General features: G+C 36.5%; 112 protein-coding genes and 1 CRISPR repeat array (1 of these 113 running past the window's edge). Of the genes, 62 read left to right on the top strand and 50 right to left on the bottom strand.

Going from position 1 to position 115,343, the window contains the following annotated elements; translation table 11 throughout:
- The 5 genes from ACTCIM_RS00560 to tgt form a co-directional block, all read left to right on the top strand.
- Nucleotides 1–3,599: the 3' portion of a pyruvate carboxylase gene (locus tag ACTCIM_RS00560; protein WP_464279694.1), read on the top strand. The gene continues 79 nt to the left of window position 1, outside the view; the window shows 3,599 of its 3,678 coding nt (coding positions 80–3,678); its start codon lies beyond the left edge, outside the window; its stop codon occupies nt 3,597–3,599.
- Nucleotides 3,600–3,623: 24 nt separating this feature from the next.
- The gene (locus tag ACTCIM_RS00555) at nt 3,624–4,439 is read left to right on the top strand and encodes a DsbA family protein (protein ID WP_472313257.1); all 816 of its coding nucleotides are present in this window, start codon (nt 3,624–3,626) and stop codon (nt 4,437–4,439) included.
- An 8-nt stretch (nt 4,440–4,447) separates the two neighbouring features.
- Nucleotides 4,448–4,681: an amphi-Trp domain-containing protein gene (locus ACTCIM_RS00550; protein WP_035260454.1), complete on the top strand. Its 234-nt coding sequence runs from the start codon at nt 4,448–4,450 to the stop codon at nt 4,679–4,681.
- A 3-nt stretch (nt 4,682–4,684) separates the two neighbouring features.
- The gene (gene nth / locus ACTCIM_RS00545) at nt 4,685–5,317 is read left to right on the top strand and encodes an endonuclease III (RefSeq protein ID WP_472313255.1); all 633 of its coding nucleotides are present in this window, start codon (nt 4,685–4,687) and stop codon (nt 5,315–5,317) included.
- A 96-nt stretch (nt 5,318–5,413) separates the two neighbouring features.
- Nucleotides 5,414–6,538 carry a tRNA guanosine(34) transglycosylase Tgt gene (gene tgt / locus ACTCIM_RS00540; RefSeq protein WP_472313252.1) on the top strand — a complete coding sequence of 375 codons (1,125 nt, stop codon included), beginning with the start codon at nt 5,414–5,416 and terminating at the stop codon, nt 6,536–6,538.
- Here tgt and ACTCIM_RS00535 read toward each other — a convergent pair.
- The 10 genes from ACTCIM_RS00535 to ACTCIM_RS00490 form a co-directional block, all read right to left on the bottom strand.
- Complete coding sequence (locus ACTCIM_RS00535) at nt 6,535–6,750, bottom strand: hypothetical protein (RefSeq protein ID WP_464279699.1); 216 nt, start codon at nt 6,748–6,750, stop codon at nt 6,535–6,537. The genes tgt and ACTCIM_RS00535 overlap by 4 nt on opposite strands.
- A 15-nt stretch (nt 6,751–6,765) precedes the next feature.
- A complete protein-coding gene (locus ACTCIM_RS00530; protein ID WP_472313251.1) occupies nt 6,766–9,822 on the bottom strand; it encodes a beta propeller repeat protein in 3,057 nt (1,018 codons plus the stop codon).
- Entirely contained in the window at nt 9,819–10,310 is a 492-nt protein-coding gene (locus tag ACTCIM_RS00525) for a prepilin-type N-terminal cleavage/methylation domain-containing protein (RefSeq protein ID WP_472313250.1), read from the bottom strand. Before ACTCIM_RS00525 ends, ACTCIM_RS00530 begins: the two co-directional genes overlap by 4 nt.
- Complete coding sequence (locus ACTCIM_RS00520; RefSeq protein WP_472313249.1) at nt 10,307–10,735, bottom strand: PilW family protein; 429 nt, start codon at nt 10,733–10,735, stop codon at nt 10,307–10,309. Before ACTCIM_RS00520 ends, ACTCIM_RS00525 begins: the two co-directional genes overlap by 4 nt.
- Nucleotides 10,704–11,153, bottom strand: a complete 450-nt coding sequence (locus ACTCIM_RS00515; RefSeq protein ID WP_464279704.1) for a type II secretion system protein — start codon at nt 11,151–11,153, stop codon at nt 10,704–10,706. The genes ACTCIM_RS00520 and ACTCIM_RS00515 overlap by 32 nt, the downstream gene beginning before the upstream one ends.
- A 9-nt stretch (nt 11,154–11,162) precedes the next feature.
- Nucleotides 11,163–11,561, bottom strand: coding sequence for a type II secretion system protein (locus ACTCIM_RS00510; RefSeq protein WP_472313248.1), 399 nt, complete (start codon nt 11,559–11,561; stop codon nt 11,163–11,165).
- 154 nt (nt 11,562–11,715) lie between these two features.
- The gene (locus tag ACTCIM_RS00505; protein ID WP_472313247.1) at nt 11,716–12,609 is read right to left on the bottom strand and encodes an amino acid ABC transporter permease; all 894 of its coding nucleotides are present in this window, start codon (nt 12,607–12,609) and stop codon (nt 11,716–11,718) included.
- 25 nt (nt 12,610–12,634) lie between these two features.
- On the bottom strand, nt 12,635–13,456 hold the full coding sequence (locus ACTCIM_RS00500) for a transporter substrate-binding domain-containing protein (RefSeq protein WP_472313246.1): 822 nt from the start codon (nt 13,454–13,456) through the stop codon (nt 12,635–12,637).
- Nucleotides 13,457–13,458: 2 nt separating this feature from the next.
- Nucleotides 13,459–14,286, bottom strand: coding sequence for an ABC transporter permease subunit (locus ACTCIM_RS00495; RefSeq protein ID WP_035260097.1), 828 nt, complete (start codon nt 14,284–14,286; stop codon nt 13,459–13,461).
- A 95-nt stretch (nt 14,287–14,381) separates the two neighbouring features.
- Entirely contained in the window at nt 14,382–14,594 is a 213-nt protein-coding gene (locus ACTCIM_RS00490) for a twin-arginine translocase TatA/TatE family subunit (RefSeq protein ID WP_472313245.1), read from the bottom strand.
- 280 nt (nt 14,595–14,874) lie between these two features.
- On the opposite strand from ACTCIM_RS00490, the gene ACTCIM_RS00485 reads away from it, so the two are divergent.
- The 10 genes from ACTCIM_RS00485 (at nt 14,875) to ACTCIM_RS00440 (ending at nt 21,350) form a co-directional block, all read left to right on the top strand.
- Nucleotides 14,875–15,108: an AbrB/MazE/SpoVT family DNA-binding domain-containing protein gene (locus tag ACTCIM_RS00485; protein WP_472313243.1), complete on the top strand. Its 234-nt coding sequence runs from the start codon at nt 14,875–14,877 to the stop codon at nt 15,106–15,108.
- Entirely contained in the window at nt 15,105–15,500 is a 396-nt protein-coding gene (locus ACTCIM_RS00480) for a PIN domain-containing protein (protein WP_464279711.1), read from the top strand. Before ACTCIM_RS00485 ends, ACTCIM_RS00480 begins: the two co-directional genes overlap by 4 nt.
- Before the next feature lie 428 nt (nt 15,501–15,928).
- Entirely contained in the window at nt 15,929–16,252 is a 324-nt protein-coding gene (gene rpsF, locus ACTCIM_RS00475) for a 30S ribosomal protein S6 (RefSeq protein WP_035260106.1), read from the top strand.
- Nucleotides 16,245–16,517: a 30S ribosomal protein S18 gene (rpsR, locus tag ACTCIM_RS00470; RefSeq protein ID WP_464279712.1), complete on the top strand. Its 273-nt coding sequence runs from the start codon at nt 16,245–16,247 to the stop codon at nt 16,515–16,517. The genes rpsF and rpsR overlap by 8 nt, the downstream gene beginning before the upstream one ends.
- Before the next feature lie 11 nt (nt 16,518–16,528).
- On the top strand, nt 16,529–16,999 hold the full coding sequence (rplI, locus tag ACTCIM_RS00465) for a 50S ribosomal protein L9 (RefSeq protein ID WP_035260109.1): 471 nt from the start codon (nt 16,529–16,531) through the stop codon (nt 16,997–16,999).
- On the top strand, nt 16,968–18,383 hold the full coding sequence (gene dnaB, locus ACTCIM_RS00460) for a replicative DNA helicase (RefSeq protein WP_472313242.1): 1,416 nt from the start codon (nt 16,968–16,970) through the stop codon (nt 18,381–18,383). The genes rplI and dnaB overlap by 32 nt, the downstream gene beginning before the upstream one ends.
- 43 nt (nt 18,384–18,426) lie before the next feature.
- Nucleotides 18,427–19,716: a phenylacetate--CoA ligase family protein gene (locus ACTCIM_RS00455; protein WP_464279713.1), complete on the top strand. Its 1,290-nt coding sequence runs from the start codon at nt 18,427–18,429 to the stop codon at nt 19,714–19,716.
- 16 nt (nt 19,717–19,732) lie between these two features.
- Entirely contained in the window at nt 19,733–20,221 is a 489-nt protein-coding gene (gene purE, locus ACTCIM_RS00450; RefSeq protein WP_464279714.1) for a 5-(carboxyamino)imidazole ribonucleotide mutase, read from the top strand.
- 3 nt (nt 20,222–20,224) lie between these two features.
- Nucleotides 20,225–20,851, top strand: a complete 627-nt coding sequence (locus tag ACTCIM_RS00445; protein WP_472313241.1) for a queuosine precursor transporter — start codon at nt 20,225–20,227, stop codon at nt 20,849–20,851.
- Between the two features lies 1 nt (nt 20,852).
- Complete coding sequence (locus ACTCIM_RS00440) at nt 20,853–21,350, top strand: DUF456 domain-containing protein (RefSeq protein ID WP_472313239.1); 498 nt, start codon at nt 20,853–20,855, stop codon at nt 21,348–21,350.
- Here the strand turns inward: ACTCIM_RS00440 and purD are convergent.
- From purD to ACTCIM_RS00405, 7 genes are read right to left on the bottom strand one after another with little or no spacing between them, the layout of a single operon-like run.
- Nucleotides 21,347–22,621, bottom strand: a complete 1,275-nt coding sequence (gene purD, locus ACTCIM_RS00435; RefSeq protein ID WP_472313238.1) for a phosphoribosylamine--glycine ligase — start codon at nt 22,619–22,621, stop codon at nt 21,347–21,349. The two genes, ACTCIM_RS00440 and purD, sit on opposite strands and share 4 nt — an antisense overlap.
- An 11-nt stretch (nt 22,622–22,632) precedes the next feature.
- Nucleotides 22,633–23,433 (bottom strand): tetratricopeptide repeat protein, encoded by an 801-nt coding sequence (locus ACTCIM_RS00430; protein WP_472313237.1) that lies wholly within the window; start codon nt 23,431–23,433, stop codon nt 22,633–22,635.
- Between the two features lie 16 nt (nt 23,434–23,449).
- Nucleotides 23,450–24,559: a glutamine-hydrolyzing carbamoyl-phosphate synthase small subunit gene (gene carA / locus ACTCIM_RS00425; protein WP_464279720.1), complete on the bottom strand. Its 1,110-nt coding sequence runs from the start codon at nt 24,557–24,559 to the stop codon at nt 23,450–23,452.
- Nucleotides 24,560–24,562: 3 nt separating this feature from the next.
- Nucleotides 24,563–25,321 (bottom strand): 3-deoxy-manno-octulosonate cytidylyltransferase, encoded by a 759-nt coding sequence (gene kdsB / locus ACTCIM_RS00420; protein WP_472313235.1) that lies wholly within the window; start codon nt 25,319–25,321, stop codon nt 24,563–24,565.
- Complete coding sequence (locus ACTCIM_RS00415; protein ID WP_472313234.1) at nt 25,275–26,522, bottom strand: 3-deoxy-D-manno-octulosonic acid transferase; 1,248 nt, start codon at nt 26,520–26,522, stop codon at nt 25,275–25,277. The genes kdsB and ACTCIM_RS00415 overlap by 47 nt, the downstream gene beginning before the upstream one ends.
- 5 nt (nt 26,523–26,527) lie before the next feature.
- Nucleotides 26,528–27,424, bottom strand: coding sequence for a D-alanine--D-alanine ligase family protein (locus ACTCIM_RS00410; protein WP_464279723.1), 897 nt, complete (start codon nt 27,422–27,424; stop codon nt 26,528–26,530).
- Nucleotides 27,390–28,001 carry an HD domain-containing protein gene (locus ACTCIM_RS00405; protein WP_472313233.1) on the bottom strand — a complete coding sequence of 204 codons (612 nt, stop codon included), beginning with the start codon at nt 27,999–28,001 and terminating at the stop codon, nt 27,390–27,392. The genes ACTCIM_RS00410 and ACTCIM_RS00405 overlap by 35 nt, the downstream gene beginning before the upstream one ends.
- Nucleotides 28,002–28,181: 180 nt before the next feature.
- Here ACTCIM_RS00405 and ACTCIM_RS00400 point away from each other — a divergent pair, with 180 nt between their 5' ends.
- The 5 genes from ACTCIM_RS00400 to ACTCIM_RS00380 are packed head-to-tail and all read left to right on the top strand — an operon-like array spanning nt 28,182 to nt 33,101.
- Nucleotides 28,182–28,409: a HypC/HybG/HupF family hydrogenase formation chaperone gene (locus ACTCIM_RS00400; RefSeq protein ID WP_029967007.1), complete on the top strand. Its 228-nt coding sequence runs from the start codon at nt 28,182–28,184 to the stop codon at nt 28,407–28,409.
- The gene (gene hypD / locus ACTCIM_RS00395) at nt 28,396–29,478 is read left to right on the top strand and encodes a hydrogenase formation protein HypD (RefSeq protein WP_464279724.1); all 1,083 of its coding nucleotides are present in this window, start codon (nt 28,396–28,398) and stop codon (nt 29,476–29,478) included. The genes ACTCIM_RS00400 and hypD overlap by 14 nt, the downstream gene beginning before the upstream one ends.
- Before the next feature lie 16 nt (nt 29,479–29,494).
- Complete coding sequence (gene hypE / locus ACTCIM_RS00390) at nt 29,495–30,499, top strand: hydrogenase expression/formation protein HypE (RefSeq protein WP_472313231.1); 1,005 nt, start codon at nt 29,495–29,497, stop codon at nt 30,497–30,499.
- Nucleotides 30,500–30,519: 20 nt separating this feature from the next.
- Nucleotides 30,520–32,253, top strand: coding sequence for a proline--tRNA ligase (locus tag ACTCIM_RS00385; RefSeq protein ID WP_464279726.1), 1,734 nt, complete (start codon nt 30,520–30,522; stop codon nt 32,251–32,253).
- Nucleotides 32,253–33,101 (top strand): P-loop NTPase, encoded by an 849-nt coding sequence (locus tag ACTCIM_RS00380; RefSeq protein WP_472313230.1) that lies wholly within the window; start codon nt 32,253–32,255, stop codon nt 33,099–33,101. The genes ACTCIM_RS00385 and ACTCIM_RS00380 overlap by 1 nt, the downstream gene beginning before the upstream one ends.
- Before the next feature lie 79 nt (nt 33,102–33,180).
- Here ACTCIM_RS00380 and ACTCIM_RS00375 read toward each other — a convergent pair whose 3' ends face one another.
- The gene (locus tag ACTCIM_RS00375) at nt 33,181–34,380 is read right to left on the bottom strand and encodes a DUF190 domain-containing protein (protein WP_472313229.1); all 1,200 of its coding nucleotides are present in this window, start codon (nt 34,378–34,380) and stop codon (nt 33,181–33,183) included.
- A 13-nt stretch (nt 34,381–34,393) separates the two neighbouring features.
- Nucleotides 34,394–34,768 (bottom strand): fluoride efflux transporter CrcB, encoded by a 375-nt coding sequence (gene crcB, locus ACTCIM_RS00370; protein WP_472313228.1) that lies wholly within the window; start codon nt 34,766–34,768, stop codon nt 34,394–34,396.
- 207 nt (nt 34,769–34,975) lie between these two features.
- On the opposite strand from crcB, the gene ACTCIM_RS00365 reads away from it, so the two are divergent.
- On the top strand, nt 34,976–35,668 hold the full coding sequence (locus tag ACTCIM_RS00365; protein WP_472313227.1) for a M48 family metallopeptidase: 693 nt from the start codon (nt 34,976–34,978) through the stop codon (nt 35,666–35,668).
- A gap of 23 nt (nt 35,669–35,691) precedes the next feature.
- On the opposite strand, the gene ACTCIM_RS00360 is transcribed toward ACTCIM_RS00365, so the two are convergent.
- Nucleotides 35,692–36,573, bottom strand: coding sequence for an NAD(P)/FAD-dependent oxidoreductase (locus ACTCIM_RS00360; protein ID WP_472313226.1), 882 nt, complete (start codon nt 36,571–36,573; stop codon nt 35,692–35,694).
- A gap of 104 nt (nt 36,574–36,677) precedes the next feature.
- Here ACTCIM_RS00360 and recD2 point away from each other — a divergent pair, with 104 nt between their 5' ends.
- Genes recD2 through ACTCIM_RS00340 form a run of 4 tightly spaced genes read left to right on the top strand, consistent with a single transcriptional unit; the run spans nt 36,678 to nt 42,951 of the window.
- Nucleotides 36,678–38,846 (top strand): SF1B family DNA helicase RecD2, encoded by a 2,169-nt coding sequence (gene recD2, locus ACTCIM_RS00355; protein ID WP_472313225.1) that lies wholly within the window; start codon nt 36,678–36,680, stop codon nt 38,844–38,846.
- A 15-nt stretch (nt 38,847–38,861) separates the two neighbouring features.
- Complete coding sequence (locus ACTCIM_RS00350; RefSeq protein ID WP_472313224.1) at nt 38,862–39,395, top strand: DUF4390 domain-containing protein; 534 nt, start codon at nt 38,862–38,864, stop codon at nt 39,393–39,395.
- Nucleotides 39,396–39,398: 3 nt separating this feature from the next.
- Nucleotides 39,399–41,585 (top strand): sensor histidine kinase, encoded by a 2,187-nt coding sequence (locus ACTCIM_RS00345; protein WP_472313222.1) that lies wholly within the window; start codon nt 39,399–39,401, stop codon nt 41,583–41,585.
- Nucleotides 41,586–41,595: 10 nt separating this feature from the next.
- A complete protein-coding gene (locus ACTCIM_RS00340) occupies nt 41,596–42,951 on the top strand; it encodes a sigma-54-dependent transcriptional regulator (RefSeq protein ID WP_472313220.1) in 1,356 nt (451 codons plus the stop codon).
- Here ACTCIM_RS00340 and ACTCIM_RS00335 read toward each other — a convergent pair.
- Both ACTCIM_RS00335 and ACTCIM_RS00330 read right to left on the bottom strand, forming a co-directional pair.
- Entirely contained in the window at nt 42,940–43,689 is a 750-nt protein-coding gene (locus tag ACTCIM_RS00335) for a purine nucleoside phosphorylase YfiH/LACC1 family protein (protein ID WP_472313219.1), read from the bottom strand. The two genes, ACTCIM_RS00340 and ACTCIM_RS00335, sit on opposite strands and share 12 nt — an antisense overlap.
- A 1-nt stretch (nt 43,690) precedes the next feature.
- The gene (locus ACTCIM_RS00330) at nt 43,691–44,260 is read right to left on the bottom strand and encodes a 5-formyltetrahydrofolate cyclo-ligase (protein ID WP_472313218.1); all 570 of its coding nucleotides are present in this window, start codon (nt 44,258–44,260) and stop codon (nt 43,691–43,693) included.
- Between the two features lie 12 nt (nt 44,261–44,272).
- Here ACTCIM_RS00330 and ACTCIM_RS00325 point away from each other — a divergent pair, with 12 nt between their 5' ends.
- On the top strand, nt 44,273–44,440 hold the full coding sequence (locus ACTCIM_RS00325; RefSeq protein ID WP_472313217.1) for a hypothetical protein: 168 nt from the start codon (nt 44,273–44,275) through the stop codon (nt 44,438–44,440).
- Here ACTCIM_RS00325 and uvrA read toward each other — a convergent pair whose 3' ends face one another.
- Both uvrA and ACTCIM_RS00315 read right to left on the bottom strand, forming a co-directional pair.
- Complete coding sequence (gene uvrA, locus ACTCIM_RS00320) at nt 44,441–47,176, bottom strand: excinuclease ABC subunit UvrA (protein WP_472313216.1); 2,736 nt, start codon at nt 47,174–47,176, stop codon at nt 44,441–44,443. It abuts the gene before it with no gap.
- On the bottom strand, nt 47,169–48,278 hold the full coding sequence (locus ACTCIM_RS00315; protein ID WP_472313215.1) for a hypothetical protein: 1,110 nt from the start codon (nt 48,276–48,278) through the stop codon (nt 47,169–47,171). Before ACTCIM_RS00315 ends, uvrA begins: the two co-directional genes overlap by 8 nt.
- A gap of 63 nt (nt 48,279–48,341) precedes the next feature.
- On the opposite strand from ACTCIM_RS00315, the gene hypF reads away from it, so the two are divergent.
- The 7 genes from hypF (at nt 48,342) to ACTCIM_RS00280 (ending at nt 57,592) form a co-directional block, all read left to right on the top strand.
- Nucleotides 48,342–50,651 carry a carbamoyltransferase HypF gene (gene hypF / locus ACTCIM_RS00310; protein ID WP_472313214.1) on the top strand — a complete coding sequence of 770 codons (2,310 nt, stop codon included), beginning with the start codon at nt 48,342–48,344 and terminating at the stop codon, nt 50,649–50,651.
- Entirely contained in the window at nt 50,644–52,176 is a 1,533-nt protein-coding gene (locus tag ACTCIM_RS00305) for a glycosyltransferase family 9 protein (protein WP_472313212.1), read from the top strand. Before hypF ends, ACTCIM_RS00305 begins: the two co-directional genes overlap by 8 nt.
- 54 nt (nt 52,177–52,230) lie before the next feature.
- Nucleotides 52,231–52,836: a DUF8043 domain-containing protein gene (locus ACTCIM_RS00300; RefSeq protein ID WP_472313210.1), complete on the top strand. Its 606-nt coding sequence runs from the start codon at nt 52,231–52,233 to the stop codon at nt 52,834–52,836.
- A complete protein-coding gene (locus tag ACTCIM_RS00295; protein ID WP_472313209.1) occupies nt 52,823–53,155 on the top strand; it encodes a hypothetical protein in 333 nt (110 codons plus the stop codon). Before ACTCIM_RS00300 ends, ACTCIM_RS00295 begins: the two co-directional genes overlap by 14 nt.
- Nucleotides 53,156–53,395: 240 nt before the next feature.
- The gene (locus ACTCIM_RS00290) at nt 53,396–54,463 is read left to right on the top strand and encodes an ABC transporter substrate-binding protein (RefSeq protein ID WP_472313207.1); all 1,068 of its coding nucleotides are present in this window, start codon (nt 53,396–53,398) and stop codon (nt 54,461–54,463) included.
- A 157-nt stretch (nt 54,464–54,620) separates the two neighbouring features.
- On the top strand, nt 54,621–56,588 hold the full coding sequence (locus ACTCIM_RS00285) for an ATP-binding response regulator (protein WP_472313206.1): 1,968 nt from the start codon (nt 54,621–54,623) through the stop codon (nt 56,586–56,588).
- A 104-nt stretch (nt 56,589–56,692) separates the two neighbouring features.
- Nucleotides 56,693–57,592 (top strand): DMT family transporter, encoded by a 900-nt coding sequence (locus ACTCIM_RS00280; RefSeq protein ID WP_472313204.1) that lies wholly within the window; start codon nt 56,693–56,695, stop codon nt 57,590–57,592.
- Here the strand turns inward: ACTCIM_RS00280 and ACTCIM_RS00275 are convergent.
- Nucleotides 57,576–57,932: a DUF4870 family protein gene (locus tag ACTCIM_RS00275; protein ID WP_029967074.1), complete on the bottom strand. Its 357-nt coding sequence runs from the start codon at nt 57,930–57,932 to the stop codon at nt 57,576–57,578. The genes ACTCIM_RS00280 and ACTCIM_RS00275 overlap by 17 nt on opposite strands.
- Nucleotides 57,933–58,222: 290 nt before the next feature.
- Here ACTCIM_RS00275 and ACTCIM_RS00270 point away from each other — a divergent pair, with 290 nt between their 5' ends.
- The 14 genes from ACTCIM_RS00270 to ACTCIM_RS00205 all read left to right on the top strand — a co-directional run bounded on the left by ACTCIM_RS00270 (nt 58,223) and on the right by ACTCIM_RS00205 (nt 72,309).
- Nucleotides 58,223–58,876 (top strand): lactate utilization protein, encoded by a 654-nt coding sequence (locus ACTCIM_RS00270; protein ID WP_464279744.1) that lies wholly within the window; start codon nt 58,223–58,225, stop codon nt 58,874–58,876.
- A gap of 14 nt (nt 58,877–58,890) precedes the next feature.
- Nucleotides 58,891–59,244, top strand: a complete 354-nt coding sequence (locus ACTCIM_RS00265; RefSeq protein ID WP_472313202.1) for an AMP-binding protein — start codon at nt 58,891–58,893, stop codon at nt 59,242–59,244.
- Nucleotides 59,245–59,387: 143 nt separating this feature from the next.
- The gene (locus tag ACTCIM_RS00260) at nt 59,388–60,548 is read left to right on the top strand and encodes an AMP-binding protein (RefSeq protein WP_472313201.1); all 1,161 of its coding nucleotides are present in this window, start codon (nt 59,388–59,390) and stop codon (nt 60,546–60,548) included.
- Complete coding sequence (gene dnaE / locus ACTCIM_RS00255) at nt 60,548–64,000, top strand: DNA polymerase III subunit alpha (RefSeq protein WP_472313377.1); 3,453 nt, start codon at nt 60,548–60,550, stop codon at nt 63,998–64,000. The genes ACTCIM_RS00260 and dnaE overlap by 1 nt, the downstream gene beginning before the upstream one ends.
- 10 nt (nt 64,001–64,010) lie before the next feature.
- Nucleotides 64,011–64,391: a 6-carboxytetrahydropterin synthase QueD gene (gene queD, locus ACTCIM_RS00250; RefSeq protein ID WP_029967088.1), complete on the top strand. Its 381-nt coding sequence runs from the start codon at nt 64,011–64,013 to the stop codon at nt 64,389–64,391.
- Nucleotides 64,392–64,856, top strand: coding sequence for a D-aminoacyl-tRNA deacylase (dtd, locus tag ACTCIM_RS00245; RefSeq protein WP_472313200.1), 465 nt, complete (start codon nt 64,392–64,394; stop codon nt 64,854–64,856).
- A 3-nt stretch (nt 64,857–64,859) separates the two neighbouring features.
- The gene (locus tag ACTCIM_RS00240; RefSeq protein WP_029967092.1) at nt 64,860–65,990 is read left to right on the top strand and encodes a SpoIIE family protein phosphatase; all 1,131 of its coding nucleotides are present in this window, start codon (nt 64,860–64,862) and stop codon (nt 65,988–65,990) included.
- A gap of 3 nt (nt 65,991–65,993) precedes the next feature.
- The gene (locus tag ACTCIM_RS00235) at nt 65,994–66,407 is read left to right on the top strand and encodes an ATP-binding protein (RefSeq protein ID WP_472313199.1); all 414 of its coding nucleotides are present in this window, start codon (nt 65,994–65,996) and stop codon (nt 66,405–66,407) included.
- On the top strand, nt 66,392–66,727 hold the full coding sequence (locus tag ACTCIM_RS00230; RefSeq protein ID WP_029967096.1) for an anti-sigma factor antagonist: 336 nt from the start codon (nt 66,392–66,394) through the stop codon (nt 66,725–66,727). Before ACTCIM_RS00235 ends, ACTCIM_RS00230 begins: the two co-directional genes overlap by 16 nt.
- Nucleotides 66,728–66,744: 17 nt before the next feature.
- Nucleotides 66,745–67,857, top strand: a complete 1,113-nt coding sequence (locus tag ACTCIM_RS00225; RefSeq protein WP_472313198.1) for a FapA family protein — start codon at nt 66,745–66,747, stop codon at nt 67,855–67,857.
- A 20-nt stretch (nt 67,858–67,877) separates the two neighbouring features.
- A complete protein-coding gene (locus ACTCIM_RS00220; protein ID WP_472313197.1) occupies nt 67,878–68,636 on the top strand; it encodes a motility protein A in 759 nt (252 codons plus the stop codon).
- A gap of 5 nt (nt 68,637–68,641) precedes the next feature.
- Complete coding sequence (locus ACTCIM_RS00215; protein ID WP_472313196.1) at nt 68,642–69,364, top strand: OmpA family protein; 723 nt, start codon at nt 68,642–68,644, stop codon at nt 69,362–69,364.
- An 11-nt stretch (nt 69,365–69,375) separates the two neighbouring features.
- On the top strand, nt 69,376–70,968 hold the full coding sequence (locus ACTCIM_RS00210) for a CgeB family protein (protein WP_472313194.1): 1,593 nt from the start codon (nt 69,376–69,378) through the stop codon (nt 70,966–70,968).
- Nucleotides 70,969–72,309 carry a glycosyltransferase family 9 protein gene (locus ACTCIM_RS00205; RefSeq protein WP_472313193.1) on the top strand — a complete coding sequence of 447 codons (1,341 nt, stop codon included), beginning with the start codon at nt 70,969–70,971 and terminating at the stop codon, nt 72,307–72,309.
- A 1-nt stretch (nt 72,310) separates the two neighbouring features.
- On the opposite strand, the gene ACTCIM_RS00200 is transcribed toward ACTCIM_RS00205, so the two are convergent.
- From ACTCIM_RS00200 to ACTCIM_RS00085, 24 genes are all read right to left on the bottom strand, one after another.
- Nucleotides 72,311–73,213: an ABC transporter permease gene (locus tag ACTCIM_RS00200; RefSeq protein WP_029967106.1), complete on the bottom strand. Its 903-nt coding sequence runs from the start codon at nt 73,211–73,213 to the stop codon at nt 72,311–72,313.
- Nucleotide 73,214: 1 nt separating this feature from the next.
- Nucleotides 73,215–74,279, bottom strand: coding sequence for an ABC transporter permease (locus ACTCIM_RS00195; protein WP_472313192.1), 1,065 nt, complete (start codon nt 74,277–74,279; stop codon nt 73,215–73,217).
- Nucleotides 74,280–74,281: 2 nt separating this feature from the next.
- Nucleotides 74,282–75,778 carry an ABC transporter ATP-binding protein gene (locus tag ACTCIM_RS00190; RefSeq protein ID WP_029967110.1) on the bottom strand — a complete coding sequence of 499 codons (1,497 nt, stop codon included), beginning with the start codon at nt 75,776–75,778 and terminating at the stop codon, nt 74,282–74,284.
- Between the two features lie 2 nt (nt 75,779–75,780).
- Nucleotides 75,781–76,425 (bottom strand): phosphoribosyltransferase family protein, encoded by a 645-nt coding sequence (locus ACTCIM_RS00185; protein ID WP_029967112.1) that lies wholly within the window; start codon nt 76,423–76,425, stop codon nt 75,781–75,783.
- A 43-nt stretch (nt 76,426–76,468) separates the two neighbouring features.
- Entirely contained in the window at nt 76,469–77,566 is a 1,098-nt protein-coding gene (locus tag ACTCIM_RS00180) for a BMP family ABC transporter substrate-binding protein (protein WP_029967115.1), read from the bottom strand.
- Between the two features lie 23 nt (nt 77,567–77,589).
- On the bottom strand, nt 77,590–78,573 hold the full coding sequence (gene glpX, locus ACTCIM_RS00175; protein WP_472313191.1) for a class II fructose-bisphosphatase: 984 nt from the start codon (nt 78,571–78,573) through the stop codon (nt 77,590–77,592).
- A gap of 18 nt (nt 78,574–78,591) precedes the next feature.
- Entirely contained in the window at nt 78,592–80,556 is a 1,965-nt protein-coding gene (gene tkt, locus ACTCIM_RS00170) for a transketolase (RefSeq protein ID WP_029967119.1), read from the bottom strand.
- A 149-nt stretch (nt 80,557–80,705) separates the two neighbouring features.
- Nucleotides 80,706–81,077: a 4Fe-4S binding protein gene (locus ACTCIM_RS00165; protein WP_472313190.1), complete on the bottom strand. Its 372-nt coding sequence runs from the start codon at nt 81,075–81,077 to the stop codon at nt 80,706–80,708.
- A gap of 3 nt (nt 81,078–81,080) precedes the next feature.
- On the bottom strand, nt 81,081–82,157 hold the full coding sequence (locus tag ACTCIM_RS00160; RefSeq protein WP_464279763.1) for a hydrogenase large subunit: 1,077 nt from the start codon (nt 82,155–82,157) through the stop codon (nt 81,081–81,083).
- An 8-nt stretch (nt 82,158–82,165) separates the two neighbouring features.
- Entirely contained in the window at nt 82,166–82,513 is a 348-nt protein-coding gene (locus ACTCIM_RS00155; protein ID WP_464279764.1) for an NADH-quinone oxidoreductase subunit C, read from the bottom strand.
- Entirely contained in the window at nt 82,500–82,952 is a 453-nt protein-coding gene (locus ACTCIM_RS00150) for an NADH-quinone oxidoreductase subunit B family protein (protein ID WP_464279765.1), read from the bottom strand. The genes ACTCIM_RS00155 and ACTCIM_RS00150 overlap by 14 nt, the downstream gene beginning before the upstream one ends.
- Before the next feature lies 1 nt (nt 82,953).
- Nucleotides 82,954–83,793 carry an NADH-quinone oxidoreductase subunit H gene (locus tag ACTCIM_RS00145; RefSeq protein WP_029967130.1) on the bottom strand — a complete coding sequence of 280 codons (840 nt, stop codon included), beginning with the start codon at nt 83,791–83,793 and terminating at the stop codon, nt 82,954–82,956.
- Nucleotides 83,794–83,798: 5 nt separating this feature from the next.
- Nucleotides 83,799–85,709: an NADH-quinone oxidoreductase subunit 5 family protein gene (locus tag ACTCIM_RS00140; RefSeq protein ID WP_472313189.1), complete on the bottom strand. Its 1,911-nt coding sequence runs from the start codon at nt 85,707–85,709 to the stop codon at nt 83,799–83,801.
- Nucleotides 85,710–85,847: 138 nt separating this feature from the next.
- Nucleotides 85,848–86,567 (bottom strand): acyl-ACP thioesterase domain-containing protein, encoded by a 720-nt coding sequence (locus ACTCIM_RS00135; protein ID WP_029967134.1) that lies wholly within the window; start codon nt 86,565–86,567, stop codon nt 85,848–85,850.
- Entirely contained in the window at nt 86,548–87,531 is a 984-nt protein-coding gene (locus ACTCIM_RS00130) for an Lcl C-terminal domain-containing protein (RefSeq protein ID WP_472313187.1), read from the bottom strand. The genes ACTCIM_RS00135 and ACTCIM_RS00130 overlap by 20 nt, the downstream gene beginning before the upstream one ends.
- Nucleotides 87,519–88,733 carry a phenylacetate--CoA ligase family protein gene (locus ACTCIM_RS00125; RefSeq protein ID WP_472313185.1) on the bottom strand — a complete coding sequence of 405 codons (1,215 nt, stop codon included), beginning with the start codon at nt 88,731–88,733 and terminating at the stop codon, nt 87,519–87,521. Before ACTCIM_RS00125 ends, ACTCIM_RS00130 begins: the two co-directional genes overlap by 13 nt.
- A 10-nt stretch (nt 88,734–88,743) precedes the next feature.
- Complete coding sequence (locus ACTCIM_RS00120; protein ID WP_464279772.1) at nt 88,744–89,538, bottom strand: ABC transporter ATP-binding protein; 795 nt, start codon at nt 89,536–89,538, stop codon at nt 88,744–88,746.
- Nucleotides 89,539–89,541: 3 nt separating this feature from the next.
- Nucleotides 89,542–90,702 (bottom strand): ABC transporter substrate-binding protein, encoded by a 1,161-nt coding sequence (locus ACTCIM_RS00115; protein WP_472313183.1) that lies wholly within the window; start codon nt 90,700–90,702, stop codon nt 89,542–89,544.
- Nucleotides 90,703–90,733: 31 nt separating this feature from the next.
- The gene (locus ACTCIM_RS00110; protein ID WP_029967150.1) at nt 90,734–91,783 is read right to left on the bottom strand and encodes a branched-chain amino acid ABC transporter permease; all 1,050 of its coding nucleotides are present in this window, start codon (nt 91,781–91,783) and stop codon (nt 90,734–90,736) included.
- Nucleotides 91,780–92,667, bottom strand: coding sequence for a branched-chain amino acid ABC transporter permease (locus tag ACTCIM_RS00105; protein ID WP_029967152.1), 888 nt, complete (start codon nt 92,665–92,667; stop codon nt 91,780–91,782). The genes ACTCIM_RS00110 and ACTCIM_RS00105 overlap by 4 nt, the downstream gene beginning before the upstream one ends.
- A gap of 1 nt (nt 92,668) precedes the next feature.
- Nucleotides 92,669–94,360, bottom strand: a complete 1,692-nt coding sequence (locus tag ACTCIM_RS00100) for an AMP-binding protein (RefSeq protein WP_472313375.1) — start codon at nt 94,358–94,360, stop codon at nt 92,669–92,671.
- Nucleotides 94,350–94,565 (bottom strand): hypothetical protein, encoded by a 216-nt coding sequence (locus tag ACTCIM_RS00095; RefSeq protein ID WP_464279774.1) that lies wholly within the window; start codon nt 94,563–94,565, stop codon nt 94,350–94,352. The genes ACTCIM_RS00100 and ACTCIM_RS00095 overlap by 11 nt, the downstream gene beginning before the upstream one ends.
- A gap of 3 nt (nt 94,566–94,568) precedes the next feature.
- Nucleotides 94,569–95,357: an ABC transporter ATP-binding protein gene (locus tag ACTCIM_RS00090; protein ID WP_472313181.1), complete on the bottom strand. Its 789-nt coding sequence runs from the start codon at nt 95,355–95,357 to the stop codon at nt 94,569–94,571.
- Nucleotides 95,345–96,004: a CBS domain-containing protein gene (locus tag ACTCIM_RS00085; protein ID WP_464279777.1), complete on the bottom strand. Its 660-nt coding sequence runs from the start codon at nt 96,002–96,004 to the stop codon at nt 95,345–95,347. The genes ACTCIM_RS00090 and ACTCIM_RS00085 overlap by 13 nt, the downstream gene beginning before the upstream one ends.
- Before the next feature lie 261 nt (nt 96,005–96,265).
- Between ACTCIM_RS00085 and ACTCIM_RS00080 the strand changes: the two genes are divergently transcribed.
- The 7 genes from ACTCIM_RS00080 (at nt 96,266) to ACTCIM_RS00050 (ending at nt 104,584) form a co-directional block, all read left to right on the top strand.
- Complete coding sequence (locus ACTCIM_RS00080) at nt 96,266–96,628, top strand: hypothetical protein (RefSeq protein WP_472313179.1); 363 nt, start codon at nt 96,266–96,268, stop codon at nt 96,626–96,628.
- 116 nt (nt 96,629–96,744) lie between these two features.
- Nucleotides 96,745–98,700, top strand: coding sequence for a PAS domain-containing hybrid sensor histidine kinase/response regulator (locus ACTCIM_RS00075; protein WP_472313178.1), 1,956 nt, complete (start codon nt 96,745–96,747; stop codon nt 98,698–98,700).
- A complete protein-coding gene (locus ACTCIM_RS00070; protein ID WP_029967423.1) occupies nt 98,701–99,075 on the top strand; it encodes a response regulator transcription factor in 375 nt (124 codons plus the stop codon).
- A 1-nt stretch (nt 99,076) separates the two neighbouring features.
- Entirely contained in the window at nt 99,077–101,068 is a 1,992-nt protein-coding gene (locus ACTCIM_RS00065; RefSeq protein WP_472313177.1) for a PAS domain-containing sensor histidine kinase, read from the top strand.
- On the top strand, nt 101,061–102,155 hold the full coding sequence (locus tag ACTCIM_RS00060; RefSeq protein ID WP_464279780.1) for an HDOD domain-containing protein: 1,095 nt from the start codon (nt 101,061–101,063) through the stop codon (nt 102,153–102,155). The genes ACTCIM_RS00065 and ACTCIM_RS00060 overlap by 8 nt, the downstream gene beginning before the upstream one ends.
- 10 nt (nt 102,156–102,165) lie before the next feature.
- On the top strand, nt 102,166–103,365 hold the full coding sequence (locus ACTCIM_RS00055) for an HD domain-containing phosphohydrolase (protein WP_464279781.1): 1,200 nt from the start codon (nt 102,166–102,168) through the stop codon (nt 103,363–103,365).
- Between the two features lie 7 nt (nt 103,366–103,372).
- Nucleotides 103,373–104,584, top strand: coding sequence for an MFS transporter (locus ACTCIM_RS00050; protein ID WP_029967431.1), 1,212 nt, complete (start codon nt 103,373–103,375; stop codon nt 104,582–104,584).
- Between the two features lie 89 nt (nt 104,585–104,673).
- Here ACTCIM_RS00050 and ACTCIM_RS00045 read toward each other — a convergent pair whose 3' ends face one another.
- Complete coding sequence (locus ACTCIM_RS00045) at nt 104,674–105,615, bottom strand: helix-turn-helix transcriptional regulator (RefSeq protein ID WP_029967433.1); 942 nt, start codon at nt 105,613–105,615, stop codon at nt 104,674–104,676.
- 198 nt (nt 105,616–105,813) lie between these two features.
- Between ACTCIM_RS00045 and ACTCIM_RS00040 the strand changes: the two genes are divergently transcribed.
- From ACTCIM_RS00040 to cas2, 8 genes are all read left to right on the top strand, one after another.
- On the top strand, nt 105,814–105,969 hold the full coding sequence (locus ACTCIM_RS00040) for a hypothetical protein (protein WP_464279782.1): 156 nt from the start codon (nt 105,814–105,816) through the stop codon (nt 105,967–105,969).
- A gap of 180 nt (nt 105,970–106,149) precedes the next feature.
- Complete coding sequence (cas6, locus tag ACTCIM_RS00035; RefSeq protein ID WP_029967435.1) at nt 106,150–106,752, top strand: type I-MYXAN CRISPR-associated protein Cas6/Cmx6; 603 nt, start codon at nt 106,150–106,152, stop codon at nt 106,750–106,752.
- Nucleotides 106,742–109,036 (top strand): CRISPR-associated helicase Cas3', encoded by a 2,295-nt coding sequence (cas3, locus tag ACTCIM_RS00030; protein ID WP_472313176.1) that lies wholly within the window; start codon nt 106,742–106,744, stop codon nt 109,034–109,036. The genes cas6 and cas3 overlap by 11 nt, the downstream gene beginning before the upstream one ends.
- Nucleotides 109,033–110,640, top strand: coding sequence for a type I-MYXAN CRISPR-associated protein Cmx8 (gene cmx8 / locus ACTCIM_RS00025; RefSeq protein WP_464279784.1), 1,608 nt, complete (start codon nt 109,033–109,035; stop codon nt 110,638–110,640). Before cas3 ends, cmx8 begins: the two co-directional genes overlap by 4 nt.
- A complete protein-coding gene (locus ACTCIM_RS00020; protein WP_464279785.1) occupies nt 110,641–111,579 on the top strand; it encodes a hypothetical protein in 939 nt (312 codons plus the stop codon).
- Between the two features lie 2 nt (nt 111,580–111,581).
- Nucleotides 111,582–112,265 carry a type I-MYXAN CRISPR-associated protein Cas5/Cmx5/DevS gene (gene cas5, locus ACTCIM_RS00015; RefSeq protein ID WP_464279786.1) on the top strand — a complete coding sequence of 228 codons (684 nt, stop codon included), beginning with the start codon at nt 111,582–111,584 and terminating at the stop codon, nt 112,263–112,265.
- Nucleotides 112,266–112,276: 11 nt separating this feature from the next.
- The gene (gene cas1 / locus ACTCIM_RS00010; protein WP_472313175.1) at nt 112,277–114,016 is read left to right on the top strand and encodes a type I-MYXAN CRISPR-associated endonuclease Cas1; all 1,740 of its coding nucleotides are present in this window, start codon (nt 112,277–112,279) and stop codon (nt 114,014–114,016) included.
- Between the two features lie 59 nt (nt 114,017–114,075).
- Nucleotides 114,076–114,369: a CRISPR-associated endonuclease Cas2 gene (gene cas2, locus ACTCIM_RS00005; protein WP_464279789.1), complete on the top strand. Its 294-nt coding sequence runs from the start codon at nt 114,076–114,078 to the stop codon at nt 114,367–114,369.
- 310 nt (nt 114,370–114,679) lie between these two features.
- Nucleotides 114,680–115,280: a CRISPR direct-repeat array (repeat unit 37 nt; unit sequence ACTGATTTGATCTCTGATGCCGAAAGGCGTTGAGCAC).
- Between the last annotated feature and the right edge of the window lie 63 nt (nt 115,281–115,343).

Genomic DNA, 115,343 nt, shown 5'->3' with positions numbered 1-115,343 from the left:
GAATTGTGCGTTCCATCTATGAGTTGGAAGCTATACCTGTGATGACAGTTACGGATATAGATAAAACTGCTCCTTTTACCTCTGGGGCTGTGGATTTACTTCTTTTGGGGAGCGATCCCAGAGCATATCTGGATATGGACCTTATTATTAGCAAGGCTAAAGCCAAAGGTATAGTAGCCATTCATCCTGGTTGGGGGTTTGCCTCGGAAAATGATTTATTCCCTCAAAAATGTGCAGAAGCTGGGATAGTTTTTATCGGTCCAGAACAAGAAGCCATGCGCCTTTTGGGGAATAAAGTGGAAGTGCGTAAGCTGGCCAAAAAACTGGGCATACCAGTAGTTGCCGGGTCAGAAGAAGCTGTAAGTTTAGAAGAAGCCAAAGTTTTAGCCAGGGAAATTGGTTACCCGGTAATGCTCAAGGCTGAAGGCGGTGGTGGAGGTAGAGGAATCTATGAGGTTTATAGGGAAAGTGAACTGGAAAGTGCTTATATCAAGGCTTCTACCCAGGCTCAGGCAGCCTTTGGCAATCCCAGGCTCTATGTGGAAAAGTTTTTGCCTTCAGTAAGGCATATAGAGATTCAAGTAGTAGCAGATAAATATGGCAATGTATTTGCCTTTGATGAAAGGGATTGTACTGTTCAGCGCAACCATCAAAAACTCATTGAAATTACTCCTTCTCCCTGGTCCAAAATGACTGAGGAGTTGAGGAAAAAACTAAAAGAATATGCTGTTAAACTTATTAAAGAAGTGGGATATTATTCTTTGGCTACAGTGGAGTTTTTAGTTGATGCAGAGGGTATTCCTTATCTTATAGAAGTAAATACAAGACTACAGGTAGAGCATGGAATTACCGAGTGTCGCTACGGAATAGATCTGGTAGAAGAGCAAATTGCCATTGCTTTTGGTTCTAAACTTCGTTTTAACGAAGAAAATACTATCCCTACCAACTGGGCCATGCAGGCTAGAATAAACTTAGAAGATCCACAAAATAATTTTACTCCCAATTCTGGAGTTATTACTCGCTATATTTCTTCAGGTGGTCAGGGTATTAGGGTGGATTCCTGTGTAGGTGGAGGATATAACTTTCCCTCTCAATATGATTCTGCTGCTTCTTTGCTTATAGTTTATGGTAAAAGCTGGCCCAAGATTTTAAAAACCATGGATAGGGCTTTGCGAGAATATGTGATTGGAGGAGTAAAGAGTACTATTCCTTTTCATCGCAAAATTATCAATCATCCTGATTTTCAAACTGGAGACTTTGATACCAATTTTATTGCTACTCATCCTGAGGTAATGGTTTATAGAGATACTGAACCAGAAAGTGTTCGGCTTTCTCATCTGGTGGCAGAGATTTCAGCCAAAGGATATAACCCTTACCTGGAACTGGGTGAGTATAGAGGGCGTTTTGACAAACGGATAGGCAGGTTTAATCCCATTTTACCTGAAATTGATCCCAAGTCTTATACTTATCCTTATCCCCGGGGAGATAGAAAGGCCATTTTGGATATGGTCAGGGATAGTGACTATGTGCATTTTATGGACACTACTCCCAGGGATATAACTCAATCCAATAGTGGCAATAGATTTAGATTGGCTGAAGATAGGCTTATTGGCCCTTACCTGGATAATTGTGGTTTCTTTTCCATAGAAAATGGCGGAGGTGCTCATTATCATGTGGCCATGTTGGCCAATATGACCTATCCTTTTACAGAAGCTAAAGAATGGAATCAGTTTGCTCCTAAAACCCTAAAACAAATTTTAGTACGCTCTACCAATCTCCTGGGTTATAAACCCCAGCCTAAAAATTTAATGCGCCTTACTGGTGAAATGATTTGTGAACATTATGATGTGGTGCGCTGTTTTGACTTCTTAAACCACATAGAAAATATGTATCCTCTGGCTGAAGTGGTTTTAAATTCTTCCAGCAATATTTTTGAACCAGCCATTTCTCTTTCTTATGCTAAAGGATTTGATGTGGCCCACTATCTGGGAGTTGTGGAAGAAATTTTAGAAATGGTGAAAAAGGTTGCTGGAGTTTCTTTAAAACAAGCCCAAAAGCTCATTATTTTAGGCCTTAAGGATATGGCTGGAGTTTGTCCGCCTAAGTTTATGCGTGAGCTGGTAACAGCGATTAAAAAGGCATATCCAGACCTGATTATTCACTACCATAGACACTATACTGATGGCCTTTTTGTGCCTGCTGTAGCTGAAGCTGCTAAAGCAGGAGCTAAAATAGTAGATACAGCTATTGGGGCTGCAGTGCGCTGGTATGGTCAGGGAGAAGTGCTTTCTACTGCTGCTTACTTAGAAGAGCTTGGTTTAAAGACCAATTTAAATAAAGAAATGATTAGAAAGTGTAATTTTGTCTTAAAACAGATTATGCCCTATTATGACCGTTATACTGCTCCTTACTTTCAGGGAATTGATTATGATGTGGTAGAGCATGGCATGCCTGGCGGAGCTACCTCTTCTTCTCAAGAAGGAGCCATGAAACAAGGCTATATTCACCTGCTTCCCTATATGTTGCGTTTCTTGGCTGGAATCCGCAAAGTTGTGCGTTATCACGATGTAACTCCAGGTTCACAGATTACCTGGAACACAGCCTTTTTAGCTGTTACTGGGGCTTACAAGAGAGGAGGAGAAAAAGAGGTCAGAAGGCTTCTGGAAGTACTGGAAAAGGTGGTAACTCTTCCTGAGGATAAGCTGGATGAACAGACCAAAAAAGATAGGCTTTTGATTTATAGAGATAGTAATGATGCCTTTCGCAATTTACTTCTGGGTAAATTTGGAAAATTGCCCCTGGGCTTTCCACCGGATTGGGTTTACGAAAGTGCCTTTGGAGATAAGTATCTGGAAGCTTTGCAACAAAGGACAGAAAAATCACCCCTAGAAGATTTGGTGGACATTGACATTGAAGCAGAGCGTCGCAAACTGGCTACTCTTATTGAAAGGGAACCTACAGAGGAAGAATTGGTCAATTACTTAAATCATCCAGGAGATGCCCTGAAAACCATCAATCTAAGGACTCAGTTTGGAGATTCCAATAATTTGCCCCTGGATGTGTGGTTTGAAGGCCTGGAACCAGAGCAGGAGCTTAATTTTACTGATTCTAGAGGAAAACCTCATACTCTGGTGATTTTAGATATTTCTCAGCCTGACCAAAATGGTAATAGTGTGGTGCGATATAGTCTGGATTCAGAATTTTTTACTTATCAGGTAAAGGTGGCTGAAGGGACCAGGAGTGAGAAGGGTGAAGTGGAAATGGCTGATCCGAAAAATCCCTATCAAGTGGCTGCGCCCTGCAATGGTGATTTGTGGGTGATGCATGTAAAGCCAGGAGATAGGGTAAAAGAAGGAGAAGAACTTTTTAACATTTCTGTGATGAAACAGGAAAAGGCAGTTCTATCTCCTGTAAGTGGAGTGGTAAAAAGGGTCTTAAAGTTTGCCAATTATCAGGAAGATAAGAAAATGGTCCCTGTAAAAGAAGGGGAACTTATTGTAGAATTAATGCCAGTAGGTAAGTCCTGTCCTACCTGTAGAGAGGAAGTGGCTCTGGAAGAGGCCAGATTTTGTCCCAATTGTGGACAAAAACTAAGTTAAATTTACTTTTGAAGAGAAAGTTAGATGAAAAAAACACTGCTTATTTTAGGAATGTTTCTGTTGCTTTTAGGTCAGACAGTTTATGCCCAGGATGTATTAAAGGATTTTAAAGATAACCTGGCCCTTAATTTAGCCAGAAAAAATATAAAGAAAGAGCAAATTAAAGTAGAAAAGATTAGCGATGTTAAGGAAATTAAAGGATTTATCCTGGTCAGGGCAGAGATAACTCTACCCAACAAAAAACTTAGCCAATTTTTCCTTACCAATGGAGAAGTGGTGGCGCAAAACTTTATTCAACTGGCTACAGGCACAAATATTTTGAATAAATACATGACTCTTTATTTTAAAGATAATTTTGATTTTAAAAAACTTACGCATTTAAAGGGAAGTGGAAAAGAAAAAAATTATTTAGTAGAAATATCTGATTTTCAGTGTCCTTTTTGCAAAAAAGCCAATGCTTTTCTGGAATCTAAACTTACTAAAGCCAAAGATTTAGATGTTTATTTTTTAAATTATCCTTTGGAAACTCATAAAAAGTCTTTTTTATTGGCAAAGATTTTTGAAGCAGGTTTGCAGCTAGACAAAGACTTTTCTTCAGAGATTTTTAGTAAGGACTGGAGTAAGAAAAAAGATGAGGAGATAGTAAATTATTTTGCTAAATTAAGTGGAAAAGAAGATAAGTTTAAAAAACTGGTAAATTCTAAAGAGATTAAGAACAAAATTTTAGAACAAAAGGAACTGGCAGATAAATTTGGTTTTACAGCCACACCTACTTTTATTTACAATGGTAATATTATTAGGGGGCTGGACTTAAACAGGCTGAATGCCATTTTTAAATGAGGTGTTTTATGAGTAAGAACAAGATTTTTAAGTTTGAGCAAAGAGTAAACAAAAGGGAGCTGGCTTCTTTTTTGCGGGATTTTGCTGATAATTTAGAAAAGGGGAACTTGTTGTTAAAAAGTGAAGAGGAAGAGGTGATTCTGGAACTGCCTGAAATGGTTAAGCTAGAAATAGAAGTCAGTCAAAAGGAAAAGGAAAAGGGCATTAGAAAGACCCTGGAACTGGAAGTTAAGTGGTATTAAGGAATGAATCCAAAAGAGTTAGCCCTGACTATTTTAAAACGCCTGGAAAAGCTATACCCTCTAAAAACTGCTTTAAACTGGCAAAATCCCTATGAGCTTTTGGTAGCTACCATTTTATCTGCCCAGTGTACTGATGAAAGGGTCAACAAGGTAACCCCTTTGTTTTTTAAAAAGTGGCCAGATGCGGAAACATTGGCTCAGGCCTCTTTAACCGAGGTGGAGGAAGTTATTCGTTCCACAGGTTTTTATCGCAATAAGGCCAAAAATCTCGTTAATACTGCTAAAATTTTAAGTTCCAAACATGGTGGAAAAGTCCCTTCCACTATGGAAGAACTGTTGGAACTTCCTGGTGTGGCTAGAAAAACTGCCAATATCATTCTTAGCAATTGCTTTGGAGTCAATGCAGGCATTGCTGTAGATACCCATGTAAAAAGGTTGAGTTTTAGGCTGGGACTTAGTAGGGAGAAAAGCCCTGACAAGATTGAAAAGGACTTAATGGCTATTTTCCCTCGCCAAGAGTGGGGAAAGGTAAACCATTTGCTGGTTTACCTGGGCAGAGAGATTTGTAAGGCCAGGAAACCAGATTGTCAGAAGTGTCCCTTAGCAGATATTTGTCCCAAGCTTGGAATTAATTAAATTTATTTAAAAAAGTGTTTTCCTATCCCCTTTATTTTAAAAGGGGATATTTTTTTGTAAAAAAGAGTTTGAATTTTTATTTCAAGGGTAAAGTTAATGCACAAAGAAAAGTTAGCAATTGGAGAGTTTAAACTAGAAAAACAAGAAGGCCAGGCTAGAGCAGGGCTTTTGCAGACAGCCCATGGCCTTATTAAAACTCCTGTTTTTATGCCAGTAGGTACGCAGGCCAGTGTGAAAAGTTTGAGCCCTGAGGATTTAAAGGAAGCAGGTGCGCAGATTATTCTGGGCAATACCTATCACCTTTATTTAAGGCCTGGAGATGAATTAATTAGAGATTTGGGTGGGTTACATGAGTTTATGAACTGGCCCTATCCCATTTTAACTGACTCGGGTGGATTTCAGGTGTTTAGTTTGGCCAAGTTGCGTAAAATAACGCAAGAAGGAGTGGAATTTTCTTCTCACCTGGATGGTTCCAAGCATTTTTTCTCTCCAGAAAAGGCCATTGAAATTCAAAAAAATCTGGGCTCAGACATCATGATGGTCCTGGATGAATGCGTGCCCTATGGAGCTGATTATGACTATACCAGGGCTTCAGTGGGACTTACTACTTATTGGGCCAGAAGGTGTAGGGAATATTATCCTGAAGGAAAGCAACTACTTTTTGGCATAGTGCAGGGAGGTTTTTTTAAAGATTTACGAGTGGAAAGTGCCAGGCAGATTACAGCCATACCCTTTTCTGGCTATGCCATTGGGGGCCTTAGTGTGGGAGAAAGCAAGGAAGAGATGCTAAAATTTATGTATTTTACAGCTCCTTTGCTTCCAGAGCATAAGCCTCGTTATCTTATGGGAGTAGGCAAGCCCTTGGATATTGTGGAAGGAATAAGGGCAGGTATTGACATGTTTGATTGTGTTTTGCCCACCAGAAATGCCCGTAATGGAACCCTTTATACCTCCCAGGGCAAAATTAACATTAAAAGAGAAGAGTATAAAAGGGATTTAAGACCTTTAGATAGCAATTGTTCCTGCTATGCTTGCAAAAACTTTTCCAGAGCTTATTTAAGGCATCTTTATGTTTCTAGAGAACTTTTAAGCTATCGTTTAAATACCATTCACAATGTACATTACTTTGTAAATTTAGCTAAAAAAGCCAGAGAATCTATTTTAAGAGGAGAATTTGCTAGCTTCTATGGACAGATAAAAGAATTGTACTTAGATGATTAGCGTTGTTGTATTTTGATGGTTTTACCTTCTTTGGTTTTTACTTCTATTTCTCTTTTCTTTTCTTTTTTGACTTCTAGCATGGTTTTATTTTCTTCTTTTAAACTTTCTTTTTGTATTTTTTCTTTTTTGTCTGGAAGGTAAACTAAAGAAAACCCCTGAGCACAAAGGCTAAAAAGAAAAATAAGGGTCAAAAAAAAGGTTTTGTTTTTCATGGCTAAGGCCTCTTATTAATATAAAGTTCCAAAGGCTGCATCCTGGTCTATACCTGCCTCACTTTTGCCCAGAGAAAGGGCAAATTCACTAAAGCTAACAAAGGTATTGCTATCTATACTCTGTATATCTCCAAAAGCATGCAGTCCTATTTCTGGTCTGGAATGGGCATTTTGTCCTGTGTCATTATAAAATTTATCTCCTTCTGGAGAGGTAAATTGAGTTAGACGGATGGTAGCTTCATCTTCCAGCAAAGTTGCCTCACTTACTTCTGGATTTAAAATCCAATAGTGAATGGCAGAAGTAGCTGGTTGAGGATTTGCAGCCACAGACACATCTCTAATTAGGGTAAAAAAATCTGAGGATTCTTGCCAGGCACTTAAATCCCAGAGAGGCCAGGTAATGGGCACAGGTGATGTTGTCTTAGAATAAGTTGGATTATAGGCTTTTCTGTTGGTATTGTCGTACAGATTGTCTGCAATGTGGCTTTCTCTGGGATTGGTGGAAGCATCACCATAAAAGATTTTTACCTCATTTACCTTTTGACCATTTATTTTCTTTTCTTCTATTCTTAAGAATAGGGAAGTTAAATCTTCCAGCCGTCCACTATATTGCCAGCTGTCTCCTAAAATTTTAACATCCTCAGTTAAATCTTTATAGGCAATCCAGGTCCTTTTTATCTGTCCTTGTTTTACCTCTTGTTTCCAGAGAACCAGAAGTAACTTATTGGCTACTTCTTTATCGGTTTTATAAAAGGGCTTTATAGAATTGGGGATATAGTCATTGGTGCATTCTTCACTACTGGGTCGGTAAAACATAAAAGACACACCATAACCTTCATATTTGTCTTTGTATTCCAGGTTTTCTGCCCACCTGAAGTTTATGCCAGTAGCTGCATATTTTAGTTTATAACCCCAACCTATTTTGACCTGAGCTGTATAGGTGAGAAGTTTGTTGTTATTTTGCCAGAAATTGGATAATTCCTGCAACTTTTTTAAGGGTAAAATGAAGTATTTATAGGGATTTTCCACATAACCCAAGAAGAGAATAGTCCCTTTATCTCCTACTGCATAAATACCCACCTTTTCATCTGACCAGACTTCATTTAGATTTTCCTTGGTGATGTTGTTTAAATCTAAGCTTGTCCAGGAAGAATCTTCTACTTTATAAATTAAAGTGCCTTTATCTCCCACACTATAGACTAGATTACCACAATTTTGTCCCCAGATGCCGTTTAGGTTATTACTGGTAGGAGAGTTTTGGGGGTTCCAACTATTTTCCTCTCCCTGCTTGTTATTGTGATATATATTTCCTTTACTTCCAACTACATATATATCATTTAAATTACTTCCCCAGATACTATTAAAAGAGCTTATTTTTTTATAAGTTTTAAAATATGCTTCCTGATCTGGCTTTTCTCGAAAAATAAAGGCCTTACCCTGGGTAGTTTGCCCGCAAATAAAAATGGAAGTATTTCCATTACTTTCTATTTCCCAGCTTTTTCTAAAATGTCTATCTTCCCAACTAGTTATATCATAGGGTCGCCATTGAATTCCATTTGAGAAATATATACGCTCATAATACCAGCTATTCCAGGGCCAACCTGCCCAGGTTTTTCTGTACCAATTTCCTGCCTCTCTATACCACTTAAAGGGACTGGTGCCGTAATCTCCATAAGTGGTAATGTGATTCCAGCTAGTACCCCACACTGCATAAAGGTCAGAGACACTAAAGGTTCTACCATCTTTCATTAAAACTTTTTCCCAGTTATTTCCTTCCCACTTCAGGATTGTTCCTTCATCTCCTACAGCGATGATTTTTTCTTCTCCCTTACTGCCAAACCCATAGATATCTCTTAAATTTTTCTCTACAGGAGAGGTCATCTTATTCCAGGAACTGCCATCATAGTGCAAAATAATTCCCCCATCTCCTACTACATAAACATTGTCAAAGCTATTTCCCCAGATAGCCCTTAAATTGGCCTGAGTACCAGACTCCATAAGTACAGGGTTTAAGTCTAAAACTAAAGGCAGGTCGTGAAAATTAGCCATTCTATTTTTAAAATATCCATGATTGGTTCCTATTTTGGAGTTAGTATCTACATATTGGTTGGCATGATTATTTCCTGTATCCCAGTTGTTAAGGTTTTCAAAGGTATCTTGTCCGCCTGGTTCATTACTTAGAGGTACAGCTTCTTCTCCACCTCCTGGGATTTTTAGTTCATCAGTAATGGGAATGTAGTAAGCTACTTTTCTACTTACCTTTAAAGGACTTTGCCCCACTATTCCTTCAGATTCAATAATAGCACTGGTTTTAAGTAGTACTTCAGTATCTTCATCAATAGAAATATTAAAATTAGTCCCATCTTCTTTTCTTAGTTCAGTTAAAACAATAGAGCCCTCTTCCTTGAAGTGGTAAAAATAGTTTTCTCCATTTATTTCAATATATCCATTGCGTAGGGGTAGTATGGAAAAAAGAGTATCATTACCTGCCAGGACTAAAGAGGAGCCAGTAGTTAAAGTTTGCGAGTATTTGGGGTAAAAGACAAAGTAGGCATGAGCATTGGCACTTACTGTAATGGGTTGGTTTAAAGTGACTTTTACTTGAGAACTATCAATTTTTGTCCCCTGGGTATAGCTATAGGTTTCAGAGTTTATTTTTAGATTGCCTTCTGCTGGGAAGTTTAAGTGAGTGGGCAGAGTGCCAGGAGCTTTTAAGATTATGGTGGTAGCTTCATTGTAGTCTGAAGAAACTCGCAAAAAATAAGGATAGATGTGCAAAGTAAAACTGGAGCCATCCTGAAATTGAAAGCTAGATTTGTCCAGCTCCTCCAGGCGATTAAATTTACTTACGATGTCTTCTTCATTTAAAAATTCACTGGCGGCATAACGATAGCCTGCTTCTGCCAGATAAGTAGTCCTTTCTCCTAAGGTGGATAGAGGCTGGCTAAAAAGAGAAGTGGAAGAAAGTACATATAAGCCAGCTGCAAAAAGCAGGGCTATTAAAAGGACAATGGTTATAAAAAGAAGCACAGATCCTTGTTCTGATTTTAAACTTTTTTGCTTTTTTCTCATTTTTTCCTTGGTCCATTATAGGTATCGTTAAACCAGGGGTTAAGCCCAAAGTTAATGCTTATTGGTGGAGAGGTATTGACGGTTAAAGAAATAAGTATGTTGCTTAACTCTTCTATCGAATCAGAAAGTTGCCAGCTATTTCCATCTACCTTTTCCAGCTGGAGCTTAAACGCACTTACTTTATCTAAAAGGGTATAGCCATTTATCTTTAATTCATCTCCTACCAGATTTAAGGTATAATCTTGATTATCTCTTTTATAGGTAATGGACTGGCTGGTATATTTACTTACACTGTGGAGTTCTTTTAATTCTCTGGATATTCTCGAAAGAGCCACGCTTATTTTGAGATTGTATTCGCTATATTGCTTGCTGGCAAGATAGCTATTTATTGCTTCCATCAGGCCAAAGGGAGAAAAAAGGGTAATTATACCCACAATAATAAGCACCAAAACCAGTTCTAAAAGAGTAAAGCCCTGTTTTTTGTTCATCTGGTAAACAAGTTAAAAATGGTTATTTTATCATTACTTAAACTAACTTTTAAAAACCTTTTTTTATTTTGCGTATCAGAAGTTTCTTTATGTTCAGCATTAAAGTCAATAAATTCTGTTTGTACTTTCAGGTTGGAGTCAATGGCCTTTACTCTGGCAGGAATTTCCTGGGCAAAGCTCTCTAAGTCGGTTAAGGCGTTTTCCTGGATAAGCCAGCGGTAATAACCATTTATTTCTTCCATTGCCTGTACCAACCTGGAATTTTTTTGTAAGAAAAGTAATGGCTCGACGCTATTCAAAGGATGAGTACGGGTCAGGGTGTAAATGGTGGCTACTAAAATACCTCCTACTACCAGGGTAATTATGAGTTCTAAAAGGGAGAATCCCTGCTTTTTAGGGAATAAAACCTGTTTCTCTGGTAACATAGAGAGTTTGTCCCTGCCCTAAGTTTAGGTTTCCCTCTAAAGGAGTACTGAGTAAAAGGTCTTGAAAGGGCCTTCCCCAGTTGTCATATACTATTTGTAAGTTTTGTTGCAAAAAGGAAACTTCTACTTCCTTATTGTTTTCGCCAGGCAGCAGTAATTGGTCCTCAGGGTCTATTTTTTGATTGGCATTAAAGTCACAAAAAAAGAAGTATTTTTTATTTTCAAACCTTATCCCGCAAAGATAGTCTGAGTTGAGACTTTTTAATTGAGCGTAGCGCAGGTGGTTTTTTATTTCTTCCAGGGTAACCTCTTGTTCTGGAGAAAAGGTTACCCTGGAAAGGACTATGCCCATTAAAACACCCATTATAACCAAAACAGCCAGAATCTCTAGCAAACTAAAGCCAGCTTTAGAGGCCATAAAAGTTGGTTAGGAGTTTGGATTGGTAAAGTTGCCGGTGATATTTTCCCCATCTGGAGTTGTTACAGTAATAGTTATAACATTGCTTGATCTTCCACCACTACATGCAGCTGTATATCCATCATAACCATCTAAAGATACTAAATCATCACAAGTATTGTCAGCTGGTAATGCATTCCAGCTTGCATTTGTATCTCCATTGTTTTTCAATAACTCTTCTGCATATTTCATGCTTAAGGCGGATTGGATAGAGGCGATTAAACCACTTGCAGCTTTTTTTCTGGCTTCTTCTTGTAGGCTTACAAACTTGGGTACAGCCACTGCAGCCAGGATTCCCAGGATTACCAGTACAGCAATGATTTCAATGAGGGTAAAACCCTTTTGCCTGTTGTTTTGATTTTGAGACATTATAAAACCTCCTAGATTAAAATTTTCTAAAAAACTTCTAGCAAATTTTATTCCAGATGACAAGATGAATAAAAGGAGTGTTAATCTTTAGGTTCTGGCAGAAAACTTTGAACTTTTTACCAGGGTTTTCTACAAAAAATTGAGATTAAAAAGTCTATTCTACAAAAAATGAAGACTGGTTTTGCCTTAGTTCTAGCTTGCCTAGTATCCAGGAAAGGGAATAGGTGAGCAAAAAGTAGAGCAGGGTAATGGTAATCCAGATTTCAAAGGTCTTGTAGGTGGAGCTCATAAGTTCCATGCCCTGAAAGGTAAGTTCCTGAATGGAAATAACTGAGACTATGGAAGAGTCCTTGATTATGGAGATAAATTGACCAGCTAAAGGAGGCAAGATTTTGGAAAAGGCCTGGGGAAAAATGACCATTCTTAATTGCTGGCTATAGGAAAAGCCCAGACTGGCTGCAGCTTCCCACTGTCCTTTGGGGATGGAATTTAAACCACCTTTGACTATCTCGGCAATATAAGCGTCTTCGTAAATGGACATGGCTAAAAGGGCAGATAAAAAAGAGGTGATTTGTTCTGGGGGTACGAACAGAAAGTTAAGTATTTTTTGGGTGCTGGGAGAAAGCTTTAAGATGGTGTTTTCCAGGGAAAAGAGAGGAAAAATCTGGTCTCCAATAAAAAAGTAAAAAATAAACAGCACCACTAAGGGCGGAAGGTTGCGAATACTTTGGACATAAAAAGTAGAGAGGCTTTTTTTTAAAAAACTGGGGCTTATGCGCATAAGCCCCAGCACGCTTCCCATAAGAGTTGCCAGCAAAGTGGTAAACAGGCTTAACTTAATGGTGGTAAAAAAGCCCTGTAAGAGGTAGTTGCTCTGGATTTTGCCTGTAGCAGGGTCAATAAAGAATAAGTAATGAAAAATGAACTGCCAATCCCAGTTGTAGTTGAGGTTGTTTTTTACCTTTAAAAAAACATATACCCCTAAAAGGCCAAGTCCTGTAAGCAGGAAGAGGTCTAAAAGGGTAAATTTTATTTTTTTCTTTAGCATCTCTTAAGGTTGAGATAACTTTAAACTACTTTAAAAGGTGTTCCCAGTTTTTGGTTTCAAACCAGTAGTGGTGTTTTTCTCGGAGCCAGCCTTCTGCTTCCACCACCCTAATCCAGCTATTTAAATAGTTTAAAAAGTCAGGGTCTCCTTTACGAATGGCAAAGCCAATGGGTTCTTTAGTAAAAGTGCCAGAGATGGGCAAAAACAACTGCTCTGGATATTCCAGGGCCTTAAAGGCAGGCAGGGGAGCAGAGGCTACTACTGCGTGCACTCTTCCATTTAAAAGTTCTTGAATGGCCTGGGCTTCGTCGTCAAAAAGCTTTAATTGGGCTCGGGGAAAATACTTTTCTGCTGCCTTGGCTGCAGTAGTGCCCAATCTGGCTGCAATAAGTACTTCTGATTTATTAAAGTCTTCTAGCCGGGAAAAGCCTTGGGCCAGCTTTTTGTTGGCCACCAGAGACATACCTGAATAATCATAGGGAATAGAAAAGTTTACCTTCAGGTTGCGGTCAGGCCTTATGCTCATCCCTCCAATAATAATGTCAAACTTACCTGTAAGTAAGGCCGGGATAATGCCTGACCATTTGGTAGGCACAAACTGTACCTTTACTCCCATGTCCCTGGCCAGGCGCTTGGCCACATCTATTTCAAAGCCAATTAATTGACCCTCTTTGTCTTTCATGGCCCAGGGCACAAAGGTGGACATACCCACTTTAAGCACGCCTCTTTTTAAAATGGTTTCCAGAGTACTTTCTTCCACCAGCTTTTCCCTTACTTCCTTGGCCCAGGTAAGAGAGGAAAAAAGCAAAAACATACTTAAAAAGAGAACTAAAATTTTCTTAAACATCTTTACCTCCTGTCTAAGCTAAGTTTAAATTTAGTTTGTTTTTTTTCCAGGATGTGCACTACAAAAACAATAGCCAGGGCCAAAGTTAAATATATCCCGGCTATAGTAAACCAGACTTCAAAGGTCAAAAAGGTGTTGGAAACAACTACCTGCCCCTGCATGGTTAAATCATAAAGGGCAATCACGCTTACCAAGGAAGAATCCTTTAAAAGGGAAACTATTTGACTGGTAAGAGGTGGGATTAGAAGCAAAAGACTTTGGGGAAAAATAACATAAAGATAGGCTTGCCTGGTATTGAGCCCGGTGCTTAAGGCGGCTTCCCATTGTTCTTTGGGGACAGACAAAATGGCAGCCCTAATAATTTCTGAGGCATAAGCTCCTTCAAAAAGGCTTAAAGAAAGCACTGCTACTGTAAAGGCTGAAAGTTCAAAAATAGGAGCCAGGACAAAGTAATTAAAAAGTATTTGAATAAGTAAAGGAGTATTGCGAATACTCTCCAGGTACACTTTGGCAATAAAATTGGCTGTAAAGGAGGAAGAAAGGCGTAAAAAAGCAGTACAAAAACCAAAGAAAAGGGTAAAAATAAGACTGAGCAAGGTAATCTTTAAAGTAACTACCAGCCCCTTTAGAAAAGGGCCGGGAATAAAATCGCCAGCTTCAAAAGTTCCAAAGAACTGAGGAATTCTATACCACTGCCAGTGATAAGTGAGATTGTTTAAACTAAAGTAAGCTAATAAAAAGAATAAACCTAAAAATAAAAAGAGTTTGACCAGCTCTATAGGTTTTAAAAATAGATTTCCTTTGTTTTTATGATTAAATTTTAAAACCATGTGTTTTAGGTTAATAGAAAAGTCAGGAAAAAGTAAAGAAAAGGGTTTCTCTAAAATAGATAGAGAAACCCTAATTGGTCAATAAGAGGGATATATTATTTACTACTTTCTTTTTCTTTGCTTTCACTAGAGCTTACTTTTTCTTTTTCTGGAGAAACTTCAATTTCATCTGGCTCAGAAGTGGCCTTTTTAAAGTTTTTGATAGCCTTACCCATACCCGCGCCTATTTCAGGTAGTTTATTCGCTCCAAAGATAATGAGCACGATGACCAAAATAATAATAAGTTCTGGGATGCCTATACCAAACATATTTTCCTCCTTGGATTGTAAGCCATTTAGAACTGGATGTATACACCTAGCCCAAGACCTGGTCAAGCAAAGGATTTTAATTGCTTGCTTCATTTTTAACTAGTTGTCCTGGTTGGCAAGTGTTTAAGCTATTTTTAGTATTTTTTTTGCCCTATTTTTTTAAAGAACGGTAAGGTAATAAGAAAGGTGATAGAGGTTTTCAGGATGAATTATGCTAATATTGACTCTTTGCTAAGTAAAGTTTATGTTTTTAAGTAAAGCATAGTAATGGAGGCTTGGTATGAACATAGAAGTAATTGGTAAAATAAGTAGTAAAGGTCAAGTAACAATTCCTAAAAAAATAAGGGACTTACTTGGCACTGATATTATAAAGTTTAAAGTTGAAGATAATGTAATCAAGATTGAACCTATCGAGGATGTGGCGGGGTCACTTTCTAAATATGCTAAAAAGGGGGTATCTTTTGAACAGGAAAGGCAAATTTCCTGGGAAAAAAGAGGAGAAAAGTATATATGAGCAAAGTTGTTTTTCTTGATACCAATGTTATTTTAAGGTATTTACTAAAAGATAAACCTGAACAATTCCATAAGCTTAAAGAAACTTTTTCGTTATTAAAAACAGGAAAGGTTAGTGGATACATTTTGTCAGAAGTTTTGCTGGAAGCTTACTATGTATTGGTTAATTTTTACAAGGTACCCAAAAAAGAAGCATTGATTAGCTTAAAGAAATTATTACTGTATAAGGGGTTTATTGGTAAAGAAAAGGAAATATTGTTAAATGCAATTGATTATGTTTTAAATAATTCTGGGGTAAGCTTGCTTGATTGGGTTTTGTGCTTGAAGTCTAAGCAAAAGAAGGGAATAATTTTGACATTTGATAGAAAACTGGAAAGAGATTGTGAAAAATAAAGTTTAAAGAAAACAAAAGATGTTATCTTCTTTGTGGTAAGTTTTATTTTTAAGAAGGTACTGACAAGTTATCTCTAAATTTTTGTAATTAAGTAGTTAAAAGAAAAAATAGAAGAAAAGTAAAATACACCAAAGAGGTGATTGGCGATGAAGAATATAAATTTAAAGCCAGGTAAATGCTTGGAGGTATCAGAGCTAAAAGATAGGCATTTTTCCATTAACTAAAAAATTTCAAAAATAGGTCAAGAGGATACTAATGATAGGAAAGTTAGCTACCTTCACTCAAAAAAATCTTTTTTGTCTTTTAAGGAAAAATTAAGGGAAAAGGAGTTGCTTGACAGAGCAAAATTTTCTTTCTAAGTAGTTTTGTTTCCTTGCTTCACCTGTTTTTAGAGCAGGCAGGGGCCAAAAGTCCAAAAGGAGGTTGTATGTTGAGAAAGTATGAGACTTTGATTTTGCTCAGTCCAGAGCTTTCTGCAGAAGAAAAGCAGGGGTTGGTGGACAAAATCGCTGAAATCATCAAAAGAGATGGTGGAGAATTGGCTTTGGTAGATGATTGGGGGATGAGAGAGCTTGCTTATCCTGTAAAAAAGCAAACCAGAGGATATTATGTACGTTTGGAATATGGTCTTCCCCCTCAACATGTTGCAGAGCTGGAAAGGAACTTGCGTTTAATGGAAGATGTTTTCAGGTTTGTAACTGTTAAATTGGAGGATGTTTTTGAGGCCAAGAAGGAGGAAGTAAATGAGTAATAATAGAGTGCGTAAATTTATCCCCCGTAAGAAATACTGCCGTTTTTGTGCAGATGAGACTTTGGTCCTGGATTATAAGCGTCCTGATATTTTGCAACAATTTGTAACTGAAAGAGGCAAGATTATTGGCCGCAGAATTACTGGTACCTGCGCCAAACACCAAAGAGCTTTAACCAGAGCAATTAAAAGAGCTAGGCAGATGGCTTTGATGTATTACACTACTGTTCACAGCACTGAAGTGAAAAAGAAGACCATGAGTATTTAAGGAGAGGAACCATGCAAGTTGTACTTCGTGCAGATATAGAAAATTTGGGACGTTTGGGAGATGTAGTAGAGGTAAAGCCTGGGTATGCCAGGAATTATCTTCTTCCCAAGGGTTTGGCCATGCTGGCCACAGAAAAGAACTTGAAGCTTTTTGAAAGAGAAAAGAAAAAATTGCAGGAAAAAATGGATGCTATCCGTTTTGCTGCTCAGGAATTAAAGGAAAAATTGGAAGAGCTGGAAGTGGTATTGGAAGTAAGAGTGGGTGAAGGAGACAAACTTTACGGTGCTGTTACTGCTGCCAATATTGCGGATAAGGTTCAAGAGTTGGGTTATGAAATTGACAAGCGCAAGATAGTTATTCCTGAGCCTATTCGAGCTTTGGGTGAGTACGAACTGGAAGTAAAATTACATCCAGATGTGCGCGCTACCTTAAAGGTAAAAGTTATTAAGCATGGAAGCGAAGAAGCCCAGGAACAGGGCTAAAAGTAAAAAAAAGGGGGGAGATCTTGCTTCCCCCCAGGAAGTATTAGGAAGAGTCCCCCCCCACAGTTTAGAAGCGGAAAAAGCAGTCCTGGGGGGGGTTTTTTTATCTGCCAGTCTTTTTTTTTCCATTGTAGATTTACTGGTCCCGGAAGATTTTTATTATCCCCAGCATAAACTTATCTTTTCCACTTTTTTGGAACTGCATCGTCAAAATAAGCCCATAGATTTGCTTACTGTTACCAGCGAACTGGAAAAACAGAATAAATTGGAAGAAGTGGGTGGGCCTCTTTATCTGGCCAGTTTGCCCGAAGCAGTGGCTACCAGTGCCAATGCCTTATATTATGCGGAAATTGTAAAGGAAAAGTCCACCAGAAGAAGGCTTATTGAAACAGGTACAGAGCTTATCACAGATGGGTTTGAGGAAAGCAGGGATATTAAAGAAATTGTAGATGATTCAGAGCGAAAAATTTTTAGTCTGGCTGAAAGCTCCATAAAACCTGTTTTTGTTTCCAGTAAGGAGTTAAGCTCCAAGGTTTTTGAAGAACTTCAACAGCGAATTGAAAGAAAAGAAATAGTTACAGGCGTTCCCACTGGTTATTATAAACTGGATGAGCTGACAGCAGGGTTTCAGCCCACAGACCTGATTATTATTGCTGGTAGGCCCAGTATGGGGAAAACTGCCTTTGCCTTAAATGTGGCCATGCGAGCTGCAGTCCAGACCGAAACTCCTGTGGCCATATTTTCCCTGGAAATGTCCAAAGAACAATTGATGATGAGAATGCTTTGTTCTTGGGGAAAGGTGGACTTGAAAAATTTACGCACTGGTTTTGTCAGTGATGAGGATTTTATTAAACTTACAGATGCTGCTTCGGCCTTATCCCAGGCCCCTATTTTTATAGACGATACTCCAGCCCTTAGTACCATTGAAATTAGGGCTAGAAGTAGAAGGCTAAAGGCTGAACAGGGCTTAGGCCTGGTGATAGTGGACTACTTGCAACTGATGAAGGCCAGTAGGACCATTGATTCCAGAGAGCAGGAAATTTCAGAGATTTCCAGGTCTTTAAAGGCCCTGGCCAAGGAATTGGAAGTGCCAGTGGTAGCTTTATCCCAGCTTAACCGCAAGGTGGAAGAGCGTACAGACAAAAGGCCTAAACTGTCGGATTTGCGAGAATCTGGAGCTATAGAGCAGGATGCAGACCTGATTATCTTTTTGTATAGAGATGAGGTTTACAACAAAAAAGAAGACAATCCTAAAAAAGGCATTGCTGAGATTATTATTGGCAAGCAGAGAAACGGTCCCATTGGCGTGGTAGAGCTGGCCTATTTGGGGCGTTATACTGCTTTTGAAAACCTATCAGATATCCCAGCACCTTCTGAAGGTTAAAAGAACTTTTTCATTTTCCAAATAGATATAAGGGGGAGGGAAAATGGATTTTTTGCATCCAGAGGAGCGTTTGTCTAGGGAGGAGATAGAGTCCTTACAGCTAATCAGGCTTCGCAAGGTCATAGAGGAAGCCAAAAAATCTCCTTTTTATTCCAGGAAACTAAAGGGAATTGAACCAGAGGATATTAAAGAATTAAGTGAGGTAAGCAAGCTTCCCTTTACCACTAAAGAAGATTTGCGAGAACATTACCCTCTGGGTTTCCTAACCAGGCCTGTTTCAGAAATGGTTCGCTTGCATGCTTCTTCTGGCACTACAGGTGCTCCTACTGCCATTTTATATACAGAAAATGATTTAAACACCTGGGCAGAGCTTATGGCCAGGTGTCTTTATATGGTAGGGGTAAGTAAGGAAGATGTATTTCAAAATATGAGTGGTTATGGCCTTTTTACAGGTGGCCTGGGCATTCATTACGGAGCAGAACGGTTAAAGTGTTTAACCATTCCAGCTGGAGCTGGTAATAGTAAACGCCAGATAAAATTGTTGCAGGATTTTAAAGTAAGTGTGGTGCACATTATTCCTTCTTATGCCCTGCATTTAAGCACTGTGTTTGCAGAATTGGGAATTGACCCCAGGTCGTTAAACTTGCGAATTTTTCTCATTGGAGCAGAGCCACATACAGAAGAGGCCAGAAAGAGAATCGAAGAAATTTACGGAGTAAAGGCCTATAATTCCTATGGACTTTCAGAGATGAATGGTCCTGGAGTGGCCTTTGAGTGTGTATATCAGGAGGGTATGCACCTTTGGGAAGATGCTTATCTGGCTGAAATTCTAAATCCCACTACCCTGGAGCCAGTGGTAGAAGGAGAAGTGGGAGAATTGGTCATGACCACTTTGACCAGAGAAGGTATGCCCCTTATTCGTTATAGGACCAAGGATTTGACCAGGTTCTTGCCTGGCAGGTGTTTGTGTGGCCGTGAGCATAGAAGAATCGATAGAATTACTGGCCGTGCTGATGATATGATTATCCTAAAGGGTGTTAACATTTATCCCATGCAAATAGAAAAGGTTTTGATGGCCAGAAAAGAAGTGGGACAAAATTATGTAATTGAACTCTATAAAGAGGGGCATTTGGACCAGATGCGAATTAAGGTGGAGATAAAGGATGAATATTTTGTAGAAGACATGCGTGTCTTAAAACAGTTACAACAAAGTATTGCCAAGAGTTTGCGAGAAGAAATTTTAATCACTCCCCGGGTAGAGTTGGTAGAGCACAATTCCTTGCCCAAATCCCAGGGTAAGGCTGTGCGGGTAATAGATTTGAGAGACAAGTAAAAATAAGGAGGAATTAATGCCAAAGGTAGCTATTTTTATGGGTAGTAAGTCAGACCTGGATAAGGTTAAGCCCTGTAGTCAGGTACTGGAGGAATTGGGTATTGATTATTTTATGACCATTACTTCTGCCCATAGAACCCCTGAAAGGACAGCAACCTTGATTAAAGAAATGGAAGAAAAGGGATGTGAAGTTTTTATCTGTGCTGCAGGCATGGCTGCCCATCTGGCAGGGGTGGTGGCTTCCAAGACTTTAAAACCTGTAATCGGTATTCCCATAAATGCCAGCTTAGGTGGACTGGATGCCCTTTTGTCCACTGTGCAGATGCCTCCTGGGTTTCCTGTAGCCACTGTGGCCATTGATAAGGCTGGAGCCAAAAATGCAGCCTGGCTGGCTGCCCAAATTCTGGCTTTAAAAGACGCCAATCTAGCTCAAAGGTTAAGAGAAGCTAGAGAAAAATTTGTCCAAGAAGTAGAAGAAGCAAGTAAGGAAGTGGAGGTAAAATAAAAGATGGAGAACAAAAATTTTGCCCTTATCTTACTCATCTCAGCTTTTACCGGTAGTCTGGTTATTTCCCAGGTTTTGGCCTCCAAGATTGTACTTTTGGGAGGATTGGTAGTTCCTGCAGGTGTGCTGGCCTATTCCATTACCTTTGTAGCTACAGATGTGATTAGTGAAATCTGGGGGAAGGATGTGGCCAAGCGAGTGGTTTGGGGTGGTTTTATTTCTGTATTAATTAGCTTACTTTTAATAAAAGGCGCTTTGCTTTTACCAGCAGCATCCTTTTGGCCTCATGAACAGGCCTTTAATACCATTTTGAGTTCAACTCCCAGGATTATTTTAGCTTCTTTTATTGCCTATTTGGTAAGTCAGGCTCACGATGTTTGGGCCTTTCATTTCTGGAAGGATAGGTTTCAGGGAAGACATCTCTGGTTTAGAAATAATCTCTCCACCATTGTCTCTCAGGTAATTGATACAGTTTTGTTTATAGGCATAGCTTTTTACGGTAGCATGCCCATTTTACCCATTATTGCTGGGCAGTTAATCATTAAATGGGGCATAGCTTTATTGGATACTCCTTTGGTCTATCTGTTGGTGAAAGTTTGTTCTTCTTTCAAAGAGGTAGAATCCTGTTAAAATGATTTATCTTTTTTTGTTTTTACTTATTGTTTTTTGGGCTCTTAATTTTTTTAGCCTGCCTGGTAACTGGCTTGTTTTAATTAGTCTGGGGATTTTTGATTACTTTAACGCCTCCTTTTCCGCTTCTTTAATGTGGTGGTTAGGACTTGTTTTTCTGGCCTTAAGCGGAGAAATTCTGGAGTGGTTGGGACAGTACTGGGGAGGTAAAAAGTACGGCCTTAGTGGCAAGGGTAATGTGGGAGCTATTATTGGGGCCATTGGAGGAGCTATTCTGGGAGCCCCTTTTTTCCTGGGCTTAGGTGCCATTATAGGTGGTTTGCTGGGAGCTTATCTGGGAGGCTTGTTTACTGAAAGGTTGAGTGGTAAATCCTGGGATGAATCCTTGCTGGCTGCCAAGGGTGCGGTTTTAGGTAAGTTTTTAGGTTTGTTGGTAAAACTTAGTCTGGGAATGGCCATTTTGGCTCTGGCCTTTCCCAGACTTTTGGCCTTGTCTTAAAGCTTGGCTATTCCTTTATCTCCAATATCTCGGCGATAACACATATTGTCAAAATAGATTTTATCCACTGCCTGGTAAGCCTTTTCCTTTGCTTCCATCAGGGTTTTACCCAGAGCTGTTACGCCTAAGACCCTTCCCCCAGAGGTGTAGTATTTACCATCTTTTTGAGTCGTTCCAGCGTGAAAAACCATAACTTCTGGGTCTTTTTCCACTTCTTCCAGGCCCTTTATCTCCATACCCTTGGGATACTTTCCAGGATAACCCTGGGCTGCCATTACCACACAAAGAGTGCTTTTGGGATTTATTTTTAGTTCTACTTTATCCAGCTCTCCCTTAACGCAGGCAAGCATTACTTCTACCAGGTCGTTTTCCAGGCGCATCAATAAAGGCTGGCATTCAGGGTCTCCAAAGCGTACATTGTATTCTAAGACTTTGGGACCTTCAGCAGTTAGCATAAGTCCTGCATAAAGAATTCCCTTAAAGGGATGACCAATTTCCGCCAGGTGCTCTATAATAGGTTTAATCACCATATCTCCTACTTTTTGCATGTCCTTATCCGGTAAAATAGGAGCAGGTGAGTAGGCACCCATTCCTCCAGTATTGGGGCCAGTATCCTTTTCTCCTATGCGCTTATGGTCCTGAGAAGAGGGCAGGTACTTAACCCTTTGTCCATCACAAAAGGCCAAAAAGGAAGCTTCTTCTCCTTGCAGGGCTTCTTCTATAACTACTCTTTTACCAGCAGCTCCAAAAATCTTTTCTTCCATTATTTGTTGAAGGGTAGTGTTTGCCTCTTCCAGGTTTTGGGCAATAACCACTCCTTTACCTGCAGCCAGGCCATCTGCTTTTATAACTACTGGAAAAGATTTGTTTTTTATATAAGCAAGAGCTTCTTGGTAGTCTTCAAACACTTCAAAAGCAGCAGTAGGGACACTGGTTTTGTGCATAATTTTTTTGGCAAAGGCCTTGCTTCCTTCCAGTTGAGCAGCAAAGGCCCCTGGGCCAAAACAGTCTATACCCACTTCTTCTAGGGCGTTTTTAAGACCCAGAACTAAAGGTAGTTCTGGTCCTACAACCACTAAATTAATTTTCTTTTCCTGGGCGAACTTAACTAGCTCAGGGATGTTATCTGCTTCTATGGGTACATTTTTTCCGTGTTTTTCTGTACCTCCGTTTCCTGGGGTAATGTATAGTTCTTTTACTAAGGGACTCTTAGCAATTTTCCAGGCAAGGGCGTGTTCTCTTCCTCCAGAACCCACTAAGAGTATGCGCATTTATTTCCTCCTTATTTAATTTTTTTATTGATAAATTTTAGCATCTTAGCTGCAGCATCAAAATTGGGGTTGATTTGCAGGGCCTTTTCTACAATTTCTTTGGCTTTGGCCAGGTCCTTTTCATCTAAATAAACTCTAGCCAGATTAAAGTAGAGATATTCATCTTGGGGATTGAGCTTTAAGGCGTGGTGGTAAGCCTTTTTGGCCTCCTCAAAACGCTTTAGTTTTCTCAGAGCAATGCCCAGTCGGTTAAAGACATGAATGGAGGTGGGGTCTTCTCTATAAGCCATTTTTAAATATTTTAAAGAAGAATCATAGGCTTCTGCTTCCAGGAGCTGGTCGCTTATTTCTATCTTGAGTTGAGTATCTTCCTGGAACTGCTTTATTAACTCATCATAAACCCCTTCTGCTTCCTTTACTTTTTTTTCCTTTAAGTAATTTTTAGCTTTGCTCAGTTCTTCTTTTTTCTTTCTTTCCAGAGCAGCTAGTTGTTCTTGGGCTACTTCTGTTATGCCTTCCTGCAGTAGTTCTAAAATCTCTTTAAACTTTTCCAGGAGTTGTTTTTCCTCTCCTGGCTTGTATTCCACTAAAAGAGGATAGACTTCTCTTAGTTTGGGGTTTTGGTTTAAATAATAAAGATTTTTTTCAATGAGTTCTGCCAATTCTTTTTTTTCGTTATTCATTAAAGGCTCTTTAAGAAAGGTTAAAACTCCCTCGTAAAAGGCCTGGGTGGCTGCCAGGACTTTATTTTGTTTTAAAAGAGAGTGGATGGAATTTAATTTTCGCCTGGCCTGGGTTAAATTGGCACTCATTTTTTCTTTCCTTTGTTTAATGGTTTGCTACTAAATCATAAAAACGAGCAAAAAAGGTCTGGCAGTCATGAGGACCTGGCCCTGCTTCTGGATGATGTTGTACTGCCATAATGGGCTTACTTTTGTGTTTAAATCCTTCCAAGGTGTTATCATTTAAATTTATGTGGGTTACTTCTAAAAAGTCCAATTTACTTATATCTACACAAAAACCATGGTTTTGGGAAGAGATTTCAATATGACCGGTAGCTAATTCTTTTACTGGATGATTTAAGGCGTGATGTCCAAACTTTAATTTATAACACTTTCCTCCTAAAGCTAAGCCTAAAATTTGATGACCAAGACAGATACCTGCTGTAGGATAGTGTTCTATTATTTTTTGAGTGGTAGCAATTATATCTGTAAGTGGTTCTGGATCTCCAGGCCCATTGGATAAGAAGACCGCTTTGGGATTTAGTTGTTTAACCTGTTCAAAGGTAGTGGTGGCAGGTACTACCAGAACTTCAAAGCCATAGGTTTGCAGTAAACGCAAAATGCTCCATTTTACTCCAAAATCAAAAACCACCAAGGGTAAGCCCTTGTTTTGCCATTTAAACTGGGTAAAGCTAACAGGTACGGGTTTATTTTCAAAGAGGTAGGGTTGTTTACAACTGACCTTATAGGCTAAGGCCTGACCCTGCATGGGAGGAAGTTTTTGCGCCTTTTCCTGGAGGCTTTTGGGATTTAAGTCTTCAGTAGAAATCATTGCCCGCATAGCACCATGTATTCGAATATGTCTGGTTAAGGCTCTGGTATCTATGCCTTCAAGGCCCAATACTTTTTGTTCTTTTAGGTATTGAGGTAAACTTTTACTTGCACGCCAGTTAGAAGGTTTTTTTACACATTCTTTAACTACAAAGGCATTTACCTGAATTTTTTCTGATTCCACATCTTCTTCATTTACGCCATAGTTCCCTATGTGGGGATAGGTCATACAGACGATCTGTCCCAGATAGGAGGGATCTGTGAGTACCTCCTGATAACCAGTCATGCCAGTATTAAAGATTACTTCTCCTCCTATTTCGCCCTGGCCTGTAAAGGATTTTCCTTCAAAAACAGTTCCATCTTCTAGAACCAATAAGGCCTTCATAGTTTATTCTCCTTTTTCTTGGTTAGTTTTCATTAAGGTTATAACCTTTTGCAAGTCTTCTGGAGTATCCACTCCAAAGGAAGAGTGCTGGGTCAAGTGAACAAAGATTTTATAACCATTTTCTAATAGTCTTAATTGCTCTAAACCTTCTACTTTTTCCAGAAAGCTTTGCTTTAAGCTTGTAAAAATTTTTAAATACGCAAATCTATAGGCATAAAGTCCTATATGACCAAGATAAAGTTTATTTTCTTCCCTGGGATAGGGAATTAAAGACCTGGAAAAATAAAGGGCATTGTTGTTTTTATCTATTACTACTTTTACCACATTGGGATTTTTGGCTTCTTCCAAGGTAATATTTCTGGCCAAAGTGGTTATATTTACTTCTGGATTCTTAAAGGGAGTCAACAGTTCCTCTAACATGGCAGGATGTAAGAGAGGCTCATCACCTTGAATATTTACCACTATGGATTTAGAATCTATATTTAACTTCTGAGCTGCTTCTAATATCCTATCTGTACCGCTTTTGTGGGTGTTAGCAGTCATAACTACAGGAACATTTAATTCCTGAGCCTTTTGGGCAATGAGTTCATGGTCGGTAGCCAGAATGATATTTTGAAATAGAGGGCATTTTTTAGCCTGCTTGTAGACATGAAAAAACATGGGCTTGCCCAGGATATCAGCTAAAGCTTTTCCAGGAAAACGGGTAGAGCCGTACCTAGCTGGAATAAAAGCGTAACAGGGGGGCAAGTTGTTTAAGGACAAGATTAAGACCTCCTTTTTGCAAAGCCAGGATTTCTTTGGCTTGAAGATAAATTTTTTTTCTATTTTCTTTTTGAGGCCTTAATAAGGCCTGCAAAAGTTCTTTTTCATCTTTGACCCTGAGAACTAATTGGGCAGCAAAAAGCTCTTCTCCTACCCAGAGAAAATTGTCCAGATAGGGCCCAACAAAGGGTATTATACCCTGGGCCAGGGGTTCCAGGAAATTTTGTCCACCTAGAGGCTGCAAACTCCCGCCTACAAAAGCCCTTTTGGCCAGAGCGTAAGCAAAGCCAAGCTCGCCAATTTTATCCCAGAGAATTATTTCTCCTGTTTTTACCTGCCGGGTGAGTTGGCTGCGAAGGATGTATTTAAAGTCTTTTAGTTTATTTTGCCAGTAAGGGATTCTTTCCATGTGTCTGGGAAAAAGGGCAATTATGGCCTGGGGTGCAGCTTGCAGATAGTTTTGAATGAGCCAGAAAATTTGTTCCTCTTCTTCTTTGCGTACAGAGCCCAAAACCAAAATATTTTTCTGGGGAGGAAAATAGCGGGATAAGGGATTTTTTACATAATCCAGAGGCTCTGTGTTTAAATCCAGAAGCTCAAATTTAAGGTTGGGTATGGTGGTAATTTGGCTCTGGGGGAAAAGGGTTTTAAAACGCAAACTGTCTTTAGGAGAAATAGCCAGAATAAGATCTGGAAAAAGGGGAGCCAGGGATTTTTGGGCAAAAAGATAGTGACTAAAGGTTTTGGAGCGCATGCGCCCATTGATAATGGCAAAGGGAATTTTTTGTTTTTTTAGTTGATAAAAAAAGCTGGGCCATATTTCTGTTTCCAAAATAAGTACCAATTTGGGTTTAAGGGCTTTCAGGAACTTTTTTTGCCACTTTGAACTATCTAAAGGAAAATAGACTATTTGGTGCAAGTTGTTAGCCTGGGAGAGAATGTCTTTTCCCTGTTTGGTATTGGTGGAAATGGTGATTTTAAGGCCTGGATACTGGTCGAGAAGTTTTTCTGCTACTAACAGGGCTAATTTGCTTTCTCCTACAGAAGCTGCCTGAATTAAGATGTCTGTAGGCAGGGGTTTTTTTTGTAGACACTTTTCTTTCCAGCCTGTACGCACTCTGGGAGAAATAAAGGCTAGGGGATAGAGGTAGTTGCTCAAAAAAAAATAGGTGGACAGTAAAGGAGTAGTTTTTATTGGCATAAAATCTAGTTTTTCTTTTTTAAACCCAATTCTATTAATTTTTTTATCAGGTCAGGAAAATCAAGCCCTATGGCCAGGGCTTCCTGGGGTAGCAAACTTGTAGGAGTCATACCAGGTAAGGTATTTACCTCCAGAATGTATAGTTTTTTGTCTTTAGTATAAATAAAGTCTGTGCGGCTATAATCTTTTAATCCCAAAAGCTTGTGAACCTGCAGGGCTGTTTCTTGAAGTTTTTGGGTTAGTTCTGGCTCTATGGGCGCTGGGCAGATTTCTTCAGCTCCATTTTGCTCGTATTTGCTCTTGTAATCAAAGAAAAATGATTTTTTTGGCCGTATGAGTACTGGAGGCAGGGCCTCTTTATCCAATACTCCACAGGTAAGCTCTATACCTTCTACATATTCTTCTATTAAATACTCCACTTCTGGATTTAGAGAGAGCTGTTTTAAGTCTTTTTCCTCCTGAATAATGGTCAGGTCAATGCTAGAGCCACCCAGGTTGGGCTTTATTACCAGGGGAAATGGGCCAGGATAGGAGCAAGAACTCATACTGGTTTTGTACAGGGTCCATGGGGGAGTTAGGAGATTGTGGCTTTTAAAGATTTGCTTGCTTAAGGCCTTGTTTAAGGCCAGGTAAGAACCTAAGGGACCAGATCCCTGGTAGGGGATGTGAAAGTGATCCAGTAGGGCCTGTAAACTGCCATCTTCTCCTGGAAGGCCATGTAAATTTAAAAATACAAAATCGTGACCTTTGGCTAGCTTTAGAAAGTGATCATAATCTGGAGTAAGATCCCATAAAGTCGCCTCATAACCCAGTTTTTCCATGGCTTCTTTTATCTTTTGGGCACCAGTCAAGGAGACTTCTCTTTCGCTAGACCAACCGCCGGCAACTAAAAGGATACGCATTGAGATCTACTCCTAAGATTTGGTTTAGTTGGTTTTCAATAGCTAGAGCCTGTTCTTTGGACCTTTGAATCATGGCTCTTTTTTCCTTAGAAGTGCCATAACGCTTAAAAAGATCCTGAAAACGAGTTTCAATGGAGACCACTTGGGTGTGTTTTACCCTTTTATCACTGTAAATAATGATTAAAGGTAAGGGAAATTTTTGTAAGTCCACTTCTCCTGGCCAGAACACATGGTGAATCACGCCCTGGGCCAAAGCTGGATTAAAATAGTGGTTTAGAACCAGACTTGCCCCAAGCTGGCTGTGAGCCCCTCCATGGACAATGGTATAGTGTTTTCCCAGGTCATGTAAAAGACCTGCAGCTAAAAAAAGCTCTGGCTTAAGTTTCCAGCCTTTTTTTTGGAGCAAAAAGGCGATTTGTTCTGCAATACTTCCCACCCAGAGGGAGTGTTTTTGGATGTGTTTGGGCATTAAATATTCTTTCCAAAGAGAAACACATTCCTTAAAGCAGGGTATGGGCCAGAGAGGATTGTAAGTAAAGGCTGTAAGTTTTGTTTGCATTTTTTTTGATTTGCTCATTAAATCTTCTATTCTTTAAACTTTTTTCTTTTGGCTGTAAACTCTGAAAATACTTTTCCTTTGAAAAGCCAAGGAATTTAGGATATTGGGTACTAAGTGGGGATGAGAAATTGTTTTCTAGATTGACACCAATAATCGAACCCTTTAACAAGAAGGGAAAATTTTTCAGAGGAGGGCAGCATGTGTTTAGCTGTGCCTATGGAGGTTAAGTCCATAGTGGGAGACGAAGCAGAAGTAGAAGTGGGTGGAGTAAAAAATAAGGTTCGTTTGGATATTATAGATGAAAGGCCAGAAGTGGGGGATTTTGTCATTGTCCATGCGGGTTTTGCCATAAGACGCCTGGATAGAGAAGAAGCTTTGGAAACCTTAAAACTTTTTGAAAAGGGGTTAAACATTGAACTTACTTAATCAGTTTAAGGATGCCAAGCTGTGTAAGCAAGTTTTGGCTGAGCTAACAGCTGAACTAAAAGCGCCTTTCAGGTTTATGGAAGTGTGTGGCACGCACACTGTAGCTATTTTTCAGTCTGGATTGCGTTCTTTGTTTCCAGAAAACCTCATTCACGTTTCTGGGCCAGGTTGCCCGGTGTGTGTAACCCATGAAAAAGAAGTGGCTCTGTTTTTTGAATTGGCTAAAAAAGATGTCATTCTGGCTACTTTTGGGGATTTAATGCGTGTGCCAGGCCCGGATAAAAAGAGTTTAAAGGACCTGCAGGCAGAAGGAGCTAAGATAAAAGTGGTTTATTCGCCCTTTGATGCCTTGACTCTGGCCAGGGAAAACCCTCTGGCCAAAGTGGTTTTTATCGGGGTGGGGTTTGAAACCACAGCACCTACTATTGCAGCCACTTTAAAAATAGCCAAAAAGGAAAAGGTGAAAAACTTTTTTGTCCTCTGTTTACACAAGCTGGTCCCCCCGGCCTTAAGGGCGCTGGTGGTAGATCCCCAGTTAAAGGTAGAAGGCTTTTTATTACCTGGGCATGTTTCTGCCATTATTGGCGTAAAACCCTATCTTTTTTTGGCTAAGGAATATTCCATACCAGCAGTGATTGGAGGCTTTGAGCCTCTGGATATTCTTCAGGCCCTTTATCTTTTGGTTAAGATGAAAAATGAAGGTAAGGCTGAGATAATAAATAGTTATAAGCGAGTGGTAAAAACAGAAGGAAATGTAAAGGCTCAAGAGGTGTTAGCAGAGGTGTTTCAGCCCTGTGCTGCACTCTGGCGAGGTATTGGCGAGATTCCAGAAAGTGGCCTTCAATTAAGGGAAAAATATGCAGACTTTGATGCCTTTCAGGTCTTTGATTTGCAGTTTCCTGAGGTTCCTCCCCTTAAAGGGTGTAAGTGTGGGGAGGTTTTAAAAGGGCTTATTCGTCCTGATGAATGTCCTTTGTTTAAAAAGGTCTGCACTCCGCAGCATCCAGTAGGACCTTGTATGGTTTCCACTGAAGGCTCCTGTGCTGCTTATTATAAATATTCTCTCTAATTCTAGGAGATAGGTTATGTCAAAATTGCTTTTGGATTATGGAAGTGGAGGTAAGGCTTCCCAGCGTTTAATCAAGGATATTTTTGTCAAATACTTTAGCAATCCTTATCTGGATAAGTTAGATGATGCTGCTTTTTTACAGGAGATAAAGCCACCTCTGGCCATGAGTACTGATTCTTATACTGTAGATCCCATTATTTTCCCTGGAGGAGATATTGGTTCTCTGGCTGTGCATGGCACGGTTAATGATGTGGCCATGCTAGGGGCTAAACCTAAGTTTTTAAGTTGTGCCTTTATTTTAGAAGAAGGTCTGGAATTGGACCTTCTGGAGACCATTGTGAAGTCCATGGCTGAAGCTGCCAAAAAGGCTGAAGTCTTTTTAGTAACAGGAGACACCAAAGTAGTGCCCAAAGGGGCTGTGGATAAGATTTTTATCAATACCACTGGTATTGGAGAAGTATTGGTAGACCCTGCTCCTGCAGGTAGTAGGGCTAGACCTGGGGATGTGGTGATTGTAAGTGGAACTATAGGTGATCATGGCTTGACCATTCTTTCTAAAAGGCAGGGTATTTCCTTTGAAACCGAGATTAAAAGTGATTCTGCCCCACTTAACTTGCTTATTGAAAAATTGGTCAAAAATATTCCAGAAGTGCATGTATTAAGAGATCCCACCCGGGGAGGATTAGCTACTACTTTAAATGAGATTGCTGGTCAGTCCCAGGTAGGTATTTTTATAGAAGAAGACAGTATTCCCATAAGAGAAGAGGTAAAAGGAGGGTGCTCCTTTTTGGGATTGGATCCTCTTTATTTGGCCAATGAAGGCAAACTTATTTTGATTTTACCTCAAAAATATCAAGAACAGGCTCTGGAAATTTTAAAGGCTGATACTTTGGGACAGGATGCTACTGTTATTGGAGAAGTAAAAGAAGAGTATGCAGGCAAGGTGGTCTTAAAGACAGGCCTTGGTGGCAATAGACTTCTGGATATGCTGGAAGGGGAGCAGTTGCCCCGTATTTGTTAAATTTAGCTGGAGGATGAATAATGTATTGGTCTAGATATTATATTCCCACTTTAAAGGAAGACCCTGCAGAAGCAGAAGTTATAAGTCATAAGCTTTTGCTTAGAGCAGGAATGATTAGAAAACTTACTTCTGGAATTTATACTTATTTGCCTTTGGGCTTGCGTTCTTTACAGAAGATTTCTCAGATTATTCGAGAGGAAATGGAGCGCTTTGGAGCTATTGAAATCTTAATGCCTAGTGTACAACCTGGAGAACTCTGGCAGGAATCTGGACGCTGGAATGCTTATGGCAAGGAACTGCTTCGATTTAAGGACAGGCACGAGAGAGACTATTGCCTTGGCCCTACTCATGAAGAAGTGGTTACAGATTTGATTCGAGGCGAGGTAAAATCCTATAGGCAACTTCCTTTAAATCTCTATCAGATTCAGACCAAGTTTAGAGATGAAATTAGGCCTCGTTTTGGACTTATGCGAGGCAGAGAATTTATCATGAAGGATGGCTATTCCTTTGACAAAGACGACGAAGGAGCTAACAAGAGCTACGAAAACATGTATGAGGCTTATTCCAGTATATTTTCTAGACTGGGATTAAAGTTTAGAGCAGTGGAAGCAGATACGGGCCAGATTGGGGGAAACTTTTCCCATGAGTTTATGGTTTTGGCCAATACAGGAGAAGATACCATCGCTATTTGCTCTGATTGTTCCTATGCAGCCAATCTGGAAAAGGCAGAAGTAAAGTTAGAAAAGCAAGAAAATAAACAGGGCAAGGTGGCAGAACTGGAAGAGGTGCTCACTCCCAACCAACATACCGTAGAAGAGGTGGCCAAGTTTTTAAAGGTGCCAGCTCAAAAGATTTTAAAGACTTTGCTTTATAGGGTAGATGATAGAAAAGTGGCTGTTTTAATTCGGGGCGATAGGGAGTTAAATGAAGTAAAATTAAAAAACAAATTAAAAGCCCAGGAAATTCGTCTGGCCACTCCTGCAGAAGTGGAAGAATGGTCCAAAGCACCTGTGGGATTTGCTGGACCTGTAGGTTTAGAAGTGGATGAACTTTATGCTGATCTGGAAGTGGCTTTGGATAGTGATTATGTAATTGGAGCCAATAAAAAAGATACCCATTTTAAACATTTTGACCCTCAACGGGATGCCAGAATTAAGGAATACCTAGATCTTAGAAATGTAGTTGAGGGTGATAAGTGCCCTCGTTGTGGTGGAAACCTTAGCCTTACCAAAGGAATAGAAGTAGGACATATCTTTAAACTGGGCACCAAGTATAGTGAAGCGCTGCGGGCGACCTTTTTGGATGAAAATGGTAAAGAAAAACCAATGATTATGGGTTGTTATGGTATAGGGGTAAGTAGAGTTCTGGCTGCCTGTATAGAACAAAACCATGATGAAAATGGAATTATTTTCCCAACTCCCATTGCTCCCTTTGATTGTTTGATTATTGCTTTAAATCCAAAGGAAAGCAGAGTTCTGGCTTTGGCTGAAGATATTTACAGGGATTTAAAAGGTAAAAAACTGGATTGTTTGCTGGATGATAGAGATGAAAGGCCTGGATTTAAGTTTAAAGATGGGGATTTAATAGGGATTCCTTTGCAAGTAATTGTGGGGGCAAAAGGTATTGAGCGAGGTATTGTAGAAGTAAAACTTAGAAATACAGGAGAAAAAATAGAAGTACCCATTGCTAAAGCCAGTGAAGAAATAGAAGCTATTTATAGAAAACTAGAAAAGAGTTATGAAGGGAGGAAATAATGGCTGAAGAAAAGTGTTCTAGCTGTGCTAAAAAGGATAAGTGCCTTTCTGGTCAGGAAAAAGAAGATAAAATTAAAAAGGTATTATGTAGAATTAAACATAAAATAGTAGTGCTTTCAGGTAAAGGTGGAGTTGGTAAAAGTACTGTTGCCGTAAATCTGGCAGTAGGATTGGCCTTAAAGGGTAAAAAAGTTGGGTTATTGGATGTAGATGTACATGGTCCCTCTGTACCCAGGTTGCTTAGTTTGCAGGGCACTCAACCACATGTGGAAAAGGGATTTATGGAACCTGTGCCCTGGGGCAAGAATTTGTGGGTGATGTCTCTGGGCTTTTTACTACCTTCTCAATATGAGGCTGTTATCTGGCGTGGGCCAGTAAAAATTGGGCTTATTCGTCAGTTTTTAGAGGATGTTACCTGGGGTGATTTGGATTACTTGATTGTGGATTGCCCTCCGGGAACAGGGGACGAGCCTTTAAGTGTAATGCAGCTTTTGGGAAATGACTCCTATGCTGTGATTGTAACCACTCCCCAGGGCGTAGCCATAGATGATGTACGCAGGTCTATTACCTTTTGTGTGCAACTGGGCAATCCCATTTTGGGGATTGTGGAAAACATGAGTGGCTTTGTTTGCCCCAAATGTGGAGAAAAAGTGGATATTTTTAGTGAAGGTGGAGGAGAAAAATTGGCTCAGGAAATGAAAGTGCCTTTTATAACCAAAATCCCTCTGGACCCAGAGATTGTAAGGGCAGGGGAGGAAGGTTATGTGTACATCAAGACCAAACCTGAAAGTGAAGCAGCAAAAGCTTTGGAAAACCTGTTAACCAGAGCTTTGGAACTGGATAGTTAGAATTTGTTAAAAAATAAGAAAAATAAAAAGCGCTGTTTTTTTAGCAGCGCTTTTTATTTTAAATAGGTAAGTTGGTTTTTTAGAGCAATTTATTCAAGATGTTATCTCTTTCTACAACTCCTTGAAATTTTTTTTCTTCATCCATAACAATAAGTCTCTTTATTCCCTTATCTTTAAAAATATGAATAATTGTCCCCAAATTTTCTTCTGGCAAGACAGATATAAAATCTGTGCGCATTATATCTTTTAAATATTTTTCTTTATCCAGGGAGCCAAAAATATTTTTTAACCTATTTAACAAATTGGAGCTGTCATCTATAAAGTATTTTATAAGGTCAGAATCAAAAACAACTCCTTTTATTTCTTTTTTCTCATTTAGACATACACCCATTTTAAGGGGAGATTTAAGGATGTCAGCAATAGCCTTTTCTATTTTTTCCTCTGGACTGAAAGTAGGTAGGTCCAAGGTAGCCAGTTCTTTGGCAGTTGTACCACTTTTTAAGGACAGGTTTAAACTGCTTTTAGGAGAGGTATAGTGGGCTAGGTAGCTCAAGATATCAGTCCTGGTTATTAGACCTAGAAGTTCAAAATTGGAATTAACAATGGGCAATCTTTTTATTTTATTCTCAAACATAAAGTGTAAAATTTTATCCAGCTTCCATTGAGGATAACCTACTTTTACTTTTCTTTGCATCAGGTCTTTGGCTGTTAAGGATAGTTTTTGCTTTTCTACCATGTATTGTATTTCTTTGTTTAAATCTTCATAAGTTAAGTTTATTTTTAGCTTTAAATCTATTTTTTCTAAAATATCCTTTCCAGTGATAACTCCTTGTAAGGTTTTATCTTTTATTACTGGCAAAAATTTTACTTTATTTTTTAGGATAAGATTAAGAATGCTATTTAAATTTTCATTTTCTTCTACACTTATTAATTTTTTAATCATTATGTCTTTTGCTAGTATAGGAAAATGATAAGATTTTTCTATATCCAGAAGCACAATTGTCCCTTCTTTAAAAAAAGTTTTTATTATTTCTAAAAAAGAAAATATTTTATTTTCTTCATCTATAATTTCAATGATTATAGGTAAGTCTTCTGATAAACGCAGTATGTTAGTGGTATGAATGTAAGAATTGGAGCCAAATCCAGCTATACCCCTAATGACAGTAGCTCCTTTTAGGTTATGTTCTTTAGCTAAATTAAGGATATATTCATATAAATTTTTGTTTTTATACTTGTCTGATTCTCCAAGATAGATACGGAGCATTTTAAAAGAAGACATTGTTATCCCCTTATTAAATTAATCTGGCTAGGATAATTCCTAAAAAAAGAAAAATAAATCCTAAAATGGTTTGCCCTAAAAAGTTTAAGGTTAAGAATAACCATTCCTGATTTTTGGTTAGCTGGAAACACTCAAAAATAAACGAAGAAAAGGTGGTAAAGGCACCCATAAAACCAACTAAGAGTATGGTTTTTAATTCTGAAGAAATAAATACTTTTTTATCTGCCAGTTCAAAAATAAAACCAAAAAGAAAACAACCCAGGATATTTACTATAAAAGTTCCATAGGGAAAGGGAGGGTGGAGAAAGCGATAAACTACTCCTGACAGGAAATACCGACTAAGAGCTCCTAAACCGCCAGCAAAAAAGATGAAGCCAAGTTTTTGCATGGGAAGAATTTAAAAAGAATGAGGTTAAAAGTCAAAAGGTTCTAAGTTAAAATAAATTGAATTTTTTATGTAAAGTAAGTAGGTATTCGTTTGTTGGGTTGATTAAAAATCAGGAGATAGAAAAATGGCTAAAAAATATATGGGTTAAAAGGCTAGATTGTTGGTTTTTTATTTACAAGATAAGATATAAAGCAAGAGTTTTTTAAAGTGAATTTGATAATTAAAGATATAAAAGTTTTAATTTTAAAAAAGAATATAAAAAACATTTATTTAAGCATTTTACCTCCAGATGGAAAGGTAAGAGTATCAGCTCCTAAAAATGTTTCTGAGGATTTTATAAAGTCTTTTGTGCTTAGTAAATATAAGTTGATAAAAAAGAATATAGAAAAAATCAAACATCAAGAAATAAAAACAAAAGAATATGTTTCTAACGAGGTTCATTATTTTAAAGGTAAAAAATATATTTTAAAGCTAAAAGATGCTAAAAGAAGTAGAATAGAGATAGTTGATAAAAAACACATATATTTTTATGTTCCTTCAAATTATACCTTGGAGCAAAAACAAAAATATTATGAAAATTGGTTAAGGAAGGAATTAAAAAAAGAGTTAGAAAGGGTAGTACCTAAATGGGAAAAGATAATTGGAGTAAAAGCAAGAGAAGTAAGAATAAAAAAGATGAAAACCAGGTGGGGAAGTTGTAATTTTTATGCCAGAAGGATCTGGATTAATTTAGAGTTAATAAAAAGGCCTCTCGAACATTTAGAATATGTAATAGTCCATGAGTTAGTTCATTTTCTGGAAAAAAGCCATAATAAACGTTTTAAATCCCTTCTGGACTTATTTTTACCCCAGTGGAGATTGTATAAACAAGAATTAAATCAGTCTATTTTAGACTATTAAGGGGTTAATCTCCTTAAATATAGTTATTTTTTATTTTTCAAATAAGTTAGGGCTGATTTTCCAGCAATAGCCCCTTCTCCTACAGCCACGCTTATTTGTAAAAATCTACCCACACAATCTCCAGCCGCAAATACCCCTGGAATATTGGTTTTTTGTTCGCAATCTGCTTCAATAAAATTACCCTTAGTAATTAACCCCAGAGAATAGGCAAAATCAAGGGAACTGGCTTCACCCATAGCTATAAATAAGCCTGCTACTTCCTGACTTTGTCCATTGGAGAAATTGACCTTTTCCAGGGTCTCTTTACCTTCCAGAGATTCTATTTTTTCTTGTAAGATTTCAATGTTGTGTTTTTTTAGCTTTTCCAAAAAATTTTCAGGGATGTTTAAGTCTTTTCCCTGGGTGCAAAGGCTTACAAAGGGAGTATATTCCAGAAGCTCAAGGGCCTGGTTGGCAGCAAAGGCCCCTTCACCTACAACCATTACCTTTTGATTTTTAAAGAAATATCCATCACAACTTACGCAATAGGAGACTCCTTTGCCTTCATATTCCTTTAGATTTTTGATGCCAGGCCTTATTCTGCTTACTCCTGTAGCTAGAATGATAGTCTGGCTTGAGTAGAGGTTAGTGGTTGTTTTTACTTCAAAAAACTTTTCTTGCTGATGAATGGCTACAACCTTTTCACACTTTATAGTTGCTCCAAATTTTTCTGCCTGTCTTATTCCACGGGCAATTAGGTCTTTGCCCAGAATGGGCTCAGGAAAGCCAAAATAATTGTCAATGACATATTCTCCTGCTACTTTGGGATTACAGCCTAAAACCAAAGTTTTGGCTCCGCCTCTACTGGTATAAATGGCTGCAGACAAGCCTGCTGGACCAGAGCCTATGATAATAACTTCATGCATATTGCACTCCTTGAAGGTGAAAATTTTCCCTCTTTTTAATCTTGTTTTTAAGCATAGTTAAAGGTAAAATACAAGACTTATAGAAAAATAACAATAGGTGGTTCATGGAAGTTTTAAAGGGAGAAGTAAAAAAGATCTTTTTTTATTCTCAGGACAATGGATATACTGCCTTTCTTTTTCATTTAAAAGAAGAGAATATTACTGCTTGTGGGTATTTGGGGGAGTTGTATCCTGGAGAAGAGCTGGAACTAAAGGGGAAGTGGAAAAATCATCCTAAGTATGGACGGCAGTTTTGGGTAGAAGAAGCAGTGCGCAAAGAACTTGTAAGTTTGGAAGGAATCAAGGGATTTTTAACCTCCAATTTAATTAAAGGAATTGGGGAAAAAACAGGAGAAAAGTTAATAGAAGCCTTTGGTAGTAGGGTTTTAGAGGTGCTTGATGATTCACCAGAAGAACTTTTGCAAATAGAGGGAATTGGTCCTAAAAAGCTAGAGCAAATTGTAAGTTCCTGGAAGAGCCAGCAAAATCTTCGTAATCTGGTACTTTTTCTCCAGTCACATGGGATTTCTACAGGCTATGTGCAAAAAATTATCAATAAGTATGGTCAAGAAGCCATTGCTAAAATTAAGCAAAATCCCTACACCCTGGCCAAAGATATTCGGGGAATTGGTTTTAAACGAGCTGATAGTATGGCCCTGAAATTAGGGCTTAGTAAAGACTCTTTTTTTCGTCTGGAAGCAGGAGTTTTTTATTTACTAAAAGAGTTGGCTGAAAAGGGAAATCTTTTTTACCCTCAGGAAGAATTAGTAGAATTACTAAAGGATCTTTTAGAAGTAGAAGAAGAAGTAATTTTATCTGCTTTGGAAGAAATGGCAGCTCAAAAGAAAATTTTTATCCTGGATTTAAAGGAGCAGGGGCTAAAAAAGGCTGTTTATTTAAGTTATTTTTATTCCCTGGAACAAGAACTTGCTTCTAGAATCTATCATTTGGCTACCTTTCCTTTACCGAACATTCAGTTAAAGAATTTGGAAGAAAAGATAAAAAAAGTAGAACAGGAACAAAAGATAAATTTGACTCCAGAGCAAAGAGAAGCTGTAAGGTTAGCCTTGGAAAACAAAGTATTCATTCTCACCGGAGGTCCTGGTACAGGTAAAACCACTATTACTAAAATTATAGTAAAGCTTTTTCAAACCCAGGATTATAAAATTAAACTTTGTGCACCTACTGGCAGAGCTGCTAAGAGGCTGGAAGAGTCCACTTATTTCCCGGCCAGCACCATTCATCGTTTACTTAAGGCTAAACCTGAAGGTGGATTTGAGCTGGGAGAAGAAAACAAACTAAAGGCTGAAGTGGTTATTGTGGACGAGGTTTCCATGCTTGATGCGCCGTTATTTTTGGCTTTACTCAGGGCTTTGCCTCTTACCTGTCGATTGATTTTAATTGGGGATATCAATCAGTTGCCTGCTATTGGGCCGGGCAATGTATTAAGTGACCTTTTAGAAAGTGAAACCATTGCCAGCAAAAGACTAACTTCGATTTTCAGACAAGCTAAAGAAAGTTTTATTGTGCTCAATGCCCACCGCATTAATGAAGGCAAATTACCCCTTAAAAGTAAACTCGAGGCTCCTTATTCTGATTTTTTTTGGATAGAAAAAGAAGATCCTGTGGCCAGCAAAGAGTTAGTCCTTAAAATGGTCAGTGAAAGGATTCCTAAAATCTATGGTTTTGATCCCAAAAAAGAGGTACAGGTTTTAACTCCTATGCATAAAGGCGAATTGGGGACCATAAGTTTAAATCAGGCTTTGCAAGCCAGGTTAAATTCTGGTAAAAACAAAAGAATAAAAAGAGGGCAAATTTATTTTTCTGAAGGGGATAGGGTTATTCAGCTAGCCAATAATTACGAAAAACAGGTTTTTAATGGGGATTTGGGATTTATTACCCGGGTTTGGCCAGAAGAAGGTAGTCTGGAAGTGGATTTTGATGGACAAAAAGTACTCTACTCTAGAGAAGACCTGGAGGAACTTAGTCTGGCCTATGCTGTAAGTATTCACAAATCTCAAGGAAGTGAATTTCCTGTAATCGTAATGGTCTTGGCAACCCAGCACTTTGTGCTTTTACAAAGGAATTTGATTTATACTGGCTTAACCAGAGCGCGTAAACTAGCTGTTTTAATAGGGTCTAAAAAAGCCTTATTTATTGGATTAAATAAAAAAGGTCTGGATAAGCGATATACTAACCTCAGGTTTATTTTGCAAAAGTTATTTAATAATTAAAGTTGAGGGTAAAATATGAAAAATATTTTTCTATTTTTATTAATGTACTTTGTTTTTATTGGTAATAGTTTAGCTTTTGAAATATATAATTTAAGTATTGACAATTTAAATGGAAATATAAATTTAGATTTTCAGATTAATTTAAATGAACAGGATATTTTAAATAAATATGTAGATTTGGGAGATAGTATTTTTATTGATATTAAAGTTGAAGTAGTTAAAAGTAAAATATTATTTTTTGATTCAAAAATTTCAGAAAAAAAAGTAAATATAGTTATAAAAAAAGACATGATAAAAAATGAATATGTTTTAATAAAAGATGGAATAAAAAGAAATTATTCTAATTTTACTACTTTAGTTAATTCAATTAAAGTTTTTAAACTAAGTCTAGGTCCCTGGTATAAAATAGATAAAGGGTTTACCTACAAAGTAATAGTGGAAACAGAAATAACCGCTAGAAAAATACCTAACTGGTTAAAAAAGATTTTATTTTTCTGGAATTTTAATTTAAGTGGTCCTTATTACTATGAAATGGAAATTAATTATTAATCTATGTTAAAAAAGATAGAAGTAAATCCTAAAGATACTAAAGAAAGAAAGCGAAGACAGAGGGAGTTATTTGCTGCTGTTGGAGGTGTTTTTTTAATTCTAGGTCTTACCTGGGTAGAATTAAAGTTTTTTGGAGTAAACTCCTATCTTTTCTTAGCTCTGTTTAATCTTAATTTAATTTTACTGTTAGTAGTACTTTTTTTAGTTATTCGTAATGTATTTAGATTACTTATAGAAAGAAGAAGAAAGGTTTTAGGTTCTAAACTAAGAACCAGGTTAGTTCTAGTCTTTTTTTCTCTTTCTGTTATTCCTACCCTGCTAATGTTTTTTATTGCTGTGCGTTTGGTGCAAACTTCTGTAGATTTCTGGTTTCAAACCCAAATAGAGACCTCTTTAGATAAATCTTTAGAAGTAGCCCAGACTTTTTATAGTTCTTCTCAAAAAAGATTACAAAAAATTGCCGGCTTACTTGTAGATCAAATACGGGAACAAGAATTTTTATGGGGCGGTAAAGGAATGGACCGCTTTTTAGTATTAAAGCAAAAAGAATATGGATTGAGTTTGGTTGGGGTGCTTACTCCTCAAGGAAGAGAGCAAAATTGGCATGCTAACGCATCCTGGGATAAGTTTTGGCCTAAAATCAAAGCAGAAGTATTTGAGCGAAAAAAGGATTTAGAACCTACTTATTTTACAGCCATTTATCCTGCTGAAGATGGGGATTTGATGGTGGGTATCTGGCCTGTAGATAAGGGTAAAACAGGATATTTAGTGGTAGGCGAGACCCTGGAGCAGGGTTTGTGGTTAAAACTAGACTATATAGCCAAGGGTTTGGAAGAATATAAGAATTTAAAGAGCCTAAAGCAGCCCATTAAGGCTGGTCTTTATACTACTTTGGGGATTATGACTCTGGTGATTATTTTTGGCTCTACCTGGTTTGGTTTTAAGCTTTCCAGAGAGATTTCAGCGCCTGTTCAGGCTCTGGCCATTGGTACTCAACGCATAGCTAGGGGGGACCTGGATGTCTTTTTAGAGGACAGTGCAGATGATGAACTTGGCTTATTGGTGCGTTCCTTTAACTCCATGGCCAGGGATTTGCGTAAAAGCCAGGAAAATCTCAATGAAGTGAACAGGCGTTTGGCTCAAAAAAATTTAGAACTGGCTAGTCAAAATAGTTATATTCAGGCAGTTTTAAATAATATTACCGCAGGGGTAATTTCTTTAAATTCAAGAGGAGAAATTAGTACAGTAAATAAAGCTGCAGAAAATATTTTAGACCTATCCAAGGAGCAGGTTATAGGCAAAAGACCCTGGGAATTGTTAAGTGCTGATTATAGAGAGTTGTTTTCTGAAGTCTGGGAGCAATTAAACAATTTCCCTTCTTCTCAATGGCAAAGACAGATGGATCTGGAAATAAATAATAGAGTTGTTAAACTTCTGGTTAGTGCAGTTAAGTTAAAAGAAGTTGGGGAAATGGGTGGTATTGTGGTTGTGTTTGAAGATATTTCTGAACTGGAAAAGATGCAAAGGCTTGCTGCCTGGAAAGAAGTTGCCAGAAGAATTGCCCATGAGATTAAAAATCCCCTTACTCCTATTAAACTTTCTGCCCAGAGGTTGCAGAAGAAATTTTTAACTCAAATAGAAGATAAGGCCTTTTATGAGTGTACCAGCTTGATTATTCGGCAGGTAGATCACTTACAGGAACTGGTTAAAGACTTTTCCAGTTTTGCGAAGCTTCCAGAAGTAAATTTACGCAAAGACTATCTCGTTCCCTTGCTGGAAGAAATTCTGGAAGACTTTAAAAATACTTATAGAGATATAAATTGGGAATTTTCTTGTAAAACAGAAATTCCTCCTTTTAGGTTTGATAGAGAAGCCCTTAAAAGGGTATTTATAAATATTTATTTAAATGCTGTAGAAGCTTTAAGTGAAAGCAAAGAAAAGATGATTAGTACAGAAGTCTTTTTTGAACAGGCCCTGGATAAGGTGTTCATAGAAATAAAGGATACAGGTCCTGGCATGTCTGTGGAAGAAAGAAGTAGAATTTTTGAACCTTATTTTTCCAAGAAAAAAGGTGGTACAGGCTTGGGACTGGCTATTGTAAAGACAATTATTAATGACCATCATGGTTATATAAGGGTCAGAGAAAATACTCCTAAGGGAAGTATTTTTGTCCTAGAGCTTCCTGTATAGTGAGGAAAAGATGTATAGGATATTGATTATAGATGATGAAGAAGACATTCGCTTTTCTCTAAGAGGTATTTTAGAAGACGAAGGATATGAAGTTCTGGAGGCAGAAAGTGGCGAAGAAGGGTTAACCAAATTAAAAGATTGTGATTTTGTTTTTTTGGATATCTGGTTGCCGGGTAAAGATGGCCTGGAGATTTTACAGGAGATTTTAAAGTTTAATTCAGACTTACCTGTGGTAATGATTTCTGGACATGGAACCATTGAAACAGCAGTAAAAGCCATAAAGCTGGGTGCTTATGATTTTATTGAAAAGCCTTTATCTCTGGAAAAGGTGCTTTTGGTCGTGCAAAAGGGGCTGGAGATAGGGAGGCTTAGAAAGGAAAATAGGGAACTAAGGGCTAAAATCAGTGCTTCCAGGGTCCAGGAAATTACTGGAAAATCCCCTAAAATTCGTCAACTCAAAAAATTGATTGCCCAGGTAGCCCCTACTGATACCTGGGTTTTGATTACTGGTGAGAATGGCACAGGAAAAGAGATCGTGGCCAGGTCCATTCATAATCAAAGTAAAAGAGCCAATTATCCTTTGATAGCGGTCAATTGTGCAGCTATTCCAGAAGAACTCATAGAATCAGAACTTTTTGGGCATGAAAAAGGTGCCTTTACCGGTGCCTTAGAAGCTAAGAAAGGTAAGTTTGAACTGGCGCATAAAGGCACTTTGTTTTTAGATGAAATAGGAGATATGAGCCTTAAGACTCAGGCCAAAATCTTACGCATTTTACAGGAACAGTGTTTTGAAAGAGTGGGGGGGAGTAAGACAATTCAAGTGGATGTCAGGGTTATTGCTGCTACCAACAAAGATCTGGAAGCAGAAATAAAAAAGGGGAATTTTAGGCAGGACTTATATTTTCGCTTAAAGGTGTTTCCCCTAGAAGTTCCTCCTTTACGAGAAAGAAAAGAAGATATCCCGCTTTTAATAGAAGAGTTTGTAAATTTTCTCAGTCAAGAGCATAATTTTAAGCCCCTGAAATTTTCTAGTGAAGCCCTGTCTCTGTTGCAGGAATATTCCTGGCCTGGAAATGTAAGAGAACTTAAAAACTTTATTGAAAGGATGTATATTTTATATGCTGGGAAAATAGTTGGTTCAGAAGATTTGCCTGGAGAAATAAGAGGAAGTAGTTCTTTTCAGGAGCAGGATTTTTGGGAAGCATTTCCTGCTGATTTTAAAGAAGCGAGAAGTAATTTTGAAAGGTTATTTTTAGAGAAAAGTTTACAAAAATTTAAAGGCAATATTTCTGAGATGTCCAGAAATATAGGTCTGGAAAGAACTTATTTGTATAGAAAACTAAAGAATTATAATTTAATCGACTAATACTATAAAGTTTCCCAGTCTCCCACAATTTTTATTTCGTCTATAAGAAAAAAATAAGTGGATATTACATCTGGTGCATATGTCCAGGGAAAAAATATTTTCTTCAGGAATGCCTGTGCTTTTTATTTGTTCTTGGGTAAGTTGCCAGAGATTTATTTTTTCTTCAGGACTAAAATATGGCCAGAACTCCTGTGGCCAGTAATCTTTATAGTTTTTAAATTCTGCACAACAGGGCCCCAGACTTGGTCCTCTTACCACCAGAACATCTTGGGGAGAGAGTTTAAAATTTTGAATAAAAAATTTTAGGCCATTTTGGGGAAAATTTAGGGTATTTCCTCGCCAACCACAGTGTAAGGCTCCAATAAATTTTTGCTTTTTATCTGTAAAAAAGATGGGCTGACAATCAGCAGTTTTAATGAATAAACCTGTTTTGGACTGAGTAGTAAAAAGGCCGTCTCCCTCTAGCTCAGGGCCAGAAAAAAAGTCTTCCCTTTGTTGGGTAAAAAGGTGAATTTTATCTCCATGTACTTGTTTTAACTCCAGCCAGTATTTTAACTGAAGAGTATTTTTTACTGACCTGCGATTGGACAGGACATCCTGGGAGTCATCTCCTACTTCTAAGGATAGGTTGAGCGAGGAATAATTGTTTTTACTTTGGCCTCCTATTCTGGTGCCAAAGTAAACTTTTACTTTGTTTAAATTAGGAAATTGAAAGCTTAAAAAAACTGGATTTTTCATTTTAAAAAATTCCTTTTTCAGTAATAATTACATCTACAGGCATATCCCATTTATCTTTAGGTAGTTTATTTACAATTTGAAAGTGATAGGCAAGACCTATTTTGAGAGTTGATTTAAAATCATCTTTAGCTAAAAGTCTATCATAGTATCCTCCTCCATATCCAAGCCTATACCTATTCCAGTCAAAACCTACTCCTGGTAAAAATATAATCCTGGGAGGAGTACCTAAATAGGGAGTGCATATATCTGTACGGGGTTCTGGTATATTGAATTTACCAGTTTGAAGTTGTTTTTTATCTTCCAGTTTATAAAAATGCATTAGTCCAAATTCTTCTTTACAACAGGGTAAAAAAACTTCAATCTTATTTTTCCAATAATTTTCAATTAAATACCAGGTATTGACTTCCTTTCTTATTGGAAGATAAAGAAAAACTCTTTCTGAAGAAGAAAGAGGGAAATATTTTAAAACTAAGTTGGTAATGGATTTGCTTTTTTCTGCTACTTGAGAAGGAAGTAGCTGGTTTCTCTTGGCGAGCAAAAGGGTGCGTAAATCTTTTTTTATTTTATCCATGGAGAAGTACCTATGTCTAAAAGTGAAGTTTTGTTTAGAGCTGTTATTGTCGGAGGCTCTATTGGGCTTATTGCCAGCTGGTTTGGTTTTGACCCTGCCAGAGCTCTGGCCCTGGGCATTTTAAGTGGGTTTTTTGCCGGTTTGACCAAGGTAATTGCAGATAAAAAAAAGAAAAAATAGTTATAAAAATCTGGCTGTAAGAGAGTTGGGGTTGTTCTTAATTTCTGCTGGAGAGCCTGTGGCCATAATTTCTCCTCCAAATTCTCCTCCTCCTGGTCCTAGGTCAATGATGTAGTCTGCACACTTTATTACATCCAGGTTATGTTCTATTAAAATAACTGTTGCTCCTTTTTCCACCAATTTATGCAATACTTTTATCAATTTACCCACTTCATGAATATGTAATCCTGTGGTTGGTTCATCCAGAATGTAAAGTGTCCTGGGAAGGGTTTTTTTACTTAATTCTCTGGCCAGTTTAATTCTTTGAGCTTCTCCACCACTTAAAGTAGTAGCTGGCTGACCAAGCCTTAAATAGTCTAAACCAACTTCCTCCAGTAAGTTCAATTTGTTAACTAAACTTTGATGATTTGAAAATATTTTTTTGGCTTCTTCAACTGTCAGGTTTAAGACATCGTGTATATTTAAGCCTTTATAAAATATGTCTAAAGTTTCTCTATTGTATCTCTTCCCTTTACAAACTTCACAGGTAATATAAACATCGGGTAAAAAATGCATTTCTACCTTGATTTGTCCTTCTCCTGCACAGGCTTCACATCTACCACCTTTTAAATTAAAGCTAAAGCGAGCAGGAGTATATCCTTTTTTCTTGGCTTCCAGAGTATTGGCAAATATTTTTCTTATTTCATCAAAGACTTGGGTATAGGTTGCAGGGTTGGAACGAGGGGTCCTGCCTATAGGCGTTTGGTCAATAACCAATACCTTATCTACTTGCTCAGCACCTATTATTTTTTCTACTTTTCCAGGATTGTTAACCTTTTCTCCCTTTAAGATAGCCAGGTGCTTATAAAGGGTATCTACCACCAGGGAGCTTTTTCCTGAGCCTGAAACTCCTGTAACTACAGTGAGCAAACCCAGAGGAAAAGAGCAGTTAATATTTTTTAGGTTGTTGGTAGAAACATTTTTCAGGGTAATAAAGTTTTGGGGTTTTCTTTTAGAGTAATAGGTTTCAATGGAGAGTTCTTTTTTTAGGTATCTGGCTGTAAGGGTATTGCTTTGCAGTAGTTCTTGAGGATTGCCCTGAAAAACAACTTCTCCTCCGTGCTCTCCAGAACCTGGCCCTAGTTCTATTATATGGTCTGCAGTTAAAATGGTCTCCTGATCGTGCTCTACCACCAGCACACTATTCCCCTTTTTTTGAAGTTCCTTTAAGGTTTGAATGAGTTTTTGATTGTCTTGAGGATGAAGGCCTATGGTAGGTTCATCCAGGACATAGGTTACTCCAACCAGCCCGGTGCCCAGCTGGGAGGCCAGTCTAATTCTTTGGGCTTCCCCTCCGGATAAGGAGGACATTGTTCTGGCTAAACTTAAATAGTTGAGTCCCACATTCTTTAAAAAGGACAATCTGGATAAAATTTCTTCTAAAAGAGGAAGGGCTATTTTTTCTTGTTCCTGGGAAAAGTTTAGATTCTGGAGAAAAGAAAAAAGGTTTTCTATGGAAAGGTTGGTGATGTCAAAAATATTTAAATCATTTATTTTTACGCTCAAGGCTTCTTTTTTTAAGCGACTGCCCTTGCATTCTGGACAGGTATGAGAATTTAAAAAGATTTTTAATTGTTGATGCCAATAAAAATCCTTTTGGTACAACTGTTCTACAATATTAATCACTCCTGGCCAATTGCTATCTCCATATAAAAGCACCTGTTTTGCTTGAGGGGAAAATTGATTTAAAGAAGTGTCCAGGTCAAATTTATATTTTTTTCCTATGCTTAAGATAATGTCTTTGTATTTAGTTAAAAGTTTGCTTTTTCTCCAGGCAAGAATAGCTCCTTCTTTTAAACTTAAATTTTCATTGGGTATTATAAGATGAGGTTCAAAATAATCTACACTTCCCAGCCCTGAACATCTGGGACATGCTCCCTGAGGACTATTAAAGGAAAAAAGTTGGGGTGTAATGTTGGGTAAGGATATTTTACACTCTGGACAATGGGATTGAGTGGAAAAATAAATGGATTTATTTTCATCTACTAAAAAGAGTTTTACTCTACCTTCTCCCATTTTTAAGGCTAACTCAAGGGAATCTGCCAGTCTTTTGGCAATGCCTTTCTTTTTTATCAATCTGTCGACAATCAGTTCCAGGGTGTGTTTTTTGTTTTTATCTAAAACAGGGGGATTATCCAGGGTATAAATTTTATTATCCAACCTTATTCTTACAAATCCTTGCTTTTTTAAACGGATAAAAAGATCCTTAAAACTGCCTTTTTGATTTTCTTTTAAGGGACTTAAGAGAAAAAATTTAGTGCCTTCCGGGAGTTTAAGAATTTGGTCTAGGATCTGGTCACTGCTTTGAGGCACAATGGGTTTTCCACACTGGGGACAATGAGGTATACCCAGACGGGCAAAAAAAACCCTTAAAAAATCGTAGATTTCTGTAGTTGTGCCAATGGTTGAACGAGGATTTTTACTTAAAGAGTGTTGTTCTATAGCAATAGACGGAGACAGACCTTCTATTTTCTTTACCTTGGGTTTATCTAATTTGGGTAAAAATTGCCTGGCATAAGCTGAAATGGATTCTATGTATCTTCTTTGTCCTTCAGCATAGACAATGTCAAAGGCTAAGGTAGATTTTCCAGAGCCAGAAGGTCCACAAATAACCACTAATTTATTTCTGGGAATAGATAAGTTTATATTTTTTAAATTATTTTGCCTGGCTTCTATTATCTTAATAAATTTACTCATCTTCTTGTAATTTGGGAAGACTAAAGTAAAAAACTATTTTTTCCTGTTTTTTATCTGTTTCCAGCCAGGCCTTTCCTTTTAAAATCCCTTCTCCTAAGAGTTTGATTAAGTAAGTTCCTACTCCAGTTACTAATCCTTGCTCGCTGATAAAGGGTTTAAAAATCCTGGCTTCTACTTCTTCTTCTAGTCTTCCTTTGTTTTCAACCCAAAAAATTATTCTTTCTTCTACTTCTTTAGTTCCACATAGTACCTTTTCTCTGCTGTAGTGTAAAGCATTTATCAGCATACTTTCTAGGATCATTTCAAGTAAATCAAAATCAGACCAGAATTCAACATCTTCACTTTCATCTGTTACAACTATTCTTTCAATATCTTCTTCTAATAATTTACCTAGCTTGTTTATGGTTTTATTTAATATGCCAAGAGAAGAGAAAAAAGATAGATTAGGAGTTATTTTATTTTCTTCAGCTTCAGCTATTATTCTATATTTTTTTAGATTGTTTACTATTTTTTTTATCTCTAAGTTAGCATTATCTAAATATTTGTTCTTACATTTTTCCTTAGCAAAATCTATTGACAGGTTGATTGCAGATATAGAATCTATTGATTTATATAGGATATAATTTCTTAAAGCTAATCTTCTAAGTTTATTTTTTATATCAGTTATGTTTAATAAATATAAACTTATTCCTTTTATATATATTTTTTTACCGTCTATTTTTAAGTCAAAACTATCTATGGTACTATCTCTTTTACTTAATATATGACACTCAGTGGAGTATTGATCTTCTTGTTCTAAAGCCTGAAATGTTTTGTTGGCCCCACAATAAGCACAGTATAGAGTTTCTCCACAGCATGCATCCAGTTCTTGAGGATTTACGCAGCCCAGGATTTTTCCCAGGTATTGGCCCAGGATATCCTGATGTTTAACCTGGAGATAGTTTTCAAAACTTTTATTGGCAAATACGACCTGTCTATTAGGCAGGGTGAGAACCAAAGGGTGGAAAACGGCATTTAATAGGTTTACCACCTCCTGGTTTTGGGTTATTTGCTGATAAATAGCTTGGATTTCTTCTAAGCTATAGTTTTTTGTGGTATTCACTTGCTTTTCCTTTTGTTTTTTTATTTTTAGTTTACCAAACAAAAAATACCAGGAGACTTATTTGTGACCAGAAAAGAGTTTATTGTCAATGGAAGAGTGCAGGGAGTTGGATTTAGACCTTTTATTTATAAATTAGCCAAAGAACTAGATCTTACTGGGTGGGTAAAGAATTCTTCTCTGGGTGTAGTGATTGAAGTGCAAGGAGAAAAGAGAAAGGTAGAATGTTTTCAGCAAAAATTAGTTCAGGAATTACCACCTTTAGCTGAAATTGTAGATTTAAAGAGCAGAAATATAGGTCTGGTTGCAGAAGAAACAGATTTTAGGATTGTTGCCAGTGAAAAGGGCCAGGGACACAATGTGCTTATTAGTCCAGATGTGGCTACTTGTGCTGATTGCAGAAAAGATATTTTTAATCCTGAGAATAGAAGGTTTTTATATCCTTTTACCAACTGTACTAATTGTGGCCCAAGGTACACCATTACGCGTTCCATACCTTATGATAGGCCCCAAACTTCTATGGCCTGTTTCCCCCTTTGTGCCAGGTGCCAAGAAGAATATGAAAATCCTTTGGATCGAAGATTTCATGCCCAGCCAAATGCCTGTCCCGAGTGTGGCCCAGAGGTATGGTTAGTAGATAGAGAGGGCAAAGAGTTGGCAAGGGGAAGAGAAGCTTTGGAGCTTACTGCACAACTAATTTTAAAAGGGAAAATTTTAGCCCTAAAAGGACTGGGAGGCTTTCACCTGGCCTGTGAAGCCAGAGAGGAAAAGGTAGTGGATTTACTTAGAAAGCGTAAAAAAAGGCCGCATAAGTCTTTGGCTTTAATGGTGGAGAATCTGGAGCAAATAAAGTCCCTGTGTCTGGTCAATGCCTGGGAAGAAAAAGAATTGCTTGGCCTGGCTCATCCTATAGTGGTTCTGGATAAAAAAGAATCTTCTTTTTTGCCTGATAATATTTCAGAAGATACCAATACCTTGGGCATAATGCTTCCTTATACTCCTTTGCATATGTTACTTTTTTATTTTTTAAGACAATATGATTTTAAAGATAATTTTCCTGTTTTGGTTATGACTTCTGGTAATAGCTCTTCTGAACCCATAAGTCTTGGAAATAGAGAAGCCTTTTCCAGGTTAAGTTTAATAGCTGATTACTTTTTATTTCACAATCGAGATATTCTTATTAGGTGTGATGATAGTGTAGTTAGAATGGATAAAGAGAGGAGATTGTTTTTTAGAAAAGCTAGAGGATATGTACCTACTCCTATTTTTCTTTCTAAAAAAGGTGAAAGTATTTTAGGAGTTGGACCGGAGTTAAAAAATACAATTTGCTTTTTAAAGGACAACCAGGCTTTTGTCTCTCAACATATAGGAGACTTAAAAAATTTGGAAACCTATGAGTTTTTTTTAGAAATTGTAAAACATCTGGAAAATATCCTGGAAGTATCTCCCAAAGCAGTAGTGAGAGATTTACATCCAGACTATCTTAGTAGCTCTTTTGCCCAGGAATATGCTAAAGAAAAAAATATCCCTCTTTTTAGTTTGCAGCATCATTATGCCCACCTTTATGCTTTATTGGCAGAGCATAAACTCCAAACTCCTCTTCTGGGTTGGGCTGTAGATGGTACTGGTTTGGGAGAAGATGGGAATATCTGGGGCGGAGAATTGCTTTATGTAGAAGCAGAAAACCTGGAGAGGAAAAGGCTTGTTTCCTTTAGCCCTTTGCCTTTGCCAGGAGGAGAAAAGGCTGTTTTAGAGCCCTGGCGTATAGCCTTGGGAGTACTTTGGTTGTTACAGGAAGATATGGATTATAACTGGCCCTGGAAGAAGTACAATTTAAACAACCTGCAATTACTCTTTTCTATGCTGGAAAAGCAAATAAACACTCCCTGGTCTTCTAGTCTGGGGCGGATTTTTGATGGAGTGGCAGCGCTTCTTGGGCTTGTTAAGCACATTTCCTACGAAGGACAGGCAGCTATTAGGCTGGAAAAGATTCAAGATGTTCAGGAAAAGAAAATCTATACCTGGAAGACCATAGAAAAAGAAGACCTTCTTGTAGTGGATACCCTTTTTCTATTTCAACAAATTATCAGGGATATCAAAGACCAGGTAAGTCCTGCTCAAATAAGCAGGCGTTTTCATTTAACCATTGCTCAAATTCTTACTGAACTTGGCGTCCATTTTGCTAAAAAAATGGGAGTGGAGTTTTTAGGATTTAGTGGGGGAGTGATGCAAAATATTTCTCTAAATAAACTTTTAATCAGCAACCTTACCCAAAAACAGGTAAAGTTATTGCTCCACCAACAACTTCCACCCAATGATGGTTGTATTTCTTTGGGACAGGCCTATTTTGGCCGTTTGCAATTGGAACATGTCTAAAAGAATTTTGGTCATAAATTTGACGAGGTTTGGAGATATTATCCAGAGCCAGCCTCTTTTTTCTTATCTACACCAGCAGGGAAAAGAGGTTGCTTTATTGTGTCTGGAAAATTTTCAAGCGGCAGCCAGGCTTTTGCAGTATGTGGATAAAATTTATACCTTTCCTGGAGGAGAGATTTTAGCTTCTTTGAGTAAAGATAAGTGGTGGAAAGGCCTTGAACAGCTTTTTGCTTCTTTAGAGCGAATAAAAAGGGACTTTCAGCCTGAACAGGTTATCAATTTAACTCCTTCTTTGTCTGCTAAAATTTTGACTCTGGTTTTGGGAAAGGAGACTCTGGGCTTTGCCTTGGATAAATGGGGATTTAGTACCTACAACAATAGCTGGGCAGCTTTTTTACAAGCTTCTTCTAAATTTAGAGAGGCTTCTCCTATAAACCTAATAGACCTTTATTTAGGGATTGTAGATTCCCAAAAACAAGCAAACGTAAGACTAGAGCTAAGAGCTACCTCTGAGGATAGTATTGGAAAATGGAAGAAATTTTTCCACTTACCCCCAGGATATGGGCTAATAGGCTTTCAACTGGGAGCAAGTGACAATAAAAGAAGATGGCCTGTGGCTTATTTTGTCAGGGTGGGAAAAATTTGCCTCCAAAAATTTAAACTTATTCCAGTGTTGCTGGGTACTGAGAGCGAAATAGAACTGGCTAACAGGTTTGAACAATTGGCAGATTATTCCCATTTTAACCTTGTGGGCAAGACTGAGCTTAAGGACCTGCAAGCTATTTTAAGCCAGCTTACTCTTTTACTTACCAATGATACAGGCACCATGCATCTTGCTGCAGGAACTAATTTAAAAGTAGTAGCTCTTTTTTTGGCTACTGCCCAGGCCTGGGATACAGGACCTTATTTAGAAGATTGTATTTGCTTAGAGCCTAATTTAGATTGCCATCCCTGTAATTTTGATCAAGTATGTAATGATTATAAGTGTAGATATGCTATACAACCAGAAGATGTTATTTTAGCAATTAAACTTGTCCTGGATAAAGAATATAAATCCTTATCCTTAAATAGTAGAATTTATAAAACAACATTTTTAAATAATACTTATTTTTTAGAAAATTTAAATCATAATAAGGATAAAAGATATCTCAATATGTCTTTTTTTCACTTTTTTTATTTTAATTTTTTAGTTAATAATTTAGATTTTAAAAATAAGCATAATTTTGTAGCATTAAAACTAGATGATAAGCTAAAACAAGAACTTTCAGAAATAGAAAGTTATTTTTTTCTTTTTAAAGAACAACTAAGAAGCATAAGTGCCTATCCCCTTACCAAAAGAAAACAAAAAATTTCTTTATTTCACTTAAAATTAACTTCCAAACTGGAACAGACCAGGTATTTTTATCCCTTAACCCATCTCTGGTTAGCTCAATCTCAGCAAGGGTTTTCCTCAGTAGATGATTTTTACCAATTAGCCCACCAATATCACTCCTTTTTAAGAAAAGTTAAAGAAAAATTTTTTTAACTTGGTATATTTTTTGAATTCTTTTTTAAAAAGAACTTTTGGAGGAGGCCAATAATGATAGTTATCGATGGGCAAAAGCTCGATTTAGAAGTAAAAAAATTTAATAATTTAGAAGAGTTGTTGGTAAAAGTAATGGCTGAAGAGCCTTTAAAAAACAGGGTTATAACAGATGTCTATGTTAATGACGAAGCCTTTTCAGAGATCTATCCTCATCAAGCTGAAGACATTGAAACTGAAGAAATAGAGAAAATAGAGATTAAAACAGTTAGTGTGGATAAGCTGGCAATAGATATTACCAGAGAGCTTTATAAGGTGATAAATTTACTACTTAAGGGAGGCAAAGAAGTTAGCGAGCTTTTTCGGGAAACTAATGACTTTGAAGCCCTGGATATGTATCAAGATTTTCTACAGGTACTTAGGGATTTTATGGGTATGATTGGGGCTATAAGGCAGGAACTTAATTTGATAGCAGTGCCACATTTAGAAGAAAATCTGGAAATTTTATCAGATCTTTTTACCGAAATACTGGATGTTCAAAAAAATGAAGACTGGATTTTGCTGGCTGATTTAATTGAGTATGAATTGCTACCTCATTTAGAGGAGTGGAAGAAGATAGTAAGTGATTTAAGAGAAGAAGTAAAAAAGGTTGCCAAAAATTAGAGCCATGAAAACTATTTATGATATCTATACCCAGGAAAAAAAAGCCCTTCAAAGTGAAGATATAGAGCAGGCGTTTGCTTTGGCTCAAAAAAGAGAAGAAGCAATAAGAGAGGTTTTACAAAGTGATAGAGGCCAGCTGGAGAAGATAATTCATTTGAGAGAAGAAAATAAAAAGTTGATTGCCCTGGCTAAAGAATTACAAAAAAAGATTAAGGAAGAGTTAAAAAAGGTTAGCCAGGAAAATAAAAGGTTTTTGGGTTATAAAGAAGCCAGCAAAGTTAAAAGTATTTATGGCCAATATCTTAACAAGCGAGGATAGAATCCACTAGACTAAAAGCAAAAAGTGTTTATATAAATACTAAGCCTGGGATGTTAGTGAAGGTTAGTTGTTGGGGGACTAACACCAAGTAAAAAGAAAGGGCTGGTCCCATTAAAGAAACGAGTCCCAACCTCAATTAACTCACGGCATCCTGGGTTTTTTTATTTTTTCTTCCTTGGAATTGACCTCTTTTTAAAAAAAAATTATTTTCTCATCCTAAAAAAATTAGGAGTTTACCTTATGCTTTCTCGCTTCTACCTGGTCTTTTTGGTTCTTGTAAGTTTTATTCTTTATTTTTCTACTTTTTCCTGGGCTGAAAACAAGCGCATAGTATTGGTGCACAGTTATGACTGTGATGATGCTTGCGGAGGACCTCAAAGGGAGGGAGTATTAGAAGCCTTTAATAGTTCTCCTTTGGCTGGAAAGGTTGAGTTTTTTGATTTTTACATGGATACAAAAAATAAAAATGTAGAGCATAAATCAATTATAAAAGTAGCAAAAGAGGCCATAGAGTTTATAAAGAAAATAAATCCTGAAATAATTATATGCTTTGATGACAACTCCTTTTTATACGTTGGAATGAATTTTTTAAAAGATAAGAACAAGAGCATTGTGTTTACTGGATTAAATGGATTACCAGAAGATTATAACAAAATTTTTAATTTTATGATAAGCAAAGAAAAGCCTGGATATAATGTAACTGGAGTATATGAAAAACTTTATACTCAGAAAAGTATAAATGTATTTAAACATATCTTGCCTAATCTAAAGACCATATTGGTTATTACAGATAATACTACTACTGGAAAAGCCTTGAGCAAGCAAATATTTTTAGAAACTAAAGACTTAACAGATATTGAAATAAAAAACATAGTTGTTGAGAATTTTGAAGAATACAAGAAGATAATTTTAGAAATAAATAAAAGAAAGCAGGTAGATGCTATCTATCCTTTGGCCTTATCTCTTAGACAAGGTAAGCAGATAGTAGGACCTAATGAAATATTAGCCTGGACCATAAAGAATTCTAGGATTCCAGATATTGCTGTTAATTATTATTTCTGTCAGTTAGGACTTTTAGGTGGAGCTACAGTGGATTTTAAGGAAATGGGTAAGCAGGCAGGAGAAAAAGCTATAAAAATTTTGCAAGGAGTAGCTGCAGGAAATATCCCTATAGATGATGCCAGAGCTTATGCTTTGGCCTTTAATATTCAAAGGGCTAAGATGCTAGGTTTAAATATACCGAAAAATATTCTTTTTGCTGCTCATAGAATATATAAGGATATTAAGGTATTTGAGTATGAAAAATAAACCGAAATCTTTACAGGTTAAGTTCTTATCAATATTTTTTATTTTTTTCTTTTCCTTTGTTTTGCTTCTTTCGATTTCACTATATTTATATAATGACTTGTATAACGAATATATAAAAGAGAATATAGACTCTTCTACTTTTTATATAGATAAAATATTGAATAATGAAGCTCAAAATATACTTGAAAAAACTTATCAAATATCTAAAGATAATGTTTTAGGGGTTGTTTTATCTTTAGATTTACCATTTTATGGAGAAAAAAGACTTAAAGAATTACTTAAAAGTAGTAGTATTGAGCATATAAATATTTTAGATATAAATGATAATTTGGTGTTTTCTACTTCTGAGAATGAAAATTTTAGAAAATATAAATTAAAAAAAGATGTAGAATTTGCTTTTCTAAATTCCAAAATATATTTGTCAGTTAAAGTCCCAATTTTACATGAGAGTATGAAAAGAATAGGGTACTTGGTTAGTTTTTCTCCTCTTCCTGGAGATAGTTTTTTAAAAGAGCTTTCTCAGAAAAACCAGCTGGGCTTAGCTGTAAAGTGGGGAGATAAATTTGTTGTAGGTTCTTCCTGGCTGAATTTAGATAAATTAAACTCTCTTAAGGTCTCAGGAGTAGATGAGTATCGCTCTTGGGAAAAGGGGTTTTATTTAAAACCATTATCTTTTAAATTTTCCGGGGCAAATCTGGATTTATTTGTAATTAAAAGACTAGATGAGTTCATTCAAAGATTTAAAAACTATGCTTATATTTCTTTAATAAGCTTAATCCTTTTGGGGTTTATCTTCTTTTTAGCTGTTTTTTTTCTGCATAAAAATGTAATCAGCCCTTTATCTAAACTTACCCTTCTTGCTAAAAGAATAGAATTAAATGAAGATATAGATTGGCAAAAAGAAAATGAAAAGTTTCATTTAGATGAGTTTGGCTATCTTTACCAACAGGTAAAAAAAATGGTTTTGGCTTTAAAAGAAGAAACTCAAAGGGTTGAAAAGGCCAACAAATTAAAGGATAACTTTTTAGCTACCATCAGCCATGAAATTAGAACTCCTTTAAATGTAATTTTAGGCCTAACTCAGGTCCTGGAAACAAAATTAAAAATACCTGAAAATCAAAAATATTTATCTTTAATAAAAAATTCTGCTAACAACCTGGTATTAATACTAAACGATCTTTTAGATTTTTCTAAATTAAAAGCAGGCTCTTTAGAATTAAAAAATAAAACCAATAATTTAAGTTTTATTCTAAAAAATATTGCCCATACTTATCAGATTCAATGTGAGAATAAAAATCTAGAATTTATATTTGATTGTAATCTAGCAGATTCTTTTTGGGTATATTGTGATAAGCTTCGTTTAGAACAAGTTTTAAACAATTTATTATCCAATGCTTTAAAATTTACCTCTGAAGGTAAAATTATTTTCTCTTCAACTGTAATAAAAGAAGAAAAGGATATTGCTTGGGTTAAATTTTTAATAAAGGATACAGGAATAGGTATTCCTCTAGAAAAACAAAAGGATATATTTAAACTCTTTATACAGGTAAGTACAGGGTTGAACCGAGAATATAGTGGTACAGGCTTGGGATTAGCTATTGCCTGGGAATTGGTAAAAAAAATGGGAGGAGAAGGAATAGAATGTAAGAGTATTCCTGATCAGGGAACAGAGTTTTCTTTTATCTTGCCTTTTACCCTGGATGTTCCCAAGCAAAAGGAAGAAGAGAAGTTAAGTTTAAAAAGGACAACAAAAGAAAATTATAAAATATTGTTAGCTGATGATAGTCTGGATAATAGAATTTTAATGACAGAAGTATTTAAGATTTTAGGGCAGGACAACTTTATTGTTGTAGAAAATGGAGAAGAAGTCTTAAATTTATTGCAAAGGGATAATCACTTTGACTTAATCTTTTTAGATATAGAAATGCCTAAATTAAATGGTCTTGAATGCACAAAAAAGATAAGGGATTTAGGAGTAAAGGTTCCAATTGTAATTATTACTGGTCATGTGCTGGAAGAAATAAAAGAAAAAGCCTTTCAACTGGGAGTTAATTTCTTTTTAACCAAACCCTTTGATTTGAAAGATATAGAAAATATTTTTAAACAGGTAAAAAAAATAGATTAATCTTTTCTTCAAAAGACACAATTTTCTATTTTTCCTATTTTATCTGTTGACAAAAAAAAATCTTGTAATAAGTTCTCCCCTTTAATTTTTTAAGGAGTTCTGGAATGCGTTTAGATTGGCAGGTAATTAAGGCTGATTTACTTCTTTTGCTTACTGCTTTTATCTGGGGAGCTGCTTTTGTAGCTCAGAGGGTAGGCATGGACAGTCTTACCCCTTTTTATTTTAATGCTATTCGTTTTGCCCTGGGTTCTCTTAGTCTCTTACCTTTAATTTACTTTACTTATAAAGATAAAGAACCTCAATCTTTTTTTAAAGAATTGAAACCTTCTTTAAAAGCAGGCTTTATTTTGGGAGTTCTTTTGTTTTTAGGAAGCTCCTTTCAGCAGGTTGGAATGGTTTATACCACTGCAGGCAAAGCTGGTTTTATTACCGGACTTTATGTAGTTATTGTCCCTTTGCTTGGAATATTTTTCAAACAAAAAATTAGAATAGAGATTATTATAGGGGTTTTATTTTCTGTAGTTGGACTTTATTTACTTTCCATAAAAGAAGACTTTTCTATGGATTATGGAGATTTTTTGGTTTTAATTTGTTCCCTTATGTTTTCCTTTCATGTTTTAGCTATTGCCTATTTTGCTCCTAAACGAGATTGTATTTTGCTTTCTGCTATTCAATTTGCTGTAAATTCCCTTATTAGTTTATTCGTAGCTTTAGTTTTAGAAAGTATTACTCTTCAAAATATTTATGATGGCCTAATTCCTTTGCTCTATGGTGGCTTTATGTCTGCTGGGGTTGCTTATACTCTTCAGGTGGTGGCCCAAAGAGATGCTCCCCCAGCCCATGCTTCTATTCTTTTGAGCTTAGAATCTGTGTTTGCAGCTTTAACTGGTTGGTTCTTGCTTGGAGAAACCCTTTCCTCCCGTTCTTTTTGGGGGTGTGTGTTAATGTTTAGTGGAGCTATTGTTGCCCAGGTTTATCCCTATATTTTTAGAAAAAGTAAGTAGTTGGGTTTTCTACTGGTTTATCTTCATTTAACCACTTGAGACCTTTGATATTGCGTACAATCCACCAGATTAAGAGAAATATAAAAACTAAATAGCCAATGAGGATAAAAGATAAAATTACACCTATTATTCCAGTTACAAAACTTATCCAGAAAGTTCTTATTTGCCAGCGAAAGTGGGTGTTAATCCATTCTGGGTTTTCTGAACTCTGGTAAATATAAGCCATTATTACTGCAATGATACTGGTTACACCAAAGATTAAAGAAGCTAGATTTAGAAAATAGATTATTTTAGCAGTTTTCTTTAAACTCTCTACAGAGCCTTTGACCTCTTCACTCATTTTTCACCTCCTTTTATTTTATTTTTTAGTTTTGCATAAAAAAATATTTTAGTCAATAATTGTCATAAGATAAGATGTTTGTTTTGGCTTTTAAAATACCTAATGGATTTAGGGTTATTTGATTATTTTTCTGAAAGAAACCCTTTTTGTCAGTTTTAAAGCCTAATCTGCTGATTTTCCTTTAATTGCTTTAAATAACAGAAAAAACCAGGCAAAAAAAAACTTTTTTTTTTAGTTAGATAAAGGTAAACAAAAGGGGTTTTTTACTTCGGCTTAGTGGAGGTTTTAAGATGAGTGAATTTTTAGAAAAATTTTGGGAAATGAGGTTAAATAAGGTTAAGGAAAAGTTGGAAAAGAATAAGTTTTCAGCGTATGTGGTACCTTCTGAAGAGGAAGCTAGAAAACTGGTTTTAGAAAAGTTATTGCCAGCTATTAATCCTTCTAGCCTTTCCTGGGGAGGCTCCATGACCTTTGTGCAAAGTGGGCTTTATGATTTGCTGAGAAAAAGAGAAGATATAGAAGTCATTGATACTTATCGTAAAGACATTTCTCCAGAAGAGGCTTTGGAAAACAGAAGAAGGGCGCTTTTGGTGGATCTCTTTTTTACCGGGACCAATGCCCTTACTGAAGATGGCTGGTTGGTAAATCTGGACATGATTGGCAATAGAGTAGGGGCTTTAGCCTTTGGTCCTAAAAAGGTCATTGTGCTTGTGGGAAGAAATAAGATTGTCTCTGACCTGGATGAAGCAATGCTGAGAGTAAAACAGTTAAGTGCTCCAGCTAATACTATGCGCTTAAATAAAAAAACTCCTTGTCTTACCACTGGAGAGTGTCACGATTGTAACAGTCCAGATAGAATCTGTAATGTGTGGACTATTCACGAAAAATGTTTTCCAGAAAAAAGAATTACAGTAATTTTGATTAATAAAGACTTGGGACTTTAAAGAGAGGAAAGCTGGTGGACTTAAAAAGCAAATTTTATGAAACAGTAGAAAAATATAAAAACAATAATTGCTTATCTTTTGTAGGAGAAAAAAAACTTACTTACAATGATTTAAGAGAGGAAGCATTACGATATGCTTCCTTTCTTAAAGAGCATGGTTTTCAAAAAGGAGATAGGGTAACAATAATAAGTGAAAACTCTCCTTATTGGGTGATAGCTTTTTGGAGCATAGTTCTGAATGAAGGAATATGTGTACCTTTATTGGTAGATTTTCCAACAAGCTCTTTAGAACACTTAATAAAGCATTCTAAATCTAGTTATGTTTTTATAGATAAAAAAATTATCAAAAGTTTGCTGATTCTTCTTTAGATGGAGTATGTTTTATTGATATTGAAAATCTTTGTTTATTAGAAGAGGAAAGTACAGATTATTTTCAAAAAATATTTAAACGCGGTAAAGAGGAATTATTACGCTGGAAAAGTAAATTTCTTTTTACTGAAGCTTTAAAAGAATTGGAAGGATGTGTTTCTATTGTTTATACCTCTGGAACTACAGGAAATTCTAAAGGTGTAATGTTGACCCCTCAAGGTATTTATAAAGTGGCTAAAGAAGCTGCTAAGCTGGTAGATATTAAAGAAGGCGATAAGTTTTTATCTATTTTACCTCTTGCTCATACCTATGAATTTAGCCTGGGAATGATAGCTCCCATATTACATGGAGCAGAAATATTTTACTTTAAAGGTAAGCCATCTCCTAAGTTGCTTATAAAGGCTTTAGGAAAAGTAAAGCCAGATATAATGTTAAGCGTTCCTTTGATTATAGAGAAGATATATAAAAATAGAGTGTTAAAGACAATAAAAAAGAATTTTCTTTTAAATCTTATTTATAAGGTTACCTTTTTAAGAAAAAAAATAAATAAGAAAATAGGTGCTAAATTAAAAGAAACTTTTGGTGGAAATTTAAAGGCTTTTTGTATTGGCGGAGCTTCTTTGTCTTTAGAGGTGGAAAAGTTTTTAAGAGAAGCTAAATTTCCCTATTGTATAGGGTATGGTTTGACTGAAACCTCTCCTTTGATAGCAGGTACTGGACCTAAAGAGACTAGACTTGGCTCTTGTGGTTTGCCTTTACCAGGAATTGAAGTGAGGATAGATAGAAAAGGTAAGGGAAAGGAAGGAGAGATTCTGGTAAAAGGTGAAAATGTAATGAAAGGCTATTTTTTGGCTCCTACCTTAACCAGGGAAACCTTTACTTCTGATGGTTGGTTGAAAACTGGAGACCTGGGTTATTTAGATAAAGATGGCTATCTATTTATTAAGGGCAGAAGTAAAAGTGTTATTATCGGAGCTGACGGTAAAAATATTTATCCTGAAGAAATAGAATCTGTTTTAAATGATAATGAATTTGTCTTAGAATCTCTGGTATACTCTAAAGGAAATCAATTAATAGCCAGAATTTATTTTGATCAACAATACTTGGATGATTTTTTTTCCTGGAAAAATTTTACGGAAAGTGAGTTTAGAAGTAAAAAAGAAAAAATATTAGAAGAAATAAAAGAAGAGGTAAATAAGGTTTTGCCAGCGTACTCCAGGATAAACAAAATCATAGAGCAAGTAGAGCCTTTTGAAAAAACTCCTACCCAAAAAATAAAAAGGTATTTATACGTAGGAGATTAATTATGGATTTTACTCATTTACACTGTCATACAGAATATAGTCTTTTAGATGGAGCTATTAGACTGGATGATCTATGTAAAAAGGCCAAGGATTTTGGTTCTTCTGCTGTAGCTATTACGGATCATGGAAATCTTTTTGGTGCTCTTACCTTTTATCAAAAGGCCAAGGATTATGGCTTAAAGCCAATTATTGGTTGTGAGATTTATGTGGCTCCTGATATGCAGGAAAAAAGCCAGGAGCGTTTTCACTTAGTACTGTTAGCTCAAAATGAGATTGGCTATAAAAATCTTTTAAAAATTGTTTCTAAATCCTGGTTAAAAGGTTTTTATTATAAACCTAGAGCAGATAAAAAGCTCTTAAAAAAATATAGTGAAGGGCTTATTGCTCTTTCTGCCTGTTTGCAGGGAGAGATTCCTTTTGCCTATCAAAAATTTGGAGCAGAAGAGGCTTTAAGAAGAGCCCAAGAGTATGCAAGTATTTTTCCTCAGAGATTTTACCTGGAAGTTCAGGCCAATGGTTTGCCAGAACAGGACAAGGTAAATGAATTTTTATATGAGTTATCCAAAAAGACAAAACTACCTATAGTAGCCACTAATGACTGTCATTATTTAAATAAAGAAGATGTAGAAGCGCACGATATACTTTTGTGCATTCAGACAAATGCCAAGGTAGATGATGTTAATAGAATGCGTTTTAATACTAGTGAGCTTTATTACAAATCCTATGAGGAAATGCAGGATTATTTTTCTTTTTGTCCTGAAGCTCTGGATAATATAGAAAATATTATTGAGCAGTGTAATTTAGAGTTATCTCTTGGTAATCACTATTTTCCTCATTACGAACTACCTGAAGGTGTATCTTTAGAAGAAGAATTTAGAAGACTGGCTGAAGATGGTTTAAAGAAAAGGCTAGCTAAGTTAAATTATGTGCAAGATGAAAATATTTACTGGCAACGCCTGCATAAAGAATTAGATGTAATTTGTGAAAAAGGTTTTCCTGCCTATTTTTTGATCGTTCAGGATTTCATTAACTGGGCTAAGAAACAGGGTATTCCTGTAGGTCCAGGAAGAGGGTCAGCTGCGGGAAGTTTGGTAGCTTATTCTCTTGGAATTACCAATTTAGATCCCATTCGTTATAATTTGCTTTTTGAACGCTTTTTAAATGTGGAGAGAATTAGCCTGCCTGATATTGATGTGGATTTTTGTTATGAAAGGCGAGAAGAAGTAATTGAGTATGTTTCTAAGAAGTATGGTAAAGACAATGTAGCCCAGATTACCACTTTTGGTACCATGAAGGCCAAGGCTGCAGTAAGAGACGTGGGTAGGGCTTTGGGTATTAAGCTTTCTCTGGTGGACAAGATTGCCAAACTTGTCCCAGATGAACCCAAAATGACCATTAAAAAGGCCTTGGAGCAGGAACCAGAGCTGGCCAAATTAAAGGAAGAAGATGAAAAAATAGCCAAATTGCTGGAAATCGCAAGTAAATTAGAAGGTCTGGCCAGGCATGCTTCCACTCATGCTGCTGGAATTGTTATCTCAGATAAGCCCATGTGGGAATATTTACCACTGTATTTAGGGAAACAGGGGGAAGTAGTTACTCAATTTGATATGAAAAGAGTGGAAAAGGCTGGTCTGATTAAATTTGACTTTTTGGGCCTTAAAACCCTTACGGTAATTCAAAATACCCTTAATTTTGCCAGACAAAATGGAAAAGAAGTGCCGGATTTGGATAACCTGCCTTTAGATGATCAAAAAACCTTTGAGCTGCTTTGTCAGGGAGAAACTGACGGAGTTTTTCAATTGGAAAGTTCTGGAATGCGCAATGTACTGAGAGATCTAAAACCCAGTTGTTTTGAAGATATTATTGCTTTGTTGGCCCTTTATCGTCCTGGTCCTTTGCAAAGTGGTATGGTGCAGGATTTTATTGATGGTAAACATGGCAGAAAAGAGGTTAAATATCCTCTTCCTCAACTGGAACCTATTTTAAAAGAAACCTATGGAGTAATTTTATATCAAGAACAAGTAATGCAAATAGCTTCTGTACTTGCAGATTATTCCCTGGGAGAAGGTGATATTTTGCGTAGAGCCATGGGTAAAAAAGACCCTGCGATTATGGCTAAACAAAGAGATAGATTTCTGGAAGGAGCCAGAAAGAAAAATATTAAAGAGGAAATAGCTGAATATATCTTTGATTTAATGGAAAAGTTTGCTGGATATGGATTTAATAAATCCCATAGTGCTGCCTATGCGCTTATTTCTTATCAAACTGCTTATTTAAAAGCACACTTTCCTGTAGAATTTATGGCTGCTCTTATAACTTCAGAAGTACAACACACTGACAAGGTCGTTAAACATTTAAATGCTTGTAAGGAAATGGGAATAGAAATTCTGCCTCCTGATGTAAATCATAGTTATTTTCATTTTAGTGTAGAAGAAGAGAAATTGCGTTTTGGCCTGGGAGCCATTAAAAATGTAGGTAAAAGCGCCATAGATAATATTATTGAAGAAAGAGAAAAAAATGGTCCTTATAAATCTTTGTTAGACTTTTGCTCTCGCGTAAATTTAAGTAAAGTAACCAAAAGAGTAATAGAAATGCTTATAAAAAGTGGAGCTATGGACTGCTTTCAAATAAGTAGGCAGGCTTTGCTTCTGGGAATGGAAAAAGTTACTAGTCTGGCTCAAAAAAGAAATAAGAATAAAACCTGTCAGCAAAAGAGTCTTTTTTCAGAAGCTAATATTGAGGATGAATGTAACTTACCTGGACTTGGTATAGAGGCAAAGGAGAATGAAATACAGGAATTTACAGAAAAAGAAAAGCTTAGTTTGGAAAAAGAAGCCTTAGGATTATACTTAACTGGTCATCCTTTAAATCCTTATAGAGAAAATCTAAAAAGATTAAATCTTTTTAATATAGAGCAATGTAAAGAATTTAGTCCTGGAAGCGAAGTCAAATTAGCAGTAATCTGTGTACAAAAAAAAGTAAAAGTGGATAAAAATGGCAATAAAATGGCTTTTTGCGAAATAGAAGACTTTAGCGGCAGAGCAGAAATGAGTTTGTTTAGGGATACTTATTTACAATATGCTAGATTCTTAGATGAAGAGGAACCTTTATATGTAGAAGGTAGGGTTAGTAGTTATGAAGGCAGGAATGACTCAGAAACTAGTGAAGAAGAAAGGGAAAATAGAGAGCTAAAAATAATAGTAAATACAATAGAATTGCTAAGAGAGAAAATAGGCGATAGTTCTGACCCTGTGGTTTTAGAAATAAGATATATAGAAGATTTATCTCTTGTAGATAAATTGAAAGCTATTTTTAATAAGTATCCTGGAAAGGTAGAGGTGAAAGTAAATATTATAAATGATGATTTTAGTTGCTTGATGTGTTTGAGTCCAAAATGGAAGATAAATCCAAATGAAAATTTTTGGAAAGAAGTAAAGTCTATAATTAATTAAGGAGTTATTTATGGATAAAAGATATAGGCTTAGAATTAAGGATAAATTTAGTGCTGCTCATAGTTTAAGAAACTATGAAGGTAGTTGTGAAAATGTCCATGGCCATAATTTTGGAGTTGAGATAGAAGTTTATGGGTATAGTTTAGAAAAGGATACAGAGATACTTATAGATTTTAAAGTGTTAAAAAGAAAATTAAAAAATATATTAATGGATTTAGATCATAAGTTTTTAAATGAATTAGATTTTTTTAGAGTAAATAATCCTTCTTCTGAAAATATTGCTAAGTTTATCTTTTTTAAACTAAAGGAAACTTTGCCTCAAAACATAAGCTTATCCTATGTAATGGTCTCAGAAAGTGATAATTCCCAGGCCTTTTATGAGGAGGTATAGGTGCGTTTTTTAATTCAAAGGGTAAAAAAAGCTGAAGTAACTATTCAAGAACAAACAGTTGCCAAAATAGGTAAGGGATTACTTATATTTGTGGGATTGGAAGAGAAAGACTTTTCCTGGACAGAAAGTCAATTCAAAAAAATGATTGAAAAAACTTTATATTTACGTATATTTTCAGATAAGCAAAATAAGCTAAATCTTAATGTGCAGGAAATAGGGGGCGAAATATTACTGGTTTCACAGTTTACTTTATATGCTGATTGCAGGAAAGGTAGGCGTCCTAGCTTTTCTAAAGCCTTAGGAGGAGAGCAGGCCAAGGAACTCTTTGCACGTTTAACCCAGTATTTTAAATCCGAATATCCTGAGGTAAAAACTGGAATTTTTGGAGCAGAGATGGATATAAGCTTGATTAATCATGGCCCGGTAACTATATGGTTAGATAGTAAAGAATTGGGGATAGGATAAAAAATGAGTAAATATAAAGTATTAATGGCTGATACTTCCAAAGCTAACCTAAAGGTGCTTGCTTCTTTTTTAAATAAGGATTTTGAGGTCCATTTTGTATATGATGGAGAGCAAGTAATTGAAAAATATTACGAGTTAAAACCGGATTTAATTCTTTTAGATATAAATTTACCTAAAATGAATGGAATAAGTGTGGTTGATTATTTACGTAATAGCGTTAATGACCAAGATACTTATATTATTACTTTTGTTGCTGATGATAATGATAAACTAAAGGTAAAAGTTTTAAGTGTAGGAGCCAATGATATACTTTCAAAGCCTTTTACTAAAGATGAGTTAAAAGCCAGAATACAGGTTGCTAAGAGGCAGATAGTACTTTTGGAAAACTTAAGAAGAGCTTATAAACGTATTAATAGAGAAATGGATCTGGTTTCTTCTTTACAAAGTAAGCTTTTACCCAAAGAAAGTTTTCATTTTCCTAAGATAGGTCTGCAGTCTTACTATCGACCTTCTGGCCAAGCTAGCGGAGACTATTATGATTATATAAAAGTATCTGAGGATATATTACGGTTTTGTGTGGCCGATGTTTCTGGGCATGGGGCTAGGGCGGCCTTTATTATGGCTATTGTAAGGACTATTTTTCGTCTGGAGAAGAATGAACAGTATGCTTTATCAAGACTTGTGGATTTAATAAATAAAAGTTTAATTGAAATTGTAGGAGATGAATCTGACTTTGTGACTTTTTTTATTGGAGAACTTAATTTAAAGGATAAAACTTTTTCTTATATTAATGCCGGGCATTGTCCAGCAGTGATAAGGATTGATAAAGAAATTAATTATCTTAAGCCTGATTATCCTGTTTTAGGTTTTTTTCCTATTGATCCTCAACATATTACAGTTAGTTATAAAAATGATTTTGCTATTTTTCTTTATACTGATGGTTTTTATGAATGGGATTTTGAAGATGGAGAGCAGCTTGGTCTGGAGAGGTTTTTAGATTTTGTAACCAAACATTTTAAAGGAGAAAAAATATATTTGGAGGAGATAATTTTTGGTTTAGATAAGCTGGGTGACTTTTCTCCCATGTATAGAGATGATTTAACAGCCTTATTGGTGTATAATAAAAAAGAGTAAGTTATGAGGTTTATATTTGAAACTATAGTTACTCCTAAGAGTGTAAGATTGTTAGTTGTATCCATAGTCGCAATTCTAAAAAAAATAATTAAAGAGGATGTTATTTATGACCTGGAATTAGCTTTAACTGAGGCTTGCACCAATGTTCTCACTCATGCCTATCCTCAAGAAGAGAGAAATAAAAAGATAAAATTTATTCTAGAAATAATTTTCCAGGATAGACTTATTTTTAAGGTGATAGATTGGGGAATAGAATTTAAACCTTCTAAGAGCTTGCCTCACGATAGTTCTACTTCAGGTCGAGGAATATATATTATTCGCAAAATAATGAACGATTTTATTTATAAAAGGGTTGGGGATAGAAATGAAGTGATAATGGTCAAAAAATTGGAGGAAAATTTATGGAAGAAATTTTAGTGGAAAAAAAGGATGATATTTATTTAGTTAAACTATCCGGAGAACTGGTTTTAGAAAATGTTGAAGATATAAAACCCAAGTTAGAAAACTCTCTTTCTGAAGAGTGGAAAATATTTGCTGTTGATTTAGCAGAAATAGAGTTTATGGATAGTAGCGGAATAGGTTTTTTAGTTGCTTTAAGTAATAGAATAAAACAAATGGGAAGAAAATTTGTTTTAGTAAACCCCTCTAAACAAGTTGTTAAGACTTTAAAATTGGTTAATATATATCATTTTTTTGATGTAGTAGAAGATATAGACGATTTAATTTTAGACTTATAAGAAATATAATATATACTATGCCATATTATTTACATCATTATTTTGATCCAGATTTTGATTATCAAAATTTAAAACCAAAACTCCAAAAAGATGGACGAGTAGATCATTACAATTTAGATTATGTACAAAATGTTATCGCCGGACAGATATTGGCAGAATGGAAAGAGGTAGATTTAACAGAAGTTGATAATCTGGACAGTCGCTTTGTGAGTGAAAAAAAACACTGGCCTTTAGGGCCTAATGTGGCTATTAATCCTCAAAATAAAAATCAAATCATTGCCACTGCCAATGGCTATGTGTTTTATTTTGAAGGAAAAATAGCTGTTAAAACTGTTTTAAATGTAAGAAGAGATGTCGATTTTCATACAGGAAATGTTTATTTTGTAGGTGATTTGATTGTGCATGGTACAGTGCGTAGCGGTTTTGAAGTAAAAGGGCATAATGTTAGAATAAAAGGCAATGTAGAAGCAGCAAAGGTTTACGCTGGAGGGTCTATTTTAATTGAAGGTGGAGTAAAGGGAGGAGGAGAAGCCGAAATTATAGCTCAAGAAAATTTAAAAACTTCTTTTTGTGAAAAATCATTTTTATTTTCTGGTAAAAAATTAATTATAGATGGTTCTTCTATTCACAGTAAATTGTTTGCTGATGAATATATCATTGTAAAAGATAGAATGCAAGGAGGACTAGGAGTTTCTACTAAATTGTTTTTTGCTCAAAACCAATTGGGCGGTGGAATGGGAGTAAAAACAGAAATTATCCTTGGATATAAAGCTTCTTTTATAAAAAAGTATATGGAATTAGAAACAAAAATTAAGGATTTAATCAAAGAGATAGAAAATTTAAAATTGAAAATAAATAAAAATGATATTTATAAGGAAGAATATCAAGATAAGTTACAATCTTTAGAAATAAAATTAGCTAAAATGAAAAAAATTATGGATAAAAATAGTGAAAAAATAAATCACAACTTTAATGCGCAAGCTAAACTGGTAGTTCCAGGCAGAATACGTTCTGGAGTGGAAGTGAGTATCGGTCCTTTTTATTATAAGGTAGATGAAGATTTGGAGAATAAGCGTTTTGAATTGGAAAAGGAAGAAATTAAACTTAAATCTCCTGCTATAGTTAAATGAGTTTAGCGAGGTTCTAAGGTATGGATATAGGTACTATTATTGGTATAGTCCTGGCTTTTGGGTTGATTGTCGGCTCTATTATCCTGGGTGGTAATTTTGGAGCTTTTATTGATATTCCTTCTATTTTGATAGTAGTTGGTGGAACTTTAGCTGTTACCTTTGTAATGTTTCCCATGGGCAGGGTTTTAGGAGCAGTAAAAGTTATGCTCAAGGCCTTTTTTGGTGCTCCACCAGACCCTAAGGCCTTGATTAAAAACATAGTGGATCTGGCCAATTTGGCCAGAAAAGAAAGCTTGGTGGCTTTAGAAAAAGCTAATGTGGATGATCCTTTTCTGAAAAAAGGAATACTTTTAGTGGCGGATGGCACTGCAGAGAATTTGGTGCGTTCAGTATTAGAAACAGAAATAGCTTTTATGAAGCAAAGACATTTGATTGGGCAAGAGATTTTTAAATCCATGGGCACCATGGCTCCTGCCTTTGGTATGATTGGAACCTTGATTGGTTTGGTGCAAATGTTACAGACTTTAGACGATCCTTCTTCCATTGGTCCTGCTATGGCCGTAGCTTTGTTGACTACCTTTTATGGCGCTGTGTTGGCCAATGTAGTCTTTTTACCTATAGCCAAAAAATTGGAACAAAAGAGTGTAGAAGAAGTCTTGTTTATGGAAATTGCTGTGGAGGGGATTATCTCCATTTTAAATGGAGAAAACCCAAGAATTACGCAGGATAAACTGGAAGCTTTCCTGGCTCCAGCCTTAAGAGAAGGTTCTGAAGGATAAGGGAGATGGCCAAGCAAGAAGAATGCAGATGTGAAGAAGGCTTACCTGGTTGGTTAGCTACCTTTGCAGACTTGATGTCTTTGTTGCTTACTTTTTTTGTGCTTTTACTCTCTTTTTCCAATCAAGATGTGCAAAAATTTAGAGATATGATGGGTTCTATTAAGGATGCCTTTGGGGTTCAGGTCCAAAGAAAACAGGCTGATTATATTGCCTTTTCTCCTTCGCAATTTGAACGTAAGGATATTAAAATAGACCAAGATACGCGTATGCTTCTGGGAATGGTTTTAAAATTAAAAGCAGTGTTAGAAGAAAATGAATTGCTTAAAAAAAATGTTGATGTCACTTCTGATGATAATGGAGTACTTATTAGGGTAAGCAGTGGAGTTATGTTTAAACCAGGCTCTGCAGTCTTGAAGCCAGAAGCCTATCCTGTTTTAAATGAAGTTATTAAGCTGTTAAAGGAAAATAACTTTGATGTTATTGTTAGAGGACATACAGATGATACCCCTGCTGGAGCTAACTTCCCTTCCAACTGGGAACTTTCAGCAGCCAGAGCTGCAGCAGCTTTGCGTTATATTGTGGAAAAGGGAGGAATAAATCCTTCCAGGCTTAAAGCTGTAGGTTATGCAGATACCAGACCCCTGGTCCCCAATACTTCTCCTAGCAATAGAGCTTTAAATAGAAGAGTAGAGTTTTATTTTCATCGTCCGCAAGTTGAAGGCTGGTAATAACTGGAATTATGCCTGAAGAAAATAATGATTTTCTAGGAAATTATCCTGATAAATTCTTAAATAATCTTTTAGCTAAAGTAAAAGCAAATCCCAATCATATCCCCATTATTCTGGGCTATTCTAAAATAATTGAAGAAAAATTATCATCTCTAGCAAATGATTTTTTATTTATTTTGCCCGGTAATCTTAAAGAAAATATTAACCTTAAAAACAGACATGTTATTCAGGATGAAAGGGAACAAAACATCATTAAAAAATTAACTTTCTGGCAAAAGGAACATTTACAGGGCAAGCCCTTTTTACCCATAACTATACCTTATTTCTGGAAAAAGTATTCCAGTTTTTATCAGCCTATTTTCAAAATATTAAATGCCAATTATAAATTTAATTTTTGGGAAAAAGCAAAATATAGAAAATTTACTGCTGAACCAAAAATTTTATTAATAACCAGTAAGTATTTTTTAATTGGAGAAATAATTACTGCTTGTAAAAAATTAGATTATCAATACTATCTTTTGCATCTAGAAAATCAAGAAATAGGTTCCGAAGAGTTTATTAAGCTCTTGTTAAAAGCAATCTTAGAGTTTAAGCCAGATTTTATTTTAACTATAAATCATTTAGGAGTGGATAAAGAAGGCATTTTAATGGATCTTTTGGAAAAGCTGGAATTACCTTTAGCCTCCTGGTTTGTAGATAATCCTCATCTAATTCTTTACATGTATCACAAAGTAAAAAGCAATTATAGTGTTATTTTTACCTGGGATATAGACAATATTTCTCTTCTTAAGGAAAGAGGATTTTCTAGAGTTTATTATCTGCCTTTGGCTACAGATACAACTCGTTTTAATCCTAAAAATAATTTAAAGATAGTGAATAGACTATCTATCCCCATCTCTTTTGTTGGCAATTCCATGTATTACAAGGTAAAAGCCAGAGAAGAAAAGTTGCTATCATTTGAAACTATTCTTCAGCATTATAAGCAGGTAGCTTTTGAATTTAAAGATAGTGATTACTTGGTCGTGAGTGACTTTTTAAGAGACCATTATCCAAATTTATATCAATTATGGCTTGATTTACCTAGTATTGAAAGCAAATTGGATCTGGAAACCTTAATAACCTGGCAATCTACCCTGGAATATCGTTTGGAAAATATTAAAGAGATTTTAAGTTTTAGACCTGTAATTGTAGGAGATAGAGGCTGGTTTAAGTTATTAAAAGCAAATGACTTATGGAGCTATCATCAAGAACTAAATTATTATACAGAGCTTCCTTATTTTTATGGGCAGAGTAAGATTAATTTTAACGCTACCAGTGCTCAAATGAAGGGAGCTGTTAATCAAAGGGTTTTTGATGTGCCCGCTAGTGGAAACTTTTTACTTACAGATTATAGGTATCAAATAGAACACTTATTTGAAGCTGGAAAGGAAGTAATTTATTATAAAGATAAGTCAGAAATAAAAGAACTAGTAAAATTTTATTTAAATAAAGATAGTGAACGAAATAAAATTATAGAAAAAGCTAGAAAGAGAATTATTTCTGAACACACTTATGAAAATAGATTAAAAACTTTGTATTCTACAATGTCTAAACTTTTTAATTAAATGAAGCCAATTCTTATTGTCCAATTACATAGAATAGGGGATATAGTTTTAACTTATCCCTTGTTTTTATGGTTAAAGCAAGTTTATCCCCATAATCCCATTTTTATTTTAGGAGAAAAAGCTTTTTGGCAGGATTTAAAGGATGTGTTTTTAGGCGTAAGCTTTTTTTCCTGGGAAAATTTATCCTTTTTAACTAAACAAAAATTTTCTTTAATTATAAACTTAAGCCATAGAAAGGAAAGTGCTTTTTTAACGAGGGATTTACAAGCAGAAAAAAAAATAGGTTTAATTGCTACCAAGAATAATGAATTTTATGTCTTGGGTAAGTGGCAACTCTATAAAAACAGTTTGGTTCATAACAATAGGCACAATAGTTTTCATTGGGCTGAATTAAATAGTTTAGATGTTATTCCTTACTCCCTTCTAAAAAATACAAAATGGAAAAAATTACCTGCCACTTCTCCTAAAAAAATAGGACTTTTTTTAGGGGCAAGTAGTAAGGATAAGACTCCAGGAGCAAGTTTTTGGATAGAATTGACCCAAAAATTACTGTTTAAGGGCTATACTCCTTTTTTACTGGGGGGAGAAAAGGAAAAGGCTCTGGCTCAACAAATTGAGCAGGAGTGTTTACTACCCAGGCAGGCCAATCTTACAGCCAGGTTTGCCTTAAAAGAATTTAGTAAAAGTCTCAGTTATTTTGATTTGCTAATCACTCCTGATACAGGACCTATGCATATTGCTGTTTTTATGGGACAGAGGGTTTTAAATTTATCTTTAGGCAATGTTAGTGCCTGGGATACAGGTCCTTATTTGCCTGGAAATTTTGTTCTAAGACCTTTAATTAGTTGTTATCCCTGTTGGGAATGCAATAAAAACTTATCCTGTAATCAAAAGGTTGAACCCAGGGATATACTTTCTTTTTTAGAGCATTATCCACTTTTAAATAAGCATATAGGTATAGTAAGTAGAAGAAGAGGGCTTTTTTATCTTGAGCATAATTTGCCTTATTTATCTTTTAAGGAAGAATTTAGGAGTTTTTGGTTTTTTTATTTTGGATACTTGTTTGGTTTGTGGCCAGAAGATAGAGCTAAAAGGTGTTTAAATCATATTTTTACTTTAAGGAGTAGTTTGCGAAAAGTATGGATTCAAGAAATTGCAAAATTTTTAAAAATATTAAAAAAAGATATTGATGAAGAATATTGGAAAAAGAGTGTTCCCTTTTTTAGAATATTTACTAGCTATGTTCTTTTAAATTTGCAAAATGTAAATTTTGCCCCAAAAGAGATTATCAGGTCTATATCCAGGTTAGAAGAGATGCTGGATTGGGTAAAAAAAGCTTAATTTAGGTTCGTAAAAAAGGTTTTCCTAAACCTTGAGGAAAGGAATATTTGCTATTTTTTCTGTTTATTAAGATTAAAATAACCAGGGGAAGTAAAAAGGGGAGCATTTTTAAAATATAGGCAGGAATGAGTTCTTTACCAATGGCCTGAAAATAAAATTGTAGGGCCATAAAAGCGCCGAATAAAAATGCCCCTACAAGTGCTCTTATTGGCTTTAAACAGGAGAAAATCACCATAGCAATGGCAATCCAGCCTTGTCCTCCGGTCATGTTTTCTTTCCAGCCCGGGGTATAAGCAAGAGATAGATAGGCCCCACCCAGGCCTGTTAACATTCCTCCCAGAATAGTGGCTAGATAGCGATATTTATAGACATTTAAGCCTACACTGGAAGCTACCTGAGGGTTTTCTCCCACACTGCTTAGATTTAGTCCAAGGGTAGTCTTTTTTAAAATAAAGTGAATTAGATAAGTTAAAATAAAAGCTAGAATTACCAATACATTTAATTGCCTGAGCAAAATATTAAGGTAGTAGCTTTTTAGACTAAAGGAAGCCAGGGATAGGGTTTGGAGGCCAATAAAACTTCTTCCTAAAAAATTAGCCAGTCCTGTTCCTAAAATAGTAAGAGCCAGTCCACTTAAGATTTGATCACTTCCCAGATGAATACAGAAAAAAGCATGTATACAGGCAAGTAAGCCACCTGCAAGCATTGCTCCCATAAAACCTAGAATTAAAGACTGGGTGTACCAGGTACAAATAAATCCTATAAAAGCAGAAAATAACATTATTCCTTCTAAGCCCAAATTTAAAATCCCACTTTTTTCTGTAATAATTTCGCCCAGAGAGGCCAGCAATACTGCTACACTGGATTGTAAAGTAATACCTAAAATAAATAAAAAATCTTCCATCTTAATTTTTTACAGTTTTAACTCTGGTTAATTTAAATTCACTAAAAGTTTTAGCCATTAGAAAAGCCAGAAGAATAAATCCTTCTAAAACCTGGGTAAAGGAAGCTGAAAGGTGAAATACACTCTGTACTTCTTCTGCTCCTACCTTTAAAATACTTAAAAATATACTTACTAAGGGAAGTAAGAGGGGATTTTTTTGCGCTAAAAAAGCTGCAATAATCCCGTCATAGCCATAGCCTATGGCTAAACCCTGTTGTAATCTTCGGTGTATTCCCAGGACCTCTTCTCCTCCTGCCAGGCCAGCCATAGCTCCGCTTAAAAGAAACATTGCGAGCAGGAGTTTTTTTTGTTTGAAATGGGCATATTGGGCAGCTTTAGGATTTTCACCAATTACCTTTATTTTATATCCTGTGGGTGTCTTTTTTAAAAAGAAATAAAATAACAGGATTAAAGCTAAAACTATAAACAAGGCTATAGAAATTCTGGTATGCCAGAGTCGTGGCAGCCACACACTTTGGGGGAAAATAGCAGTGCCAGGAAATCCAAATCCCATAGGATCTCTTAAAGGTCCAAAGTAAAGATGCTCCATCAAGATAATGGCTACATAGTTTAAAAGTAAAGAGGAGATAATTTCATTTATCTTCCATTTTAGCTTTAAGATTATAGGGAAAAAAGACCAAAGAGCTCCACCTACAAGACTAAAAAACAGGGCAAAAAACAGGTGAGTAGAAGACGGAAAATATTTAGTAAAATAAAGGGAAAAGATACTGCTAAATATGGCTCCCAGGACCAATTGTCCTTCTACTCCTATATTCCAAAGACCTATTCTTATGGCTATAAGTACAGAAAATCCAGTTAAAATTAAAGGGGTTGACTTTACTATTACTTCTGAAAAGGAATAAAAGTCATAAAAGGGAGTAAAAAAGATTGTCTTATATATTAAAAGAGGGTTTTTTTTTAGAAAAAAGAGTATTAAGGCAAAGATTAAAAAGGAAGATAAAACTAAGAAGAAAAATATTGATATCTTTTTAGTTAAAGATATGTTTCTGGGTCGTAAAATCAGCAATTTTATATAGCTCCTGTTAGATATAACCCTATTTTACTTATTTCTTCCCTGTTCTGAGAAGAGAAGAGTTTTTTTATTTCTCCCTGGAAAATAATAGCAATTTTGTCAGCTAAGCTTAGAGCTTCTTTTATATCCCCTGTAATTAACAGAATAGCTGCCTTTTTTCTGGCAGCTAAAAGTCTATGCCAGACCTCTTCTGTGGCCTGGATATCTAAACCCTGAGTGGGTTGTTCGGCAATAATTAATTGGGGATTTTTGTCTAATTCTCTGGCCAGAATAAATTTTTGCAGGTTGCCACCAGAAAGGTGACGGGCCAGAGTTTTATTGCCCTTGGGGGCTTTGACATGGAAATTACTTAACAGGATTTTAGTCTTTTCTTTTATTTTATCCCAGAAAATAAACCATTTGGAAGAAAATTGAAATAATCTGGTAAGGATAAGATTGTGTTCTAAGTCTAATTCACTTACACTGCCTAAATTGTGCCTGTCTTCCGGAATGTAGCTTACAGAAGAGGGAAAATTTTTTGTCCAGGTATGGCCAGTATAGGTTTGGTTTTGAAAATAGAGGCGTCCTTCAAAATCTTCTATGCCTCCTAAAACTCTGGCCAGATTTTCTTGTCCATTTCCAGAAACCCCCAAAATAGCTACTATTTCTCCTTTTTTAATTTCCAGGTTGATGTTTTTTAACTTTTTTTGTTTTTCTTTAGTACAACTTATGTTTTCTAGTTTTAAAATAGTTTCTTGAGGTTGTATTTCTTCTTTATCAACCTTAAATACAATATCTCTTCCCACCATAAGCCTGGCCAGCTCTTTTTTACTTCTTATTTCCTGAGGTAAAAAAGTAGCTATAAGGCGACCTTTTCTTAATATACTTATTCTGTCAGCAAGTTTAAATACTTCTTCTAATTTATGAGTAATAAAAATAATGGTATGTTTTCTCTTTTTTAAAAACAAAAGAATCTCAAAAAAGGAATCTATTTCTTGGGGAGTTAAAATAGAAGTTGGCTCATCAAATATTAATATTTTGGCCTGTTTATAGAGTAATTTTAAAATTTCAACCTTTTGTTTTTCTCCTTCACTCAAATTTATTACTTTTTTATGTAAATCTACCTCTAATTTACTTTCTTTACTTATTTTTTGGATTTTATTTAAGATTTCCTCTTTAGGTATAGTAAATTTAGAAATAGTGCCTAAAGCAATATTTTCCCATACGCTTAGGTTGTCAATGAGCATAAATTTTTGATGAACCATGCCAATGCCATAATCCTGGGCAATTTTGGGGTTTCTAAAAAAAACTTCTTTACCCTTTAGATAAATTTTTCCCTTGTCTGGTAAATAATTCCCAGAGATTATGGACATAAGGGTGGATTTTCCAGCTCCATTTTCTCCCAAAAGGGCATGGATTTCTCCTGGGAAAATATCCAGATTTATATTTTCATTTGCCCAAAAATCACCAAAAGATTTACCAATGTTTGACAAACGCAAAATAGGTTCTTGCATATTTATAAAACTTGAGGGTTAGGTAAGGAAGCAAGGTAATTGACAGGAAAGTCAAAATTAAATTTAGTATCTCCTTCTTTGGCTACAAAATACCCAGCCACTATGGATAGAGGAGGAGATAGTTTAAAAAAATTATTTACCTCTTCAATGAGGTCTTTTAAGGCATAAAGGGTACTTCCAGTACTTACCACATCATCTAAGATGATAACTTTCTTGTGTTTTTTTAAAAAATTTAAATCCCTTTCATAAAGGGCTAAAAACTTTTCTCCACTGGTAATAGAGCTGGAGCCCAATTGAATAACAGGCCTGGTCTTTGGTTCCATATGTGGTTTTACACGATTGTAAGCAATGGCTATGACTTCCAGGCCCAGTTCATTGGCCACTACCTGAGCAAGTTGTAGAGATTTTTCCACAGGAGTAAGTAGAGCAATGTCTTTTAAATCAGGGAAGTCTATTTTGATTTGCTGGGCCAGAAGTCTTCCCAGGTCCTGGTTTACCTTAGTTTGTCCCAGGAGATTTAAAGATACAATTTTTAACCTGGGTGACCCCTCTAAAACTACCCAGGGAAGTTCTAGGGAATAATCTAACCCTTTTATAGTTAAGGAATATTTTTCTCCCAGTTCAAAGTTATTTAAAGAATAACTCATCTTTTAGACCCTTAAATAAGGGGGAAAATTTCCCCCTTTATCTCTAATCAGGAATGGTGCCCTGTACGCCCTTAACCAGCCAGCGCATGGTTAACAGGTCGTGATCAGTAAGTTTTTCTCCTGGTTTTACCTTTAAGTTGCCTTTTTGATCATAAATAGGACCTACAAAGACTTCATCTTGTCCTTGTTTGAATTTTTCCAGCAGGGCTAGAACCTTGTTTTGAACTTCTTTAGGTACAGAAGGGTGAAAAGGACTTAAAGTTAGCATATTTTCTTCAAACCCAGCCCAGTAAGCTTCTGGTTTCCAGGTACCTGCCTGAACTTCCTTTACAACTTTTACGAAATAAGGCCCCCAGTTCCAGATAGTAGAAAGCAAAACACATTTTGCTCCATATTGAGCAGCATCTGTTCCATAGCCAATGGCCGGAACTCCCTTTTTACAAGCAGCCAGGCTACTATCAGGAGTATCAGCCATCTGTCTAATTAAATCATGGCCTCTAGAAATAAGGGTTTCAGCCAGGGTAGTTTCATTGATAGGGTCTCTCCAGGCTTTGAGCCAGACTACTGTGTTTACCTTTTCTGGATTATACTTGTGTCCGCCTTCCTTTAATCCTTTAAGCAAGCCTAAGGTAAAGGCATTGATGCCCCGAATGGGCTCTGGAATAGGATTGGTGGCCACAGTTCCCACATTTTTAAAGCCCATAAGTCCAGCCATATAGCCAGCTAGATATTCTGCCTGATACATCCTGGCAAAATAGTTGCCCATATTGGCTGCAGTCTTATAGCCAGAACAGTGTTCAAAAACCTGGTCAGGAAAGTCTTGGGCCACCATGAGCATGGGATCCATATGTTCAAAAGTGGTACCAAAGATAATATCATAACCTTTGCGAGCATAGTTGCGAAATACCCTTTCTGCATCAGCAGCCAACACCTTTTCAGTATAACTGACTTCTACTTCATCTCCCATTTTTTCTTGCAGGTATTTAATTCCATTGTAGGCAGCAGTGGTCCAGCCCATATCGTCAATGGTCCAGAGCAAAGCAAAGGCTACCTTTACTTTTTTCTTTTGGGCCCAGGCAGGAGCGCTTACTAAAAAGACCAACAGAAAAATGCTTAGAGCCAGAATGCTTGTTTTTTTCATGTTAAAGACTCCTTTTAGGTTTGCTAGTCATACTTAATGGGACTTATTTTCATTAATTTTTCCCAATTGTGTTCAGCTTCTATCCTTCTTATGGTGCCAGTCTTTCCTCTAATAACTAAGGAATGGGTAATGGCTCCTTTGCCAGTATATTTTACTCCTCTTAAAAAGGTCCCTCCAGAAATACCTGTGGCAGCAAAAAAGACATCATCACTTTTAATCAGGTCATCAACAGTAAAGATGCGTTTTAAATCATATCCACCTTCAGCCAGGGCCTTTTTTTCTTCTTCTTTTTGAGGGTCAAGACGGCAAAGCATTTCTCCACCCAGGGCCTTGATAGCACAGGCAGAAAGAACCCCTTCTGGAGTTCCTCCTGTACCCATCATCACATCCACTTCAGAAGTTGGGTCTACTGCCATAAGAGAGCCAGCCACATCTCCATCCGTATGGAGTTGAATCCTGGCTCCTGCCTTTCTAATTTCTTCGATAAGTTGCGCATGTCTTGGTTTGTCCAAGACAAAAACCACTAAATCGTCTACATCCTTGCCTAAAGCCCTGGCGATTTTTTTTAAATTGTCAGCTACAGGAGCATCCAGGTCAATTACTTCTTTGGCTTCTTCAGGCACTACTAATTTTTGCATATAATAGCTGGGGCCTGGATCATACATGCTACCCTGAGGGGCAAGACCTACCACAGAAAGGGCATTGGGTCTGCCCAGGGCCAAAAGATTGGTCCCTTCTACCGGGTCTACGGCCACATCCACTTTGGGGCCTTTGCCTGTGCCCACCTTTTCGCCATTATAGAGCATGGGAGCTTTGTCTTTTTCTCCCTCTCCAATGATAATGGTTCCATCTATATCCAGGCTATTAAAGGAAAAGCGCATGGCATCCACTGCAGCTTTGTCCCCAGCCTTTCTTTGTCCTTTACCCAGCCAGCGACCAGAAGCCATAGCTGCTGCTTCTGTAACTCGCACCAGGTCTAAAGCCAAATTGCGATTGGCCTGCTCCATAGCCACCTCCCCTTCAAATTAAAGGTTTTCTTTTACAAAAGCCAAAGCCTTTTCTAAGGTAAAACCATATTTTTCTTCCAGAACCTTAGCTGGAGCTGAAGCTCCAAAATGGTCAATTCCTAAAACTTTTCCCTTTAATCCTACAAATTGATACCAGATATCCGGACTACCTGCCTCAAAGGCAAAGCGCTTTTCCACTGCTGAAGGCAGGACCTGTTGTTGGTATTCCAGAGGTTGCTCTTTAAAGAGCTCTACGCAAGGCATGCTTACCACTCTGGTGGGAACATCTAAGGATTTAGCCACAGCCAGAGCCAGATGAACTTCAGAACCAGTGGCTATGATAATTACCTCTGGCTTTCCAGTCTCAGCCTCTTTTAAGATATATCCACCTCTGAAAACTCCTTCTGGAAGCTGAGGATAATTATTTTCATCTAAAACAGGCAAGCTTTGGCGGGTAAACAATAGAAAGCTTGGTCTATCCTTTTGTTTTAGGGCAATTTCTAAACAATACTTACTTTCATTGGCATCAGCAGGTCTAAAGACCAGAGAATTGGGAATAAGCCTTAAGGAACTGGCGTGCTCTACTGGTTGATGGGTAGGTCCATCTTCTCCCACATAAAAAGAATCATGGGTAAAAATATGTACTACAGGCAGTTTTTGCAGAGCAGCCATTCTCAAGGCATTTCGTTCATAATCAGAAAAGACCAAAAAGGTGGCTCCAAAACCCACCAGGCCGCCATGTAGGGTCAAGCCATTTAAAATGGCTCCCATGGGAAATTCTCGCACTCCAAAGGCCAAATAACGTCCCTGGGGGTTTTCCAGGTTATCAAATAATCCTACACTTTCTCTAAATTTAACTGTCTGGTTGGAAGGATCCAGGTCAGCAGAGCCTCCCATTAAATTGGGCAGGGTATCAATAAGACTTTCCAGGCAAGCTCCAAAGGCCTTACGGGTAGCTAAGGGAGTTTCTGGAGAAAAGTTGGGCCAGTTAAAAACCCTTTTTTCTGGAGCGCTAAAAATAAAGTCAAAAAATTCCTTTTTGCTTCCCTGAAGCCGGGCAACCTGACTTTGCCATTTTTTAGCCTCTTCTCGTAAGGTACTAAAACGAGCCTGAAAATGCTCAATCACATCTTCAGGCAGGTAAAAGTCTTCTAAAGGAAGGCCTAATTTTTCTTTGGTAGCCTTAATTTCTTCTACAGAGAGAGGAGAGCCGTGAGTTTTTTCACTGCCTTCCAAAGTGGCACATCCCTTGGCCATGGTAGTGTGCCCAATAATTAAAGTGGGCCTGCTTGTTTCTGCTTTAGCTTGAGTTAAAGCCTCTCTTATCTCTTGGTGATTGTGACCGTCTATTTCCAATACCTGCCAGCCAAAACTGGAAAAAAGTTGCTTGTAATCAGTACTATCACAACGGGCAGTAGGCCCTGCCAGTTGAATTTTATTGCTATCATAATAGACAATAAGTTTTCCCAGTTTCCACTTTCCAAAAAGAGAAGCACTTCCTAAAACCACAGGCTCCTGCATATCACCGTCTGAAGCCAGGACATAGGTATAATGATTGCAAATCTCTTCCCCCAACTTGGCCCGCAAAAAGCTTTCAGCTACAGCCATTCCTCCAGCCATAGCAAAACCTTGCCCTAAGGGGCCGGTGGTCGCTTCCACTCCAGGAGTGAGGTCGTGTTCTGGATGGCCTGGGGTTCTGCTTCCCCATTGGCGAAAGTTTTTTAGATCTTCTATAGATAAAAAGCCGCACAAAGTAAGTAAGCTATAAAGAAGCATGGATTCATGCCCTGCAGAAAGGACAAAACGGTCTCGATTAAACCACTTGGAGTCATCAGGATTAAATTGGAGAAAATCCTTAAACAACACATAGGCAAAATCTGCAGAGGACATGGCACCACCAGGATGGCCCGAGTTGGCCTTGCGTGTGGCATCAATAATTAATCCTTTGATAACATTAACACTTTTTACATCTAAGTTTTCCATTTTCTTTAATCTTTCTTTTAGGTTTGAGAGGTTAAACATTAAAAAAACAGCCGACAGGCGAGGGAAACCAAGAAAACCAGACAAAGTCAAGTCTTGATTTCCTTCTTTTTTAAGCAAAAAAAATTTTAGATACAAGGAATTTTTAAAAATTATTTCTTGTCTTGTTTTCTTTTAGGAGGAGTTCCTTTTAAGAGAATATCTTTTTTTTCTAAACAGGGTAAGGGAAAGTCTGTTGTATGAGTAAGACATTTTACAGGGCAGGCTGCTTCGCAGTTGCCACATAAAATACATAGATAAGGTTTATACTGCCAGGTACCTTCTTGTTTATTTATTTCAATACAATTGGCAGGGCACTTTAAAGAACAAGAACCACAAAAAATACACTTTTCTACTTGATTTTTTAAAATCCCTCTAACCTCAGGATAGGGAGCTCTTTTTTGATAGGGATAGGGCCTGGTACTTTTCCTTTTTAGCAAGTTAGTTAAAACTGTAGTTAAAAAAGGAGGAAATTTATACTCCATCTATTATCTCTCCGTACAACTAATACAGGGGTCAATAGATAAAATTACAACAGGGACATCTGCCAGTTCTATACCTGTCAACATTTTAGCTAGAGCAGGTACATTGGCAAAAGTAGGAGTTCTAATTCTAAGCCTATCTAAAAATTTACTGCCATTTGCTTTAAAGTAATAAAATACTTCTCCTCTTGGCTGTTCCACTCTAAATACATTTTCCCCTTCAGGATATCCTTTTACTTTTACACTTATAGGTCCTTCAGGTATTTTGCTTAGGGCCTGTCTTATTAAATCTATAGATTGAAACAGTTCAAAATAGCGAACTTGCATTCTGGCAAAGGAATCTCCTTCCTGGGCGATTACAGGTTCAAAGTCCAATTCTGAAAAGGCAGCATATTGGAGTTGCCTACAGTCTTGCGCTACGCCACTGGCCCTTAACACCGGTCCAACTGCTCCCAGATAAAGAGCTTCTTCTGCAGATAATATTCCTTTTCCTTTGGTTCTTTTGGATATAGTGTAATCTTTGAAGAGAGTATCTTTTACTTCTTCCAGTTTATTTTCTATTTCTTTTAATTCAGCTAAAATCCACTTTTGGTCTTCTGTACTTAAATCTCTTTTAACTCCACCCAAAATATTGACAGAAACTATAATTCTGTTTCCTGCAGTTTTTTCATTTATATCCAGAATCTTTTCTCTAATACGCCAGAAGTGATAAAAAAGACTTTCAAAGCCAAAACTATCTGCAAATAATCCTAACCACAGTAAATGTGAATGCATGCGATGAAGTTCAGACCAGATGGTGCGTAAGTATTTTGCCCTGGGAGGTACCTCCACTCCCATCATTTGTTCAATTCCTTCACAATAACAAAGGGCATGAATTTTAGAACAAATCCCACATACCCTTTCTACAACTTGAATCATTTTGTGAATGTCTTTTATTTCGCAAAGCTTTTCTAACCCTCGATGTACATAACCAAAACCAGGAATAGCTTCTTGAACAATTTCATCTTCTACAGTTAGAGAAAAGTGTAAGGGCTCTGGCAAAACAGGATGTTGCGGTCCAAAGGGTATAATTGTCTTGGGCATGATTTTTCCTATTTATTATTTTTTAAAAAAAGAGGATTTTTTTCTGGATAAAATAACTGTCCCTTGTAATCTATATTTAATTTAGCAAAACTTAATCCAAACTGGTCTTGAATTTCGTTTTCCAGTAAAAAAGCTCCCTCATAAATACAAGTAAGAGAGGGAATAGGAGTGTCCTTTGCAACTATAATTTTAAGATGTTTCAAGCTTAAATTTAGGTCAAAGGTGTACAGAAGTTCAAACTTTTCTTCTACCTGGGTGCAGCTTATACTTACCAGACGGTATTTTTTTTCTCTTAGTTCTTTTACCTGAGTAAGTAAGTCCTGTAAATTGATTATTTTATAACTAAATTTTTCCATTTTTTACCTTATCTTCTAAAAGTTCTACGCTTTTTAAGACTCCTTCTAAAATCGCCTCTGGCTTAGGAGGACAACCAGGGATATAAATATCCACAGGAATAATTTTATCCACTCCACCAATTACATTGGGAGCTTCTGCAAATATTCCTCCACTAAGGGCACAGGTGCCTACTGCTAGAATAACTTTAGGCTCTGGTATTTGTAAATATAAATTGTTTAATATTTCTTGATTTTTTCTATTTACAGTTCCAGTTACTAAAAAGATATCAGCATGCTTGGGATTGCCCACATTGATTACGCCAAAGCGTTCTGCATCATATACAGGAGTCAGGACTGCCAGAGTTTCTATATCACAGCCATTGCAACTACCACAGTCAAAGTGAAGCAACCAGGGTGATTTTTTTATTCCAGTTAAGAGAAGTCTTTTGATAAATTTCATTTTATCCTTTATATAACCAGATTAGATTAATTAAAGCCAAAATAATTCCCACAGACCAGGCATTTTTTAGCATAAAACGCCAGGTTAAACGGCTAGTAATGTTATCTACAATAATTTCCAGAAAATAGGTCAGGAAAACCAAAATTGTGCTCATAAAAAAACTATTAGCCCAAAATAAAGATATAAGGCCTAAAATAAATACCAGCTCAAACCAGTGAGCTAGTTCTACTATAGCCAGATAACTACCTGAATATTCTGTAAAAACACCTCGTACAATTTCTTGATGGGCGTGATGAGAGGCTGAAATGTCAAAGGGTGATTTTCTTAACTTGATAGTCAGGGCAAAGGTAAGGATTAAAAAGAGTAAGGGAAGTTTGGCTAAAAGAGGATAATTTAGTTTATAGATGGAGCTTATTTCAAAACTTCCGGTAACTAAATAGATTCCTACAATTACTGCAATAAGTAAAGGTTCATAAGCTATGATTTGAAAAAGCTCTCTTTGTCCTCCTATTTGACTAAAGGGAGAAGATACAGAAAAGGCCCCTAAAACTAAAAAGATAGAGCCTACAGCCTGAACAAAAAAGATTAAAAGTAAATCAGCTTGTAAAAAGAATAAAAAGGCACAGGTTATTGCTCCACATAAATATACATAGGCACAAAAGGAAAGCCAGTAATTGGAAGTTTTACTTTCTTTGCCTAATAATTTAAATAAATCATAAAAGGGCTGGAAAATAGGCGGTCCAATTCTGGATTGTAAGTAGGCTGTCAGTTTTCTATCTATCCCCAGAATAACTCCAATAGCAAAGGGGCTTAAGAGAAAAAGAAAAAGTTTAAGAAACATTGGCACTAACGCAGCCCTCCACCCAAAAAGAGTAAAATAAAGATTAAGGACAATCTATCTATCCAGAGAGCTAGTTTACTGTTTTCTATAACTTGCAATAAGTAATAGTTGCTGGTTTTAGGGATTACCCTTTGTCCCAGAGGATTTACATAACCAAAAGAGGACTTATCAATGCTTAATCCCGAAAAATAGGGAATTTCCAGAGGTTTTCTTTTGGCCTTAAGGAGAAAATAATGAGCAATAAAAAATCCTAAAATAGCCAGGGAAAATAAGGGAAAAAGAGGAAAGGAACCAAAACTATTTTGGAAGCTTCCTCCCAGCAGTAAATAAAGGTTATTTTTCCATATATGAGAGTAGGTTAGGATAAAGGGATAAATTTTTTCCTGGTATAACCAGGGAGAATAAGCTGGAAGTAAAAAAACAGCTAGCAAAAGAATAAGAAGGGGGATTCTGGTTAACAGGGATTGGGATTCCAGCTTTATTTTTTCTCTTAACTTATAGCCCATAAATAAACCTGCCCATCTAGCCCAGTAAAGCACAGTAACAGCACTGCCTAAGGCCAGCATAAGTACCAGCAGGATGTTTTGAGCAGAGCTTTCTATAGCCATCCACTTGCCTAAAAGCATACCAAAGGGTGGTAAAATCATGGCAATTGCCCCAAATGCAGTAATAATGGCAGTTAAGGGCATAAGGGTATAGAGATTGCGCATGTCTTCTAAGTTGCGACTGGCAATTTTTTGTTCAATGGTGCCAATGCATAAGAAGAGCAGGGCCTTGTTAAAGGCGTGGAAAAAGGTCAAAATTAAAGCAGCTGTGATACTGGCTGGAGTGTTGATACCTATACAGGCTATAATTAAACCTAAATTACTAATGGTAGAATAAGCCAGCACTTTTTTGGCATTATCCTGACCAATGGCCAAAAGGGCAGTGGCTAGAAAAGTAAAGCCCCCGCAAAGTGCCAGGGTGGTAGAAAAAAAGGTGTTAGCAAAGAGGGGAGAAAACCTTAAAAGTAAATAAATACCAGCTTTTACCATAGTAGAAGAGTGTAAAAGAGCAGAAGTGGGAGTAGGAGCTACCATGGCACCTAAAAGCCACTTTTGAAAAGGAAGCTGGGCAGATTTGACCATACCGGCCAGGCAGATGTAGGCCAAAAAGAGTAAAAACAAGCTGTTTACTGGCGCCTTTTGGACAATTTTAAGGATATCTACCGAGGGAAAAATAAAGTATAACCCTGTACTTCCTATTAGGAAAAAAAGCCCTCCCAAACTATTTAAACGCAAAGCCAAAAGGGAGTTGGCCACTGCTTCTTGAGTCCTGTCATGCCCAATAAGAAGATAAGAACAAAGCGTAGTTATCTCAAAAAAGAAATAAAAGTGAAGTAAATGATTGGTTATAATAAGTCCATTCATGCCAGCTACAAAAAGAAGCAAAATGCAAAAAAAGTTATTATTGGAAGTAGTTTTTAAGGAAAAGTGTTCTCTATGTTTTTGCATGTAAGGAATGGCATGAATAAAGATAAAAAGAGAGATAATATTTACAAAAAGAAGCATAATTTGAGAGATGTTATCTATATTGATTAAAAAGTTAGGACTGTTATCAATTTTTAATTCTAAAAAAAGTAAGAGTAGTAATGATGAAATGTTAAAAAATAGTATTGGTTTGTCTTTATTTTCCCATCCTTTTTTTATAAAAAAAAGTAAAAGTATAAAATCAAGAACAGTAATTAGGTGAGAGTAATTAAACTTTAAGTTAAATTGTGAATCAAATTTGTTGAGATTAAATATCTTTATGGAGATAATTGAAGTTGTTATGAGCGCTAAAATAGGAATGTATTTTGCTTTAGAAAAGGGAACAATATATACTAATAAGGCTGCCAGTAAAGGAATAGAGAGGAGAGTTAAAATATAAATATCCATTATATAAAGTACACTTCAAATTTTAATAGGTAGAAGGACTTTATTCTCACTTAGGGTTAAAAGTCAAGTTTTTCTTTATTCTCACTTAGGGTTAAAAGTCAAGTTTTTAATGGTGTTTTATTGCCTTTACAGGCAAGGCTAGAACTTTAAGTTCAAATTAATAGCCAAAAGAGGGGTAGAGGCTTGGTCCTCTAAGTTAAGTTGAATTAAGCCCTTTTCTCTTTTCCCTTTGCAAATAATTTTTTCTTTAGGCTTAGCAACTTCTTTAAAAAAGAGTACATCCAGGGAGTGCAGGTAAGAGTCTTCCATCTCTTGGGGCAGACTCTCTAGAGCAAGGGCGATAAGGATGGCATTGTTTACATGCTGATTTAAGTCAAAATCCAATTTGCGGGAAATATATTCTTCTTTCCAGGTATATCCACTATTTTGCTTTTCAGGTTTAGGTTTGGGAAAGGTAAGAATGTCCTTTTTATTTTCGTGTTTTTCCAGCCATTCTTTGGGTATAGAAGCAATTTTTCTCCTGTTTACATCTAAAAGAGACCACAAAGTGGTGCATTTGGCCAGAATACTATTTTCCTTTTCTATTAAAAAATCTCTTTTAGCAAAAAATTTATTTAAATTTACTGAACAGGTAGATATATTATAAAATTCATTTAAAGAGGGAAGATTATATATTTCCAGATAAAGCCTGGTAAGTACCCAGGAAAGTCCTTTTTCCCATAATAGATGACTGGAAAAAAATTTTTGACTGCTATCTTCATAGGCAGCTTGCTGGATAGAGTTAAGCAAAGATAACAAAGAAAGTTTTTTATTTTTATCTACTTCAAAGATTTTTACTTTAAATCGGGTTTTGTACATAAGTTCTTACTGGCAATAAAGAATAAAGGGGCTGTTCTTTTCTCCCCACTCCCACAGCTCCCTTGTCTAAGTAAAGCACAAAGGCATAGGTGGGTTCAAAGTAGCTGGTGGTAGAAGATAAATAAAGATTTTTCAAGTCCTTAAATCCCTGCTCCTTTTCCAGGGCTGGATACATGTAAGCACAATTGACCAAGCTTTCCAGTTCATTAATGTTGGGAATTCTCCAGGTATATTTAGAGGCAGAGTTAAACTCTTTTAAACAAGTAAAAGCTTCTTCCCAGCTTAGATTTTCTTCTAGATAACCCTTTTCTAACCAAATCAAGTTGGTGTTTGTGTCCAATATTCCATCTTCTACTTTCTTAAAACGTTTATCCATACTTTTCCCAAATTTATAAAATCCATCGTCAAAATCAATAAAACTCTTTTTTTGACCTGTAGATAAAATGTTTTTGCTTTCTCCAGCTACAGGACAAACTAGATAGTATTGATCCTTTCTTCCGTAAAACATTCTACTCCCTTCTAAGTGAATAGCCCAGGCATAATTGTTATCACTGGCTACAGTTGTGGAAGTCCAGTACCAGCCTAAGGTAGTGTTTTTAAAAGGATGAGGAGAGGGTAAAGCAGGCTTTTTATGGCCTGGAGAAAAAATACTTCTTAGCTCTCTACGGTTGGGTAAGCGCCAGTTATTTTTACCTAAAAAATTTTCTTTATTTAACTGATTGATTAAAGAGAAGGCTTCTGCCCAGGTTTGTGGAAAATCAAAAAAATTAAATTTTCGAGGAAATATTAAATTGGTTAACTTGTCCAGTACTCCTTCTTCTTTATAACTTGCAAATCTATTTTCCAGGCTTAATCCAATTTTAAATTCAGCATCCTGTCCTGTGTTTTGGCAATCTATTATTTCTCCTTTTTGATTATAACAATGTTGAAGATTGGTTTGCAGGATATAATTTACTTTTCCCATATTCTCTTATCTAGGATTTTTTTACTATCTTCAATCACGGGGCATTCCTCAATAAAAACAGAAAGTTTTATCTTTTCTTTTAATTGGGAAAATAAGGCCTTTGTATTGGTTTGTCCTTGAATATACAGAGTAAGTTTTTCTTTACCCTGGGGATTTTCTATGACCAATTGCCAGTTTTTTATCTCTGGAAAATTACTTATAACCTCTTGCACCTGATGTTCATAAACAAACTGTCCCTTTACTTTTACTGTGTTATCCACTCTGCCCACAATGGCCTTTATCCTGGGACTGGTGCGGCCACAGGCACAATAACTGTCATCTAAAATGGCCAGATCTCCAGTGCCTAAGCGAATCAAGGGATAGGTTGAAGAAAAGGGCGTGACCACCACTTCTCCTATCATACCAGGAGGGAGGACTTCACCGCTTTGGGGATCGCAGATTTCTACCCAGCACCTGGTGGAAAGGTGCATGCCCTGACCACATTCACACTCATAAGCAATACAACCTACATCAGCTGTGCCATAACCTTGCCTTAGGGTAAGGTTAAAACTTTTTTCCACTGTCTGGCGTAAAGAGGGAGTCAAAATTTCAGCTGCACTAAAGGCTACCCGTAAGTGAAAATCCTTATGCAGATCCAGTCCTTTGGCCTGAGCCCTTTCTCCAATGGTTTTTAAGTAAGAGGCCATGCCCACAAAGCCTGTAGCCTTTAATTTGGTCATCAGTTCTATTTGAAGATCTGTGTTTCCTGGTCCTGCTGGAATAATGGCGCAGCCCAAAGTCCTTAAAGGCTCTTCCATCATCAAGCCTGCTGGAGTCAGGTGGTAACTAAAGGTGTTTTGTACTATATCTCCAGGCCTAAAACCCATGGCATAAAAAGCCTCTGTCCAGCCCCAATAATCCTTCTCCCTTCCTTCAGGGTCAAATAGGGGGCCTGGAGAACTGTAAATATGGGCTAAATCTTGGATAGAAACTGCTAATAAGTCCTGAAAATTATTTTCCTGTAAGGATATGAGCTTTTTTTTGGGTAAAATGGGAATTTGTTCAAAGTCTTTTTCTGTGGAAATTTCCAGTTTATTTACTCTATTTTGAAATTCTTTAACCTTTTCAAAGGCTAGTCTTACTGTTTTAAGTAATTTTTGAAACTTTTTTTTTCTTAATTCTTCTCTTGGTAAAATTTCCCAGGGATTGTATACATCTGGCATAAAAACTCCTTTACAGCCAGCGTTTTCTTCGGCGATAGTGCTTTACTTCTCTATAACTTTTCTTTTCTCCTGCATGTCCCATGCCCAGATAAAATTCCTGTACATCAGGATTATTTAAAAGTTCTTGGGCTTCTCCTTCCATTACAATGCGTCCATTTTCCAGAATATAACCAAAGGATGAAATAGTTAGAGCAGCTCTGGCGTTTTGCTCTACTAAAAGTACAGAGGCCTTTTCTTCCCTATTGATTTGGGTGATAATATTAAAAATTTCTTCTACTAAAAGAGGAGCAAGCCCTAAAGAGGGCTCATCTAAAAGCAAAAGTTTGGGCTCAGCCATAAGGGCCCTGCCAATGGCTAGCATTTGTTGTTCTCCCCCAGAAAGGTATCCTGCCCATTGCTTTCTTCTTTCTTTTAAGCGGGGGAAATAATGATAGACCTTTTCCAGGTTTTCTTTGAATTTTTTGGGGTTGGTATAAGCTCCGCACCTTAGGTTTTCTTCCACACTCAATTCTTCAAATACCCTTCTACCTTCCATTACCTGAAAAATGCCCTTGCGTACTATTTTTTCCGGAGGTTCATTGTGAATGGGGGTGTTTTGATAAAGAATCTTTCCTTCTGTGACCTCACCATTTTCACTTAAAAGCAAGCCAGAAATAGCCTTGAGAGTGGTGGATTTTCCTGCTCCATTGGCGCCAAGGAGGGCTGTAATTTGGCCCTCCCTGACTTTTAAAGACAGTCCCTTTAACACCAAAATTATCTTGTCATAGACTACTTCTACATTTGCTAATTCAAGGATATAAGCCATAAACTATTTACCCAGCCATTCTTTTTTTCTTTCCAGATCAACTTGTTTTACAAAATTAAACTTACCATTTTTTATCTGATAAATAAATACAGACATGTTGGGGCGATGGTCATCAGGAAAATAACTTATAGGTGGAGTAAGTCCCAAGGGGTCATAATTGCGTAAAGTCTCTAAAGCTTGTTTAATAGCAGGACCACTTATTTGACCCTTTTGAGCAGCCAGTTCAATTCCCTTGGCCATTACCAGCATGGAAGCAAAGCCTCTGATATAGTGAGTCATTTGGACCTGGCCCTGGGTAAGGGATTCAATAATTTTCATCCCTGGCACCTGTTGTCCATAAATGGCTGCAGCTTGTAAAGAATAAATTCCTTCACAGGCTCCAGGAGCTAACTTCAGGATGTTTTCATCAGAACCCCAGATGTTTACAAAGAATACAGGAGAAAAGTTTAATTTTTTAGCGTCCTTTAAAATAACAGCTGTAGAAGGAGTAGTGCCCCCTATCCAGACATAATCTGGATTTTTCTTTTTTAAACTAAGTAATTGGGTAGTTGCATCAATGGCCTTAAGACTTACATTTTCTTCTCCCACGATTTCATAACCTATTTCCTGGGCGTATTCTTTAGCAGCAGGAATGGGGGCAAGACCATAGGGGTGATCTGGATAAATAAAGGCCAGTCTAGGCGCTCTAGGTTCTTTCCAGTTTTCTTTGAAGAACTTTAAGGCTGCTCGAATTTGAGTAGAATAATCAGCTGCAATAAAGAAGTTATAAGGTGCTTTTTTGGGATCTGTTAAATGGGCAGAATAAGAAGCAGAAAAGGTAGGTATTTTGTCTTTAGCTACAAAACGAGTTAAAGCCTCTGTATCTTGAGTTCCCCAGCCCTGAAGGGCTACAATCTTTTCTTTGTTTACAAAACGCTTATAAGCACTAATGGCTTGCTGGGCGTTGTAGGCATAATCTACTTGAATGGCTTTGATCTTGTATCCAGCTATGCCCCCTTGAGAGTTTAAATACTTCACACAGTCCAAAATTCCTTTTGCATAAGGTCTGCCTACTGCTGAGGTAGGACCACTTAAGTCAGAAAGCACTCCAATTTTTATCTCCTTGGCTGTAGCCAAAGAGACAAAGAGTAAAACCATTAAAAAACTCAACCAAATCTTACGCATAAAACCCTCCCCTTAAATAAGTTATCCCTTTTTAATGAGCAAAGGGATATAATTTAAAATAAGCCTTAATTAAATGCCAGCGGTGAGCCAGTCCTTCTGGCTCAAAAATAAGAAATAAGATTAAGATTAAACCAAAAATTCCTTCTTTTAGACCCAGGAGATAGGTGCTTATATCCGGGAAAAAAGCACTTAAATGTTGAGAAACTATAGAAAGAAATTCAGGCAGTAGAGTGATAAATACTGCACCAAATACACTGCCAATTATTTTACCCATACCGCCAATTATAATCATTGCCAGGTAGGAAATGGAAAGGTGAATGCCAAATTGTTCTGGAGTAATGTACATGGCATAAACAGCAGCAAGCCCTCCAGCAATACCTGCAAAAAAAGAACTTATTCCAAAGGCGTAAAGTTTGTATTGAAATAGATTTATACCAATTACTTCTGCAGATAAGTAAAAATCTCTTATGGACACAAAGGCCCGTCCATATTTACTGCGCATTAGATTACTTATGGCCAAAGTGGAAATAAGGGCAAAAAAGAAAAGTAAATAAAACATTTTTAAATCATTATCAAAGTAAAAGTTAAAGATAGCTGGAGCATCTAAAGCCAGGCCATTGGAGCCACCAGTTACGCTGTCCCAGTGCAAAAATACATATTCTAAAATCAGCTGGGCAGCCAAAGTGGCAATGGCCAGATAAATGCCTTTTAAACGCAAAGAAGGCAGGCCAAAAACAATACCTACTAAAGAAGCTACCAGGCCTCCCAGCAATAAAGCCTCAAAGAAGTTAATTCCCAGATTCATAAAATAACCTGTGGCATAGGCCCCAACTCCCATAAAGGCGCCATGGCCTAAAGAGATTTGGCCACAGATGCCAGTAATGAGATTGAGAGATACTGCTCCAATTACAGCAATAAAGATGAGGTTAAAGAGTGATAAGTAGTAACTATCTAAAATAAAAGGAACAATTAAAAGAAAAAGTAAAAATGCTCCTAAACAGGTTTTCTGAACAGGACTGGGAAAAATTTGATTTTCCTGGCCATAGCTTTCAAAAAAAAGACCGCACTTATCTGCCTTCATATCCTTTCCACCTCGTGACTGCCAAAAAGGCCATAGGGTTTAAGCATTAAAATAAATACCAAAATGATAAAGGCAGCTACTTCCTTAAAGCCCCCTAGATTGAAAAGTTCCTTAGCCAGTCCATCACATAAGTTTTCCAGCACTCCAATGATAAGGCCGCCCAGGGCTGCGCCCAATAAACTGTCTAATCCCCCCAAGATAACTGCTGGAAATACCTTTAACCCCATGGCTCCCAATTGAGAATTTATGCCATTAATATTGCCCAAAATTACTCCTCCAATAGAGGAAACCACACAGGCAATACACCAGGAAAGGGCAAAGATGTTTTTGATGCCAATACCCATGGACTGGGCTGCCTGCTGGTCAAAAGCAGTGGCTCGCATGGCAATCCCTATGGAAGAGTATTTAAAGAAGAGGGAAAAGATGGTAAACAAAATTACAGCTAAAATAAAAGCTGCTATGTACACAGGGGAAATGGGAAGCCCTAAGAGAAAAATGGGTTCATGGGGTAAAACCTGAGGATAGACTTTTATTTGAGTGCCCCAGATAAGCTGTACCAGGGCCTTTAAAACAGAGGAAAGCCCAATGGTAACCATAATTACACTAATTATGGGTTCGCCAATAAGTGGCCTTAGAATCAAACGCTCAATGCTTAGCCCTAGGATAAGGGAAAAGAGCAGGGTCAGGACAAAGGAGGCTAAAAAGGGTAGACCTGCCTGAACTGTAAGGGCAAAGCAGACATAGGCCCCTACCATAACTAACTCGCCCTGAGCAAAGTTGACCACCTTGGTGGCCTTGTAAATAATTACAAAGCCCAAAGCCACCAGGGAATAAATACTTCCCACTACCAAGCCGTTTATAATCAGTTGAAGATAGTATTCCATGTTAATTGGTCCCTTGAATTTTTATTTTTCCAGTTAGTATTTTTTTACGCCCATCTTGATAAATGATTTCTGTTTTTAAGTTTACTTCCTTTTCTTCTGCATACATGGCTTCTATTAAATCTTGATACCTTTCCTGTACAAATTTACGGCGTATTTTTCTGGTACGGGTAAGCTCTCCATCATCTGCATCCAGTTCCTTAAACAAAATAGCAAAATATTTTATTTTGTTTTTTTCAGGCAAAGTTGTATTTATATCTTTTATTTCTTGTTGAATAAGGGCATATACTTCTTCTTTACTGGCCAGGTCTTGATAGGTGGTATAGGTAAGCAGGTTTTGTTCTGCCCATCTACCCACAATATCCTGGTCTATACAGACAATAGCTACAATATAATCTCTGTTTTCTCCCACTACCATTGCCTCTTTGATATAAGGAGAAAATTTGAGTTTGTTTTCCAGAAATTGAGGAGAAAACTTGGTACCATCTTTTAAGTGCATAACATCTTTTAAACGGTCAATTACAACCAACTGTCCATTCTCTTTAAAATAACCTGCATCTCCAGACTTAAGCCAGCCCTGGACAATGGTTTCTTCTGTAGCCTGGGGATTTTTAAAGTAGCCCTGAAAAACCGCAGGGCTTTTGGATAGAATTTCTCCTTGTTCTGAGATTTTTATTTCAGTTTCTGGAATAGGTTTGCCCACGGTATCAAAGTCTATTTCCCCATCTCGGTGAATACAGGAAATGCCAGCTATTTCAGTCTGGCCGTAAATTTGTTTTAAATTTACTCCCAGGGCATGAAAAAAACGAAAAGTATCAGGTCCTAGGGCAGCTCCTCCAGTAGAGGCAGAGCGAATTCTGGAAAAGCCCAACCTATCTCTTACAGCTCGAAATAAAAATACATTGGCTAAAAAGTATTGAAATTTAATCCACCAGGAAACCTTTTCCTGGTTTAAGACCTTATTCGCATATTTTAAGCCCAGGGGATAAAAAAGGTTGTAGAGAAACCTTTTAACAGGAGTGGTTTCCATAATCTTGACCTGGACTCTGGCTGCCAGATTTTCCCATACTCTAGGAGGAGAAAAGATTAAATGAGGTCCTATTTCCCGAATGTTTTCCTGCACTGTATCTGGCTCTTCTGGAAAATTAACGCAAAAACCAAATAAAAGGGCAGAGGCCACAGACATCATCTGTTCACCCATCCAGGCCAGAGGCAAAAAAGAGACAAATTCATCACTGGGATACTTGGGGTCTACCAACCCCAGGTTCCAGGCCATGGACAGAAGATTTTGGTGCGAAAGCATGGCCAGCTTGGGTTTGCCTGTGGTACCCGAAGTAGTAGCAATAAGACAGGTATCTTCAGGGTTTAAAGACTTTAGCCAATGAGGAAAATTCTGCTTTTCCTCTTTGCCCAGTTTTTCCACATCCCTGAAATCCATAAGCCCTGGGACTCGATAATTACTGAGACCTTTGGGGTCGTGATAGACGATGTACTTGAGGTGGGGAAGCTTTTCTCTTAGGGTGAGTATTTTATCCACCTGTTCCTGGTCTTCAGCCACAACTATTTTGGCTTCTGTAAGTTCAAATACATAATCTATTTCTGAAGCTGGAGCATCTTGGTAAAGACCTAAAGCAATTCCCCCTAAAGCCTGGATTGCCAGCTCTGCAAAGAGCCATTCTGGCCTGTTATCTCCGATTAAAATGAGGATATCTTTTCGGCCCAGGCCCAGTTTTTTTTAATCCTCCAGCAAAAGCTGCAGTGTGTTCGTAAAAGTCTAGCCAGGAAAACTTTTGCCAGATGCCCAGATATTTTTCCCGCAGGGCTGTTTTTTTAGGCCATTTTTCCTTATTTTGCCAGAGCAAATGAGGTAGAGTGGTGGCGTAAGGTTTTTTCTTTTCCATAACTTAGCGTCCTAAAAATAAACTATCTTCTTGTCCCAGGTAAGCAGCAATAACTTGGGGATTTTTTTGAATTTCTTCAGGCGTGCCAGTGGCTAATACCTGCCCAAAGTCCAGAACCACAACTTCATCAGAAATATCCATTACCACTCCCATGTCGTGCTCTACCAACAAAATACTTGTTTTCCAGTCTTCATTGATGTCCAGGATATATCTGGCCATGTCTTCGGTCTCTTCCAGGTTCATCCCGGCCATGGGTTCATCTAAAAGTAATAGTTTAGGTTCCAGGGCCAAAGCCCTTCCCAATTCCACTCGCTTTTGCACGCCATAGGGAAGAGAGCCTACAATTTTGTGTCGGTAAGGAGAGAGATTGAGAAAATCTATAATTTCTTCCACGCGCAAGCGATGTGTTTCTTCTTCTCTTTTGGTCTTGCCAAAATAGAAAAAAGAGGAAAACAAGCCATACTGGAGATGGCTGTGTCGTCCCACCATGAGATTATCCAGTACGCTTAAGCCCTTAAAAAGGGCAATGTTTTGAAAGGTCCTGGCAATACCCAGCCTGGCTCGTTTGTAGGGAGGCAAGTGCAAAATGTTTTCTCCCAGGAAACGAATACTTCCCCGATCAGGTGTGTACCTACCACTGATACAATTAAGCATACTGGTTTTGCCTGCTCCATTGGGGCCAATGAGAGAGACTATTTTTCCAGCAGGAATGTTAAAACTGACACTAACTAAGGCGGCAATACCTTTAAAAGTAAGAGTAACCTTATCTACTTCTAAGATTAATTTTCCCATTGATCTGCAAAATCCTCTGGTCCTATAATGGTGTAGTTACGGTTAATAAGCTCTTTAACTATTGGAGTTGGGTCATCTGTTTGTACTCTTAAGACAACAATTCTTTTATTTTGATGGAAAAAAGTACCTGTAGATATTATACTAAAGCCAAGCTCTGCAATAAAAGAGGAAACTTCAGCAATTACTCCAGTCCTATCTTCTACTTCAAAAGTAATTCTGGCTCCTCCCTGTCTAAGTCCCATTTCTTCTACTAACACTTCTAGCATAACTGACCTATTTATATAACCTATGAGTTTATTTTTTCTATTAACCACTGCCAATCCTGGTAAGTCCTTTTCGTACATTATTTGAGCTGCAACTTCTATTTCTGTAGAAGGGTGTACACTTACAATGTCTTTGCGAATCAGCTTTTCTACAGTTAATTTGGCCAGAATGTAGTTAATTTCATGTTTACTCAAAGAAGTAGCTAGAGAAGGAAGGGCCTGACGCACATCTTCCTTGCGCAAATATCCCAGAAGTTTTCCTTTCTCATCAGTAATTAAAAGCATCCACAGTTTATTTTCTTCCATAATCTTGTCTGCATCAACCACTAAATCCTGAGGAGAAAGGGTGGGAAATTGGGTAATCATTTTTAAGCCAACATACATAAAAGCCTCCTTTAAAAGTTTTTTTTAGTCTTATTAAAAGTTTTTTCGTCAGTGGCTGTTTTTTTTCTGTTATCGGCCAGATTAATTCTTTGGATTCTAAAAAACTAAAATTTTAAAAAGTTTTACCTTTAAGTAAACGAAAGTAAAAACAAAAAGCAAGTTTTTCCTTCTAACCTTCTTAAAATAAAGCAAAATCCTTGACTTTTTTCCCAAAAAACGGCCAGAATAGTGCGAAAACTTTGAAATTGAGGAGCAGTTTAAATGCAGATTGTTGATTTTAAGGAATTAAACGAAAATCTAACTTTTTTTCTTAAAGCCCATAAAATTATTTTTCAGGAAAATAGTCTGGATAAAGCCTGTGCGAAGTTGTGCCAGGAAATAGGGAAAAGGCCAGAATACAAACTTGTATCTCTAATATTAGTTGCAGAAAAATCTTTTTTTTATGTGTGTTCGGATAAGGAAACAGAACACAAACTTGGTTTGTGGTTTAAGGAAAACAAGGAAAAATTGGAAAAAAATGGATGTCCTATAGAAAAATATTTTCAAGACAATAATTTTCTTGAATTTACTCTTACAAATTTAATTCCTGAAATAGACTTTTTAAAAGATATATTAAATAAATAGACTTTTTAAAAGATATATTAAATGTAGAAATTAAAAAAATATATATTTTTCCTTTAAAAATAGAAGACAATTATCAAGGAGTTTTACTTCTTGGAGTAGATAGAGAGATAAGTCAGTTGAAAATAAGTTTATATTTAAACTTTATACAAATACTTACTTTAGTTGTTATAAATTATTATTTTAAAAATAAGGAAGAAAATTTACATGCTAAAATTAAAAAGCAGGAGATTTACATTCAAAAACTCTTTTCTCAAATGCCTTTAGGAGTAATTTATGTAGAATTGCCTGAAAGAAGTATTGGCTTTGTAAATGATTATTTTTGCAAGTTGTTGGGATATAAAAAAGAAGAACTGGAAGGTAAGTCTTCCAGGATACTTTATTTTTCAGAAGAAGAGTTTTTAGAGTTTGGGGATAAAGTTTATCCACTTTTGGAAAGTAGGGATTATTTGAACCTGTATTCTTTGATTTTTAGGACCAAAAATAATCAAAAAGTAGAAGTAAACCTAACTATTTCAGCAGAAAGAGAACAGGGAAAGTTAAAGTCTGTAATGGCTTTTGTTCAGGATGTTTCCTTTCGTAAGGAAGTATTAAATCAATTAAACGAAGCTGTAGTTATTCTGGATAGAGAAAAGAGAACTGTAGTGGATTTAAATAAAAGATGTCTTGAATTGTTTGAAGTTGGATATTTAGAAGTTTTAAATCAAAGAATAGATAGAAAAGTTTTTTATGATTTTAGAGATAGAGACTTTATTCTGGAAAAAATAAATCAAGATCAGGAAATAAACAATTATGAAATGCTTATGCGAAGCTACAAAGGTAGAGTATTTACTGGCCTTTTATCTGTAAAAAAAGTATTTTGGGAAGGAAGTGAATACCTGCTTATTTTGATTAGGGATATTTCTGAATTTAAGGCTTTGCAAAATATGTTGGGGCAGGCTCAAAAGATGGAATCTTTGGGACTACTTGCGGGTGGCATAGCTCATGATTTTAACAATATTTTAACTATTATTTTGGGATTTGCTGAACTGGGGTTAAAGCATCTTCAGGATAGTAGTAGGGTAAAAAAATACCTGGAAAATATTTTAACCACAGGAGATAGAAGCAAAAAGTTAATTCAACAACTTCTTACCTTTAGTCGTCAAAAAATGGGTGAAGATAGATATCCTTTAGAAGTAAGTCCGGTAATAAAAGAACAGTTGAAATTACTGCGTGATACTCTTCCTTCCATTATAGACTTAAGGGAAAGTATAAGTAGCCAGGCTCTGGTGCGTACCAATCCTACAGAACTGCAGCAAATTTTGTTAAACCTGGTTACCAACGCCTATCAGGCCCTTCAAAAAACAGGAGGTATTATAGAAGTTTCTCTTGTGGATGTAAAAGCAGAACAGGGCCTTAGAGAAGAAGATTTTTATCTGCCTTCTGGAAATTATGTCTGTTTGGTAGTGGAAGATAATGGGCCAGGCATACCTTCAGAATACCTTCCTCATATTTTTGAGCCTTTTTTTACTACCAAAAAACAGGGAACAGGCATGGGCTTGGCCATTGTAGCCAGTATTGTGAAAGGTATTGGAGGATATTTCTGGGCCAATAACAAAAAAGAAGGAGGAGCTATTTTTAAAATTTATCTACCTGTTTTTGAAGAAGTTGGCACTGGGATTAAAACAGAGGAGCAGACTTCTTTTAAAAAACTTCCCAAGGAATTGCCAGGATTAAATGTTTTGCTGGTAGATGATATTAAAGAGGTTTTGGAAGTAACCACTTATTCTCTGCAAGAACTGGGCTTAACTGTTAATCCATTTCAATATCCCAGGGAAGCTCTTGATTTTTTTGAAAAAAATTATGATCAGATAGATCTGGCTATTTTAGATTTAAGCATGCCAGAGATAAACGGTAAGGAACTGGCTCTAAAGTTTAGAGGGATAAAGCCTCAATTACCCATTATTTTTCTTACTGGTTATACTGATTTACTGGATGAACAAGAAGCCAAAGAACTACAGGCTTTATTTTTACAAAAACCCATTAAGTTAGAAGAACTGGAAAAAAATATATTGTTACTCTTAGGGGGGAAGTAAATGGTTAAAATACTTTTAGTGGAAGATGATGAGCACATACGCAATTTGATTAAAGAAACCTTATCCTTTAATAACTTTATCTTTTTGGAAACAGATAAGGGAAAGGAAGCTCTGGAAATATATACCAGAGAAAAGCCAGAGGTTTTGATTGTGGATGTGAATCTGGCAGATTCTGTCTCAGGGTTAGAGGTGGTTAAAGAAATCAAAAGTAAAGCTTCAAAAAGCAAAATTCTTATTTTAAGTGGAGCTATTCCAGAGCAAGAAAAAGAAAAGTGTTATAAGGTAGGAGCTGATGCTTATTTACCCAAACCCTTTAGTCCCTTAAGCCTTATTCAAACCATGGAAGATTTTTTAAATGAATTAGCTGGAGAATAAAATGTCTTCTACTGATAAAATTTTAGAACAGCAATTGCTGGATAAATATGCTAAAGACCTGGCTAAACTTTATGCCCAGGAAAAAGAAGAGAAAAGTAAGCTTGAAAATACATTACAAGAATTAAAAGTTATATTTAAAAATATCAATGATGGATTAATTATTGTAGATAACAATTTTAATATTAAAAGAGGAAATAGTAAATTTAGGTCTTTTTTTGGATTTAAAAAAGAAGATATTTTAGGCAAAAACTTATTTTCTTTGTTAAAGAGCAAAGAGCTGGAAGCTATTTTAAAAAGTAAAATTAGCAATAAGATATTTTTAAATGAATTGGTGTTTAATAATTATCCAGATAAGATATTTAAAATAACTGTCGTACCTATATCTGAAGAATATAAATTAATCATTTTTCAAAACAATAGCCTGATTTATCGCTTTAACCAGAAGTTAAAATCCCAGGAAGAATGGTATAGAGCAATTCTAAGTAATATTCAAACTGGACTGGCTATTGTTGATTTTGAAAGTAGAAAAATTATAGAGATAAATCCAGAATTGGAAGAAATTTTATCTTTATCCAAAGAGCAAATAGTTGGTAAAGAATGTTTTCAATATCTTTGCGCAGGAGATTATTCCCTCTGTCCTTCTGGAAATACTAAAGAATTGAATTACAATCTGGTAACTAAAAATAAAGAAGGTAAAGATATTTATTTATATAAAAAAGTAAATGTTATTAAAATAGAAAATAAAAAATATGTCTTAGAATCAATAACAGATATAACTGATTTAAAGTTAATAGAAGATAAACTGGTTCAAACAAATAAAAAAATACAAACTTTGTTTGATAGTTTACCTTTTATTTTAATTGCCATTGATTTAGAAGATAAAATTGTAGAATGGAATCCTATGGCTGAAATTTTTCTGGGTCTTAGAAAAGCAGATGTCCTGAACAAAAAGCTTGAAGAAATCAAACACAAGATAGAATTTAAAGAAATTTTAGATTTAAAGATAAGTTTAGGAGTAGAGCAAAAGGAGCTCAGATATAAGCGTTCTGATGGAAGAGTGGGGTTTTTGGATGTTAGAATGATAGATTTGCGGACAAGTGAAGCAACAGAAGAAGAAATGCTTTTAATTATTGCCCAGGATATTACTGAATTTAAAATTATGCAGGGTCAATTGGCCCAGGCCCAAAAACTAGAAGCTATAGGGCAGTTGGCTACAGGAATAGCGCATGAAATAAATACTCCGGCTCAATATGTAAGTGATAATCTTTATTTTTTACAGGAAAATTTTCCACAGCTTAAATCTCTATATTCAGAAATTATATCCACTCTAAAAACAATACCTAATCTAAAATTAAAAGCCCTGCTTTCTAAAATTGAAGAAGAAGATGTGGAATTTTATTTGCAAGAATTTCCTTTGGCTATAGAGCAGGCCCTGGATGGTATAAAAAGAATAACAGAGATTGTGCAGTCCATGAAACAGTTTGCTCATCCTGGAACCAGAGAAAAGGTTTATACTGATTTAAACAAGGCCATTGAAAACGCTAAAGTGGTTACCAGAAATAGCTGGAAATATGTTGCTGACCTGGAGTTAAATCTGGATCCCAATTTACCTTTAGTAAAGTGTTATCCTTCTGAAATTAATCAGGTTCTACTAAATATGATTGTAAATGCAGCTGATGCTATAAAGGAAAAAATAGGAGAAAAAGGTAAAAAGGGTGAAAAAGGTAAAATCATTATTACTACCAGGTCCTTTGGCAATAAAGTGAAAATATACATTGAGGATACAGGAACAGGCATTCCAGAAGAGTTAAGGGAAAAGATTTTTGAACCCTTTTTTACCACTAAAGCCGTGGGAAAGGGTACAGGCCAGGGGCTTAGCCTGGCCCATTCCATAATTGTGAACAAACATAAGGGGTTTATTGCTGTAGAAAGCGAGGTAGGAAAAGGGACTACTTTTATTATTGAATTGCCAGTGGATGGAGAAAATGAGTAAAAAAATTCTTTTTGTGGACGAAGAGAAAAGGGTTTTAGAAGGTCTTAAACGCACACTTTTTCCTTTGCGCAAGGAATTTATCCTGGTCTTTGAATCTGATTTTTCCAGGGCTTTAACTTTGCTCACAAAGGACAACTTTGAGGTGGTGGTTACAGAAGTAAAACCTGACCTAGCTGATGGTTTGGAGTTATTAAAGGCAGCTTATAAATATCAGCCCCAGGCCTTACGCATAGTTCTTTCTGGATATTTGGAAACAGATTTATTGTTGCAAACCTTAGGGATAGCCCATCAATTTTTAAGTAAGCCAGTAGAGGCAAAAAAGTTAAAAGAGGTTATTCAAAGAGGCCTTAGTTTAAGAAATCTCTTTGAAGATAAAAGAATTTTACAACTCCTGGGGAAAATAACCACTTTACCCACTTTGCCCAAAATTTATCAACAGTTAAACCAGGCTCTGGCTAAAAAAAATGTTTCTCCGCAAGAACTAGCTGAAATAATTATTCAGGATATGGGACTTACTACTAAAATCTTACAACTGGTAAACTCTGCCTTTTTTAGCCTGGCCAGAAAAATTACCAGGATAGAAGAAGCTATTGTTTTTCTGGGCATAAATACCATTAAATCCCTGGTGCTGGGGATAAGTGTTTTAGAAGAAGGCAATAAAATCACTCTTCCCAACTTTTCTTTAGAATACTTAAGTGGTCATTCCCTAAAGATTGCCCAGACTTTAAAAAAACTGGGGATAAAGGAAGGCCTGGAACCAGAAAGGGGAGATGAGCTTTTTTTAGCTGGTTTGATACATGATTGTGGTATTGTGATTTTGGCTCAAAACTTTCCTTCGCAATATCAGGAAGTAGCCAGGCTAATAGCAGAAGGACAGGAACTGGAGCAGGCTGAAAAAAAAGTTTTTAACCTTACTCATGCAGAAATTGGAGCTTATCTTTTAAATCTTTGGGGTATTTCTGAAGACATAGTGACCATGGTTTTTTATCATCATAAACCTTTACAGGCTTTAGATAAGATACAAGAAGTATTTTTAATCCATTTGGCTGAATTTATGGATAGCCAGAACTTATTGGAAAATTTATAAGGGAGACATTATGGAAAAGATTCTTTTTGTTGATGATGATGTAAAAATATTAGATGGATTTAGAAGAACCTTAAGAAAAAAATTTTTAGTAGAAACTGCTGCCAGTGGAATGCAAGGCCTAAAAATGCTCAATGAAAAAGGTCCTTTTGCCGTAGTAGTTTCAGATTTAAAAATGCCTCAGATGGATGGTCTGGAATTTTTATCTAGGGTAAAAACACTTTTTCCTCAAACCGTAAGGATAATGCTAACTGGGCATGGAGACCTTCAGGACGCAATTTCAGCTATAAATAGTGGAGAAGTGTTTCGTTTTTTGGTTAAGCCTGTACAACCTAAAGACCTGGAAAAATCCTTACTCGATGCTTTACAATATTATTTACTGCAACAAGGTGAGAAAGAATTATTGGAAAAAACCTTAAAAAGTACTATTGATGTTTTAGTAGAAATATTAAGTATCACCAATGAAGAAGCCCTGGGCAGGGCTTTAAGGATTAAAAGGTATGTGCGGGATACTGCTATTATTCTGGGAGAAATGGATATCTGGAAGTATGAAACAGCAGCTTTACTTTCTCAGCTTGGCTGCCTTATTTTGCCTCCAGAAGTAATTCAAAAGGTCAAAACTGGCGAAAGATTGGAAGGAGAGGAATATCAACTTTATATGCAACATCCTTTTATTGCTTCTGACCTTTTGCGCAAAATTCCCAAGATGGAAGAAATAGCCAATATTATTGCCTATCAACAAAAAAACTATGATGGAAGTGGCTTTCCTATAGATTCAGTAAAAGGCAACCAAATTCCCTTGGGTGCTAGAATTTTACGCTTTGCTTTAGACTTTGATTTACACTTTTTAAGAGAAAAGAATAAAATAAATGCTTTAAAAAAGATTTTAGAACATAAAGAAAGATATGACCCGAAAGTATTTAAGGCCTTTTTAGAAGTATTGAGTGTAGATGATGAATACAGGCTTAAAAAAGTGAAAGTAGATGAAATTATACCTTATATGGTAGTAATGGAAGATGTGTATAGTTTAAATGGCATGGTCTTACTAAAAAAAGGCCATGAGGTTAGTAAAAGTATTGCTGAAAAGATTCGTTTTTTAGACAAGACCTATGGTGTAAAACAACCCATTCAAGTTTTAATGCCGCCTAAATTTCTAATAGAAAAACGCCTGAAAGCTCAAAGTGAACAAACACCAAATAAAGAGAGTAAGTAAAATATCCTTGTTAAATTCTAATACCAGGAAATTAATCTGGAGCTGGGCTCTTTTTGATTTTGCCAATTCCAGCTATTCTGCAGTTATTGGGGCAGTTATTTTTCCTGTTTACTATTCTACCTATATTGTGGGAGAAAAGAGTTTGGGAGATTTGCTCTGGGGAAGGGCTATTTCCCTTAGTATGTTTTTGGCTGCCCTGATGTCTCCTTTTTTGGGAAGTAGTAGGGATATAACTGGATATAAAAAGAAAACTATTTTTGCACTTGTTTTCCTGGGCAGTTTGAGTGTAAGTGGTTTTGCTTTTCTAAAGCCTCTGGATATTTATTTGGGCTTTTGGTTAGTAGTTTTGGCTAATTTTTCTCTGGAAACCAGTCTGGTCATCTATAATGCCTATTTACCAGAAGTAATTCCAGTTTCTTATTGGGGAAGAGTATCTGCCTGGGGTTTTGGACTGGGATATCTTGGTTCTATTTTCAGTTTAATTATAGCTTTATATTTTTTAAACCAAAAACAGTTTTCTTTTATCTGGCTAACAGTAAGTTTATTTTGGATATTATTTTCTTTACCACTTTTATTTTCTTTTCCAGCTGATATAAAGGGTAAATTTGAGGTTAATTTATTAAAAAAAGCCTATAAAAAGACTTTTTTTACCTTAAAAGAAGTTTTTAAAAATAAAAATTTAAGATTTTTCTTTTTATCTTATTTTTTTTATTTAGATGGAGTAAATACAGTTATTATTTTTTCCAGTCTTTTTGCCTATAAGACCTTAGGATTTAATTTTAAAGAACTGGTATATCTTTATTTGCTGGTGCAATTTACTTCTTTATTAGGCTGTTTTATTTTGGCCAAACCCTTTGATAAGTTTAATTTAAAAAAAATAATAAGTTTTTTGATTTTATTTTGGTTTTGTATTTCCTTACTTACTTTTTTTACTTATGCCAAAACACTTTTTTGGGTTGTGGCTACTTTGGCTGGTCTGGGTTTAGGAAGTATCCAGGCAGGCTCAAGGGCTTTTTTTAGTGCTCTCATTCCCTCAGGGCAGGAGGGAAGTTATTTTGGTTTTTATGGTTTGGTGGGTAAATCTTCTGCCATTTTAGGCCCCTTAGGATTTGGGCTGGTTTCTTATATCTTTAAGAGCCAAAGGCCAGCTGTTCTTTGGGTTGGTTTACTTTTTTTATTGGGGTATTTATTTTTCAAGCAAATAGACTCTAGAATTTAGAGTTTCCTTAGTAAAAATTGGATAACTACCTTATGGATAGCTAGCAGTATCAGGTGGAATTTTTCCTGATATAGTGGGTAAATAAAATTTTATCTTTTATTTTCCTCATACATTTTTGCGATCTCCTCTGCCAGGTCTTGTTTTAATGAAACTGGTTCAAGAACTTTGGCATTTGCCCCAAATTGTAGAACCTTCATTTTTATCTCTGTAAAATCAGCAACAGGAAGAGTTAAAATTACGCCATTTTCAGTTGTTTCAAGAATTTGATCTCTATGCCATTTTTGTTTTTTGATTATATTTGCTGCCTTGCCTTTAAACAAAATTTTCACCTGTGCGATCTGTTCTCCCTTAAAAATTCCAAAAGGTGAATCTAGAATTTTTTCAGGATCAACGCCCAGTTCTTTTGCTGATTTGCTTCTACTGCCCAGCAACTTTGCTTTTTGAATACGCGCTACAAGGAATGTGCGGAGTTCTTGCCTTAAATGGCAGTAAGCAAGTATATACCAGCTGCTTTGATAATTAATAAGGCGTATAGGATCAATAGTGCGGGTAGATGATTGTCCGTCTGGCTTGTTGTAATCAATTTGTAACTGTCGCTGGAGGTGAAAAGCCTCAATAATGGTTTTCAGAATTTCCGGCTCTACATTTTGTACTTCTATTCTTTCACACCAGAGGCAATCAAGAATCTTCTTATAATCAGTAGATAAGAGTTTTGCCAGTTCTTGTTTTAAGATTTCAATTTCTTTTAGACCTGATAGTCCTGATTCTTCTGCAAGCCTATGTACCATAGCCAGGAAAAAAATAATCTGAGGGCTATTTTCAAAGGGCAAAGAAAACTCTTCTTTATAAAAATAACCATTTTGATTACGATTGAAATCTAAAGGAGCGAGTAGTCTATCGCGCAAATATTCAATGTCCCGGCGGGCAGTAATTTTTGAGACTTCAAACTTAGCTGCCAGGTCTGTAGCATTTGGAAAAAGCCCCGCTTTTATCTGCTTGTGAAAATAATAAATCCTTTCCAGTTTACTCATTGGACTTTACCTACAATTTCTTCTTATTTTTTCTTTTTTATTTTTCCCAAAAAACAGAGGGTAATCATTATATGATAAGGGCTAAGTGTTAGATAACAGGGAAAATTTATCAGCGTCAAGAAATAGAATAATAGTACTCAAGGCTTACGCGTCAAAAAAATCAGGAAGATAAGAAGGTAAAAATCTAGGAGGCGTGTTATGCAATTTGAAATTTTTATCCCAGGATTTAAGCGATTTGTGTTCCAGGCAACAAACTCAGGTCTTCTGGATATGATTTTAGAAGAACAAGCAAAAGAAAAAGTGCCTGAAGAAATTGCCACTACTGGTATTTGTTTTAATTTTAAAGTTTATTGACATTTATTTTGTTTATATATTAAACTAACTGTATTTTATTAAATATATAGAGTTTTTTTCTATCTTAGCAGGCTTTGAGTAGAGAAGATATATAAACATTAATTTTTATAAGGGTATATCTAGCCAAAATTTTGTTGCTGTATGTTTTTGCAGAGGCATCAAAAAATAGGGAGATGAAGAATGAATCAAGAACACATAATTAATCTTTGTTACAAAGTGAAAGGAGACACCTTGCCAGTTGATCATGGTTTTGCTTTATTTAGTAGTATAAGTAAAATCTTGCCTCATTTTCATTCAGAATCACGTGTTGGCTTAAGGCTTATTAGAGGTCGATATGTGGGCAATGGTCTTCTTTCCATTAAACCTGTAGCGGAATTAATATTCAGAATGCCAGGGTTACTTATCCCAGAATATTTATCATTGTCAGGAAAAAATCTGGATATTTCAGGACATAAAGTAATTGTTGGTGTTCCTACGACTCACCATCTCATCCCTGCAACTGTGCTTTATGCCCATCTGGTGACAACAAAAAATGGCCATAATGAGGAACGATTTAAGCAGGAAATCACCAGGCAATTGCACCAGCTTAAGATAAAAGGAAAATTTACCTTGGGTAAAAGACGTACTTTTAAGGTACATGGGAAACAGGTGGTGGGATATTCTTTGCTTGTTTCCGAATTAACTGCTGAAGAGTCCATTGTCTTGCAGGAACACGGGCTTGGAGGAAGACGTAAAATGGGATGTGGTTTTTTTGAACCCTGGAGGCCAAAGGATGGAATTTAAATATATGCTGGCTAAAGCCTGCCCTGATCCTGACAATCCACCTGGACAGGCCACACTTTTAGGACATACAAAGGCAGTGGTGGATGTTTTTATAAACCTTTTTGGAACTGCCAGTGCTCCTACCAGGCTGGCAAAGAGGTGGTTAAAGTTTTTCCGTCTTAATATAAAAGATTATCCTGTTTTTTTTGTAAATACTTTAATAGCATGTATTTTACATGATCTTGGCAAAGCAAATAGCGGATTTCAAAAAATGATTCGCAGACAAGGTGAACAGAAAATACGCCATGAACAATTAAGTGCAATGTTTTTATTATGTCCGAAAATAAAGGGCTGGATTGAAAACATAACAGATGCGGATTTTGACCTTATAATTAGTGCTGTAGCCTGCCATCATTTAAAGCTGGAGCCAGGTAACAAAAATTTACTCAATGGACAAAAAGGGCAGAGATTTATAGTCTTTCGTATCTATATTAAACAAATTTTAGAAATTATAAATTCTTTATGTAAATATATAAATTTTCCTTGTATAGTCAGCCTGTCATTGCCTGAAATTTGTGATTTAGATAATACGGAATATGAGTATAAAGAACAGTTAGAAAAAATTTTTAATGGGATAAATCGCAGATGTAAAAATAATAAAATATTTCAAAAAATTTTATTAGCTGTAAAAACAGCTTTGATTGTGGCTGACAGTGCTGGATCTGGACTTAGCAGGGAAAATAAAGATTTGTTCTCCTGGTTGAAAATGGCCTTTGATGAGGATGAATTGCTTACAGACCAAACCATCACTGCAAAAATAATAACTCCAAGAAAAAAAGAGATAGAAGCAAATAGTAAAAAGCCATTTCAATGGCAAGACTTTCAGCTTCTTGCTGATAAATTGCCACAAAGGGCAGTTCTTGTTTCAGCCTGTGGCAGTGGTAAGACTCTGGCTGCGTGGAGATGGATAAGGGCGCAGTTAAGGAAGAAACCCACTGCCAGAGTGATGTTTTTGTACCCCACCAGAGCAACAGCCAGTGAGGGTTTTAGAGACTATGTGTCCTGGGCGCCTGAAGGAATTCTGCTTCACTCTTCTGCTCCTTTTGACCTGCAAAACATGTTTGAGGATTTTGATGAACGTTCTCACGTTGATTTTGAAGTAGAAGATAGATTATTTGCCCTTGCTTACTGGCAGAGGCGTATTTTTAGTGCAACCATTCATCAATTTTTAGGAGTGATGCAATATTCATATCGTTCTGTATGCCTTTTGCCTTTGTTGGTAGATAGTATAGTGGTTATAGATGAAGTTCACAGCCTGGATAGTGCTTTGTTTTCAGCTTTAAAAAAATTTTTAGAGGAATTTGATCTACCAGTATTGTGCATGAGTGCCACCCTAACACCATTTAGACAAGAGAAATTAGAGGAGTGTGGCCTTAAAATTTTTCCTGATGATCCTGAAAAGTTGAAGGACCTATACCAAAAGATAAAGATCCCCCGTTATCAGGCAAACCTCATTGAAGATACAGAAAAAGCAAAAGATATAGCCTTGGATGCTCTGGAACAGGGCAAAAAAGTGCTCTGGGTGGTCAATACTGTAGATCGCTGCCAGCAATTGGCTCAAGAACTAAATAGTTATAAAGATGTCTTGTGTTATCATAGCCGCTTTAAACTGGAAGACAGACTTAAAATTCACCAAAAAGTAATTGAAAATTTTAAAAAGGATAAACCAGTGCTGGCTATAACCACGCAGGTGTGTGAAATGAGTCTTGATCTAGATGCCCATGTTTTAATTACTGAAACCGCACCTATTACCAGCCTCATCCAGAGAATGGGAAGATGTAATCGACATTTAAAATATGAGTGTGGTGAGGTTTATTTATATTTTCCAGAAGATAATACACCTTATAAAGACGGTGAACTGCAAGGAGTAGAAAAATTTGTATATAAAATAAATCAGAAAAAACTAAGTCAACTTGAATTAGAAGGCCTGCTGGAAGATCTGACTGCCAATATGATAGAAATAGAAAAATACAATGCTTTTTTTGGGAATGGCCCCTGGGCTTTAACACGAGACATTGCAGATTATAACAACCAATGTGTCCAGGCCATACTGGATAGTGATATTGAAAGGTTTTTTGATTTGAAAAATAAAAAAGAACCTTTTGATGGTCTTATTGTTCCTGTACCCAGAAAAGTGCCTGTAAGGCAAGTTTCTAAAATAGGTAGATTCCCTTTAATAGTTTCTTCAGATTACTATTGTGAACAATTTGGTTTAGCAAAAACACCCTGGGAGATGATTATATGAAGAAACAAGATAAAATTACTTTAAGCTATAATTTATTTGATTTGCCCACTGCCCAGCATAAGGCAGGCCTGGCAGGATTGCTGGTACTGATTGAATCTCTGAAAAGGAGAAATGTATCTCCCTTACCAGAAGTGGAAGAAATGACTCCATCGCGGGTGGTTATTTCTTTTACTAAAGAGAGTATACAGGTGTTGTTTGATGATTTGTATGATGCTGAATTTGTAGAGGTAAAATCAAAAAGTAAATGGAAAGATAAAAAGCCAAAAGGAACTTTTTTTACTACCTTTTATCCAGATGGTTGTGAGAATTGGTTAACCTTATGGAGACAGATGCTCTGGAATGTCTTGCGGGCCCAGCCAAAAACTCATGGAGTTTATGAAGAAAGGGCAGAAGGAAAACCTTCTTCTGAAGCTTCAAAGGTTTGGGACTCTTTAAACAAAGCCATAAAGGCCAAAAAACAGAAAGAGGAAAGTTTTGCTGGCTCTGTATTTATTGGCGCACAGGATAAGAATGCAGAGCTGGTGCCCTTTAAGGGACTTCCCCAGGAAAATTTTTTGCTTCACTTCTGGTATATTGTCAGCCTTGTTTTTGAAGTGCGATTTGTGGAAATCAAAAGAAACCAGGAAAGAAAAACAGAGATTAAGTGGAAAACTCCTGCTTATGCTATAGTCATTCCTGAACCTGCTAATAATTGTGCTTTTAAAGAAGATGTAATTGAGATGCTCTCCAATTTACCAGTTGAAGGAGAAAGTTATACACCAGCCTCAGGAAAGGTTAATCTTTTTGAAGAAGGAGCCTTAGAATACTTGCATTTTCTTGTGGTTAATAAAAGTCGTAAAATGGGTGGGTTCTTTGACTCTATTTCTGGCCTGGAAGTTTATCATGTGCAGAAGCAGGGCAACAATGTGCGTATGCTGGAAGCATCAAAAATAATTCCTGAGAGAAGAATTTTTGAAAAATATGAACGCATGCGACAGGCAAATATGAATCCTATTTTTAAAAGGTTTTATTTACAAAATATTCTTACCCAAAACCCGTGGTATTCAGGGAGCGAAAAATATATCAATATATTTCCTGCTGAAATATTTATCTGGAAAACTGGAAAAACTCCAGAACGAACAGCTTTTAAATTTTTTGGCCATGATTGTAAAAAAATGTTTGAACAAATAATAGAATCTTTAACAATAAAGGAGGTCAAAGAGGTGAATGAAGAAAGTAAAGAAATGTTTCTGGCAAAAATTATTTATAAGATGGTCAAGCATTATATTTTGCTTAAGGCATTAAACAAATCTGGATTATCCACTATAACTGATGAAAAAGGCCAGGCCATTTATCCTTTTGAAAATAAAGAATACAGGGAAGCCATTGAAAAGGTAAGTATGGATGCTTTTTTGGCTATGCGGGGGCGAAAGGAAGAGGATTTTGTGGAATATTTTACTGGCACTATTTGTTCTGTACCTCAATTTTTGCCTCAAGAAGAATACCTTCTCCTTTCTGAGGCCCTGGTGCAGGGCGGGTGGGAAAAGGTCAAATCCTTATCCCTGCTGGCAATTTCTGCTGCATCTTATCTGGCTAAAAATATTCAACACAAGGAGGACGAATAAATGAACATTTTTGGAACAGTATTAACCTATGCTGCCCCAAGTGCAAACTATCGGGGCGAGTCTGCTGAAAATAGAAGCGTACTTCAAAAAATAACCCTGGGCAGGTTTGAATATCCTGTTATTTCTCCAGAAGCTATGAGAAACGCTTTAAGAGACACTTTAAGAGAGCTTGGGCTTCCCTGTAATCGAGAGAGATTAAACGATGAAGAACAACTGGCAGTGAAATTTCAGGATTATCCTGATCCAGACAGATTTGCAGATGATTTTTTTATGGGCTGGCTTATTGCTGCTGGAAGCAATGATAGGAAAAAAATTTTAAAAGAATTAGAAGAAAGAGGGCGTGATCCAGAAAAATTTACTTTTAAAAGAGATTCTCTTTTACGGATGAATCTGGCTGTAGCTTTAGAGCCATATCGTTATGATTCTATTTTTACCCAGTCTCCCCAGGATGTAACTCCAAAAGAAATAAAGTCCTGTAAAAATGCAGAGAATTCTCAGCTTCTTCATCGGGAAGTAACCTATACTCCTTTTCAATATCCTTTTGCCCTCAATTTAAATGAGTGTAAACAGAAAATAGATTGGACAAAAACCTTGCTTAAGGCCATTGGCCAATTAAATGGTGTTGCTGGCAATCATGCCCGTAGTTATTTTGAAATGGCGCCTGCCAGTATAGTTATTCGCTTAACCAAGTTGCTTGTAGCTGGTTATTCCACTTATGGCTTTAAGATTAAAGATGATAAACATCTTTTCCCAGAGGTCATAGATGGAATTTTACATGATGATTATCCTGGTTCTGAATTTTATATTGGGGGCAAAATTGTCAAAGATATGGATGAGACACAAGTAAATCAGCTCAAAGAAAAAGGAGCCACCCTTGAAAGAAATCCTCAAAGGTTGATTGATATTGTTGCGGAAAAGATGTTCGCAGCAGGAGAATAGACATGCTTATCTTATATTTACAGGCTCCCTTTGCCACATTTCGCACTTTTACTGCTGGAAGTTTTAGGCCAACTGCCAGATTTATCACTCCCTCTGCTGCTTATGGATTACTCTTAAATATAGCTGGTATTGAAATGCGTTACGATGATGGCAAATCTGTAATGACGAAAATTGATTCTGGATTGCCTGAATGTTCTCTTGCTCTGGCAGCTCTGGAATTTCCCGGAATCCATAGTTTATATCAACAAATTCATAATTATCCTGTAGGTAGTAGCGGTAAAGAGCGAAAAGATATGGCTAAGGGGAGTAAATACAATATTTTTCCTGCCAGGCGTGCTTTTTTGTCAGGTATTAAGGCTTTTATAGCTTTAAAAGGTAATGATGAGTTGGAGGAAAAAGTAAGAAAAGGGCTAGCAGGAAAAACAGAAAGAAAGTATGGCCTGCCTTTTTTAGGAGACAATAACTTTTTAATAGACAAGCTGGAAATAATCACTGAACCAAAACCTGCTCACTGGTACATTCCTTTAAAGGAAGATGATGAAGTTGAGTATAATGAACAGATTGATAGACTAACTATCACCATTGATCGGTCTGAAATGAGTAAAACCAGATCAGCTCTGTTTGTGCCAACAAAAAGGCCAGTAAAAGACATACCACCAAAGGCATGGGTAACAGTCAAATATTAAAGTAAATTGTTATGTCCAGCACCATAGAAGACAAAAGCGTTTTCCAATCTTACTTTCTGGCAGAAAAAACAACAGATGAGCCGCTCATTCGAGTGATGGCTTTACATGCTCTGACCTATTGTGAGCGGCTCTTTTATATGGAAGAAGTGGAAGAAATAAGAGTTGCAAATGCCAATGTCTATGCTGGTCGCAGACTGCATGAAGAATTAGAGAAAGGATGTAAAAAATATACGTTAGAGCTTGCCAGTCAGGAGTTAGGTATTCGTGGCAAAGTTGACTATGTACGCACAGATGCCGGGGAACTTATCATTTATGAGCATAAGAAAGGTCATTCAAACAAAGGCAATCAAGCCTGGCCCAGTGATCACATCCAGGCAATTGCTTATGGCCTTCTTGTTTCTGAACACTTTAATCGTCCGGTAAAAGAGTTGCGTATTCGTTATCACGCAGATAACAAAACTATTATTATTCCTTTTGATCTGGCTAAGGCAAAAGAAGAAGTTTTAAAAGCAGTAAAAAGAGCCAGGGAACTACGTTCATCAGTTCAAAGACCTCCTGTTAATGTGTCTGAAAAGCTCTGTCGCACCTGTTCCCTTGCGCCAGTATGTTTGCCAGAGGAAGAGCGTTTTGCAGCAGAAGAAAAAGAAAAGCCATTGCGTTTATTTCCTGCTGAGGATGAAAAAAGAGTGGTTCATCTCCTTGAACAGGGAACTACGATTCATAAGGATGGATATCAGTTTATAATTAGTTTACCTGATGGAAATAAGAAATCTATTCCAGGGTCAAACGTTGCTTCTTTTGTTTTACACGGCAATATTCAAATATCCACTCAAGCCATTCATTTTTGCGCTGCAAATGATATAGGTGTACATTGGCTTTCTTATGGAGGTCATTATGTAGGGGCGTTGCAAAAAGGTGCTGGATATGTGCAACGCCGTCATCGACAATATGAAGCATTTCGCGATCCATTTTTTAAAATTTTGCTTGTATCTAGACTTTGCAGGGCCAAAGTAGAAAATCAGTTAAAATATATCCTCCGAGCAACAAGGTCAAAGCGTTCAAATGAAACACAAGGCCAGGAAGAATTGCAGGCAAATATAAATAGAATTCGCTATGAAATAAAATCCCTGGCTAAAATAGAAGAATCCTTAAGTAAAATTAATAATGTAGACCTTATTCAATATGACAGGTTAATTAAAGAGATGCGTGGGCATGAGGGCAGGGCGGGGAAAGAATATTTCAATGCCCTGTCCTGTATATTAAATTTGAAAGAAGAAGATTTTTTATATTTTGCTGGCCGTAATCGACGTCCGCCTAAAGATCCTTTTAATGCCCTGCTGTCTTTTGGTTATGCCTTGCTTTATAAAGATTGTGTAGCTGCTATTCAGGCTGTAGGGCTTGATCCCTGTTTTGGATTTTTTCATACTCCACGTTCTTCTGCCTATCCTTTGGCTCTGGATTTAATGGAATTATTTAGAGTAATCTTATGGGACATGCCACTTGTAGCTTCTGTCAACCGCAAGCAGTGGCGTAAAGAGGATTTTGAAATTACAAGTAAGCAGGTCTGGTTAAACAAAGAAGGTCGGAGAAAGGTTATTTCTTTGTATGAAAATCGCAAAAGGGAAAAATGGAAGCATCCAGTTTTAAAGTATTCTTTAAGTTACTCCCGCACAATAGAGCTTGAAGTAAGGCTGTTGGAAAAGGAGTGGACTGGTCAAGCAGGTTTATTTGCCCGTTTACGAGTGCGTTAACACAGAAGATTTTGTTTTATTTTAAACCTTACAACAGAAAAGTTAAATGGAGATAAAAAGTGAGTACAGATAAGCATTGGCATCTGGTTTGTTATGATATTAGGGATCAGAAACGATGGGCAAAGGTTTTTAAAATTCTCAAAGGATTTGGTGAACATTTACAATATTCTATTTTTCGGGTGCGAATGAATAAAACCCAGCTGGAAAAATTGCGCTGGCAACTATCTGAAATACTTAATGAAGAGGATGATTTAATGATTGTACGTCTGTGTCCTGCCTGTGCTAAAAGAGTTATTGACAGTAGGGAGGAGGAAAAATGGAAAGAACCAGCCCCAAATTTTGAAATTTTTTAAATAAATCAGGTGATATTTTATTGAGAATATATTGTTTGTTATTCTGTGATATAAAAACATTGAACATAAGGTGTTCAAGTAATTAAGAGATTGACTTTTGTAAAGTAAGGAATTTCCAGATTTAGTTAATATATTTATATGGTTATAAGTAAATACGCTTTTTAGAGGTGCTTGAAAAGCAAAAGTAATTGATATTATTTAATTTGGTTAATCTATGGTGGCGGGAGGTATTGAGTAGTTGAAAAGCGTTAAGCAGGTACTTGAAAAGTATTTTTTGAATATAAGGAAATACAACTGCTAAAACAGATAGACTGATTTGATCTCTGATGCCGAAAGGCGTTGAGCACCGGGCGAGCTCCTTGAGGATATACATAAAAGGATCTGATTTGATCTCTGATGCCGAAAGGCGTTGAGCACTATACGAAGACTACTTCCCACATGAGTGGTGGGACTGATTTGATCTCTGATGCCGAAAGGCGTTGAGCACTAAATGGGAAGGAAGTTTGTATATATACCTTCCACTGATTTGATCTCTGATGCCGAAAGGCGTTGAGCACGTGTATTGCCGGAAGAAACATACTTTGACGAGATACTGATTTGATCTCTGATGCCGAAAGGCGTTGAGCACATTCCTTTTTAAAATTTTTTTAAAATTTTTTTAAACTGATTTGATCTCTGATGCCGAAAGGCGTTGAGCACGAGGAAAGTACAGATTATTTTCAAAAAATATTTAAACTGATTTGATCTCTGATGCCGAAAGGCGTTGAGCACAAAAGAATCGTGATGATTCCAGAAACCTTGGACACTGATTTGATCTCTGATGCCGAAAGGCGTTGAGCACAAATCCTGGAATACTTGGGGTATTAAGGAACCAGCTGATTTGATCTCTGATGCCGAAAGGCGTTGAGCACCCAGTGTAGCACTTCTAGGCACAAAACTGAGGCAACTGATTTGATCTCTGATGCCGAAAGGCG

Source organism: Desulfonauticus sp. (assembly GCF_055126295.1).
The sequence above is the reverse complement of the archived record's forward strand: the minus strand, read 5'-3'. Positions and strand labels throughout refer to the sequence as shown.

Bases quoted from the DNA above. Each gene is read 5' to 3' on its own strand.
- ACTCIM_RS00485 (WP_472313243.1), top strand. From the start codon at position 14,875: ATGAACATAGAAGTAATTGGTAAAATAAGTAGTAAAGGTCAAGTAACA.
- ACTCIM_RS00065 (WP_472313177.1), top strand. From the start codon at position 99,077: ATGTCTTCTACTGATAAAATTTTAGAACAGCAATTGCTGGATAAATAT.
- ACTCIM_RS00230 (WP_029967096.1), top strand. From the start codon at position 66,392: ATGGAAGAAATTTTAGTGGAAAAAAAGGATGATATTTATTTAGTTAAA.
- ACTCIM_RS00110 (WP_029967150.1), bottom strand. From the start codon at position 91,783: ATGAAGGCAGATAAGTGCGGTCTTTTTTTTGAAAGCTATGGCCAGGAA.
- ACTCIM_RS00060 (WP_464279780.1), top strand. From the start codon at position 101,061: ATGAGTAAAAAAATTCTTTTTGTGGACGAAGAGAAAAGGGTTTTAGAA.
- ACTCIM_RS00235 (WP_472313199.1), top strand. From the start codon at position 65,994: ATGAGGTTTATATTTGAAACTATAGTTACTCCTAAGAGTGTAAGATTG.
- ACTCIM_RS00325 (WP_472313217.1), top strand. From the start codon at position 44,273: ATGTCTAAAAGTGAAGTTTTGTTTAGAGCTGTTATTGTCGGAGGCTCT.
- purD (WP_472313238.1), bottom strand. From the start codon at position 22,621: ATGCGCATACTCTTAGTGGGTTCTGGAGGAAGAGAACACGCCCTTGCC.
- ACTCIM_RS00040 (WP_464279782.1), top strand. From the start codon at position 105,814: ATGCAATTTGAAATTTTTATCCCAGGATTTAAGCGATTTGTGTTCCAG.
- ACTCIM_RS00155 (WP_464279764.1), bottom strand. From the start codon at position 82,513: ATGGAAAAATTTAGTTATAAAATAATCAATTTACAGGACTTACTTACT.
- ACTCIM_RS00200 (WP_029967106.1), bottom strand. From the start codon at position 73,213: ATGGAAGATTTTTTATTTATTTTAGGTATTACTTTACAATCCAGTGTA.
- ACTCIM_RS00120 (WP_464279772.1), bottom strand. From the start codon at position 89,538: ATGGCTTATATCCTTGAATTAGCAAATGTAGAAGTAGTCTATGACAAG.
- ACTCIM_RS00495 (WP_035260097.1), bottom strand. From the start codon at position 14,286: ATGGTTTTAAAATTTAATCATAAAAACAAAGGAAATCTATTTTTAAAA.
- ACTCIM_RS00220 (WP_472313197.1), top strand. From the start codon at position 67,878: ATGGATATAGGTACTATTATTGGTATAGTCCTGGCTTTTGGGTTGATT.
- ACTCIM_RS00300 (WP_472313210.1), top strand. From the start codon at position 52,231: ATGATAGTTATCGATGGGCAAAAGCTCGATTTAGAAGTAAAAAAATTT.
- uvrA (WP_472313216.1), bottom strand. From the start codon at position 47,176: ATGAGTAAATTTATTAAGATAATAGAAGCCAGGCAAAATAATTTAAAA.
- ACTCIM_RS00335 (WP_472313219.1), bottom strand. From the start codon at position 43,689: ATGAAAAATCCAGTTTTTTTAAGCTTTCAATTTCCTAATTTAAACAAA.
- ACTCIM_RS00415 (WP_472313234.1), bottom strand. From the start codon at position 26,522: ATGCCAATAAAAACTACTCCTTTACTGTCCACCTATTTTTTTTTGAGC.
- ACTCIM_RS00430 (WP_472313237.1), bottom strand. From the start codon at position 23,433: ATGAGTGCCAATTTAACCCAGGCCAGGCGAAAATTAAATTCCATCCAC.
- ACTCIM_RS00225 (WP_472313198.1), top strand. From the start codon at position 66,745: ATGCCATATTATTTACATCATTATTTTGATCCAGATTTTGATTATCAA.
- ACTCIM_RS00205 (WP_472313193.1), top strand. From the start codon at position 70,969: ATGAAGCCAATTCTTATTGTCCAATTACATAGAATAGGGGATATAGTT.
- ACTCIM_RS00555 (WP_472313257.1), top strand. From the start codon at position 3,624: ATGAAAAAAACACTGCTTATTTTAGGAATGTTTCTGTTGCTTTTAGGT.
- cas6 (WP_029967435.1), top strand. From the start codon at position 106,150: ATGAATCAAGAACACATAATTAATCTTTGTTACAAAGTGAAAGGAGAC.
- ACTCIM_RS00180 (WP_029967115.1), bottom strand. From the start codon at position 77,566: ATGAAAAAAACAAGCATTCTGGCTCTAAGCATTTTTCTGTTGGTCTTT.
- ACTCIM_RS00140 (WP_472313189.1), bottom strand. From the start codon at position 85,709: ATGGATATTTATATTTTAACTCTCCTCTCTATTCCTTTACTGGCAGCC.
- ACTCIM_RS00455 (WP_464279713.1), top strand. From the start codon at position 18,427: ATGGATTTTTTGCATCCAGAGGAGCGTTTGTCTAGGGAGGAGATAGAG.
- dnaB (WP_472313242.1), top strand. From the start codon at position 16,968: ATGGAAGCGAAGAAGCCCAGGAACAGGGCTAAAAGTAAAAAAAAGGGG.
- ACTCIM_RS00405 (WP_472313233.1), bottom strand. From the start codon at position 28,001: ATGAGCAAATCAAAAAAAATGCAAACAAAACTTACAGCCTTTACTTAC.
- ACTCIM_RS00510 (WP_472313248.1), bottom strand. From the start codon at position 11,561: ATGTCTCAAAATCAAAACAACAGGCAAAAGGGTTTTACCCTCATTGAA.
- ACTCIM_RS00375 (WP_472313229.1), bottom strand. From the start codon at position 34,380: ATGTCTTCTTTTAAAATGCTCCGTATCTATCTTGGAGAATCAGACAAG.
- ACTCIM_RS00445 (WP_472313241.1), top strand. From the start codon at position 20,225: ATGGAGAACAAAAATTTTGCCCTTATCTTACTCATCTCAGCTTTTACC.
- ACTCIM_RS00550 (WP_035260454.1), top strand. From the start codon at position 4,448: ATGAGTAAGAACAAGATTTTTAAGTTTGAGCAAAGAGTAAACAAAAGG.
- ACTCIM_RS00480 (WP_464279711.1), top strand. From the start codon at position 15,105: ATGAGCAAAGTTGTTTTTCTTGATACCAATGTTATTTTAAGGTATTTA.
- ACTCIM_RS00490 (WP_472313245.1), bottom strand. From the start codon at position 14,594: ATGTTTGGTATAGGCATCCCAGAACTTATTATTATTTTGGTCATCGTG.
- ACTCIM_RS00080 (WP_472313179.1), top strand. From the start codon at position 96,266: ATGCAGATTGTTGATTTTAAGGAATTAAACGAAAATCTAACTTTTTTT.
- ACTCIM_RS00215 (WP_472313196.1), top strand. From the start codon at position 68,642: ATGGCCAAGCAAGAAGAATGCAGATGTGAAGAAGGCTTACCTGGTTGG.
- crcB (WP_472313228.1), bottom strand. From the start codon at position 34,768: ATGCAAAAACTTGGCTTCATCTTTTTTGCTGGCGGTTTAGGAGCTCTT.
- cmx8 (WP_464279784.1), top strand. From the start codon at position 109,033: ATGAAGAAACAAGATAAAATTACTTTAAGCTATAATTTATTTGATTTG.
- tkt (WP_029967119.1), bottom strand. From the start codon at position 80,556: ATGGAAAACTTAGATGTAAAAAGTGTTAATGTTATCAAAGGATTAATT.
- ACTCIM_RS00290 (WP_472313207.1), top strand. From the start codon at position 53,396: ATGCTTTCTCGCTTCTACCTGGTCTTTTTGGTTCTTGTAAGTTTTATT.
- queD (WP_029967088.1), top strand. From the start codon at position 64,011: ATGGATAAAAGATATAGGCTTAGAATTAAGGATAAATTTAGTGCTGCT.
- ACTCIM_RS00095 (WP_464279774.1), bottom strand. From the start codon at position 94,565: ATGGAAAAGAAAAAACCTTACGCCACCACTCTACCTCATTTGCTCTGG.
- ACTCIM_RS00115 (WP_472313183.1), bottom strand. From the start codon at position 90,702: ATGCGTAAGATTTGGTTGAGTTTTTTAATGGTTTTACTCTTTGTCTCT.
- ACTCIM_RS00345 (WP_472313222.1), top strand. From the start codon at position 39,399: ATGTTAAAAAAGATAGAAGTAAATCCTAAAGATACTAAAGAAAGAAAG.
- cas3 (WP_472313176.1), top strand. From the start codon at position 106,742: ATGGAATTTAAATATATGCTGGCTAAAGCCTGCCCTGATCCTGACAAT.
- rpsR (WP_464279712.1), top strand. From the start codon at position 16,245: ATGAGTAATAATAGAGTGCGTAAATTTATCCCCCGTAAGAAATACTGC.
- cas1 (WP_472313175.1), top strand. From the start codon at position 112,277: ATGTCCAGCACCATAGAAGACAAAAGCGTTTTCCAATCTTACTTTCTG.
- cas5 (WP_464279786.1), top strand. From the start codon at position 111,582: ATGCTTATCTTATATTTACAGGCTCCCTTTGCCACATTTCGCACTTTT.
- ACTCIM_RS00385 (WP_464279726.1), top strand. From the start codon at position 30,520: ATGTATTGGTCTAGATATTATATTCCCACTTTAAAGGAAGACCCTGCA.
- ACTCIM_RS00045 (WP_029967433.1), bottom strand. From the start codon at position 105,615: ATGAGTAAACTGGAAAGGATTTATTATTTTCACAAGCAGATAAAAGCG.
- ACTCIM_RS00135 (WP_029967134.1), bottom strand. From the start codon at position 86,567: ATGTACAAAACCCGATTTAAAGTAAAAATCTTTGAAGTAGATAAAAAT.
- ACTCIM_RS00350 (WP_472313224.1), top strand. From the start codon at position 38,862: ATGAAAAATATTTTTCTATTTTTATTAATGTACTTTGTTTTTATTGGT.
- ACTCIM_RS00440 (WP_472313239.1), top strand. From the start codon at position 20,853: ATGATTTATCTTTTTTTGTTTTTACTTATTGTTTTTTGGGCTCTTAAT.
- ACTCIM_RS00275 (WP_029967074.1), bottom strand. From the start codon at position 57,932: ATGAGTGAAGAGGTCAAAGGCTCTGTAGAGAGTTTAAAGAAAACTGCT.
- ACTCIM_RS00160 (WP_464279763.1), bottom strand. From the start codon at position 82,157: ATGCCCAAGACAATTATACCCTTTGGACCGCAACATCCTGTTTTGCCA.
- ACTCIM_RS00380 (WP_472313230.1), top strand. From the start codon at position 32,253: ATGGCTGAAGAAAAGTGTTCTAGCTGTGCTAAAAAGGATAAGTGCCTT.
- ACTCIM_RS00360 (WP_472313226.1), bottom strand. From the start codon at position 36,573: ATGCATGAAGTTATTATCATAGGCTCTGGTCCAGCAGGCTTGTCTGCA.
- ACTCIM_RS00525 (WP_472313250.1), bottom strand. From the start codon at position 10,310: ATGAACAAAAAACAGGGCTTTACTCTTTTAGAACTGGTTTTGGTGCTT.
- tgt (WP_472313252.1), top strand. From the start codon at position 5,414: ATGCACAAAGAAAAGTTAGCAATTGGAGAGTTTAAACTAGAAAAACAA.
- hypE (WP_472313231.1), top strand. From the start codon at position 29,495: ATGTCAAAATTGCTTTTGGATTATGGAAGTGGAGGTAAGGCTTCCCAG.
- rplI (WP_035260109.1), top strand. From the start codon at position 16,529: ATGCAAGTTGTACTTCGTGCAGATATAGAAAATTTGGGACGTTTGGGA.
- ACTCIM_RS00020 (WP_464279785.1), top strand. From the start codon at position 110,641: ATGAACATTTTTGGAACAGTATTAACCTATGCTGCCCCAAGTGCAAAC.
- ACTCIM_RS00185 (WP_029967112.1), bottom strand. From the start codon at position 76,425: ATGAGTTATTCTTTAAATAACTTTGAACTGGGAGAAAAATATTCCTTA.
- ACTCIM_RS00400 (WP_029967007.1), top strand. From the start codon at position 28,182: ATGTGTTTAGCTGTGCCTATGGAGGTTAAGTCCATAGTGGGAGACGAA.
- nth (WP_472313255.1), top strand. From the start codon at position 4,685: ATGAATCCAAAAGAGTTAGCCCTGACTATTTTAAAACGCCTGGAAAAG.
- purE (WP_464279714.1), top strand. From the start codon at position 19,733: ATGCCAAAGGTAGCTATTTTTATGGGTAGTAAGTCAGACCTGGATAAG.
- ACTCIM_RS00090 (WP_472313181.1), bottom strand. From the start codon at position 95,357: ATGGGAAAATTAATCTTAGAAGTAGATAAGGTTACTCTTACTTTTAAA.
- ACTCIM_RS00535 (WP_464279699.1), bottom strand. From the start codon at position 6,750: ATGAAAAACAAAACCTTTTTTTTGACCCTTATTTTTCTTTTTAGCCTT.
- ACTCIM_RS00270 (WP_464279744.1), top strand. From the start codon at position 58,223: ATGAGTGAATTTTTAGAAAAATTTTGGGAAATGAGGTTAAATAAGGTT.
- ACTCIM_RS00410 (WP_464279723.1), bottom strand. From the start codon at position 27,424: ATGCGTATCCTTTTAGTTGCCGGCGGTTGGTCTAGCGAAAGAGAAGTC.
- ACTCIM_RS00530 (WP_472313251.1), bottom strand. From the start codon at position 9,822: ATGAGAAAAAAGCAAAAAAGTTTAAAATCAGAACAAGGATCTGTGCTT.
- ACTCIM_RS00515 (WP_464279704.1), bottom strand. From the start codon at position 11,153: ATGGCCTCTAAAGCTGGCTTTAGTTTGCTAGAGATTCTGGCTGTTTTG.
- carA (WP_464279720.1), bottom strand. From the start codon at position 24,559: ATGAAGGCCTTATTGGTTCTAGAAGATGGAACTGTTTTTGAAGGAAAA.
- ACTCIM_RS00340 (WP_472313220.1), top strand. From the start codon at position 41,596: ATGTATAGGATATTGATTATAGATGATGAAGAAGACATTCGCTTTTCT.
- ACTCIM_RS00165 (WP_472313190.1), bottom strand. From the start codon at position 81,077: ATGGAGTATAAATTTCCTCCTTTTTTAACTACAGTTTTAACTAACTTG.
- ACTCIM_RS00500 (WP_472313246.1), bottom strand. From the start codon at position 13,456: ATGTTTAAGAAAATTTTAGTTCTCTTTTTAAGTATGTTTTTGCTTTTT.
- ACTCIM_RS00505 (WP_472313247.1), bottom strand. From the start codon at position 12,609: ATGCTAAAGAAAAAAATAAAATTTACCCTTTTAGACCTCTTCCTGCTT.
- glpX (WP_472313191.1), bottom strand. From the start codon at position 78,573: ATGGAGCAGGCCAATCGCAATTTGGCTTTAGACCTGGTGCGAGTTACA.
- ACTCIM_RS00305 (WP_472313212.1), top strand. From the start codon at position 50,644: ATGTCTAAAAGAATTTTGGTCATAAATTTGACGAGGTTTGGAGATATT.
- ACTCIM_RS00105 (WP_029967152.1), bottom strand. From the start codon at position 92,667: ATGGAATACTATCTTCAACTGATTATAAACGGCTTGGTAGTGGGAAGT.
- ACTCIM_RS00280 (WP_472313204.1), top strand. From the start codon at position 56,693: ATGCGTTTAGATTGGCAGGTAATTAAGGCTGATTTACTTCTTTTGCTT.
- ACTCIM_RS00130 (WP_472313187.1), bottom strand. From the start codon at position 87,531: ATGGGAAAAGTAAATTATATCCTGCAAACCAATCTTCAACATTGTTAT.
- ACTCIM_RS00520 (WP_472313249.1), bottom strand. From the start codon at position 10,735: ATGTTACCAGAGAAACAGGTTTTATTCCCTAAAAAGCAGGGATTCTCC.
- ACTCIM_RS00070 (WP_029967423.1), top strand. From the start codon at position 98,701: ATGGTTAAAATACTTTTAGTGGAAGATGATGAGCACATACGCAATTTG.
- ACTCIM_RS00125 (WP_472313185.1), bottom strand. From the start codon at position 88,733: ATGCCAGATGTATACAATCCCTGGGAAATTTTACCAAGAGAAGAATTA.
- ACTCIM_RS00150 (WP_464279765.1), bottom strand. From the start codon at position 82,952: ATGAAATTTATCAAAAGACTTCTCTTAACTGGAATAAAAAAATCACCC.
- ACTCIM_RS00330 (WP_472313218.1), bottom strand. From the start codon at position 44,260: ATGGATAAAATAAAAAAAGATTTACGCACCCTTTTGCTCGCCAAGAGA.
- ACTCIM_RS00055 (WP_464279781.1), top strand. From the start codon at position 102,166: ATGGAAAAGATTCTTTTTGTTGATGATGATGTAAAAATATTAGATGGA.
- ACTCIM_RS00240 (WP_029967092.1), top strand. From the start codon at position 64,860: ATGAGTAAATATAAAGTATTAATGGCTGATACTTCCAAAGCTAACCTA.
- rpsF (WP_035260106.1), top strand. From the start codon at position 15,929: ATGTTGAGAAAGTATGAGACTTTGATTTTGCTCAGTCCAGAGCTTTCT.
- ACTCIM_RS00210 (WP_472313194.1), top strand. From the start codon at position 69,376: ATGCCTGAAGAAAATAATGATTTTCTAGGAAATTATCCTGATAAATTC.
- ACTCIM_RS00190 (WP_029967110.1), bottom strand. From the start codon at position 75,778: ATGCAAGAACCTATTTTGCGTTTGTCAAACATTGGTAAATCTTTTGGT.
- recD2 (WP_472313225.1), top strand. From the start codon at position 36,678: ATGGAAGTTTTAAAGGGAGAAGTAAAAAAGATCTTTTTTTATTCTCAG.
- ACTCIM_RS00145 (WP_029967130.1), bottom strand. From the start codon at position 83,793: ATGTTTCTTAAACTTTTTCTTTTTCTCTTAAGCCCCTTTGCTATTGGA.
- ACTCIM_RS00085 (WP_464279777.1), bottom strand. From the start codon at position 96,004: ATGTATGTTGGCTTAAAAATGATTACCCAATTTCCCACCCTTTCTCCT.